Genomic DNA, 115,343 nt, shown 5'->3' with positions numbered 1-115,343 from the left:
CGTGACCCTGATCGCCGTGGAAGACGGCACCAAGCTGTCCGGCCTGCAGCGCGTGGTGGAAACGGATATCGACGAAGTCGAGCTGACGACGGAGGCGGGCCTGGAGGCCGCGGCCGCGCCGGCAGCGGCTGAACCAGCCGATCCCGTTGATCCTGTCGATCCGGCCCAGCCGGAGTAAGATGATTGGGGCTCTTTCGGGAGCCCCAATTGCTATGGGTGCGCCACTTGCGGCGCCAGCCTGCGTACCCCAGATTGTTCCCCGCTTTTGTAAAGTCCCGCATGCCATGAGAAAAATCGTCGCCACCTTCTTCGCCGCGTTTTCGCTGGCTTTCCTTGCGACCCTGCCGGCCCTGGCTCAGAGCACGCAAGCCACGCCCGCTCGCCAGGCCGCGCCCAGCCCCGCCATGAAAGTGGCCGTGCGGCGCATGCTCGACGCGATGCAGTTCCCGCAGCTGACGCGCAGCATCTTCGACCAGATGCTGCAATCGGTGCCCGCCATGATCCGCCAGTCGGCGCAGCAGCAAATCAACAGCAACCCGAACCTGGACGAGCAGCGCAAGGCGCGCGCGCTGGCCAGCGCCGAGGAGGAAATCCCCGTCGCCATCGCCACCCTGACGCAGGTGCTGGCCGACCCGACCCTGATCGATGAGCTGAGCGCCGAAATGGTGCCCTTGTACGCGCGCTTTTACACGGTGCCGGAAGTCGAGCAGCTGACGGCCTTCTACAAGACGCCGCTGGGACGCAAGATGCTGGCCACCATGCCGCAACTGTCGGCCGAATCGATGGCCATCAGCCAGCGCGTGCTGATTCCCCGCGTGAATGCCGTGCTCGAGCAAGTCATGCGGGCGGCCACGCAGCCGCCCCAATAATTTCATTTTACTAAGGACCGTATCGTGACCCATATCTACAATTTTTCAGCCGGCCCCGCCGTCCTGCCCAAGGAAGTGCTGGCGCAAGCGGCCGCGGAAATGCAGGACTGGCATGGCAGCGGCATGTCGGTGATGGAAATGAGCCACCGTGGTCCCGAATTCATCTCCATCTACCAGCAGGCAGTAGCCGATCTGCGCGAACTGCTGGCCGTGCCCGAGAACTACAAGATCCTGTTCCTGCAGGGCGGTGGCCTGGGCGAGAACGCCATCATCCCCATGAACCTGGTGGGCCTGGCCGCGCAGCAGCCGGCCACCGTCGACTTCGTGCACACGGGCTCGTGGTCAGGCAAGTCGATCCAGGAAGCGGCCAAGTACGCCAACGTCAACGTGGCCGCGTCGTCCAAGGCCACGCGTTTCACGGGCGTGCCGCCCGTCTCCGAGTGGCAGCTGACGCCAGACGCCGCCTACCTGCACATCTGCACCAATGAAACCATCGACGGCGTGGAGTTCCAGCAGGCGCCAGGCGTACCGGCAGGGACTACCATCGTGGCCGACATGTCCTCGCACATTTTGTCGCGCGTGATCGACGTGTCGCAATACGGCGTCATCTTCGGCGGCGCGCAAAAGAATATCGGCCCGGCCGGCCTGACCCTGGTCATCGTGCGCGAAGACTTGCTGGGCAAGGCGCTGTCGATCTGCCCGTCGGCCTTCGACTGGACCATCGTGGCCGAGCATGAGTCGATGTACAACACGCCACCCACCTACGGCATCTATATCGCCGGCCTGGTTTTCCAGTGGCTCAAACGCCAGGGTGGCGTGGCGGCCATGGAACAGCGTAATATTGACAAAGCGGCGCTGCTGTACGCGGCGCTCGATGCGGACGACTTCTACCAGAACCGGGTCGATCCCGCATACCGCTCGCGCATGACCATCCCGTTCTATCTGCGCGACGAAAGTCTGAACGACGCATTCCTGGCCGGCGCCAAGCAGCGCGGCCTGCTGCAACTGAAGGGCCACAAGTCCGTCGGCGGCATGCGTGCATCGATCTACAACGCGATGCCGATCGAGGGCGTGCAAGCCTTAGTGAATTATCTGAACGAGTTTGCCGGACGCTGAGTCGCCTAGACGACCGCGCCGGCCCGCCGCCGGCGCAGGCCGCGCGGCCATGATTGAAGTACAGCTGACGAAACAAACCACCATGACCGATAAATTGAAACCGCTGCGCGAACAGATCGATGCGATCGACGCGCAAATCCTCGAACTGCTGAACCGCCGCGCGCAAATCGCCCAGCAAGTGGGCCACGTGAAGGCCGAGACGCAGGCACCCGTGTTCCGCCCCGAGCGCGAGGCGCAAGTGCTGCGCGGCGTGGCCGAGCGCAATCCCGGCCCCATGGGCGACCGCGAAGTGCAGACCATCTTCCGCGAAATCATGTCATCCTGCCGCTCGCTGGAAAAGCGCGTCACCGTGGCCTACCTTGGCCCGGCCGGCACCTTCAGCGAGCAGGCCGTGTACCAGCAGTTCGGCAGCGCCGTCGAAGGCTTGCCGTGCGCGTCCATCGATGAAGTGTTCCGCTCCGCGGAGGCGGGGACGGCCGACTTCGGCGTGGTGCCGATCGAGAATTCCTCGGAAGGCGCCGTCAACCGCACCCTGGACATGATGCTGCAGACCAGCCTCATTATCAGCGGTGAAGTCGCCATTGCCGTGCACCACAGCCTGATGACGAAGAGCGGCAACATGGATGGCGTCACGGCCATCTGCGCCCATTCGCAGGCGCTGGCGCAGTGCCAGGTGTGGCTGAACCAGAATTACCCGCACATCGCGCGCCATGCCGTGGCCTCGAACGCGGAAGCGGCGCGCATGGCCGGCGAAGATGGTACTGTTGCAGCGATTGCCAGCGAACTGGCGGGCGCTCAGTACAAGCTGGGCGTGGTCAAGGGCCATATCCAGGACGACCCGCACAACCGCACGCGCTTCGCCGTCGTGGGCACCTTGCAGACGGCGCCGTCGGGCAAGGACCAGACCTCGCTGGTGCTGGCCGTGCCGAACAAGGCTGGCGCCGTGTACCAATTGCTCGCGCCCCTGGCGAAACACGGCGTGTCGATGACGCGCTTCGAGTCGCGCCCGGCGCGCATGGGCAGCTGGGAGTATTATTTCTATGTCGACGTGGAAGGCCATGTGCACGACGCTGCCGTCGCCCAGGCGCTGGCCGAGCTGCAGAGCAATGCGGCGTTTTTCAAGGTGCTGGGGTCGTATCCGGTCAGTCTGTAACCCGGTAAAGGCCTGGGTCGGACCCGCTGGGGGAATTCGTCTCAATGGGACGAATTCCGATCCCGAAGGGACCGACCCCAGTCATTGCTTTGGGGGTTCATCAATCATTCACCAACTTTTAAAGAACACCATGTCTAAAAATATCGGTCCAGAATATGTCCGCGCCATCGCCCCTTACCAGAGCGGCAAACCGATCGCCGAAGTCGCGCGCGAATTCGGCCTCGACGAGGCAGCCATCGTCAAGCTGGCGTCGAATGAAAACCCGTACGGCATGCCGGAATCGGCCAAGCAGGCGATGATCGCCGCCATCGATGACCTGGGCCGCTATCCGGACGCCAACGGCTTCGACTTGAAAGCCGTGCTGTCGAAGCGCTATGACGTGCCGGCCGACTGGATCACCCTGGGCAACGGCAGCAACGACATCCTGGAAATCGCCGCGCACGCGTTTGTCGAGCATGGCCAGTCCGTGGTGTACTCGCAGTACTCGTTTGCCGTGTACGCGCTGGCCACACAAGGCCTGGGCGCGCGCCACCTCGTCGTGCCGGCGCAAGCCTACGGCCATGACCTGGACGCGATGGCGGCGGCGATTGCCGACGACACGCGCTTGATCTTCATCGCCAACCCGAACAACCCGACCGGCACTTTCCTGACGGCCGCGCAGCTCGAAGCGTTCCTGCAAAAAGTGCCGCAGCACGTGGTGGTGGTGCTGGATGAAGCCTACAACGAATTCCTCTCGGCCGACGAGCAGTACGAATCGACGGCGTGGGTGCGCCAGTATCCGAACCTGGTGGTGTCGCGCACCCTGTCGAAGGCCTATGGCCTGGCCGGCCTGCGCATCGGCTTCGCCATCGCCCAGCCGGTGCTGACGGACCTGATGAACCGCATCCGCCAGCCGTTCAATGTCAACTCGCTGGCGCAGGCGGCCGCGATTGCCGCCCTGAACGACAAGGCCTTCCTCGAGCAGAGCGCGCGCAACAACGCGGCCGGCTACCAGCAGTTCATCGAGGCATTCACGCAACTGGGCCTGGAATTCGTGCCGTCGCACGGCAATTTCGTGCTGGTGAAAGTGGGCGACGATGACGAAGCGGGCGCGCGCGTGAACCTGGCGCTGCTCCAGCAGGGCGTGATCGTGCGCCCCGTGGGCAGCTACGGCTTGCCGCAATGGCTGCGCATTTCCATCGGCCTGCCGCAGGAAAACGCCATTTTCATCGCCGCGCTGACGAAAGCGCTGGCCTGACGATATGACGACGCCTGCACTGAAAAAAGTCGTCATCTTCGGCGTAGGCCTGATCGGCGGCTCGTTCGCGCGCGCCTTGAAGCACGCGGGCGCGGTCGCCACCGTGGTCGGCATGGGCCGCTCGCCGGCCTCGCTGGCGCGCGCGCTCGAACTGGGCATCATCGACGAAATCGGCGGCGACATGGCTGATGCCTTGCTTGGCGCCGACCTGGTGCTGGTCGCCGCGCCTGTGGCGCAGACGGGTGCCATTCTGGCATCCATCGCGCCGCATCTGCAACCTGCTACCATCGTCACCGACGCGGGCAGCACGAAAAGCGACGTGGTGGCGGCCGCGCGCGCGGCGCTCGGTGGAAAAGTCGGGCAATTCGTGCCCGGCCACCCGATCGCGGGACGCGAGACGAACGGGCCTGACGCGGCCATCATCGATCTGTATCAAGGCAAGAAAGTGGTGCTCACGCCGCTGGCGGAAAATGCCGCCGCTGACGTGGAACGGGTGGCGGCCGCGTGGCGCGCCTGCGGCGCCATCCTGCATACCTTGACGCCCGAAGAGCATGACAAGGTGTTTGCCGCCGTCAGCCATCTGCCGCATTTGCTGGCCTTTGCGCTGGTCGACGACATCGCCAACAAGCCGCACGCGGGCCTGCTGTTTCAATACGCGGCCAGCGGCTTTCGCGACTTTACGCGCATCGCCGGCTCATCGCCGGAAATGTGGCGCGACATCAGCCTGGCCAACCAGCCGGCGCTGCTGCACGAACTGGACGCCTACCTGGCGCAGTTGACGACCTTGCGCGCCCACCTGGCCGCGAACGACGGCGCCGCCATCGAAGGCGTGTATGCGAACGCCCAGCACGCGCGGCAACAATGGATCGAGGCGATTGAAACGGCGGAAATACCTGCCGCGCCCACACGATAAATACTCAAGGATTCCAGCATGACCCAGACCAAGCACTACCCTCACCATATCGATTTGCAGCCGGTGATGCATGCCGAAGGCACGGTGCGTTTACCCGGCTCGAAAAGCATTTCGAACCGCGTGCTGCTGCTCGCCGCGCTGGCCAGGGGCACAACGAAAATCGTCGACTTGCTCGCCTCCGACGACACCTTCGTCATGCTCACGGCGTTGACGTCGCTGGGCGTGAAATGGACGCAGGATGAATTGACGGGCGATCCGGCTACTGCTCACCAGGTGCATCACGTGGAAGGCTGCGGCGGCGTCTTCCCGCACCACGCGGCGGACCTGTTCATGGGCAACGCCGGCACGGCGATCCGCCCGCTGACGGCGGCGCTGGCCGTCATCGGCGGCGACTACACGCTGCACGGCGTGTCGCGCATGCACGAGCGCCCCATCGGCGACCTGGTCGACGCGCTGAACGCCGTCGGCACGCAGATCGAATACACGGGCGAGCAGGGCTTCCCGCCGCTGCGCATCCGCCGTGGCCACATTCACGCGCAGCGCATCGCCGTGCGTGGCAACGTGTCGAGCCAGTTTTTGACGGCCCTCTTGATGGTGGCGCCGCTGATGGCGCGCGACCATGCGGTGACCATCGATGTGACGGGCGAGTTGATTTCGAAGCCGTACATTGAAATTACCCTGAACCTGATGCGCCGCTTCGGCGTGACGGTCGAGCATGACGGCTGGCAGTCGTTCACCGTGCAGCCAGGCCAGCAGTATCAAAGCCCGGGCACGATCCACGTGGAAGGCGACGCTTCGTCGGCGTCGTATTTCCTGGCGGCCGGCGCCATCGGCGGCGGTCCCGTGCGCGTGGAAGGCGTGGGGCGCGACAGCATCCAGGGCGACGTGCGCTTCGTCGAAGCCTTGCAGCAGATGGGCGCGACCATCACCATGGGCGAGAACTGGATCGAGGCCCGCTCGAACGGCGTGCTGAAAGCCGTCGACATGGATTTCAACCATATTCCCGACGCGGCCATGACGATCGCCGTGGCCGCCCTGTACGCGGACGGCACTTCGACCTTGCGCAATATCGCCAGCTGGAGGGTGAAGGAAACGGACCGCCTGGCCGCCATGGCGACGGAATTGCGCAAGCTGGGCGCGGAAGTGGAAGAGGGCGCGGACTACCTGCGCGTGACGCCACCAGCCTCAATCGCCGCAGCGACCATCGACACGTATGACGACCACCGCATGGCCATGTGTTTCTCGCTCGCCTCGCTCGATGGCGCCGCGCGCCGCGGCAACGCCATGCGCATCAACGACCCGAAATGCGTAGCCAAGACCTTCCCCGAGTATTTCGCCGCGTTTGCGGGGATTGCCAAGGATACATTGATATAACCCAAAACAAGTGCCGGGGTCGGACCCTCAGGGTCCGACCCCAGTCTTCGTTTTGGGTCTCGTTTTTAAAGTGACAAAATAATGCTGACCTCCAACATCCCAGTCATCGCCATCGATGGCCCCACCGCTTCCGGCAAGGGTACGGTGGCGCACCGCGTGGCCGACAAGCTGGGTTTCCATTACCTGGACTCGGGCGCGCTGTACCGTCTGACGGCCTTGAGCGCGCTGCGCCGCGGTACCGACTTGCGCGACGAGCACGCGCTGGCCAAGCTGGCCGAGCACCTGCCCTGCCATTTCGCGGGCGGCGAGATCTTGCTGGCGCAGGAAAACGTTACCGAGCAGATCCGTGCAGAAGAAGTGGGCAATACGGCGTCGAAAATTGCTGTATTGCCAACGGTGCGCCATGCCCTGGTGGGCTTGCAGCTGGGTTTTCGCAAGACGCCGGGCCTGGTGGCCGACGGGCGCGACATGGGCACGGTGATCTTCCCGCATGCCCAATTGAAGGTGTTCCTCACGGCCAGCGTCGAGGCGCGCGCGCAGCGGCGCTACAAGCAATTGATAGACAAGGGTTTTTCTGCTAAGATGGAAGACCTTCTGATGGATTTGCAGGCGCGGGACGAACGTGATACTCACCGTGCGATTGCGCCGCTGGTCCCCGCGGAAGGGGCGCATGTCCTCGATACGTCGGAAATGACGGCAGATGTTGCCGTCGAAACCGTGTTGAAATGGTATGCAGCTGCAGCAAAATAGCGTGTTGTTGTGCTATGTGGTGCCCGTTGACGGCTCCTGGCCTGTCCGGGTGTGTCAAAAACCTAACCCAGTTTAAGTCGCGTCGTGCGATCTCTGCTGGATAACCTGTGTGAACCCTATGTCTACTGTTACAACTAACGAATCTACCGGTATGGAAAGTTTTGCTGCGCTCTTCGAGGAATCGTTGTCGCGTCAAGATATGCGCTCCGGCGAAGTTATTTCCGCTGAAGTCGTGCGCCTCGACCACAATTTCGTGATCGTGAACGCTGGCCTCAAATCCGAAGCATTCATCCCTGTCGAAGAATTCAAGAACGACCACGGCGAACTGGAAGTCAAAGTTGGTGACTTCGTTTCCGTGGCGATCGAATCGCTGGAAAATGGTTTCGGCGATACCATCCTGTCGCGCGATAAAGCCAAGCGTCTGGCTTCGTGGCTGGCTCTGGAAAAAGCGATGGAATCGGGCGAAATCGTCGTCGGTACCGTCAATGGTAAAGTCAAAGGCGGCCTGACCGTGTTGACCAACGGCATCCGCGCATTCCTGCCGGGCTCGCTGGTTGATACCCGTCCTGTCAAAGACACCACCCCATTCGAAGGCAAAACCCTCGAATTCAAAGTGATCAAGCTGGATCGCAAGCGTAACAACGTGGTTCTGTCCCGCCGCGCCGTCATCGAAGCTTCGATGGGCGAAGAGCGTCAGAAACTGATGGAAACGCTGAAAGAAGGCACGGTCGTGACCGGCGTCGTCAAAAATATCACCGACTACGGCGCGTTCGTGGATCTGGGCGGTATCGATGGCTTGCTGCACATCACCGACCTGGCATGGCGCCGTGTACGTCACCCGTCGGAAGTACTGACGGTTGGCCAGGAAATCACCGCCAAAGTCCTGAAATACGATCAAGAGAAAAACCGTGTTTCGCTGGGCGTGAAACAACTGGGCGACGATCCTTGGACCGGTCTGTCCCGTCGTTACCCACAAAGCACCCGTCTGTTCGGTAAAGTAACGAACCTGACCGACTACGGCGCGTTCGTTGAAGTGGAACAGGGTATCGAAGGTCTGGTACACGTTTCCGAAATGGACTGGACGAACAAAAACGTTGCTCCTAACAAAGTTGTCCAACTGGGCGACGAAGTAGAAGTGATGGTTCTGGAAATCGACGAAGAGCGTCGTCGTATCTCGCTGGGTATGAAACAGTGCAAAGCCAACCCTTGGGATGACTTTGGCGTTACCCACAAGAAGGGCGATAAAGTCCGCGGCGCGATCAAATCGATCACCGACTTCGGCGTGTTCATCGGCCTGGCCGGCAACATCGACGGTCTGGTGCACCTGTCCGACCTGTCCTGGACCGAAACCGGCGAAGAAGCCGTGCGTCGCTTCAAGAAAGGTGACGAACTGGAAGCCATCGTTCTGGCCATCGACGTTGAGCGCGAGCGCGTTTCCCTGGGCGTCAAGCAACTGGAAGGTGACCCATTCAACAACTTCGCAGCCATGAACGACAAAGGCTCGCTGGTAACCGGTACCGTTAAATCGGTTGAGCCTAAAGGCGCCGTGATCCAACTGTCCGAAGAAGTTGAAGGCTACCTGCGCGCTTCCGAAATCTCGCGCGACCGCGTTGAAGATGCTGGTACGCACCTGAAAGTCGGCGATACCGTCGAAGCCATGGTGTTGAACATCGACCGCAAAGCCCGTGGTATCCAACTGTCGATCAAAGCGAAAGACAACGTGGAAACCCAGGAAGCCATGCAGAAGATGGCAGCTACCGACAACAACGCAGCTTCGGGTACCACCAGCCTGGGCGCCTTGTTGAAAGCTAAGTTCGATAACAAGAACTAAGACTGCGGATACGGCAGATGACAAAGTCCGAGCTGATCAACCGCCTCGCTGAGCGTTATTCTCAGCTGGTGGCGAAAGATGCGGAGTATGCCGTCAAGACCATTCTCGATGCGATGACCAACGCCCTGGCGACCGGTCAGCGTATCGAGATCCGCGGTTTTGGCAGTTTTGCCCTGAACAGCAGGCCCCCGCGCATCGGCCGCAACCCGAAATCCGGCGACAAGGTGATGGTTCCTGAAAAACGGGTACCCCACTTCAAGCCGGGCAAACAGTTGCGCGAGCGGGTGGACGCGATGGTCGGGCAACCGATTATCGAGGATTAATCGTCTGCTGGAAGGCGACATAGAAAGCGGCGTCCTTGGATGCCGCTTTTTTTTGTTAATATGCTGTAGAGCACTGCTCAAACCTACTGCGCGGCGCGCTTTGCGGCCGGCGATGCTCACCGTACTAAAGTACGGTTGCGCTTCTCGGCCACAAATCACTGCCGCTCGCTACGGTTTGATCAGCACTCTACGTTTGTGCCATTTTCCCATTTGCCATGCCGCACTGGCATTTTTTTGTTCTTTCTGGACCTATCGATGAAAATCATCTCCACCATCGTTGGCTGTGTTCTTTTCGTCCTGTTCTTCAGTTTTGCGCTGAAGAATGCGCAGGTTGTCGACCTGCATGTTTTCCTCAATTATGAAATTCGCGGCCCCCTGGTCCTGATGCTGCTGGGCTTTTTTGTTGCCGGCGCCAGCCTGGGTGTCCTGGCCCTGACGCCGACCGTGTTCCGTCACCGCCGCGAAGCGAGCAAGCAAAAAACCACCATTGCCGCGCTGCAAACCGTTGGCGTGGCCAGCAATGTCCAGCCGCAACCGGACAGCGTGAGCGCGCAGTAAGCGGCGCCGTCGCTCCTATCTCTCTTACTCGAATAAAAACAATCGCATGGATTTTGAACTCTGGTGGCTCTTGGGTATCCCGGTGTTTTTCGCGCTGGGCTGGATTGCCGCGCGCGTCGACATTCATCAACTGGTGTCCGAATCGCGCAGCTTGCCGCGCAATTACTTCAAGGGCTTGAACTTCCTGCTCAATGAGCAGCATGACAAGGCCATCGATGCCTTCATCGAAGTCGTCAAGCTGGACCCGGAATCGGCCGATATGCACTTTGCGCTGGGCAACCTGTTCCGCCGCCGCGGCGAAACGGAGCGCGCCATCCGCGTGCACCAGAATTTGCTGGCGCGCCCGGACCTGCCGCTGGAACAGCAGGGCCATGCCGCCTACGAACTGGGCATGGATTACCTGAAGGCGGGCTTGCTGGACCGGGCCGAGGAAACCTTCAATAGCCTGATCGACACGCAATATGCGGCCCAGGCGCGCCGCGCGCTGCTGGAAATTTATCAGCGCGAAAAGGAATGGCCACGCGCCATCGAAGCGGCCGTGGGCTTGCAGGAATCGGGCGCCGGTGCGCGCCAGAAGGAAATCGCCCAGTTCTATTGCGAGCTGGCGCATGACGCGCTGGTGCACATGAAGCCGGACGAAGCCATGCCGCTGCTGGAAAAAGCCCTGCAGACGGACCGCAAGAGCGTGCGCGCCACCATCCTGACGGGCGACGTGCTGCTGGCGCGCGGCGACGTGGAAGGCGCGCTGACCACCTGGCGCCGCGTGGAGCAGCAAAGCGTGCCGCACGTGGCCCTGGTGGCGCAGCGCCTCATGGATGGCTACACCAAGGTGGGCCGCGCGCAGGAAGGCGTCAACCTGCTGCGCTCCTACCTGGAAGAGGCGTCGTCGATCGACTTGATCGAGGTCGTCTTCAAGGCCGTCATCGAACTCGACGGCGTGGAAGCGGCGAAGCAGCTGGTCAGCGCCGAGCTGCGCCGCACGCCGACCCTGCTGGGCCTGGATAAACTGCTGGAAGCGCGCATGATGGATGCGCCGGCCGCCATCTGGTCCGAGCTGTCGATGGTGAAAAACCTCGTGCACGGCTACACGCAGAAGCTGGCCCGCTACCAGTGCAGCCATTGCGGCTTCAAGGCACGCCAGTTCTACTGGCATTGCCCGGGCTGCAATCGCTGGGAAACTTATCCCCCGCGCCGCACCGAAGAACTCAACGTCATGAACTAACCCGACACGCCACCTTGCCTTAGTGCAACGTGGCGTGTACTTGTTTGCAGCATCTATCTTTACAAATACGGCACAACCATGAAAATCACCATTATCGGCACGGGCTATGTAGGTCTCGTGACGGGCGCCTGCCTGGCGGAGCTGGGCAACGACGTTTTTTGCCTCGACCTGGACGCACAGAAGGTCGCCTTGCTCAATAGCGGCGGCATCCCCATCCATGAACCGGGGCTGGAAGAAGTCGTGGCGCGCAACCGCGCCGCCGGCCGCATGACCTTTTCCACCGACGTCGAGGCAGCCGCCGCACACGGCGTGATCCAATTCATCGCCGTCGGCACGCCGCCCGATGAAGACGGCTCGGCCGACCTGCAATACGTGCTGGCAGCCGCGCGCGGCATCGGCAAGTACATGACGGACTTCAAGGTCATCGTCGACAAGTCGACCGTGCCCGTCGGCACGGCTGAAAAAGTGCGTGCCGCCATTCAGGGCGAACTGGACGCGCGCGGCGTGGCCGCCACGTTCTCGGTGGCGTCGAACCCGGAATTCCTCAAGGAAGGCGCGGCTGTCGAAGATTTCATGCGCCCGGACCGCATCGTCATCGGCGTCGATACCACGCCGGACGGCGAGCGCGCGCGCGAATTGCTGAAAATCCTGTATGCGCCGTTCAACCGCAACCACGAGCGCACCCACTGGATGGACGTGCGCTCGGCCGAATTCACGAAGTATGCGGCGAACGCCATGCTGGCCACGCGTATTTCCTTCATGAATGAACTGGCGAACCTGGCCGACAAGGTGGGCGTCGATATCGAGGCCGTGCGCCACGGCATCGGTTCCGACCCGCGCATCGGCCACAGTTTCCTGTACGCAGGCTGCGGCTATGGCGGTTCCTGCTTCCCGAAAGACGTGCAGGCGCTCGAGCGCACGGCGCGCGGCTACGGGCAGGAGTTGCTGATCCTGCGTGCCGTCGAAGCCGTTAATGACAGGCAGAAGATGGTGCTGGGCGGCAAAGTGGTCACTCGCTTCGGCGCAGACCTGACGGGCCGGCATTTCGCCGTGTGGGGACTGGCCTTCAAGCCGAACACGGACGACATGCGCGAAGCGTCGGCCCGCGTGCTGCTGGCGGACTTGCTGGCGCGGGGCGCCACGGTGGCCGTGTATGACCCCGTCGCCATGCCCGAGGCACGCCGCGTGCTGCAACTGGACTTGACGCCGGAGCAGTTGGCAAGGGTGCGCTTTGCCGACAGTCCGAAGGATGCGTTGCAGGACGCCGATGCGCTGGTCATCGTGACCGAGTGGAAAGCCTTCCGCAGTCCCGATTTCGAACAGGTCAAGGCGCGCCTGAAGCAGGCCGTGATCTTTGACGGACGCAACCTGTTCGAGCCGGCCGTCATGGCCGAGGCGGGCATTGAATACCACGGCATCGGCCGCTCGATCCTGACACGCGCATGAGCGCCCACGAGGTGGCCGCCTTGACGGCGCCGGCCGCGCTGGCCCAGGTGCGCATGCTGGTGGTGGGCGATGTGATGCTGGACCGTTACTGGTTCGGCGATGTCAGCCGTATTTCGCCGGAAGCACCGGTGCCCATCGTGCGTATCGAGAAGCGCGAAGAGCGCCTGGGCGGCGCGGCCAACGTGGCGCGCAACGCGGCCGCGCTGGGAGCGAAGACGGGCTTGCTGGGCGTGGTCGGCGATGACGAGGCCGGCAGCCAGGTCGAGCGTCTGCTCGAAGGGGACGGCATCCACAGCTATCTGCAGCGCGATGCGGCAATTTCCACCATCATCAAGCTGCGCGTGATCGGCCGCCAGCAGCAAATGCTGCGCATCGACTTCGAGGATGCACCCAGCGATACGGTGCTGCGCGACAAGCTCAAGCAATTCAATGCGCTCTTGCCGCATTACGACGTGGTGATTTTGTCGGACTACGCCAAGGGCAGCCTGGTGAACGTGGCCGAAATGATCAAGGCGGCGAGAACGGCCGGCAAGATCGTCATGGTCGACCCGAAAGGGGATGACTTCCGCCGCTATGCGGGAGCGTCAGTGCTCACTCCGAACAAGTCCGAGCTGCGCCGTGTGGTTGGCAACTGGAGCACGGAAGAGCAATTGACGGAACGCGCGCAGCAGATGCGTGCGCAGCTGGGCCTGGACGCCTTGCTGCTGACCCGTTCCGAAGAGGGCATGAGCCTGTACACGGCCGATGAGGTGCTGCACATGCCTACCGATGCGCGCGAAGTATTCGACGTCTCGGGCGCGGGCGACACGGTGATCGCCACCATGGCGGCCATGCTGGGCGCCGGCATGGGCCTGGGCGACGCCGTGCGTACGGCCAACCGGGCCGGCGGCATCGTCGTCGGCAAGCTGGGCACGGCTACCGTCACGCGCGAAGAGCTGTTCCCGCAGTAATATGCTGTCCTGCCTGCGCCGCATCGTTTGATCTGGCGCAGGTTTTCCCCTCCTTCCTCTGTCCCGTCTTGTCAACCGTATCACGTCACAGCCGTTAAAGCCGTTAAGGCGCTGCTCCTCCCTTGCGTTCGAGTCATCTTGAAACCACACCACGGAGAGATACCCATGTTCAAAAAAATACTGCTGGCCATCGTCACCCTGATCGCGACGATGGGTTTTGCCTTTGCCCAGGTTGATGTCAACAAGGCGGACCAGGCGGCACTCGACAGCGTCAAGGGCATCGGCCCCGTCACGTCGAAAGCCATTCTTGATGAACGCGCCAAGGGCGGCGCCTTCAAGGATTGGGCCGATTTCGAAAGCCGCGTAAAAGGCATTGGTCCGAAAAGTTCCGTGAAACTGTCCGAAGCGGGCTTGCAGGTGAATGGTCAGGCCAAGTCTGGCGCGCCAGCGGCCCCGGTGGCGAAAGCCGCCCCGGCAAAAAAGGAAGCTGCTGTGAAGCAAGTTGCAGCGAAAGAAGCCGCACCGAAGCCAGCTGCTGCGACCGACACCGCTGCGGCGCCAGCCAAGACAGCCGCTGAGACGAAAAAAGAAGCTGCTGCTGCCAAGAAAGAAGCGAAGGCTGCCGCTGCTGCCGCGAAGAAAGAAGCGAAGCTGGCTGCAGCCGAGGCGAAGAAGGCTGAAGCCGAGAAAAAGTAAGCGTGTTGCTGTAAAGCGTGTTGCGTGGTGGTGCCGCGCAGCACGAGAAGAAAACCCTGCGTGGTACCGGCCGCGCGGGGTTTTTTTTATGCGCCGGCCACGTTGCCCTGCCGATGCGCCTACAGCTGCGACTCGATCGGCAGCCAGCGCATCACGGAGACCAGCATGCGGCGCCAGAAGCCTGACTCCGGATCGTGCGTCCACACCTTGGCAGGCTGTTCGGTGGCGTCGGACCAGCGCAGGGCGCCGTTGTCGAGGAATAGACGGTAGCTGGTGTCGCCCGACGTCGAGTGCAGGAACAGCGCACGCATGTCGGCCCCCAGTGCGGCATCGTGGAACAGCACGCCCATTTCCGTGTTCAGCTGGGCCGAGCGGGGATCGAGGTTGAAGGAGCCGACGAAGCCCCGCTGGCCATCGACCACCACGGCCTTGGTATGCAGGCTGGCGCGGCTCGAACCCATCAGGCTGATGCGCTTGCGGTGCAGGGTCTTCAATTCATACAGGTCGACGCCACCGCCCAGCAGCACTTCGCGGTAGCGCGCATAACCCGCATGCACGAGGGCCACATCGGTAGCGGCCAGCGAGTTGGTCAGGACACTGACCTTGACGCCGGCGGCAACCTTGTCGGCCAGGCTCTGCGTCAGCGCCGCGCCGGGCACGAAGTAGGGCGAGGTCAGCAGCGCTTCTTCGCGCGCCTCGGTCAGCAGGGGCAGCAGGCTGTGCATGAGCCAGTGCTCGCTGCGCTGCAAACTGGCCACGGGCGCGGCCTTTTCCGGCGGATCCGACAGTACTTGTACCTGCGCGCTCCAGTGCAGGCGCAGCCGGCCATCAAGGTGGGCTTGCAGCTGGCCCGCATCGGTCAGCTGCCGCAGGTAGGGCGAGGCGCCCAGTTCACCCGTGAGCGCATCGAGGCGGGCGCGTACAGCCTGCAGTTCCGGCGCGCCCGCGTTCTTGCCAGCGTGCAGGGCGCCGATGGGGATGACGGCGCGGCTGTTCCAGAAGCGGTCGAAGATGTCGCTCGTCTGCTGTACGGCGGGGCCCACCAGCAGCAAGTCGGCATCCTGGAAATTGACTTGCTCGGCGGCATCAAAATATTCATCGCCGATATTGCGCCCGCCGACCAGGGCCACCCTGCCGTCGACGATCCAGGCCTTGTTGTGCATGCGGCGGTTCAGGCTGACGGCGCGCAAGGCCATTTCCACGGCACGCAACCAGATGCCGTCGCGGTTGCGGCCCGGATTGAAGATGCGTACGTCGATCAGCGGATGGCTGTCGAGCGCGAGGATGGCGGCGTCCTGGCCGCGCGCATTGATATCGTCAAGCAACACGCGCACGCGCACGCCGCGGTCGGCCGCGCGCAGCAGTTCACGTACCAGCAGGCGGCCCGTGACGTCGTTATGCCAGATGTAGTACTGCAGGTCGATGCTGCGGCCCGCTTCGCGCGCGCTCAGGGCGCGCAGGGCGAACGCTTCCAGGTTGTCGTCGATCAGGGCTGTGCCGCTCTGTTCCGCGCGTTGCGCCAGCTGCGGCGCCAGCACGCGGTCGAGCAGGGTAGCGTCGGCTGCCACGGGCAATGCCGTACCCGGTGCTCCCAGCGACCGTTCGGCGAAGCGCCCGTAGCTGTACAGCGCGGCGATACTGAGCCCGGAAAACAGGGTGGCCAGCAGCAGCAATTTGACGAGCATGCGGCGCACCGTCAGTGGACCGCGCGCAAGCTGCGGCGTGCGGGTGGGAGGGTGGTCTGGCGCATGCGGGTGTCTTTCGTGAGCGGGACGGGAAGTGGCCGATTGTAGCAGTTTCTATAATGCACGATTTTCATCCTGGAACATCCTTGCCTGCCGTCAAAAATGCGAGAATGGCCAGCTCAATCAATCATCGGGGATGCAGGCATGGTACGGATTTTGACGGCAATGACGGCAGCCATGCTGTCGGCTAGTGTGGCGGCGGCGCCGGGCGCCGAAGCGGCGCAGCAGCAGATACGGCAGGTGGTGGCCGACATCTCGCCGCAGCGTATCGAGGCGCACGTGCGCAAGCTGGTGGGCTTCCAGACGCGCCACACCATGTCCGATACCGTGTCCGACACGCGCGGCATCGGCGCGGCCAGGCGCTGGATCAAGGAGGAGCTGGAGCGCTGCGGCGCGCAGGCGGGCGCACGCCTGCAGGTGGCGTTCGACAGCCATGTGGCGCCCGTCTCGAAGCGCATCGCGCGGCCGACGGAAATCGTCAACGTGGTGGCGACCCTGCCGGGTAGCCAGCCGCAGTCGGCCGGGCGCATCTATGTCGTCAGCGGCCACTATGATTCGCGCGCCACGGACGTGATGGATGCGCAGGGCGACGCGCCCGGCGCCAACGACGACGCCTCGGGCACGGCGGCCGTGATCGAGATGGCGTGCGCGATGGCGCGCTACCAGTTCGACGCCACGCTTGTCTTCATGGCCGTGGCGGCCGAGGAACAGGGGCTATTGGGTTCCGGCCATTGGGCGCGGCAGGCGAAGTTGAACAAGCTCAACATCGCCGGCATGCTCAATAACGACATCATCGGCAGTTCGCGCGCCGACGATGGCACCATCGACGGTGGCCAGGTGCGCCTGTTTGCCGAGGGCATCCCCGCCGTGAAGGAAATGAGCGATGGCGTGCGCGCCCTGGTGGCGACGGGTGGCGAGAACGACTCGATTTCGCGTCAGCTCGCGCGCCATGTGAAGCAGGTGGGCGAGCGCTATGTGCCGGGCTTCAAGGTCAACGTCATCCAGCGCGCCGACCGCTACCTGCGCGGCGGCGACCACATGCCGTTTCTGGCGCAAGGGTATGCGGCGCTGCGTTTCACGGAGTCGCACGAGGATTTTGCCCACCAGCACCAGGATGTGCGCGTGGAAAACGGCGTGCAGTATGGCGACTTGCCGCAATTCGTCGACTATGACTACGTGGCGAAAGTGGCGCGCGTGAATGCGGCGGCGCTCGCTTCGCTGGCCCTGGCGCCGGCCGCGCCTGCCGGCGTGCAGGTGCGCACGGCCCAGCTGGAAAACGCCACTTCACTGGTATGGCAGCCGAACACGGAGCCGGACCTGGCCGGCTACCGCATCGTCTGGCGCGCCACGACGGCAGACCAGTGGCAGGGCGCGCAGGACGTGGGCAATGTCACCGAAGCCAAGGTCAAGCTGTCGAAAGACAACTATTTCTTTGGCGTCCAGGCCATCGATCGTGACGGAAATGTCAGCGTGGCAACATACCCCATGCCCTTGCGTTAAGCACTGTTGACGGGCAGGCGCGCCAGAAAACCGTGAATCTGCGACACGACCGCCGCGCCTTCGCCGACGGCGGCCGCCACGCGCTTGGTCGAGCCGGCGCGCACGTCGCCGATGGCGAAGACGCCCGGCACGCTCGTTTCCAGCGCGGCGCGCTCGGGCAGGTCCGCTCGATACTCGGTATGGCCGTGGCCATCGGCGCGGCATTCGGCGCGCGTGACGTCGAAGCCCGTGCGAATAAAACCCTGTTCGTCGACGGCCACGGCGCAGTCGTGCAGCCAGTCCGTGTTCGGATCTGCGCCCACAAAAAGAAACACGCGGCGCACGGCGCAGTCGCACTCTTCACCAGTCTGCTTGTTGCGCCAGCGGGCGCCCGTCAAGCCATCCTCGTCACCTTCGAGGGCGATGATTTCCGTGTGCGTGTGCAGGGTGATGTTGGGCGTAGCGGCGATGCGCTCGATCAAATAGCTCGACATGCTGGCCGCCAGCCCTTCGCCGCGGATCACCATGTGGACTTTGGCCGCGTGGCCGGAGAGAAACACGGCCGCCTGGCCGGCCGAGTTGCCGCCGCCGACCAAAATGATCTCTTCCTGCTTGCACAGCTTGGCTTCGATGGGCGAGGCCCAGTAATACACGCCCCGTCCTTCATATGTTTTCAGGTTCGCCAGCGAGGGGCGGCGGTAGCGCGCGCCGCACGATAGCACCACCGTGCGGGCGCGCACCTGGGTGCCGTCGCACAGGGTGACGCGCAGGGGCCAGCTGTCGCACAGCAAATTGGCGGCGCTGGCCGGGGTGGCGATCTCGACGCCGAACTTTTGCGCCTGCACATAGGCGCGTCCCGCCAGCGCGCGACCGGAAATGCCGGTGGGAAAGCCCAGATAGTTTTCGATGCGCGCGCTGGCGCCAGCCTGGCCGCCATAGGCGCGCTGTTCCAGCGCCAGCACGCTCAAGCCTTCGGATGCCGCATACACGGCCGTGGCCAGGCCGGCGGGGCCGGCGCCCACTACCAGCACGTCGAAGATCTTATCGCCGGACAAATCAGGCAACATGCCCAGGCAGCGCCCCAGTTCCGCATTGCCGGGATTTTTCATGACCTTGCCGTCGGGACAGACGACCAAGGGCCATTCCTGCGGCGTGGGCTGGTAGCGCTCGGCCAGCGCGGCGGCGGCCGCATCGCTGGCCGGGTCCAGCACCGTGTGCGGGTGCCCATTGCTCGATAGAAAACTTTGCAGGTGGAACAGATTGCCATTGCCGCGCGGCCCCACCAGCACGGGGCCGCCTGAATTGACTTCGATCAGGGCCACGCGGCGCAGGATCAGGGCGCGCACGATGCGCTCGCCCATTTCCGCTTCCGCCACGATCAGTGCGCGCAGCGATTCCGAGCTGATGACGAGTACTTCCACGTCGCCCACGGCATGGCCATTGACGAGGGCGGGGCGGCCCGACAGTTGCGCCACTTCGGCGATGAAGTGGCCGGGGCCGATTTCGCGCATCAGCGAGGTGCGGCCCAGTCCCTCATGGCGCGTGACGGCGACGTGGCCTGCCAGGATGACCAGCATGCCGAAGCTGCTGCTGCCCGCCTCGAACAGGGTGGCGCCATCCGCGTAGCGGCAGACCTTGCCATAGCGCTGCAAGCGGCGCAGTTCGGCCTCGCTGAAGACAGGGGAAATCTGGTGCATGCGGCCCTGGATGTCGAGGTTGCTGGCCTGGACGGGATCGTCCTGCGTGGTTTCGGGGATGAATTCGGGTGCGCTGCCGCTCATGACTGATCCATTGATTGAATAAGCAAATTACTAAAATAACTAACCGTCACGAGTCTAGCGCATGCGCGCGCGGCCCGCTGGCACACCGCGCACGGCCGCCCTGGCATGGTGCAAAGCCAGGGGCCATGCGGCCTGGCGCGTGGGCGGCCGCAGTAGGGGCAGCCTGGCGGGGCGGCGGTTTTTAGCCATACGCCGTCCAGCATCTCATATTAGAATGGGTCTTTGTTGAAATTACTCAAACAGACACGATGGCTTACAAGACACTTGAAGATACGATAGGCAATACTCCGCTGGTGCAACTGACGCGCTTGCCGGGCGCCGATGCGATTGCGCGCAACAACGTCATCCTCGGCAAGCTGGAAGGCAACAACCCGGCCGGCTCCGTGAAGGACCGCGCCGCCATGTCCATGCTCAAGCGCGCTGAAGAGCGCGGCGTCATCAAGCCGGGCGATACCCTGATCGAGGCCACCAGCGGCAATACGGGCATCGCGCTGGCCATGGCCGCCGCCTTGCGCGGCTACAAGATGCTGCTCTTGATGCCAGACAATCTCAGCGTGGAGCGCCGCCAGAGCATGGCCGCCTACGGCGCCGACATTCTGTTGACGCCGAAGACGGGCGGCATGGAATATGCGCGCGACCTGGCCGAGCAGATGCAGAAGGATGGCCGTGGCATCATCCTCGACCAGTTCGCCAACGAAGACAATTCGCGCGCCCACTACGAAAGCACGGGACCGGAAATCTGGCGCGATACCAATGGCCAGGTCACGCATTTCGTCAGCGCCATGGGCACGACGGGCACCATCATGGGCGTGTCGCGCTATTTGAAGGAACAGAATCCCGCCATCCAGATTATCGGCGCCCAGCCCGAGGATGGATCGCAGATTCCCGGCATTCGCAAGTGGCCGGAAGCGTACTTGCCGAAAATTTATGACAAGTCGCGCGTGGACCAGGTGGAATACGTGAGCCAGGGCGTGGCCGAGCGCATGGCGCGCAGCCTGGCGGCGGAAGAGGGCTTGTTCTGCGGCATCTCGGCAGCCGGCGCGTGCGAAATCGCGCTGCGCATCTCGCAAACGGTGGAAAACGCAACGATCGTGTTTGTCGTCTGCGACCGCGGCGACCGTTATCTCTCGACCGGCGTGTTTCCTGCTTGATAGTTTAATGTCGGCCAGAACGGCCTGAGAACTGCTGTAAATACCCCCTCCCCATGGCGGGGAGGGAAAACCTGCGAAACTGGCAGGATCAGCCTTGTGGCGTTTCGCCTTCTTTTGGCTTGAATTGCTTGTCGCTGATGCGGAATTTGTTACGACGGTCACCCATCAGGTAACGCAGGTCGCGGATGCTCAGGTCGCTCACTTCGTGCATGCGGATCAGCAGCGATGCGCCGACAGGCAGGCGGTGGTGACGGATTTTGCTGATGACCGGCGGCGCCACTTCCAGCGCGCGGGACAAGGCTGCGTCGTTTTTCAGGCGCAGGTTTTCGATCAGGGTATCGAGCAATCTGTTTGGGTTGTACTGGAGCAGATCGTCGGAGTCCGAATCGCTGTTCATATCAATGCCGACTTGGTTTGTCATGATGTTAATGTTCCTTCTGTAGTTGCACTGCAAAGTAAAAAACACTCGGAGCTCGCTCTTGCTGCGTTCATGTTCATTCTTTACTAAAAGGAACAAATTCACACACGGTACGATCCGGGATACAGTTTTTCATGATATATACACAATTGTACAGCAGGATTCCATTTCAGGCCGGAAAGCTCTGTAATCTTGCTTTGGATAAAATAGGTGTTGTCATGTTGCAACAGCTATTTATTCTTTATTATGCTCCATGATAGAACAAAAATTGTACTTTGACAAAAGTTAAGTATAGAACCATTTCTGTATTCCGTGCCGTACAAAGGCTGGCGAGCGAGGCTGGCACATGTTATCGGCCCCACCATAGACCTGTTTGCTGGTCGCTTCAACATCGCTTACGCTTTCTTACAAGTAATATTATAACTTTACACTGACTTTCGGTTAGCGTGCGCGCACTTGGCTGATGGCCTTGCCCAAGTCAATCACTGACATGGCATAAAAATAACTTCTGTTGTACTGAGTTATAGCAAAGAAGTTATTGGTTGCCAAGTGATACTCAGTTGCTTCTGAACCATTTTGCAGATCGATCAGGCCGTACAACATATTCTGGGGCGTGGCTGCGACCGTACTCACGCCGGCCTCCTGCAATTCCTCCAGCCTGTACTTGGCTTGCAAGCCCTGGCCGATGAACTTTTCCCAGGCGTGGCTGGACGAGACGGTGACTCGATACGTGCTGATGGCAGGGTCATCGCGCCGCCAGCCGTGTTCGACGAGGAAATGCGCGACGCTGCCGATGGCGTCGGCGGTGGAATTGCGCAAGTCGATGTGACTATCGCCATCGAAGTCCACCGCGTATTTCATGATGCTGCTGGGCATGAACTGGGGCAGGCCGATGGCGCCCGCATACGAGCCGAGCAGGGTCAAGGGATCGATGCCATCCTTGCGTGCGTACAGCAGCGCGTTCTCCAGTTCGCCCTTGAAAAATTCCATGCGCGCGGCGCGCGTTGGGCTTTCCGGATAGGAAAACGCCAGGGTCGTCAGCGCGTCGAGCACGCGGAAACGGCCCGTGTTGCGGCCGTACACGGTCTCCACGCCGATGATGCCGACGATGATTTCGGCCGGCACGCCATATTCGCGTTCGGCGCGCGCCAGCGCTTCCGCGTTCTCTTCCCAGAATTTCACGCCCGCATTGATACGCACCGGCTCGATGAAGCGGGCGCTGTACGCTTGCCAGTTCTTCGGCTTGCCCGGCGGCGCCGGTTTCATCAGCTGCACGGTCGACTCGACATAGCGCACCTTGCCGATCAGGGTATCGAGCTCGGCGCGGCCAAAGCCATGCTTGGCGGACATCTCATCGAGGAAGGCGCGTACTTCTTTCCAGTTGGCATAGTCAACAAACTCGCCTTCGAAGTCGAATTTCGCCGGTGCTTTTTTAGCCGTCGCCTTGGCGGGCGGCGCCTTGGCCGCGCGCACGGCACGGGCGCGGTCAGCGGCGGAAATGTTGCTGTTTTCGCCAGCGTGCGCGGTCGCCAGGCACAGGGGAAGGGAGAGGAGCAGGGACAGGGCGGAGGTTTTGATCGGTAACAAGGAGCGTCTCATCGGCATTGGGTTAACAGGTGGCGCAAGCTGCGCCGCGCGCGGGATTGTTCGTCTGGGTTGGCATTACCATACTTCATCGTGGCATAGATTGCCAGAAACTGTGCGATGGCGGCGTGCGCCTCGGGTGTGGCCTTGCCTGCTGCCAGGCGCGCAGCATAACCGTGCGGCCCTTCATGCGGCGCACGGCTGTAGCCGCGCTGCGCCTGCTGGCGGCAAAACTGCAGGTACAGGGCGTCGAGCGGATCGCCTTGCCGCGCCTGCCGCCACCAGACCAGTGCGCCGACTACGGCGGACAGCAGGGCCAGCACGGCGCAAGCGAGTGCCAGGGTCGTCGACGGCAGGTTTTTCAAGCGATCGAGCATGGCGCGCTGGCGTTGCGGCGTGGTGTCGAGTACCCAGCTGCTCCAGGCGTGCTCGGCCTGCTGCCATTGCTGGCGCCATGCGGCAAGTGCCCCTGTCGTGCCGCCATCGAGGCCGGCCAGGGCGCGCCAGGCCGTCAGCGGCGACGTGGCCGCTGGCAGGGCGGCATCGAGGTTGCGCTCCGTGCGCAAGGGCGCGACGGCGCTGGTGGGGTCGACGCGCACCCAGCCCCGGCCGGCCAGCCATACTTCGCTCCAGGCATGGGCGTCGGACTGGCGCACGCTCACACTGTTGTTGGTGCCGTTGCGCAAGCCGCCCTGATAACCCGTGACGACGCGCGCGGGAATGCCCATGGCGCGCATCAGCACGACAAAGCTGCCCGCGTAATGCTCGCAAAAGCCCGCTTGTGTTGTAAACAGGAAGTCGTCGACGCCATGCTTGCCCAGCAGCGGCGGCTCCAGGGTGTAGCGGAACGGCGCGCGGCGGAAGTGCTCCAGCACGGCGGCGATGGCGTCGGCGGGCGCCAGCGCGTGCGCGCCGCTGCCGCGCAGTGCGCGTGCCCAGGCCATGCTGCGCGGGTTGCTGTCAGCGGGCAAGGCCAGCCATGGCTGTTGTTGCGCGAGCGACAGGCCGGCCTGCAGCCGGTAACGGGGTTGGGAACTGACGCGGTAATGCACGGTCGAAGTAATGGGTTGTATGGTCAGCACTTCCAGCGCAGACGACACGACATATGGATTGCCAGGCAAGCGTTCGATGCTGCGCGGTAAGTCGAGCGCGAAGATGCGCCGCTGGCCGTTCGCTGGCAAGGTCACTTCGTAGTGGCTGGGCGGCCCTTCCAGCGCGATGTCGATGCGGCTGTCGCTGGCGGGCGTGCGCCGGCCAGCGCCCATGCGCGTCCAGGTGGCGCCATCGTAGTCACCCAGCACCACGCCGCGCCAGTACAGCTGGTCTTGCGGCGGGAGCGGCGTGGAAAAGCGGGCCGTAAAGACGGGTTCGTTTGACAGGGCCAGCGAGGCGATGGCGCCCGGCTGCATGCTGTCGGACAAGCCTGTGCGCGCCTGCGCGCCCTCGTGCAGCGCGCCCCACAGGGGACCGTCGGGGCGCGGCACGGCAAGAAACAGTACGGCCGCCAGGGGAATGGCCAGCGCCAGCATGCGTCCCAGCAAGCCCAGCCTTTGCGCCAGACGCGGCTGCAGCGTGCCGTACTGGGCCGAGAGCAGGGCGGCCAGCAGCACGAGGACGGTGGCCAGCATCCAGGCGGCGCCGAGGATGCCTTGCGCATGGAAAAAGTTGGCCAGCAGCAAAAAGAAACTGAGGAAGACGAGCACGAAGATGTCGCGCCGGCCATGCATTTCCAGCGACTTCAAGGCCAGCAGCAGGGCCAGCATGGCCACGCCTGGATCGCGTCCCAGCAGCGTGCCATAGCTGGCGTACACGCCGGCGATGCCCAGCAGGGCCAGCGGCGCCAGCACGGCGAGCGGCGGCTGGCGCCGGCCCCGCACGGTAATGACGGCGCGCCACAGCAGCGGCACGGCTGTCGCTACCGACAACCATGGGGGCAGATGCAGCGCGTGCGGCGCCAGCACCATGGCGGCGGCCAGCAACAGCAGCACCATGTCGGCCTTTTCGCGCGGCAAGCCGCTCAGCCAGGCTTTCATGGCATCGCCTGCGCTGGCGGAAAATCGTGCGGCGAACCATGCAGGGCCAGTGCGCGCAGGCAGGCGTCGCGCTGGCTGGCGCCCAGGGCCGGCGCCAGGGTCAGCGCACCCAGGCGCAAGCCATATGGCAAGCCCGTGCTTTCCGCCTGCAGCACCCAGGCGGCCAGGCGCGACAGGCGCGCTTCCGGCGCCAGCGCGTGCAGGTCCGCGTGGTCGAGCACAAGGTTGCCATGCGTGCCGTGCGCTGCGCCCTCTGGTGCGTCGGCGTCAGGCTGGAATTGCTTGCTGAATAAATGCTCGCCATCATGACGGGCGATCTGGCGCCAGGCCAGGCGCTGCAAGGGGTCGCCCGGCTGGTAGGCGCGCACGCCGGCCAGTTCCAGGGCGCCGCCGGGCAAGTCTGACCAGCCTGGCCAGCCTGGCGGCCGTGTCTGCTGTATTGGGCCGGCCGGCCAGGGCAGCGGCGGTGCATCTTGCTCGGGACGCGGATACACGAGCACGCGCGCCTCGGGCTGCCAATGGCACCAGGCAACAAACAGGCCCAGTGGAAAACTGCCGGACAGGCGCACGGCTGGCGCATTGAGCCAACCCCGTTGTCGGGCCGGCATGCCGATGCTGACGGCCGTTTCGCCGTGGGCGGCGATATCGGCCAGGCCGGGTGCCGCCGACGAACCGCTGACGGCCAGGCCGGGTGCCGCCGACGAACCGCTGACGGCCAGGCCGATCGCATGGCGCGGGCGGCTGCTGCGGTTGATCAGGCGCAAGGTGAAAAAGGCATGGCTGCCCGCGAAGACGGGCTTGCCCGGCGTGGCGGCCAGCGCCAGGCCCGCCAGGTTGCGGCTGCTAAACAGCATGTCGGCGATGGCGCAGGCGGCCGCGAAATACGTGAGTGCATAGCCCAGGCCCAGGCGGTAATTGACGGCGGCGATCCATAGCGCCAGCAGCAGCGCGGCAAACGCCAGGCCCGCACGCGAGGGGCGGACGTGCACGCGCTGCGCGCCCAGCCAGGGGCGTGCCGGCAGCCATGGAATAGTGCGCCAGCGCATGCCGATCAGACGGGGATGCTCAACAGCAGATGCTGCAGCAGCGCGCGGCTGTCCACGGACCCCTGCGCCGCATGCAGGCGGTGGGCGCAGACGGGCAGCAGCACGGCTTGCACATCGTCGGGCGTGACGTGGTCGCGTCCGGCCAGGGCGGCCCAGGCGCGCGCCGCCTGCAGCAGGGCCAGCGCGGCGCGCGGGCTGAGGCCGTCGGCAAACACGCCGGGCGCGCGGGTGGCATGCACGAGGGCCAGCACGTAGTCGACCACGGCGGGTGAGGCGTGGATGGCGCGCAAGCCCGCTTGCGCCTGCAGCAATTCTTCCGCGTTCATGACGGCCGGCAATGTTTGCAGCATGGCGCGGCGGTCGGCGCCCAGCAGCAGCGCCCGTTCGGCGGCCGCATCGGGGTAGCCGAGTGTGACGCACATGAGAAAACGGTCGAGCTGCGATTCGGGCAGGGGGAAAGTACCCAGCTGGTGCGCGCAGTTTTGCGTGGCGATGACGAAAAACGGCTGCGGCAGCGCGTGCGTGACGCCATCGAGCGTTACTTGCCGCTCTTCCATCGCTTCCAGCAAGCCCGATTGCGTCTTCGGCGTGGCGCGGTTGATCTCGTCGGCCAGCAGTACTTGCGTGAACAGGGGGCCGGGATGAAAGATGAAGCTGCCGCTGCCCCGGTCATACACGCTCATGCCGGCCACGTCGGCGGGCAGCAGGTCGCTGGTAAATTGCTGGCGCTTCCATTGCAGGCCCAGCGAGATGGCCAGCGCATGCGCCAGCGTGGTCTTGCCCACGCCGGGCACGTCTTCGATCAGCAGGTGGCCGCCCGCCAGCACGCAGGCGAGGGTCTGGCGGATCTGCAAGTGTTTGCCGACAAGAACTTCGCCGATTTGCTGCGCGGCCTGGTGTATTTTCGAAAACATGTTATTTCTATCACAGTACAACGGATTATTTAATTTACAATCGCTTTGGCCAGGTCAAACGGCGGCGCCCGCCAGCCGCGCGCTCGTGGTAGATTAGCGTGACAGCAAAGGCGGCAAGGGCGGCACAGACCAGCCAGTGATTTTATGCGAGAACGCGCCAGGCAGGCAGGAATGCTCTGCGGTGATTCCGGCGCGCGTTCCCGGTATGGATAGAGAGCAGAGACAGAGGTAACCAGTACAGCGCATGAGCACAGCCATTTATACCCATCCCGATTGCCAGCGCCATGAAATGGGCGACTGGCACCCTGAATCGCCGGCCCGCTTGCAGGCCATCAACGATCAATTGATCCTCGCGCACATCAGCGACCTGGTCGAGCACCGCGACGGCGTGCGTGCGCAATTGTCCGACATCGAGCGCAACCATAGCGCCACGGCCATCGGCCTGGTGCGCGACAATGTGCCGTCCGAGGGCGACTACTATCCGCTCGACGGCGACACCTTGCTCAACGCGCACAGCTACGAGGCCGCCCTGGCGGCGGCAGGCTCGGCCGTGACTGCCACGGACGCCGTTATCGATGGCGAGATCAGCAACGCCTTTTGCGCGATCCGACCACCTGGCCACCATGCGCGGCCCAGCGAGCCCATGGGTTTCTGCCTGTTCAACAATGTCGCCATCGCCGCCAAGCATGCGCTCGATGTGCGCGGCCTCGACAGAGTCGCCATCGTCGACTTTGACGTTCATCATGGCAATGGCACGGCCGAATCCGTGGCCAGCGATCCACGCATCCTGATGGTAAGTTTTTTCCAGCACCCGTTTTATCCGTACAGCGATGTCGAGTCCTATACGGATACGCGCGTCAACGTGCCCGTGCCGGCCCGCTCGAAGGGCGATGCCGTGCGCCAACTGGTGCTCGACCACTGGCTGCCGGCGCTGCACCGGCAGCAGCCGCAGATGATTTTCATTTCCGCCGGTTTCGATGCCCACCGCGAAGACGATGTGGGCGGCATGGGCCTGGTGGAGGCCGACTACACGTGGCTGACGCAGCAAATGATGGCCGTGGCCAATCAGTATGGCAAGGGCCGCATCGTCAGCTGCCTCGAAGGGGGCTACAACCTGTCGTCGCTGGGCCGCAGCGTGGCGGCGCACGTGAAGGCGCTGGCGGAGCTGTAACGGTGCAGCGAACTACAGCAAGCTGGGACGGCTGCTGGAATTCGTGTGGCGGTGGGTCTGGTAGTCGAGCGCGTCGCCGGCCATGAAGCGGCGCCACGCTTGCGTGTAGACGAGCGATGATTTCTCCGCGTCGAAGCTGTCGAGCTGGAGCATGTCGCGGTGGTGCTTGATTTCATTGACCAATTGGTCATACAGCATTTGCAAGCCATAGCTGTCGGCGCTCTGGCGTTTCAGGCGCTCTTCCAGCTGCGCCACTTGCCCCTGTAATTGCCGGCATTCCTTCTTCCAGTCATTGCGCGGCACGCGCTTGGGCGCCTTGCCAGTGTCTTCCATCATCATATCGAACTATTCCCATTGCATATCTCCCTGGCGGGAGCCAGCCTGGAAATAATTGCTTTTCATTTAAGAGGCGATATTAGAGCATACTTTTTTATTGCTTGCAGTAAATATAAAAAACCTTGTGGAAATATTTGATCCGGCTTCGCGGGCGCATATCACTGGCGCTGTACTGCCTTCAAGGGCGCAGCGGGGGCGGCTACGGCCATGTTGACGTCGTCGGCGTAAGTGATGGTCAGCAGGGTATTGTCGTCCCAGCTCTGGTCATGCAGCGGCGGCACGTAGCGCTGGCGGTCGTCCGTGACGCGGATGTCCAGCGTGCGCTCGCCCGAGCGCGCCTGCACGGCGGCGAGGCTGCGCGGCACGGGATACAGCACGTGGATCAGCGACGAGTGGCACGGTCCGCCCGCCAGGCGGAACAGGTTGCGCCGCACAAACGGCAGCTGGTCCTGTTCGACGGCCCAGCGGATTTCGCATTCCAGGCGCAAGTCGCCCAGGCGGCGCACGTTCGCGGGCAGTCCCGGCGTATGGATGTCGGCGCGCCAGCGCAGGGTGTCGCGCTTCTTGTTGCTGACCAGGTCGGCATTCGCATCGTAGGCCGTCTTGTCGCGCGTCAAGGTGAAGCCGCCATCGGCCGCCAGGGGCACGGGGATCGACAGGTTGTCGGCCGACAGGTGCAAGGTCACGCCATCGAGCCTGGCCTGGGGCGTGGCGGGAACCAGCATGAAGCGCAGCGGCGCGCCAGGTGCCAGGCGCTGGTGGTCGGCATACGCGTCGAGTCCCTTGAGCATGGTGCGGTAGGGGCGCAAGTCAGGATCGCGCGTGCCTTGCACGTCGACAACCTGCTGCATTTCCTGGCTGGCCGTGTCGCCAGACGCCGCCGTTTGTTCCTGAGCCAGGGCGGGCAGCAGGCAGGCGCATAGGGGGGCGAGGAGGAAAAAACGGGGAAGATGCATGGAATGCGTATCAGGTTAAGCGTGCAATGGGGAGGCCGGTCAGGCTGGACGGACTGCGGATCTTATCATTCAAGTAACTGCCAAATTATCACCAATTGTCTCGTTCGCGTCGCACGGCTGGCGCTGGCGGCGGAAAATGGGACGTCGTGGCGGCAACCACGTAAAATAGCGGATTGACTGAACGAACTGAAGGCAAGAGCATGGCGATACAATGGTACCCAGGACACATGAACGCGGCCCGCAAAAAAGCGGCCGAGACCATGGAAAACACCGACCTGGTGATTGAAGTGGTGGACGCGCGCCTGCCGGCAGCCAGTTGCAATCCCATGGTGGACGAGTTGCGCCTGTTCCGCCAGCGCCCTTGCCTGAAGATCCTCAACAAGACCGACCTGGCCGATCCTGCCGCCACGGCCGCCTGGGTCGCTTATTTCAATGCCCAGGAAGGCGTGACCGCGTATGCGATGACGACCAAGAAGCCGGGCGACGTGGCGCGCATCCCTGACCTGGCCAAGTCCCTGGCGCCGCACCGCGGCGTGCCGACGAAACCGCTGCGCATCATGATCATGGGCATCCCCAACGTGGGCAAGTCGACCCTGATGAACGCGCTGCTGAAAAAGCGCGTGGCGAAGGTGGGCGACGAGCCGGCCGTGACCAAAATGCAGCAGAAATTGTATCTGGATAAGAACACCATCCTGGTCGATACGCCCGGCATGCTGTGGCCGAAGATCGCCATCCCCAGCGACGGCCTGATGCTGGCGGCCAGCCACGCCATCGGCTCGAACGCGCTGATCGAAGAAGAAGTGGCCGTGTTCCTGGCCGAGGAATTGCTCAAGCGCTATCCGGACTTGCTGGTGGCCCGCTACGGCACCAAGATCGGTGAAGTCGACGCCATCGGCGTGGTCGAAGGCATTGCCGCCAAGCGCGGTTTCCGCATCAAGGGCGGCGACTACGATTTCGAGAAAGCCTCGCACACCTTGCTGCTCGACTACCGCAGCGGCATCCTGGGTCGTATCTCGCTGGAAACGCCGGATACGCGCGCGGCCCTGCTGGCCCAGCACGCGGCGGAGATGGCGGAAAAAGCGGCGAAAGCGGCAGAGATTGCGGCCGAAAAGGCCAGGAATTCTGCGCGCGGCAAGCGCGGCACGTAAGTAAAAAAAGCCGCTAGTTAGCGGCTTTTTTTAGACCCAATAGCGACGACTGGGGTCGGACCCTAAGGGTCCGACCCCGGCATTTCCGCGTTCGGGTTTCATTGGGCTGCGTTCCCAAACCTGAAACTGGTCACTGCCAGCGCGCCAAAAAAATCCTCCTCGTGGTACACGACGTGCGCCGCTTCCTGCTCTGCCGCACCGAGCGCCACCATCAACGGCAGCAGATGGTCTTCCTGTGGATGGGCCTGGCGCGCACCGGGCGCCTGGTCCCAGGCCAGCAATTGCGCCAGCCTTTGTTCTGGCGGCAAGGCCATGGCCTGGCGCAGCCAGGCGTCGAACTGCTGCGAGGCGACGGCGCCCGCCTGGCCGAACTGGCGCAGGTTGTGATAGGACAGGCCGCTGCCGACGATCAGCACGCCTTGCCGGCGCAAGCTTGCCAGCGCGCGACCCACCTCCACGTGCGTCAGCGGGTCATAGCCGTGTTTCAGCGACAGCTGCACCAGCGGCACGTCCGCCTGCGGGTAGATGGGGAACAGGGCGCTGAAGGTGCCGTGGTCGAAGCCCCGCTCGTGGTCCAGGCGCGCCGGGTGGCCGGCCGCGTCCAGCAACTGTTTTACCTGCGCCGCCAGTGCCGGCGCGCCGGGCGCCGGGTACTGGATCTGGTACGTATGCGGCGGAAAGCCCGAATAATCGTAGATCATGCCCGGCTTGGGGCTGGCCGAGACGAGAAACTGCGGCCCTTCCCAGTGCGCCGTGACCACCAGCACGGCCTTGGGACGCGTGCCGAGCTGGCGCGGGATATCCTGCAACGACGCTTCCAGCACGTCGTAGCGGTCGCCGAACTGGTCTTTCATGAATGGCCACGGGCCGCCGCCGTGCGACAGGAAATAAGTAGGGAAGGTGTGCTCTTGCATGGCGGCTCCGGAGTGGAATGACTGATGCTACCGATGATAGTCATGTGCGGTCAGTTGATCAAGATCGCAATTATTGATATATCATTTCCATTTTGTTGATGATGGGATGGTCATGGATACCTTGCGCAGCATGCGCGTGTTTCGCGCCGTGGTGGAGCTGGATAGTTTCGTGCGCGCCAGCGAGCGCCTGGATCTGTCGCCGGCCATGGTCAGCAAGCACGTGATGCACCTGGAACGCCACCTGGGCGCGCGCCTGCTGAACCGCAGCAGCCGCCACCTGAGCCTGACGGAAATCGGCAAGGTGTACTTCGAACAGTGCCGCGACATGCTCGATAATCTCGATGAAGTGGAAGCGACCGTGGGCCGCACGACGGTGGTGCCACGCGGCATGTTGCGCCTGAGCGCGCCCGTCTGGTTCGCCAACGCCATCTTTACGCGCACCCTGGTGGCTTACCGCGAGCGCTTTCCGGAAGTGACGTTCGACATCGACTTGAGCGGTCGCGTGGTCAACCTGGTGGAAGAGGGATTCGACCTGGCCCTGCGCGTCAGCCAGGCGCCATCGCCGAGCCTGATCGCGCGGCCCATCGGCAGCATCGCCTTTCACCTGGTGGCCGCGCCCGCCTACCTGGCGCGCGCGGGCCACCCTGTGGCGCCGCAGGATCTGACGCAGCACGCCATGATCAGCTATTCGCTGTTATCAAATGGCAATGAATTGATGTTTGATGGCCCGCAGGGGCACGAGACGGTGAAGTTTACGCCTGTGCTGCAATGCAATAACGAAAGCCTGCTGCATGCGGCCGCACTCGACGGCATGGGCATCGCCTTGCTGCCATCGTGGCAAACGGATGCGGACCTGGCGGCGGGGCGGCTGGTGCGTCTCTTCGACGATTTCAACCTGGCGGGTGGCAAGGTGTACGCCGTCTACACGAGCCGCCGCTACCTGTCCTCAAAAGTGCGCACCTTCATCGACTTCCTGGCCGATGAAGGGCGCCTGGGCAGCTGACGGCCCCAGCGGCGCACGCCGTGCGTATAATGATTCGCTTTTGCCATCCTCCCGTTACACTACCGTGCGTGCCCCGGTAGCGCACCCAGCTTACCGCCATGATGCCTGCCCTTCCCGCCCTGACCATCGCCACGCGTACCTTGCTGCTGTGCGCCCTGGCCATGCCGGCGTGCGCGCAAGAGCTTGAATCGCCGGCCGCGCCGCCATCCGTGCAGCAGGACGGCGGCGCAGCCGGTGTCACGCATGGCGACGTGTCCACCGAACTGGCGCAGGGCGGCCAGCACAGCGTGCGCGGCGCCCTGTCGCGCGACCAGGGGGGCATGATGCTCGATGTGGCCATCGACGGGCTGCGCAATGGTAATTACCGCGATGGCAGCGTGTTTCACCAGCGCGGCTTCAACGGTGGCGCGGAATGGAAGCTGCGCCAGGGCCGTTTCGGCTTCAGCGCCGACCAGCTGAACCAGGAGACCCGCTATCGCGCGCCCGAGGCGCCGTTCCTGGCCTTGCTGGCGGCCCGCCCGGAAGACTTGTACCGCTATGAAGTGCGGCGCGCCAGCGCCTTCGTGCAGCGCTACGTGGGCAATGTCGAACTGGGCGTGGAGCTGTCGCAGCGGGAAAAGCGCGCCACGGCCCAGTATGCGGGCGAGGACGGCAGCAGCGAATCGAGGTACAGCAGCCGCCGCCGGCAACTGGCGCCCCGCGTGCGCCATTACGGCAAGGTGGGCGGCGTGGGCACGGATACGGAAGTGGGCCTGGACCTGATGCAGTGGGAGCGGCGTTCGGGCCGTGATGGCGATGCACGGCGCCGGCAGTATTCGCGCGCGCTGCTGCTGCGCGAAGAGCTGGCGTTCGGCGGTGCATATGTGCCGCGTCTGCTGCTGGGCTTGCGGCATGAACAGTTCCAGCTCGATCCGGCCGACATGCCCGCCGGCGGCAGCGACTGGGAAAACCAGAACGCCTGGGACGTGCAGGGCAGCCTGCAGCTGCGCCCGCAACTGAGCGTGTACGCCAAGGCCGCGCGCAGCTACCGCATCGATGACGATGGCTATACCCGCGCCGGCTACCGCCCTCTGGCGGGACAGCTGCGGCGCGAAACGGAAGTGGGTGCTACCTTCGGCGACGCGGCGCGCAGCGCTTCCGTGCGCGTGTTCAGCGAGCGCCTGAGCAACCAGATCGTCTTCGACCCGAGCCTGGGCCAGCTGGGCTTTGCGGGCAACCTCGACCCCTCGCGCCGCGCTGGTATCGCCATCGAGGCGGGCATGGCGCTGGCGCGCGACTGGCGCCTCGACGCTCAGGTACGGCAAGTGCATGCGCGCTATGACGATTACACCTACGACGGCCCGGATATCGCCCTCGTGCCCAAGACCCTGGCCAGCCTGCGCCTGTACTGGACGGGGCAGGCCGGCGCCAGTGCCGACGTGGGCGTGCAATGGCTGCGTGCCCTGCGCTATGGCCCCGATTTCGACAACAGCTGCCTGGCGCAAGTGCCCGCATTCGCCACCGTGGACGGGCGCTATGTGCGCAAGCTGGGTGCCTGGGAGCTGGAACTGGCCGGCAGCAACCTGGCCAACCGCCGCCATTACGGCGATGCGCCCGGTTGCCATTCCAGCATTTACCTCAACGATGCGCGCCAGCTGCGCGTGTCGGCGCGCTACCATTTCTGAGACAGAGGCGCAGCGGGGCTTAAATGCGGCTTAAGCGGGCGCAGAGCGGGGCGATAAATACGGCTTTTTTCCGCCCGGGCTTCATAGTCCAGCGCAAAAAGTGGTAATCTCGCCCCGTTCACGACTACTTTATGATGAAGGATTATTATGCGTTTTCTGCGTTTCTTGCGCCCCCTGCTTGCCGCCGTCACCCTGGTGGCGGCCACCGGCGGCGCCATGGCGGCCGATACCGGCTTTACCACGCTCCCTACGCCAGTGCGCACGGACACGGGCAAGAAGGTGGAAGTGGTGGAGTACTTCATGTATTCCTGCCCGCACTGCTACGTGCTCGATCCGCTGATGCATGACTGGGTCAAGAAACAGGGCGACAAGATCGCCTTCCGCCGCATCCACCTGGCCGCCACCGGCCCGAAAGACCCGCAGGCGCACGCGTATGCCACCCTGGAAGCGATGGGCCAGCTGGACCAGTTCCACGACAAGATCTTCCGCGCCATCCACGTCGAGCGCAACCGCCTGAACCGCGATGACGCCATCCTCGACCTGCTGGTCAAGAACGGCATCGACAAGGCGAAATACCTGGATATGTTCAATTCGTTCGGTGTGCAGACCAAGCTGAAACGCAACGAGCAGCTGATCGCCGCCAGCAAGATCGAAAGCGCGCCGACCATCGTCATCGATGGCCGCTTCGTCACGTCGCCGGCGCAATTGTCGCGTCCAGGCCAGTCCGAGCGCCAGACGCAGGATGCAACCCTGCGCGTGATGGATGAACTGGTGGCGCGCACCCTGAAAGAGCGCGCTCCCGCGCCAGCGAAGAAGTAAGCGGAGAGCGCCATGAAACAGCTGCCCTGGACCTTGTGCGTACTGGCCCTCGCCCTCGTGGCGTGGCTGGCGCTTGCCGTCGTCAACGTGGAAAACCAGCGTAATGCGCTGGTGACCAAGGCATGCGTGGACCCCGCGTTCAAGAACGAGGTCGACGCAAAATGCCTGGCGTCCGTGCAGTCGCGCGAACACTGGTGGCAGCATCTCACTTACGCCATGACGCATTTCCGGTCATAGAACACCGGATAAAATCTACTGCGCGTCGCGCTTTGCGGCCGGCGATGCTCACCGTACTAGAGTACGGTTGCGCTTCTCGGCCACAAATCACTGCCGCTCGCTACGATTTTCTCCGGTGTTGTGACGATGAGGGATGGATAGGAAAACTGCCCGCTTTGTGCGGGCTTTTTTACGTCTGCTGGTTGCGGGTATCATGAAGCCACAACCATTCCGGAGGAACGATGAAGGAAGTGATCCTGATTACCGGCAGCAGTCGCGGCATCGGCGCGGCGACTGCGCTGCTGGCGGCGCGCCAGGGCTATGCCGTGTGCATCAACTATGTGCGCGACGCGCAGGCGGCCGAAGACCTGTGCGCGCGCATCGTCGCTGGCGGCGGCGAAGCGATCGCCGTGCGGGCTGACGTGGGCGAAGCAGCGGACGTGGAACGGCTGTTCGACGAAGTCGATGCGCGCCTGGGGACCTTGACGGCGCTGGTCAACAATGTGGGCGTGCTGGAGCAGAAATGCCGGCTGGCCGACATTTCCGTGCAGCGCCTGGAACGCGTGCTGCGCACCAACGTGATCAGTTATTTCCTGTGCTGCCAGCAGGCCGTGCGGCGCATGTCGACGGCCAATGGCGGGCAGGGCGGGCGCATCGTGAATGTCTCGTCGGTAGCCGCGCGCATTGGCTCCCCGGGCGAATACATCGATTACGCGGCCTCGAAAGGCGCCGTCGATACCTTGACCCTCGGGCTGGCGAAGGAAGTGGCGGCCGAAGGCATCCGCGTCAACGGCGTGCGGCCCGGCATCATCTATACGGACATCCACGCGTCTGGCGGCGAGCCGGGGCGGGTGGCGCGCCTGGCGTCCGGCGTGCCGATGCAGCGCGGTGGCGAGCCGGAAGAAATCGCCGATGCCATCCTGTACCTGCTGGGGCCAGGAGCGAGCTATGTGACGGGCAGCATTCTCGACGTGGCGGGCGGACGCTGATTTTCAAATTTGGTGAGCGATTGCTTCAATTGACAGGCTAATTATCAAATAGGGTGATTAAATCCAGAATGGCGGGGTGCCAACTGCACACCGATCAACCAACCTGGATTTATCATGCCGACCCTTGCTCCCGCCATCCTGGCCCTGTCGCTGCTGGCCGCCGCGCCAGCCCATGCCGCCGCCAACCTGCCCACGCCGGCCCACCTTGCCGGTGCCGCCGTCACCGACACGGTGGCGCTGGCGGCGCGCCGCTATGCCGCGTTCTGGCAGAGCGGCGATCCGGCCCTGGCGCGCCTGGCGCTGGCCGACGATTTTATTGACCGCACCCTGCCCGCCGGCCGTCCGCAGGGATTGGCCGGTCCGCTGCAGGCGTCGCAAGTGTTTCACGCGGCCGTGCCGGACTTGCAGGTGGCCATCGAGGAGATGCTGGTGGCAGGAAGCCGGGTGACCCTGCGCCTGCATTTCACGGGCCGCTTCACGGGCGTCTTCCCTACGCCGCAGGGCGAGCTGCGCGGCCAGGGACAAGCCATCGACTTTTACGCGTTTGATCTGTACCAGGTCGACGCGCAGGGGCGCATCAGCGACAACTGGCACCTGGAAGACAACCTGACCCTCTTGCGCCAGCTGGGCGTGCTGCCGCAGTAAGGGCGGCCGTCAGGCTTGCAGCGCGGCGAATTGCCGCAGCAGGAAGTCGGCCAGCAGGGCGACGCGCGGTGGCTGGAAGCGGCTGCGCCGATACAGCAGGTGCAAGGGGACGCTGTCGGCAAAATATTCGTCGAGCACCGTCTGCAAGCGCCCTGCGCGCAGGTCGTCGCCGATGTCGAGCAGGGATTTGTAGGCATAGCCATGGCCGGCCACGGCCCAGCGGCGCAGGATTTCCCCGTCGTTGCTGTGCCAGGCCCCTTGCAGGCGCAGGCTGTGGCGCTTGCCGTTTTCGCGGTAGCGCCATTCCTGCGGCGCGCCGTCGCCCGCCGTCAGCACCAGCGTCGGCAGCGACGCCAGGTCGCGCGGCGTGGCCGGCAAGCCCACCCTGGCGGCCAGCGCGGGAGATACGCACACGACGCGCCGGCCAGGGTGCAGCAGGCGCGCCACCATGTCGCTGTCTGGCAGTTCGCCGTAGCGGATGGCCAGGTCGACGTCGTCCTGCACCAGATTGGCCGTGGCGTCCGTCAGGGTCAGCGCATGGCGCAGCTGCGGGTGCAGCGCGGCAAAGCGGTCGAGCATGGGCAGCAGCAGCTGGCGGCCGATGTTGGACGGCGCCGAGATGCGCACCTGGCCGCGCACGCCGCCGCCCGCATGCAAGCCGTCTTCCGCCTGCGCCAGCAAGTCCAGCGCCTGTTCGCTGTACTGGCGGTAGTGCAAACCCTCTTGCGTCAAGCGCAACTGGCGCGTGGTGCGTTCGAACAGCGTGGCGCCCAGCGCCGTTTCCAGGCGCGCGATGGCGGCGCTGGCGGCGGCCGGCGACAGGCCGTGCTTGCGGCCGGCCGCGGAAAAGCTGCCCAGCGCCGCAGCGTCGAGGAACAGGGCGATTTCCGCCAGGCGCCCGGCGCCGCCGCCGCGACTCATGCGGGGTGTGCCGCAGCAGGCTTGGGCGCGGGTGCCGAGTGGGGTGTGATCACCACGGTGCAGGTGGTGCCGGCCACCAGGACCTGGTTCCTGTCTTGCTCGTCGATGTGGATGCGCACGGGCACGCGCTGCGCCAGGCGCACCCAGTTGAAGGTGGGATTGACGTCGGCCAGCAATTCACGGCCCGTGGCGGCGTCGCGGTCGGTGATGCCGCGCGCGATGCTCTCGATGTGGCCATGCAGGGTGCCGCCGCTCATCAGATTCATTTCCGCCTTGTCGTCCTGCGCCAGCATGCCCAGCTTGGTCTCTTCGAAGTAGCCGACGACGTAGTACGAGGCGCTGTCGATGACGGCCAGCTTGGGGGCGCCGACGGCGGCGAAATCGCCCTTGTGCACGTTCAGGTTCGTCACGTAGCCGCTGACGGGCGCACGCACGGTGGTGCGTTCCAGGTTCAACTGGGCCAGCGCGCGCGCGGCCACGGCGGCCTGCACTTGCGACGAGGCCGAGCTGGCGGCAAAGGCGGCGCTTTCGCGGCTTTCCGTCGAGATGATGCTGGCGTCGAGACTGGCGCGGCGCTGCGCTTCCTTGCCGCGGCGGCCCATTTCCGTTTTTTGCGTGGCCAGCACGGCGTCGGCCTGCGCCAGCGCGCTGGCATAGCGTTCCTTGTCGACGACGAACAGCACGTCGCCTTTTTGCACCACCTGGTTGTCGCGCACCAGCACGTCCGTGACGGTGCCGGCCACGTCGGCGCTGATGTTGACGATATCGGCCTTGATGCGGCCGTCGCGCGTCCACGGCGACTCCATGTAGCGGTCCCAGACGGTCTTGCCTATCCACAGGGCTGCGGCCAGTAGCAGCAAGGTGATGGCATAGCGGGTCAGTTTGTTTACCATGTCGGCAGCTTTTCCTTGATTGAGTTGAACATTCTTTTTATTCGAAGGTTATTTGTACAGCGATAAAGCCAGTGCGCCGAAGATGGCGATGAAGATGCACAGCCGCGCCAGCGACGGATGCCACACCATGCGGTACACACCCAGCCAGCCCAGCACGCGGTCGAGCAGGGTTTGCAGGCCGATGCTGAGGATGAACAGGGGCAGCAGGGTAGGAATCAGGATTCCGAACAGGGCGAATTCACGTGGCATGGTGGTCTCCGGCGCCAGGCGCCATATGGTCGAGTAATGAGGTGTAGATCGAATGCAGGTCGACCAGTGCGGTCTGCAGGCGCACGTCCCGTTCCGGCAGCGTGTCGCGGGCGGCTTGGGCGGAGCGCACCACGGCGCCCGCCTGCAGGGTGGCGGCCAGCGCCCCCTGCAGTTGCGCGTCGCCGCGCGTGCGCAGCCAGGCGGCGATGCTGTCCACGCAGCGCTGCAGGGCGTCACGCGCAGGGCTGGGCTGGGCGCTGGCGATCAGTTCGCGCAGTTCGATCACCGAGTGGCCGATTTCCAGCAGGGTCAAGGCCTGGCGCACGACGGCGCGCGTGGCCACGCCCGGCGCCGGTCCTGCCGCCGCATTGAGCTGGCTGAGGAGGTCGCGCACGCGGTTGTCGAATCGGTGCTTGACTCTTCGCGCGGGCGCCGTGCACGCATGCAGCGCTTCGCGCCACAGGGCGCGGCCGATGTGGTCCTTGTGGCCCATCGTGTGCTCGGGCAGCAGCACGGCAAACACGAGGGCGGCCAGCATCAGGCCGATGATCAGCGCCATGCCCGTGTTCAGGAACGCCGCGCCATCGACGCGCATGACGTTCAGCGGCGCCATCTGCGTGATGAAGGTCGACACGCCCAGGCCCACGCCCAGCTTGGCGGGATTGGTCATCAGGTACAGGCCGACGGCGAGGAAGGGGGTGAAACTGAGTACCAGCATGGGGAAGCCGTCGCCGTGCAGCAGCACGAAGTACACGCAGACGAGCGATAGCGGCATGGCGATCAGAAAGCCTGTCAGCACTTGCCGGATCATCATGATGGGGCGCGGCGAGGACGAGGCCAGCGCGCAGAACACGGCCGCCATCAGCATCGCCGTGCTGGCGTAGGGCCAGGCGAGGAAATAGGCGCCCAGCGCCAGCAGGGCCAGGCTGATGGCCGCGCGCGCGCCGCTGGCGATGACCAGCGCGGGCGGCGTCTTCGGCGCATACGCCTGCGGCGTGCTGACATCGAGCGGCGTGTCATGGACGAGGCTGAAATACACTTCGTGAAAGCGGCTCATGTCGCGCGCGAAGCGTTCCAGCAACTCGCACACGGTGTCGAAGTCGATGCGCTGCGCATGCGCGACTGGAGCCGCTTCCATATCTGTGCGCGCCTGCGTCAGCGCCGTTTGCAGATGCCGCTGCATGGTATCGAGCGAGTCTTGCGAAGGCGTCGCTTGCAGCGCCTCGGCGACGATGGCGTACAGGGGCGCGCACGCCTGCATGACCTGGGTTTCGCCATCGCGCTGCAGGCGGTCGAACAGGCGGTGAAAGGTATAGAAGGTGGTCAGCGCCGTCATGAAGGTGGCGTTGAAGGCGTGCAGCTTGCGGTTTTGCGCACGCACGTGACCCACTTTGCTGGTCACTTCGAACAGCGCGGCCGAGCGGCCCAGTTCCAGCGCCGCCACGTCGGCGGCAAACTGCAAATGCGTCAATTCCACCTGCGCCGGCGTGAGCTTTTGCTGCAGCACGTCCTGGCAAAAGGTGAGGAACTTGCCATAGCGCGCCTGCACCGTGCGCATCACCTGGGTGCCCTGGTGACGCGGCAGCAGCACGCTGGAGACGACGGCCGAGCAGATGATGCCCAGGCCGACTTCGGCCACGCGCGTGACGGCCAGCGAGAACACCTGCATCGGTTGCTCGATGGCGGGCAACACGATCATGCAGGCCGTGTAGCCGGCCAGCACGTACACATACGACTGGGCATTGCGGTGCAGGGCCGATCCGCTCGTGCACAGGCCCACCCACAGGGCCAGGCCGGCGAACAGCAGTACGGGCTGCTGCGGGAACAGGCCGATCAGGGTCAGCGCGGCCAGGCAGCCCAGCAGGGTGCCGCACAGGCGGTAAAAGCTTTTTTCCAGCACCATGCCGCTGCTGGGCAGGGCCAGGATGATGGTGGTGGTCATCGCCGTGCTGGGCGAATCGAGTCCCAGGCGGTAGGCCAGCCACAGCGCGCAGAACGCGGCGATCAGGGTTTTGCCGACGTAGATCCAGCGTTCGCCTTCCGTCGTGCGCCAGTCCTGCAGCGCCAGCGCCAGCCAGTGGGCCGCCCGGCTCAGGGGGCCATATGTAGGTGTTGTGGCTGGCGTCATCGATAGGCTATCAGTTCTGGTTGTTGAGATTATTCAGGTTGCGCAGCTGGCGCATGTACAGCTTGTCGAGCACTTGCAGCTCTTCTTCCGTAAAACCCTCGTACAGGGCCGAGGTTTCCTGGTACACGTCGGGCAGCGCCGTTTCGATCAGCGCGCGGCCCTTGTCGGTCAGCGAAATCATCACCGAGCGGCGGTCGCCGGGACGCGTGCCGCGGTGGATCAGGCCGCGCGTTTCGAGGTCGTTGCACACGCGCGTCAGGTTGGCCGGCTTTTCATGGCACGCCATGCCCAGGGTGCAGGCGTTCGAGGTTTCGTCATCCGTGCCGTACAGCACGGCGAGCACCATGTAGCTGGCATCGACCAGGTCGTGCTTTTTCAGCGCGGCATTGGTCAAGTCCTTCATGCCTTTTTGAATGTGGTACGTCATGCGCAACAGGCGCATCAGTTCCATGGGGAAGCCTGGCATGCGCGTGCGGATGTTTTGCAGCCGCTTGGAGGTGGCGTCAAAAGCGGTCATGTCATATTCCTTCATGTGTGAATAAAGTTCCGATTGTATCTTGTTGAGCTAGTGCAATACCAGGATTGCAAGCTTAGATCCCGCCTCCCAGTGCATTCATCAAGGAAACGTACAGATCCAGTTCGCGCGCTCCATTTTGCGCCTGCTGCTGTTCTTCCGCCAGCAGCGCCACCTGCGTGTTGAGCATGGCGATGGCGTCGCTCATGCCCGCCTTGTAGGCCTTTTCCGCCAGGTCGCGCGCGCGCTGTGCCGTGGCCAGCGCCTGCACGGTCAGCTGGTGCTGCTTTGCCAGCGACTGGGCACGGGTGACGGCGTTGGCCACGTCCGACATGGCGTTGATGACGGTGGCGTTGTACTGTTCCACGGCGCCGTCGTACACGGCCGTCTGGCTGCCCAGCTGGGCGCGCAGGCGGGCGCCCGCAAAGATGGGCAGGCTCAGCGCGGGCGAGATGCCGCGGATGTCCGAGTTGGCGTCCAGAAAGTGACTGAAACCGAAGGCCTGGAAGCCGGCAAAGGCCACCAGGTTGACGTTCGGGTAGAACTCGGCTTTGGCAGCGTCGATGCGCTGCGCCGCAGCTTCGACTCTCCAGCGCTGGGCGGCGATGTCGGGGCGGCGGCCGATCAGGTCGGCCGGCAGGGCGGAGGGAATGGCCAGCGGCTGGTCCAGGCGCAGCACGGGGCGCGTGAGCGCCGCGCCGGCGGCCGGACCCTTGCCCGCCAGGGCCGCCAGCTGGTTGCGCAGCAGGGCCAGCGATTCGGCCGACTGTTCCAGCTGACGGCGTCCCGCCGGCAGGGTGGTTTCGATCTGCGCCACGTCAATATCGGTGCCGATGCCGGCCGCCTTGCGCTGGCGCGTGATGTCGAGGATGCGCGCGCGCTGCGCCAGGCTGCGTTCGATCACGTCCTGCAGCTGGAATTCATACGATAGCTGGATGTAGGTGCGCACCAGCGCCGTTTCCAGGGCCAGGCGGGCCATCTGCGATTCGGCCGACGCCAGTTGCACGTCGCCCAGGGCGGCGGACAGGGCGGCGCGGTTGCGGCCCCACAGGTCCAGGTCGTACGACGCCGTGACGGTGGCCTGGTTGCGCCAGGCGTAATTGCCGGCCAGCGGCGCCGGCGTGCTGCCATGCTGCGAATACAGTTCGCGGTTGATGGAGACATTCGCATCGGCCTGCGGGCGGGTCTTGTCTTCCGCCGCACCGGCCAGCGCTTCGGCCTGGCGCACGCGCGCCTGGGCGCCGCGCAGGGTGGGGCTGTCGGCCAGCGCCTGGTCCATCAAACGGTTCAATTGGGGGTCGTGCAAGTCTTGCCACCATTGCGCGCGCGGCCATTGGATGGCGGCGCTGGCGGCGGCATCCATGGCCTGGCTCGCTTGCAGCTTGTTGGCGTCGAGCATGGCCGATTGCGGCGCGATATGGCCCATGTCGGCGCAAGCGCTCAAGGCAAGGGTCAGGCTGGCGGCAAGCAAACGGCGGTGCAGAGACATGCAGGGACTCCGGGAGAGATAGTGTTGGGGGTGCTGCTGGGTATCACAGCTCGCCGCGGGAGCTTCGGGAGTGGCCCGAGTGCTGCGCCGCAACTGAGGTGTATTACTGTGACTGAAACCGGCTGACTGGTTTCTTATTTTACGACGTGCCTGGTCGTTTGCGCGACATCAAAGTCCGCTTCCGTTTGCGGAATCAGGCCAGCCTTGCGGGCGGCGTAGAACTCGGCCATGACTTGTTCGCGTGTCACCTGGCTGGCGGCGGTGGCCGGCATTTTCGGGTAGTCGACTTCGCTGGTGGCGATTTCGCCGGCGTTGCGGGCACGGACGTATTCGGCCGTGACCTGCTCGCGCGTGAGTTGCTGGCTGGTGGCAGGCGCGGCGCTTTGGGCAAAAGCCGAGGTGGCGGTAGTGATGGCAAACAATGCTGCGATGAGTGATTTGGCTTGCATGATAAGACTCCAAAATGTGCATGATGGCTGGGTGGATGGGCCGGCTCGCCACGTACCGGTCGGTTCGGTGGCAAGGCGCTGGTGGGCGCCGTGCCGCCGATGAAGCAATTTCTGGATGAGAAGATGCTTACTTGAATTAACTATAGCAATGAATAGTACATTTGTGAAGTAATTTCTGAAAATATTTGTGCGATGCCGCATTTTCCCTGTGGCAAATGCCGTGCAGGCGTGCGCCGCTGGCCAGGGCAGGGGAGTAAGCTGGTTTTTTATGCAAGGGAGTCAGCCAGGATGGCCGCGACATCGACATCGATCATGTGACGCGCCTGGCGCCCGTACCGCCGGCAGAGGAGGGCGAGGGGGAATTGCTGCGACGAATTACTGTCCCTCCTGCGCCATCAGCGTAAAATGCAGGCAAGGCGGCGTGCGTGCCGCCATGGCCAGCCGGCCGGCACAGGATAGGATGTCAGAGGATGCAAACGCAGATGTCGGAAGAGAAAGAAAAAGACGTGATGTCGATGTACCGCGAGACGCGGCCGCGCGAGTTTTTTGGCGAAAAAAGTAACACCAATCACCTGGCCTGGAGTGTGCTGGTGATGTTGCTGGCGCTGGCGTTCTGGCTCGTCGTGGCCCTGGCGGCGGCGGAAAACCAGCGCTATGCGCTGGCTACGAAGGCGTGTCAGGATCGCGTGTTTCCTGCGGAAATCGACACGTCTTGCCTGAAGCAGGTCAAGTCGCGCGATCATTGGTGGCAGCATGTGGGCCATGCGCTGGTGCGCATGGGCGATTGAGTCGGGCGCAAGCTGGCTGAACGACTTGGCTGAACCTGGCGGCGGCGAAGGCCGCCGCGGTGATGGGGAGAGAGTGCGGGAGGCATCATGCCACGCGATCACTCGCGCGAGCAGCCGCAATGGCTGCTCGCGCGCCACAGTGCCTTGACGGCGCGCCAGTTGCTGCGCGCCTATGGCTTGCTATGCCTGTTTTCCCTGACGATTGCCGCCGCCTTTGCGCTGCGCGGCATCTGGACCATTCCCGTCTTTTCGTTCGCCGAACTGGGCCTCGTGGCCATCGCCCTGCTGCATTACCTGCGCCATGCGCGCGACTATGAGCACATCGCCCTGCGCGACGGCGAGCTGATCATCGAACAGGTCAGCGCCGGCCACTGCCGGCGCCACCACTTTTCGCCGTGGCGCACGCGCATCGATGTGCCGCAATGGCCGCGCCAGTTGATACATATCAACGATACCGGTGCTGGTGGGGCGCAGGTGGACGTGGGCGTGTACGCCACGCCCGAACGGCGCCGGCAGGTGGCGCAGGAACTGCTGGCCCTGCTGCCACCGCCAATGTCGTCGCCAGCGCCACCGTAATCGCCTTACACGGCCCGCGACGGGCCTTCCCACAGATTGATATGGCCTTCGCGCGCCTGTACGTCGATGGCGGCCAGCTCGTCGGCCGTGAACGACAATTGCTGCAGCGCGGCCACGTTTTCGCGGATTTGCGCGCTGCTGCTCGCGCCGATCAGGGTCGACGTGACGCGGGGATCGCGCAGCACCCAGGCCAGCGCCATCTGCGCCAGCGTCTGGCCCCGCTGCGCGGCGATCTGGTTCAGCGCGCGCACGCGGGCCAGGTTTTCCGCGCTCAGGTGCTGTTGTGTCAGCGAACCGCCGCCAGGGCGGTTGACGCGCGCATTCTGCGGCACGCCGTCCAGGTATTTGTCGCTGAGCAGCCCCTGCGCCAGCGCCGTGAACGTGATGCAGCCCATGCCTTGCTCTTGCAGGGTGTCGAGCAAGCCGTCTTCCTCGATCCAGCGGTTGAGCATGTTGTAGGCCGGCTGGTGGATCAAACACGGCACTTTCCACTCTTTCAGCAGGGCGGCCGCCTCGGCCGTTTTTTGCGGCGAATACGACGACAGGCCCACGTACAGCGCCTTGCCCTGCTGCACGGCGGTGGCCAGCGCGCCCATGGTTTCTTCCAGCGGCGTGTCGGCATCGTAGCGGTGCGAGTAAAAGATGTCGACATAGTCGAGGCCCAGGCGCTGCAAGCTCTGGTCCAGGCTGGCCAGCACGTATTTGCGCGAACCGCCGCCCTGGCCGTACGGACCGGGCCACATGTCCCAGCCCGCCTTGGTGGAAATGATCAGTTCATCGCGGTACGGTAAAAAATCGTCGCGCAGCAGCTTGCCGAAATTGCTTTCCGCGCTGCCATACGGCGGGCCGTAGTTATTTGCCAGGTCGAAGTGCGTGATGCCCAGGTCAAACGCCGTGCGCAGCATGTCGCGCTGCGAAGCCAGATGGTTGCTGTCGCCAAAGTTGTGCCACAGTCCCAGCGACAGCAACGGCAGTTTCAACCCGCTGCGCCCGCAGGTACGGTATGGCATGCTGTCGTAGCGGTTCTCGGCGGCGTGGTAGGTCATGGCATCTCCTTGTCAATGAATCGCCTATTTTGGCGCAAAATCAAGGTGTCCGTGCATGCGCCTTGCGCGCGACGGGACGCGCTTTACAATAGGCGTTGAGGAATCTCGCAAGGAGCGGTCATGGAAATCGAATTGAAATTGTCGCTGGCACCGGAAGACGCGCCCCGCCTGCGCGCACACCCGTTGCTGGCGCAGTCCGCGCCAGGGCCACTGGTGCTGCAGATGCACGATATCTATGTCGATACGCCCGATTTGCAGCTGTGCCGCCATCAGGCGGGCTTGCGCGTGCGCCAGGTGGACGGGCGCTGGGTGCAAACCCTGAAGGCGGGCGGCACGGTCAGCGGCGGCTTGCACAGCCGCCACGAATGGGAGGGCGAGGTGCCCGGGCCGCAACCGGACCTCGCCGCGCTCGACTCTGCCATCGGCCGCAAGCAGCCCATCCGCACGCTGCTGCGTCAGGATGCCATCCGCGACGCCTTGCGGCCCGTGTTTACCACGCGCATCGAGCGCACCGTCTGGCAGCTGCGTACGCCGCAGGGCGACGAGATCGAATGCGTGCTGGACCAGGGTGTCATTGAAAGCGGTGTGGACGGTGCCGATGGTGCCAATGGTGTCGATGGTGAGGGATACAGCGTGGCCGTCAGCGAGATCGAGCTGGAGTTGAAGCAAGGGCAGGCCGCCAGCCTGTTCGACGTGGCGCTGGCGCTGCTGCAAGAGGTGCCGCTGCAGCTGGGCCACATGAGCAAGGCTGAACGCGGTTACCGCCTGGTCGCGCAGCAACCCTTGCGCGCCGTCAAGGCCCAGCCACTGGCGCTGGACGGGGCGATGTCGGTGGAGCAAGCGTTCCTGGCCATCGCCGGCAATTGCCTGGAGCAGGTCAGCGGCAACCAGGATGGCGTGGCGGCGGGCGCGGATGTGGAGAGCGTGCACCAGATGCGCGTGGGCTTGCGGCGCCTGCGCTCGGCGCTGGGCATGTTCAAGTCCCTGCTGGTGCTGCCGGACGCCTTGAAGAGCGAACTCGACTGGCTGGGCGGCGCGCTGGGCGAGGCACGCGACTGGGATGTGTTGGCTGGCAATACCCTGGCGCAACTCGATGGCGAGGCGCAAGCGGATGCGGCAGCGCTGGCGCAGGCAGCGCACGCGCAGGCGCGGCTCAAGCATGTAGAGGCCGCCCAGGCCGTCACCTCGGCGCGCTGCACGGCTTGCATGCTGGGCTTGCAGCGCTGGCTGCAGGCGCGCGCCTGGCGCGACAGCTGTTCCGCGCGCCAGGTGCGGCGGCTGGACGCGCACGTTTCCCCGTTTGCCCATGCTACCGTGCGCAAGGACCAGCGCCGCCTGATGAAGCGCGGCAAGCGCCTGCTGCATGCTTCGCCGCAGCAGCGCCACCAGGTGCGCATCGCGGCCAAGAAGACGCGTTACGCGACGGAATTTTTTGCCTCGCTGTTTGCCACGCGCACCGTGCAACCGTATGTGGGGCGCTTGTCGGCCCTGCAGGATGAATTGGGCTGGCTCAACGATGTGCAGGTGGCCGACCGGCTGCTGCTGCAATTGCCGGATGTCCAGGCCGACCAGGCTGACCAGTTCGCCCAGGATGGGCTGCGGCTGCACGCGGCCTTCATCCGCGGCTATCTGGCGGCGCGCGCGCAGGCGCAGGGCAAGGATGGGCGCATGCACAAGGCCTGGCGGCGCTTCAAGGCGGCCCGTTTGCCGGCTTGAGCGCAACACGGAAGAACTCGGAGCCGTCAGGACGGGCGCCTGCCGCCCGCTCGCGTTTGCGCCAGCGCAGCTTCAGCTCACAGTTTGCTGTTCTGGCAGCCGGCACTGACGCATTCGCGCACGCGGTCTTGCAGGAATTGCGCGCGTTCGATGGTGGTCTGGGTGGCGCAATCGAGGTTGACATAGAAGTCCGATGCTTCGCGTTTGGAACAGCTCTTGTTGCGGTTGCTGATCCACGCCAACTGGCCCGATTTCAGCTTTTGCTTGCCGCTGGCATCGAGCTGGGAGCTCAGCTTCTTGTAGTTGGCGTTGAGTTCCTTGTCCGCTTCCTGGTACACCTTGTTCAGGCAATACAGGCCGTCGAAGTCGTTGCGCGGCGTGTCGCAGGCCGAGTTGGCGAAGGCGGAACCGGAGGCAAGGACGAGCAGGGCAAGCATGAATTTTTTCATTGTTTTCTTTCATCAAGGGATGGCGGCGAGGCTTGCCGGCGAGCACGGGCGTGCGCTTGCGCATCTTACAATATTCCGCATGCTGATCTTGTTCGTTTGACCAGTGTGTGCCGCCTGCATGTACTTTCTGCGTGGACATAAAAAAGCCCGCGCTCGCAAGCGCAGGCTTCTTTCCAGTACACGTCACTGCGGCGCAGGCCGCGGACACGTCCGGTTTACGTTGTCAGGAACCGCTTACGCGAAGTTCTTGGCAACGAATTCCCAGTTGACCAGGCCCCAGAACGTTTCCACGTACTTGGCGCGCAGGTTGCGGTAGTCGATGTAGTAGGCGTGTTCCCAGACGTCGCAGGTCAGCAGTGGCTTGTCGCCGGTGGTCAGCGGGCAGCCGGCGTTCGAGGTGTTGACGATGTCGACGGAACCGTCGGCTTTTTGCACCAGCCAGGTCCAGCCTGAACCGAAGTTGCCCACGCACGACTTGGTGAATTCTTCCTTGAACTTGTCGAACGACGACCATTTGGCGTTGATCGCGTCAGCCACGGCACCGGTAGGAGCGCCACCGCCGGCCGGCTTCATGCCGTTCCAGTAGAAGGTGTGGTTCCATACTTGCGCCGCATTGTTGAAGATGCCGCCCGACGATTTCTTGATGATCTCTTCCAGCGACAGATTCTCGAACTCGGTACCCTTGATCAGGTTGTTCAAGTTGGTGACATACGCCTGGTGATGCTTGGCATAGTGGTATTCCAGGGTTTCTTTCGAAATATGCGGCGCCAGAGCGTCCATTTCATACGGCAGTGGTGGCAGAGTATGTTCCATGTGATGTCCCTTTATGGTGAGTGTTCGGAGTCTTCCGGCCCAGGCCGGAGGGTTGAGCCTGCGTGCTTGAACCAAGCATTCTTGCTGAACGAGCCACTATTGTAAAGCGGATGCGCCATTGCTGCAGATTCCCACACGCGTCGTGGATGCCGTTGGCGTAGTGATTCTCGTTCAGCTTGAACCGGGCGCCGTGCGCCCGTCCGCCAGCCCTAGCGGATGCGGCGCGTGGTTTCCCTGACGATCAGTTCCAGCGGCGGAATGGCCGCCTGCACGGCTTCGCCATTGATCAGTCCCAGCAGCGCTTCGGTGGCGATGCGGCCGATGTCGTACAGCGGCTGGTGGATGGTCGTCAGCGGCGGCGTCGTGTAGGACGAGCCAGGCAAGTCATCGAAACCGACGAGCGAGATGTCGTCGGGCACGCGGATGCCCTTGCGGTACAGGCACAGGCGTACGCCGTAGGCGGACAGGTCGTTGGCGGCGAAGACGGCGCTGAATTGCTGCTGCGTATCAAACAAGTGGTTCATGGCCAGCATCCCGCTTGCTTCGTGGAAATCGCCTTCCACCATCAGCTTCGGATCGATGGCGATGTCCGCTTCGCGCAGCGCGCGCTGGTAGCCCGTCAGCCGTTCGGCCGCATCCGTGTTGTTGGCGGGGCCGGAGACAAACGCGATGCGGCGGTGGCCCAATTCCACCAGGTGGCGCACGGCCAGGTAGGCGCCGTATTCGTTGTCGAGCTTGAAGCCGATGGCGCTTTTCGTCGCCAGCAGGCGGCCCGTCGAGACGATGGGCCGCTGCTGCGAGAAATCGAGCACGCTCTGGTCTGAGATGCGCCCGGACAGCAGGATGATGCCGTCGACCTTCCGCGCCAGCAACAGGCGGATGCGGTCGGCCTCTTCCTGCGCATTCCAGTGTCCGCTGACGATCACGGACGCGTAGCCCGTGTCTTTCAAGCCGTCGTCCACGCCGCGCAGGCTTTCGTCGAAGAAAGGGCTGGAAATATCCTGCACCACGATGCCGATGGTCATCGAGCGTCCCTTTTTCAAGCCCTGCGCCATCTGGTTCGGCGCAAATTTCATATGCGCAATCGCCGCCAGCACGGCGTCGCGCTTGTCGTCGGACACTCTGGCCGTGCCATTCAGGATGCGCGAGACGGTGCTGGGCGACACGCCGGCCTGGCGGGCCACGTCGAGCAGGGTGGAGGGGGGAGCAGCGTGGGCGCTATCGTTCAAGGTGATTCCTGGGTATCAAGATGGCTGGTTGTCAGTGCTCTGAAAACCTTTTCAGTGAAAGATTACCATAAATGGTCAAAGGGCCGTGGGTCGGCGCTTGAAAACGTTTTCACAAAAAACAACGGCAGCTCACATGACGAATTTTTGCGCTTTTTCATAGGAGAACACGCGCCACGGCATGCAGCTTGCCACGCTGCCCTCAATAAAAATGACAACTTTTTCGGTTGACTTGATTTTCTTTGCGGTGTTAAATGGACGCATGTTGTGAAAACGTTTTCAAGATAGAAGACGCTCAATAAACGGAGATGAAATAATGAAGTCAAGCATTCTTGGCGCCGCCCCTCTGGCCGCGCTGACCCTGGCCTTTGGTGTGGCCGCCGCGCCCGCAGCCGTCCCGCCGGCCGCCGTCCTGCCGGCGCTGGCACCGGCGACCATCACTGTCGCCTCGTTCCCCGACCTGGACCGCGCCGTCAAGACGGCCTTGCCCCTGTGGGAAAAGCTGTACCCGCAAGTGAAGGTCAAGCTGGTCAGCCTGCAGATCGACGACCACCACAACTCGATGACGACGGCGCTGGCGGCCGGCGCGCGCCTGCCCGACGTGATGGCCATCGACTTCCGCTATGTCGGCAGCTTCGCCGAATCGAAGGGCATGGAAGATTTGCTGCAGCCACCGTACGGGGCAGGGCAGTACCGTGCCCAGTTCGTGCCGTTCACCTTCGTGCAGGCGACCAGTTCGCGCGGCACCCTGGGCGCCATGCCGGCCGACCTGGGGCCGGGCACCCTGTTTTATCGCAAGGACTTGATGGACAAGGCGGGCATCAAGGAAAGCGATTTGACGGCCTCGTGGGAGTCGTATATCGCCGCCGGCAAGAAGCTCAAGGCCGCCACGGGCACCTATCTGCTGGCCGGCGCCAGCGACCTGGCCGACATTTATATACGCGCCAATCTGAAAGATGGCGAAGGCATTTACTTCGGCGACAAGGGCCAGGTGCTGGTCGACTCGCCCCGTTTCGTGAAAGCCTTCGAACTGGCCAAGGCGGCGCGCGTGGCGGGCATCGACGCGCGCACCGTGGCCTGGACGGGCGAGTGGGCCGAAGGCTTCAAACGCGACAAGGTGGCCAGCCAGATGATGGGATCGTGGCTCAGCGGCCACCTGGCCAAGTGGCTGGCGCCGGCTTCCGCCGGCCAGTGGCGAGCGGCGACCCTGCCGGCCGGCGCGCTGGCGTCGTATGGCGGCTCCTTTTACGGCATCCCGAAAAAAGCGGCGAATAAAACCCAGGCCTGGGAATTCATCAAGTTCATGACCGTGAACAAGGATATCCAGCTGCACTCCCTGAAAGAGATCGGCGCCTTCCCGGCCCTCAAGGCGGCGTATGCGGACCCGATGATGGACGAGCCGCAAGCGTATTTCGGCGGCCAGAAGACGCGCCTGCTGGCGCGCGACACGGCGGCGAAGATTCCCGTCATCCGCGTTGACAAGTTCGACGCCGTGGCGCGCGACATCGTCAACATGGAACTGGAAAGCGTGCTGGCGCAAAACAAGGACATCAAGACGGCGCTGGCCGACGCCAAGGCCCTGATCACCCACCGCGCGCGGCGCTAGGAGCAGCATGACTACCTCCATGCCTTGTACCGAGGGCGCGCCCGCTGCTGCTGCGGCGCGGCCCGCCAGAAAGCGCTTCAACATGAAGCAGTGGGCGCCGTATATTTTCATCAGCCCCTTCTTCATTTTGTTCGCCGTCTTCAGCCTGTTCCCGCTGCTGTTTTCCATCTATCTGTCGTTCAACCAGTGGGAAGCGGCCAGCGGCGTGGAAGCCATGCAGTGGGTGGGCCTGGATAACTACAAATATGCACTGAGCGATCCGTGGTTCTTGCGCTCGCTGGGCAATACCATCTGGCTGGCGCTGGCCTCGGGCGTGCCGCAACACCTGGTGGCCATTCCGCTGGCGGCCTTCATCCACAACAGCTTCAAGCGCTCGCGCAACCTGGTGATCGGCATTTACTTTTTACCGTTCATCACGTCCAGCGTGGCCATCGCCATGGTCTTCAACACCCTGTTCTCGCGCGACTATGGGCAGATCAATGTGCTGCTCCAATGGTGCGCCAGCCTGCCGCTGGTGGGCGGCCTGTTTCCGGCGGAATCGATCGACTGGCTGGGCAGCTCGCTGTTCATCAAGCCGGCCGTCGCCTTCGTGATTTTCTGGCGCTACCTGGGCTGGAACCTGGTGCTGTATTTGTCCGCGCTGCAGGTCATTCCCAAGGATCTGTACGAGGCGGCCACCATCGACGGCGCCTCGACACGCCAGCAATTCTGGTACATCACCCTGCCGCAGCTGCGCCCCATGATCTACCTGGCCGTCACGCTCACCATCATGGGCAATCTGCAGCTGTTCGAGGAGCCGTTCGTGCTGGTGGCCGAATCGAGCGGCGTGAGCCAGTCGGTGATGACGACGGCCATCTTCGTCTACAAGACGGCGTTTTCCTCGGGCGACTTCGGCACGGCGTCGGCCATTTCCTGGCTGCTGTTCCTCATCATCGCCAGCACCACCTGGGTGAATAACCGCATCTTCAGCCGCAACGAGCGCAGGGAGGCCAAATGAAAACCACCCGCTGGACGGCCTACGCCATGGTGGCCATTGGCGCCCTGATCATGGTCGCGCCGTTCTACTTCATGTTCGTCTTCGCCACGCACACGAGCGCCGAGATCTACAGCCTGCCGCCGCCGCGCTGGTTCGGCACGGCCCTGCTGAATAACATCGAGCTGCTGCAGGAACGCCTGCCGTTCTGGCGCAATATCGGCATCAGCCTGTACGTGGCCCTGATGACCACGGCGCTGACCTTGTTCTTTTGCTCGCTGGGCGGCTATGCGTTCGCCATGTACGAGTTCCGCTTCAAGCGGCCCCTGTTCACCCTGGTGATGGCGTCGATGATCATCCCGTCGTTCATGAACATGATTCCCACCTTCATGCTGATGGATTTCCTCGGCTGGCTGGACCAGCCGCGCGCCCTGTACGTGCCGGGCGCTGCCGGCGCGCTGGGTATTTTCCTCATGCGCCAGTACATCGGCACGGCGATCCCCAAGGACTTGATCGAGGCGGCGCGCATCGATGGCTGCGGCGAATTCGTCATCTACTGGCGCGTCGTGCTGCCGCTGATCGGCCCCGCCATGGGCACCCTGGGCCTGATCACCTTCATCAACTCGTGGAACAATTTTATTACGCCGCTGGTCGTCATGCGCTCGGTCGAGAACTACACGATCCCGCTGGCCCTGCGCAGCATGCAGGCACCGAACAACACGGAGTGGGGCGCGCTGATGACGGGTGCCGCCATCGCCGTGCTGCCGCTGCTGCTGATGTTTTTTGTCGCCTCGAAGCGTTTAATTGAAGGCCTGACCCAGGGCGCCGTCAAAGGCTGATCCACACATTTATCTCAACCCCTCACACTGACATGACCACCATGCATAACGACGACATCGACACCAACTTCCCCGCCACCTTCACCTGGGGCGTGGCCACCAGCGCCTACCAGATCGAGGGCGCCGCCGCCATCGACGGCCGCGGCCCGTCCATCTGGGATACCTTCAGCCATGCCGACGGCAAGATCATCGACGGCAGCAATGGCGACGTGGCCTGCGACCACTATCACCGCTACGCGGAGGACGTGGAGCTGATCGCCAGCCTGGGCGTGAACGCCTACCGTTTTTCCATGTCCTGGTCGCGGGTGCAGCCGACGGGTTCCTGCGCCTGGAACGAGGCCGGCTTCGACTTTTATGCGCGCCTGCTCGACGCCCTGGCCGCCAAGGGCCTCGATGCCCATTTAACTCTGTACCACTGGGACTTGCCGCAAGCCTTGCAGGACGAGGGCGGCTGGCTCAATCGCGCCACCTGCTATCACTTCGCCGCCTACGCGGCCGAGGTGGCGCGCCGCTTCGGGCACCAGGTCGCCAGCATCGCCACGCACAATGAACCGTGGTGCACGGCCGTGCTGGGCCACGGCACGGGCCAGTTCGCGCCCGGCATGGCCGATCCGGCCGCCGCCGTGCAAGTGTCGCACCACTTGCTGCTGTCGCACGGCCTGGCCATGCAGGCGATGCGCGCCGCGAATGTACCGGCAAAACTGGGCATCGTGCTCAATCAGTGGACGGCCACGCCGGCCACCGACAGCGCGCAGGACCGCGAGCTGGCCGAACTCGAATATGCGCGCTCGGTGCAGTGGTATATGGACGCCATCTTCAAGGGCCGCTACCCGGCGCTGGCCCTGAAACACGCCGACGCTTCTGCTTTGTCCATCTTTGAAAACGATTTCACAGATATCAAACAGCCCATCGATTTCCTCGGCGTGAACTACTACACGCGCGCTTTCATGAGCGCAGAGACGCCGCCGCGCAAGCCCGAATGCAAGCTCGGTGTCAACGACATGGGCTGGGAGACCTATCCGCAGGGCTTGACGGAGCTGCTGGTGGGCCTGCACCGCGAATACCGCCTGCCGCCCGTCTACATCACGGAAAACGGCATGGCCGTGGCCGACAAGCCCGTCGACGGCAAGATCCACGACGCGCCGCGCATCGAATACGTGCAGCTGCACCTGGACGCCTTGCGCGCCGTGATCGCGCAGGGCATCGACGTGCGCGGCTATTTCTACTGGAGCCTGATGGACAACTTCGAGTGGAACTCGGGCTACGCCAAGCGCTTCGGCATGCTGTACGTCGATTACGCCACGCAGCAGCGCAGCTTCAAGGACAGCGCCCTGTGGTACCGCGATTTTATTATCGCCCAGCGTGCGTCCCATGCCGTTGCCCTGGCCGGGGAGCACTGACATGGCCGCCATTTCCCTGCGCGGCATCCGCAAGACCTACGGCGACGGTCCGGAAATCGTCAAGGGCCTGGACCTCGATATCCATGACGGCGAATTCATGGTCTTCGTCGGGCCGTCCGGCTGCGGCAAGTCGACCCTGCTGCGCATGATCGCGGGACTGGAAGACATCAGCGCGGGCCAGCTGCGCATCGGCGACTTGCTGGCCAACGACGTGGCGCCGGCCGAGCGGGGCATCGCCATGGTCTTCCAGAGCTACGCCCTGTATCCGCACATGACGGCGCGCGAGAACATGGGTTTTGCCCTCAAATTGGCGGGCAAACCGGAGGCAGAAGTGCGCGCGGCCGTCGGCAAGGTGGCCGAGATTTTGCAGATCACGCACCTGCTCGACCGCAAACCCAAGGCTTTGTCAGGCGGCGAGCGCCAGCGCGTGGCGATCGGCCGCTCCATCGTGCGCCAGCCCAAGGTGTTTTTGTTTGACGAGCCGCTGTCCAACCTCGACGCCTCGCTGCGCGTGCAGACGCGCATCGAGCTGGCCAAGCTGCACCAGGAACTGGGCACCACCATGATCTATGTGACGCACGACCAGGTCGAAGCCATGACCCTCGGTGACCGGGTCGCCGTTTTCCACGGCGGCCACCTGGAGCAGGTGGGCGCGCCTTTGGACCTGTACCGCCATCCGGCCAGCCAGTTCGTGGCCGGCTTCATCGGCGCCTTGCGCATGAACTTTTTGCCGTGCGCCGCCGTCCCGGCACTGGCCAGCCAGCTCGGTGGCGAGGCGGGCATGCTGGTCGGCATACGCCCCGAGCACCTGCGCCTGGTGCCGCGCAATGAGGGCTACGGCGCCACGGTCACGCTGATCGAGCAGCTGGGCGACGCGCAGATCATCCACGCGACGCTTGACGGCCGCATCGACGGCGGCCCGCACGCGGTGGCCATCAAGCTGCATGGCGAGGCGCGCCACGCGCTGGCGCAGGGCAGCGCCATCGGCTTCGCGCCGGAAGAGGGCCATGCCTTTTTATTCGACACGGCCGGGCGCGCCGTGGCCACCCATTGACCCCGCACGGAGGCGACATGACTTCAGATTGACACCCAAAAAATGTGCAGCAATAGCCAAAGAGCTATGTGATCATCATTCAACCAGCGGTACAGGAGACAACAACAATGCAACAGCTCAAACGCAATACCATCGCCCTCAGCCTGGCGCATGCGACCTTCGCCCAGTTCATCTTGCTGGGCAGCGGCGCCGCCATGGCCCAGGAAGCGGTCAGCACCACGGCAGCCACCGACGCGGCAAAACCGGCAGCCGAACAGATGGACCGCATCGTCGTCACGGCCACGCGCCGCAATACCTTCGTGCAGGAGACGCCGCTGGCCGTCACCGCCTTCAACCAGGACACCCTGCAAAACAATCAAGTGAAAGATCTGGCATCGCTGGCGACCATGGTGCCGAGCCTCGTCGTCGAGCAGCATGGCGATTCGGGCGGCGTGCACGTCTACATGCGCGGCGTCGGTTCGGCCAACCACACGGAGCTGGGCGACCCGGCCGTCGCCTTCTATGTCGACGGCGTGTATTCGCCGCGTCCCCAGGGTGCCACGGCGCTGATGTACGACTTGAGTCACGTCGAGGTGGCACGGGGTCCGCAAGGCACCCTGAATGGCCGCAATTCGACGGCGGGCGCTGTCAACCTCGTGTCGGCCGCGCCCAGCACGGCCAAGTTCATGGGCTCGGCCGGCATCACGGTGGGCGACTACCGCCATTTGCAGACGCAGGGCATGCTCAATATCCCGTTTTCCGACGACGTGGCGCTGCGCATCGCCGCCATCAAGGATAGCCATGACGGCACGGTGGATTTCCGTCGCGGCTCGAACGTCATGCCGGGCACGGCCAAGTATGGCGCCGGCGACCAGATGGGCGTGCGCGCCTCGCTGTTGTGGAAGTTCACGCCGCAGTTGCGCGGCACCTTCATCGCCGACTACTTCCTCGACCAGGGTTCCGGCAACGTCTACCTGGCGGCCGAACCGAAGCCGGGCGAGAAGCTGCGCTCGGCCCTGATCGATACGCCGGGCACGCTGGACCAGTCGATTTTGACCTACAAGGGCAAGCTCAATTACAAGCCGACGGAGGCGCTGGACTTCACGTACCTGGGCAGCTGGAGCCGCTACAAGCGCCAGAACAGCAACGACTCGGATGCGGGCCTGTTCCCCGGCTTCAAATCGGAAAACCGCACCGACTGGGCGCAGTTCGACAGCTATTCGCACGAGCTGCAGGCGCGCTCGGACGACGATGCGCCGTTCCAGTGGGTGGCCGGCCTGTTCCTCTTCAATGAAAAGAACAAGGTGCGCTTCGATATCGACCGCAGCCAGATTTCGCAGGCGGCCGTGCAGCAGGATATCGCCAACGGCGCCGTGATTTTCGTGCAGCCCACCGTGGGCCAGTATGCCTCGGCCATGTCCTTCATCCAGGGCGACCGCCAGCTCAAATCCAAGGCTGTATTCGGCCAGGTCAGCCAGCAGGTGACGGACCAGATCAAGCTGACGGCCGGTGCGCGCTACACGAAAGACCATAAGTTCGACATCGGCGGCAAGAACTGGGCTTGCCCGAACTGGCCCGCGAATACGCCGCTGGGCACCACGGTGCTCACTGCCGACCAGCTGCGCCAGCTGGTCACGCCCGGCACGGGCCTGGCCAACACGCACAATATCGGACCGGGCGGCGCCATCACGGCCGCCGCCTGCGGCAATACGCCGGGCGACAATACGGCCGACCTGAAATACGGCCAGGCCACCTGGCTGGGCCGCATCGAGTACAAGCTGCGCCCCGACATTTTGCTGTTCGGTTCCGTGACGACGGGCTTCCATTCGCCGGCCATCGGCGACGGCGGCGCCACCACCAAGCCGGAAAAGCTGACCAGTTATGAAATCGGCTTCAAGTCGGACTTGCTGAACCGCGAACTGACCCTGAACCTCGATGCCTTCCTGATGAAGTACAAGGACAAGCTGGAATCGCAGGTGGTCAACAGCGTGCTGGCCAACTTCAATGCGGCCGGCGCCACCGTCAAGGGGCTGGAAGCGGAGTGGGTGTGGCGGCCAACGAAGGTCGACCGCCTGACGGGCAACGCTACCTGGCTGAAAGCTGTGTATGACGATTTTCTCTCGTGCGACGTCGACGCGGCGCGCGCGAATGGCCAGTCTTGCGGCTCAACGGCGCCACTGGTGAACGTGGGCGGCAGCACCATGAAGCATGCGCCGAAGTTTTCCACGACCGTCCAGTACGAGCATGATTTCGCCGTCGCCGGCGGCCAGCTCACGCCGCGCGCCTCGGTGCACTACGAAACCATGTCGTATGTGGGAGCGGGGGCCTTCAACGGCGACGTGCCGGGCCATGCGGGTGTCAAGCGCCAGGAAGCCTACACGACGCTGGACCTGAGCCTGCGCTTCCAGCCGGCGAACAAGGCTTACACGGTGGAAGCGTTCGTGCAGAACGCCACGGACAAGGCGGTCAAGCTGGACGTCAATGAAATCTGCACGGACGTGGGCATGCCATGCCAGCCCACGCAGCAGATCTACGGCGCCTTCTACAACGCGCCGCGCACGTTTGGCGCGCGCGTGTCGATGAAGTTCTGATGTTGTTAACCCCAACGGCAAAAGAGCTGGGGTCGGACCCTGAGGGTCTGACCCCGGGGTTTGCTTCTGGGGTTACATAAACGGTATGTGGCAGCTCTCAGTAGCATGTTTTTGCCGGGTGACGACACCCGGCCTTTTTTATTCCAAAGTGGCTTGCACGCTGGCGATGCCGATCTGCGCGCTGCCTTCGGCCAGGCGCACATTGACGTTCTGGCGCGCCTGCAGCTGTGCCGGCGAGCGCACGATGGCGCCTTTTTCGTCGCGCAAAATCGCGTAGCCGCGTTCCAGGGTGCGCTGCGGGTTGAGCAGTTCCAGCTGCGCGGCCAGGCCGTCGAGGCGGTGGCGCCGCTGCGTCACCAGCTGCGCCATGGCCGCGCCGCCGCGCCGCTGCATGTCCACCAGGCGGGCGCGCGGCGCCGTGACGTCGGGCCGCAAGGCGGCCCAGCGCGAACGCAGGCGTTCCAGTGCGTACTGTGACTGGTTCACGGGCGCGCGCGCCGCATGCGTCATGGCCGTTGACAGCGCCAGCAACTGCAAACGCTGCTGCTGCAACTGCGCCTTCGGGTTGAGCAGGCGGCGGCTGTGGCGGTCCAGCGTTTGCGCCGCATCGTCGAGGCGGCGGCGCATGGCGCGGCGCAGGTCGGTCGCGTCGGCGCGCAGGGAAACCATCCAGTCGGCGCGCGGCGTGGCCGCCAGTTCCGCCGCCGCCGTCGGAGTGGCCGCGCGCAGGTCGGCCGCGAAGTCGGCGATGGTGAAATCGGTCTCGTGGCCCACGCCGCTGATCACGGGCATGGAACAGTCGGCGATCGCATGGGCCACAGCTTCATCGTTGAACGACCATAAATCCTCGATGCTGCCGCCGCCACGGCACACCAGCAGCACGTCGCACTCGGCCCTTGTGGATGCCGTGCGGATGGCGTGCGCGATTTTTTCCGGCGCCTGCTGGCCCTGCACGGGTGTCGGGTACAGAATGATGCCCACATGCGGCGCGCGTCGCTTGAGCGCGATCAAGACGTCGCGCAGGGCGGCCGCCTGCGGGCTGGTGACGATGCCGATGCTGCGCGCGAACATGGGAATGGCGCGCTTGCGTTCCTGGTCGAACAGACCCTGCGCGGCCAGTTTTTCTTTCAGGCGCTGGAACGCTTCGTACAGGGCGCCCACGCCGGCGCGGCGGATGGCTTCCACGTTGATCTGGTAATCGCCGCGTGCGCCGTACAGGGTGACGAGGGCGCGCACTTCCACCTTGTCGCCTTCGCGTGGCGTGAAGCCGGCAAACTGGGCGCGGCCACGGAACATCACGGCGCGCACCTGGGCGCCGTCATCCTTGAGGGTGAAGTACCAGTGGCCAGAGGCGGCGCGCGTGAAGTTGGAAATCTCGCCGGCGATCCAGGTCAGGGGAAACGAGCGTTCCAGCAGGCGTGCGACGGCCTGGTTCAGGGCGCTGACGGTCAGCACGGGCGGGGCGGCAAAGCCGCTGTCAGTCGGGGAGTCGTTCATCATCAGGCAAGGGGAAAGAAGCAAGCTGTCCACATATTATCGGCGAGGTCATGCTTATGTCATATATCGCGCAAAACAACAAGTTCTATTTCTAAGTATTTGATTTCATGCAGAATTCCCGTATGCCTGATTTGCGTGCACAGGGAAAAAAACCTTTAATATCAAGTACATCAGTGCAGCCCCTGCCACTTACGCACAAAGTTATCCACAGAAAGTGTGCGGAACTTTTTGCCTTGGATAATTGTTGCCGGACAGGCCCCTTTCGGTAAAAGAAAATGCCCTGCCACATTTTTACGCACGGAAATAAAGTACATAGGAATCAAGTGCTTAGTATGCCATGCATGGCCTTGCGCACAATCTTATCCACAAAAAATGTGCAGAACTCGGCGCCGGCGCGTGAATGATCCACTGAAACGGCCATGGCATGGCTTGCCTGAATTTTGCGCAGCATAAAAATAACCATATAAATCAAGGGTGTAGCATCCAGGTGTACGCCTTGCTCACAATCTTATCCACAGAATGTGTGCAAAACTGCATAAACCGTTTCGTGGTTTGTCCGGGTTTTCCACTGCATGCACAGGTAGCATCGCTGCCTTATTTTTAAGCATTGAAAAAAACTCCTTTTAAATCAAGGGTCTTGCAGGGAGTCAATCGGCTTGCTCACAATCTTATCCACACTTTATGTGTGGAACTGCATTTTCGGTGGAAAAGTATTGTTTGACGATGGTTTTTGGCATGAAAACCTCCGTTTTTCACGCCCTGCTATTTTTTTATGCAGGGAAATAAAAACGATATAAATCAAGGTACTTGGCATCTATTCTTGCGCTTGCGCACAATCTTGTCCACAGATTGTGTGCAGAACTTTGACGTTTGAAATGCCGCGTGTTTCGCTCTGCCTGCCACTTTTTTACGCATTGACTTAATATCCTTTAAAATCAATGACTTAATTTAATTCCTTGGCTTTGCGCACAATCTTGTCCACAGTAAATGTGCAGAACTCTATAACTATTAATTTGTTGACATTGACTACTGTCGATAAGCTGCTATGCCTGTATTTTGCGCAGAACGATATTTTCCATGTGAATCAAGCACTTGCATGCTGGACTTCATGCTTGCTCACAATCTTATCCACACAAAGTGTGCAGAACTGTGCGCTGGCCGCGCCCGCTCGCCGCGCGGTGTGGACAAGTACGCATGCGGGCGCCACTTGCCGCCGGCGCGGCAACGCGCTACATTGCGCCATTCCTGCGCGGACGTACAATCGGTCTTCGGCGCTCGGTACAATACAAGCTGTTCGGGCGGTTCACCGCCTTCCCTTTACCAGGAGTTTCTTTTGCTCGCTATATTTCAAGCCGCTGGCTGGCCCATCTGGCTGTTGTTGATCGCTTCCATCGTCGCCTTGGCCCTGATCATCGAGCGCCTGCTGTATTTGCGACGCGCCAAGATCCTGCCCCGCAAGCTGTTCGATGAAGTGGTGCAGGTGTATCGCAGCGGCAAGATCACGCCGGACACGGTAGCCAAGCTGGAAGACAATTCGCCGCTGGGTGTGGTGCTGGCCGCCGCCCTGCGCAATGTGGACGCGCCGCGCGAGGTGATGAAGGAATCGATCGAAGAGGCGGGCAGTGGCGTGGCCCACACGCTGGAACGTTTCCTGACGACCCTGGGCACCATCGCCACCCTGGCGCCGCTGATGGGCCTGTTTGGCACGGTGATCGGCATGATCGAGATTTTTGCCTCGCCCGGCGCCACCGCGTCGAACTCGGCGCTGTCGCACGGTATTTCCGTCGCCCTGTACAACACCGCGTTTGGCCTGGCCATCGCCATGCCGGCTCTGATCTTCTACCGCCACTTCCGCGCCCTCGTCGACAGCTTCGTCATTGACATGGAGCAGCAAGCGGTCAAGTTCGTCGACATCGTCCACAGTGGCCGCCAATGAACTTCCGCAAAGGCAAGGGGCGGGAAGACCCCGAAATCAACCTGATCCCGTTCATCGATGTGCTGCTGGTGATCCTGATCTTCCTGATGGTCAGCACCACCTACAGCAAATTTACGGAGCTGCAGATCACCTTGCCGACGGCCGACGCCGAGCAAGCCAAGGACAAGCCGCAGCAGATCGACGTCACCATCGATGCCAAGGGTAATTACACGGTGAACCGCGAACCCGTCTCGTTCCGCGACGTGGCCGGCCTGGCCGATGCCCTGCAAAACGCGGCCAAGGCGGCCAACGGCGGCAAGTCGCCCGCGCAGACGCCCGTGGTGGTGGTCAACGCCGACCAGTTCGCCATGCACCAGATGGTCGTCCACGTGATGGAAGCGGCGCGCCTGGCCGGCTATGAAAAGCTGACGTTTGCGGCGCAGGCCGGTGGCAAGTAAGGCAAACCTCCAACCCCAACCGAAGTGCCGGGGTCGGACCCTCAGGGTCCGACCCCAGGTGTTGATTTTGGGTTCCAATTTTAGTTGACACCCATGCCCACATCCTCCCCCGCCAAGCTTGAAACCACATTGACCCGCGCCTGGCTGACGCGCGGCCCGCTGGCGTGCGCGCTGTGGCCAGTTTCCCTGCTGTTCGGCGCCTTGAGTGCCGTGCGGCGTGGCCTGTACCGCGCCGGCCTGTTGACATCGACGCGCCTGCCCGTGCCCGTCGTCGTCGTCGGTAATATTTTTATCGGCGGCACGGGCAAGACGCCGTTGACGATCTGGCTGGTGCAAGCCTTGCGCGATGCGGGCATGCGCCCGGGCGTCATTTCGCGCGGCCATGGCAGCGCCGACAGGCTGCCGCGCGCAGTGACAGCAGCTTCCACGCCGCAGCAGGTGGGCGACGAGCCGCTGCTGATCTTCCAGCGCGGCGGCTGCCCCGTGATGGTGGGGCGCGACCGCGCGCTAGCGGGCAGGGCGTTGCTGGCGGCGCATCCGGACGTCGACGTGCTGGTGACGGACGACGGCTTGCAGCATTACGCCTTGCAGCGCGACGTGGAAATCGTGCTGTTCGACGGTCGCGGCGCCGGTAATGGCTGGCTGCTGCCAGCCGGTCCCTTGCGCGAATCGCCGCGCCGCCGGCGCGATGTGACGGTGATCAATGCGCCGGAGCTGGCACCGGATCTCGTTGCCCGTGTCGCGCCACAGGGCACTCTGGTGGTGCAGATGCTGCTGGCCGGTGGCGTGGCCGAACGCATGGCGAACCGCGGCGAAAGCCTGCCGCTTGAAACCCTGGCGGCCAGCGGCCAGCGCATCGTGGCGGCGGCCGGCATTGGCAATCCGCAGCGCTTCTTTGCCATGCTGCGCGGCGCCGGACTGGATTTTACGGAACTGCCTTTGCCCGACCACCATGACTTCCTCGACCAGCCATTTGCGGCACTCGACACGGATCTGATCTTGATCACCGAGAAGGATGCAGTAAAATGTGCGCAAATTGAATATCTCAAAGATGACCCGAGACTGTGGGTCGTCCCCGTCAGTGCGCGCATCGATAGCGCGCTGGCCCAACAAATTGTGGAGAAATGTCGTGGACGCTCGACTGCTTGATATCCTGGTCTGCCCTGTTTGCAAGGGTCCGCTTGAACACGATAAAAAGGCGCAGGAACTGATTTGCCGCGCCGACCGCCTGGCCTATCCTATCCGTGATGGCATCCCCATCATGTGGGCGGACGAAGCGCGTACCCTGCAAGACGCAGTGGAATAACGATGGCGTTCATCGTCATCATCCCGGCCCGTCTGGCCTCGACGCGCCTGCCGGGCAAGCCGCTGGCCGACCTGGGCGGCAAGCCCATGGTGGTGCGCGTGGCCGAGCAGGCAGCCCTGTCTGGCGCCGCGCGCGTCATCGTCGCCACCGACCATGAATCCATTCGCGCCGCCTGCGCCGCGCATGGCGTGGAAGTGTGCATGACGCGCAGCGATCATCCGTCGGGCACGGACCGCATCGCCGAAGTGGCGCGCACGCTCGCTTTGCCGCCGGACGCCGTCGTCGTCAACCTGCAGGGCGACGAACCGCTGATCGATCCGGGCCTGCTGGCCGCCTGCGCGGCGCAGATCAGCAGTACCGTGCCCATGGCCACGTGTGCCCATCCGCTGCACGATGTGCTTGAGGCCTTCAATCCGAACGTCGTCAAGGTGGTGCTGGACAAGAACGGCCGCGCCTTGTATTTCTCGCGCGCGACGATTCCGTGGCACCGCGACGGCTTCGCGCAGTCGAAAGACAGCCTGCCGGCCGGCTATGTGCCGCTGCGCCATATCGGCCTGTATGCCTACAGCAATGCGTTTTTGCAGGAATACCCGCAATTGTCTGTTTCGCCGCTGGAAGCCATCGAGGCGCTGGAGCAGTTGCGCGTGCTGTGGCACGGTGTTGCCATCGCCGTGCATGTCACGGACTCGGCCCCGGCCGCCGGCGTCGACACGCCGGAAGATCTTGCCAGGGTGCAAGCCCACTACGGCGCCCTGTAGGCGCTACCCGCAAAACGGCAGGCGTGCAAATGTAATTTGTGCGCCTGCAGTAAAAACCACATTTTGAAACGTCCGTCTCGCTAATTGCTGGCTTTGATCAATCAGGGCATAGCAATTCGATAGCAAACTGGCGCTCCGGGGATTTTTTGTGGTAAGTTTCGTAGGGAAAGATAGCCATAGCAACATCATCTAAAAAAAATAATCACACATACCACCATCCAAAATCTGTTTTTTAGGAACTTTCAATGCGTCTGATACTTTTAGGAGCACCCGGTGCCGGCAAGGGCACCCAAGCTAACTTCATCAAAGAAAAATACAACATTCCACAAATCTCCACGGGCGACATGCTGCGCGCGGCGATCAAGGAAGGCACGGAACTGGGCCTGGCAGCGAAAAAAGTCATGGATGCGGGCGGCCTCGTGTCGGATGACATCATGATCGGCCTGGTCAAGAACCGCCTGCAGGAAGCCGATTGCGCCAATGGCTACCTGTTTGACGGCTTCCCGCGCACCATCGCGCAAGCGGACGCCATGAAAGATGCCGGCATCAATGTCGACTACGTGCTGGAAATCGACGTGCCTGACGCGTCGATCATCGAGCGCATGGACGGCCGCCGCAGCCACCCCGGTTCGGGCCGTGTCTACCACGTCAAGTTCAACCCGCCGAAGGTCGACGGCGTCGATGACATCACGGGCGAACCGCTGATCCAGCGCGACGACGACAAGGCGGAAACGGTCAAGAAGCGCCTGGACGTCTACCACAACCAGACCAAGGTCCTGCTCGGCTACTACAACGACTGGGCCAAGTCCGGCCTGCCGGGCGCGCCGAAATACCGCCGCATCGCCGGCGTCGGTCCGGTCGAGCAAATCCGCGACAGCGCCTTTGCCGCCCTGGCGGAATAAGCAGTTTTTCAAAAGCGGACCTGAGTGTCCGCTTTTTTTCTGCCCGCTTTTCAGGCAGACTGCCAGCATGGCTGGATGCATAACGTTTTCGTGGTTCAGGTTTTTTGCAGGTCGTGTTTTCCTGGCTGCGCGTGCCTACCCGGTGCGGTCTGCAGCTGTTGGCAATGACGTCGGATAAAAACAGAAGGGGACGATATGGCAGCCAGTTTGTGGTTTGCGGTAGCCTGCGGCGTGGTCGCAGTCATTTACGGTTTGGTGTCGCGTAGCTGGATTCTGCGCCAGGATCCCGGCAACGCGCGCATGCAGGAAATCGCGCTGGCCATCCAGCAGGGCGCGGCCGCCTACCTGGCGCGCCAGTACCGCACCATCGCGTTTGTCGGCGTGGTGCTGCTGATCGCCATCTATGCGCTGCTTGGCCTGCACACGGCGCTGGGCTTTTTGATCGGCGCCGTGCTGTCGGGCGCCTGCGGCTTCATCGGCATGAATGTCTCGGTGCGGGCGAATGTGCGCACGGCGCAGGCGGCCACGCTGGGCATCAACCAGGCCCTGAACGTGGCCTTCAAGGGCGGCGCGATCACCGGCATGCTGGTGGTCGGCCTGGGCCTCTTGGGCGTGACCCTGTTCTACTGGCTGCTGGTGACGACGGGCGCGCCCGGCCTGACCCAGCATGACCTGATCAAGCCGCTGATCGGCCTGGCGTTTGGCGCCTCGCTCATTTCCATCTTCGCGCGGCTCGGCGGCGGCATCTTCACCAAGGGCGCCGACGTGGGCGCGGACCTGGTGGGCAAGGTGGAGGCGGGCATCCCCGAGGATGATCCGCGCAATCCGGCCGTCATCGCCGACAACGTGGGCGACAACGTGGGCGACTGCGCCGGCATGGCGGCCGACCTGTTCGAAACCTATGTCGTGACCCTGATCGCCACCATGCTGCTGGGCGCACTGCTGATGGCAGAGGCCAGCAGCACGGCCATCATCTATCCGCTGCTGCTGGGCGCCGTTTCCATCCTCGGCTCCATCGTCGGCTGCTCGATGGTGAAGACCAAGCCGGGCGCGAAGATCATGTCGGCTCTGTACACGGGACTGTGGTGGGCCGCCGGCCTCTCCCTGGTCGGCTTTGCCGTGGTGACGTGGCTGCTGTGGCCCGACGACGCCATGCGCTACAAGATGCTGGGCGCCACCGTCGTCGGTATCGTGCTCACGGGCCTGATGGTGTACATCACCGAGTACTACACGGGCACGGATTTCAAGCCCGTGCGCCACATCGCCGAAGCGTCGACGACGGGCCACGGCACGAATATCATCGCCGGCCTGGGCGTGTCGATGAAGTCCACGGCGTATCCGGTGCTGGCCGTCTGCGTCGCCATCCTCGTCTCGTATCAATTGGCCGGTCTGTACGGCATTGCGATCGCCGCCACGGCCATGCTGTCGATGGCGGGCATCATCGTCGCGCTCGACGCGTATGGCCCCATCACGGATAACGCGGGCGGCATCGCGGAAATGTCGGGCTTGCCCGACTCCGTGCGCGCCATCACCGATCCGCTCGACGCCGTGGGCAACACCACCAAGGCCGTCACCAAGGGCTACGCCATCGGTTCGGCCGGACTGGCCGCGCTGGTGCTGTTTGCCGACTACACGCATGCGCTTGAATCGGTGGGCCATCACATTACGTTCGACCTGTCGAACCCCATGGTCATCGTCGGCCTCTTCATCGGCGGCCTGATACCGTATCTGTTCGGCGCCATGGCGATGGAAGCCGTGGGCCGCGCGGCCGGTGCCGTGGTGGTGGAAGTGCGCCGGCAGTTCCGCGACATCAAGGGCATCATGGAAGGCACGGCGCGGCCCGAATACGACAAGGCCGTCGACATGCTGACGGCGTCGGCCATCCGTGAAATGATCGTGCCCTCGCTGCTGCCGGTGGTAGTGCCCATCGTCGTCGGCATGCTGCTGGGGCCAGCGGCGCTGGGCGGCCTGTTGATGGGGACCATCGTCACGGGCCTGTTCGTGGCCATTTCCATGACCACGGGCGGCGGCGCCTGGGACAACGCCAAGAAATACATCGAGGATGGCCACTTCGGCGGCAAGGGGTCGGACGCGCACAAGGCGGCCGTCACGGGCGACACGGTGGGTGACCCGTACAAGGATACGGCCGGTCCGGCAGTGAACCCCTTGATCAAGATCATCAATATCGTGGCCCTGCTGCTGGTGCCGCTGCTGCCGGCCACGGGCTGGCTGGCCGTCAAGGCGCCGGCGCCCATCCACGCGCCCGTGCCGCCCATCCTGGCGCCGGCCACACCCGTGCAAAGCTTGCCCGCGCAATAAGAAGGCGCGTTTCCTGCAGCCCCGTGGCCAGCGCCGCGGGGCTGTTTGCGTTTTGTGCCTGAGAAACTTTCCTGCCGTCCATATCTTCAGCGTATCAAAGGTGAGCAATTGTTACGGCGCCTTTGCTTGTGCCCGCCCTCTGCCAATAATGGGGTGAGCTTTACACAGTCTGGCATGGATGGCAGGAGGATGTCATGGACAGCAATAACACAGGCCGCTGGGCGTCGCTGGCGCTGGCAGCGGTGATGGGACTGGCGGTGGCGGGCGGCGCCTGGGCCGCGCCCGGGGGGCATTCCGGACACGGCGGCCATGGCGGTTTCCACGGCGGCCACGGCCACTTCCACGGCCGTTCGCACGTGGGCGTCTGGGTGGGCTCGCCCTGGTGGTACGGCTATGGGCCGGGCTGGTATGGCGACCCGTGGTATGGCTATCCTTATCCATATGGCCGCACGCTGGTCGTGCAGCCGCCGCCCGTCTACATCGAGCAGGGCGGCGAGCCGACCGCGCAACTGTGGTACTACTGCGCGCGGCCGCAGGGCTATTACCCCTACGTGAAAAATTGCAGTACGGCATGGCGTGCCGTGTTGCCGACCAGCGTGCGCTGACGGGGAGATGAGCATGAACACGAGAGCGTTGATGGGGCGTGCCGGCTTGCTGGCGCCCCTCTTGCTGACCGCTTGCACGGTGCTGCCGGAAGGGCCGTCGGCCATGGTCTTGCCGGGCACGGGCAAGAGTCTTGAACAGTTCCGCGGCGATGACGGCAGTTGCCGTGGCTATGCGCAGGCGCAGCTGGCGGGCACGGGCGCGGCCGACAGTTCATCGTATGGCATGCAGCGCCGCTACGATAATGCCTATCAGCAATGCATGTATGCGAGTGGCCACAAGGTGCCCGTGGCCGGACAGATGCTGAGCGGCGTCCCGGCGAATGCCGCCACGCCGCCACCTGATACGCCGCCGCCCCGCTATTAGACCTTAAAAACGCGAGGTCAGGCCGACGAACATGCGCCGTCCCGGCACGTAGTAGGAGACCAGGCCATCGTTGGCCGGTCCCTTCTTGAACAGATTTTCCACGCCGCCGCGCACGGTCCAGTTTGGCGTGATCTTGTAAGACACGATGGCATCGACGATGGTGTAGGCCTTGTTGGGCTTGCGGCGCGTCGAGGAGCGCGCTTCGGCGTCCAGTTCCTTGCCCGTGTACTGGGCCGACACTTCGCCAAACAACTGATCGTTCACTTGCCAGCCCAGCGCCGAATACAGCGACACTTTCGGTGTCGACAGCAGGTTGACGCCTGTCGTCAGGTTTTTTGCTTCCGCCATATAGGTCAGGTTGTTACGCCAGTTCAGGTTCTTCGTCAGCGGAATGGTCAACGTACCTTCCAGCCCGCTGGTGCGCGCCTTCTGGATGTTGGTCATCTTGGTCCACCATTCTCCCTGGAAGAAACCCAGCGGCGTGTAGTCGATCTTGTTCTTGAAATCCGTGTGGAAATACGTCAAGCCTGCATCCCAGCCGTTGTGTTCATACGCCACGCCGAATTCGGCCGCCGTGCTCGTTTCCGGCTTCAAGTCCGCATTGCCGGCCATGTAGCAACCGCCCGTGATGTAGCCCATCGGGCGCAAGCCGTTGCAGCCGTTGCCGCCCGACTGGGTGGCGGCGCCTGGCGAATTTTCCTTCAGGCTTGGGGCGCGGAAGCCTTGCGACACGCCGCCCTTGATGGTCCAGGCAGGTAGTGGGTGGTACACCAGGTACAGGCGCGGGCTGTAGTGGTTGCCGAACTTGCTGTGGTGATCCAGGCGCAGGCCGGCCGTGGCCGTCAAGTTTTCGCGCAGGAATAGTTGATCTTCCGCGAACAGGGCCGAGGTGGTGCCGGACAAGGTCGCGCCGCTCACGGGATTGCCCAGGTAATCGGTGGGCACGGTGCCGATGGTGTCCGTATTCGTCAATTCCTGGTGTTTCCATTGGCCGCCCATCACCAGCAATTGCTCGATGCCCCAGCCCAGGCGTTTTTCCAGGGTCGCGTCCAGGGTGCTGTCCTTGGACTTGGCCACCGTGCCGATGAACTGGTTGTCATAATCGTTGTGGTACAGGTTGACCTTGGCCTTGCCGAAGTCATAGCGGCCTTCATAGCCGAGGCTGGCGCTCTTGCGTATCAGCTTGCTGGCGCCCCAGGCTCCGAACAGTGGCCTGCCATTGGCGTCGACGGTGGGCGAATCGCTCGCTTCCTGGCGGCCATAGCTGGCGTCCAGCGACAGGCTGTGCTTGTTATTCAGTGCCCAATTCAGCTGGCCTGTGACCGTCTGGTTGCGCTCGCCGCCGATGCCGCCCGCCTTGCCGCTGCTGCGCTCATCGGGATTTTGCTTCGATTGCGCTACGCCGATGCGCATGCCCACTGACTCCGACAGGGGGCCAGCCAGGTTCACGCCCAGCTGGTGCGCCGTGCCGCGGCCGCTGTCCTGCGGCTGCGTGTAGTTGGCCGTGGCCGACCCGTTCCACTTGCCCGGCACCTTGCGCGTGATGATGTTGATCACGCCGCCCATGGCGTCCGAGCCGTACAGCGAGGACATGGGGCCGCGCACCACTTCGATGCGCTCGATCATCTCGGGCGAGATCCAGTTCAAGTCCTGGCGCCCCAGGTCGGGACGGTAAGCCGTGTCGGCCGAGCTGCCCATGCGCTTGCCATCGACCAGGATCAAGGTGTATTTATCGGGCAAGCCGCGCAGCTTGATCTTCGATTCCTCGCCCGTGGGGCTGGTGCCACCCGTCACGCCGGGGATGCGGCGCAGCAGGGTGTTGAGGTCATACACGGGCTGGCGCTCGATTTCCTCGCGCGTGATGACGCTGATACTGGCCGGCGCATCCTTGATGTCGATGGCCGTGCCCGATGCGGTAACGACTACCGTGTTCATGGTGGGATCGGCGGCCACATTGCCTTCGGCCCAGGCGCTGCTGACGGCCAGCGACAGCAGGCAGGGCAGGAGCAGGGCGGCACGGGCGGGAGCGGCGACGGGGGCTACGATGGCGGGACTACGCTTGGTCATGGTGGACTTTCCGGATGTTGTTATTTCCTGGCTGCCTTCCGGGTGGCTCGGGTATAAATGAATGAAAAGAGAATAAACTGCGCTCGAATTCCGCTAATGAGAATAAGAATCGTTCTTATTGTAATGCCATACTGGCAAGAAGGAAAGTGCTGAAAGGAAATAAAACACCGTTGCAAGGTGCGCATCGGTGGTGTGCGGCACGTGCAAACGTGAGAGTGTTACCCTGGCTGGCATCTGGCGCGGCGTATGCCAATAATGAAAGTAGTGTGATCGGTGTTTGGGGAGGCAGCATGAAGACGATGATCAAAATGATGTCGGCGCTGGCCTGCGGCATGTGGCTGCTGGCTGGCGGCCATGCCTGGGCGCAGGAGCCGGCGGCGCCGGCCGAGTCCTTGCCTGAGTCCTTGCCCGTGTGCCAGCTCGACCCGCGCGACAGCGGCAAGCTGGCCGTGGAACCGTGCCGCCCGGCGCCGCCCGTGCAGCCGCGCCGTTCCGTGGGGCAGGTAATCGGCCGCATGCCCGTGCAGCGCACGGCGCCACCCGTCGTGCCCATGGCACCCCTGCCGCCCAGCCCGAGCGTGCCCATGCCGCGCGCGCCGCAGCCCATCGGTGCCTGCGACACGGGCGGTTGCCGCGATGCGGCCGGCGCGCGCTACAACGGCGCGGGCAATGCCACGCTCGATGCCAACGGGCGCATCTGCCACCGCAACGGCGCTTTCATGCAGTGTTTTTAGCCTTGCCACTGGTTGCCGTTGCAAGTTTTCGCTGAACGCGCGTAAAAGTGGCTACAATTGTCGCCGACATTACGTTTACGTAAACGTAATGATGGCATCATGCACCATGCAACCATCGGGCGCCGGGAACACGGCCCTCATCACTCAGGAGATTTCATGCAGATTCAGGACAATGTATTCATCATCACGGGCGGCGCATCGGGTTTGGGCGCCGCCACGGCGCGCATGCTGACGGCCGCTGGCGGCAAGGTCGTGCTGGCCGATGTGCAGACGGAGGCGGGCCAGGCGCTGGCCGCTGAACTGAACGGCGTGTTCGTGCAGTGCGATGTCACGTCGGAAGAAGACGGCATGGCCGTGGTGGCAGCGGCAGGTAAGCTGGGTACCTTGCGCGGCCTGGTCAACTGCGCCGGCGTGGCGCCGGCCGTGAAGACCGTGGGCAAGGATGGCCCGCATCCGCTGGCCCTGTTCCAGAAAGTCGTCAACATCAACCTGGTGGGCACCTTCAATATGTGCCGCCTGGCGGCCGATGCCATGGCGAAACAGGATGCGACCGCTGAAGGCGAGCGCGGCATCATCATCAACACGGCGTCCGTGGCGGCCTACGATGGCCAGATCGGCCAGGCCGCGTATGCATCGTCGAAGGCGGCCGTGGTGGGCCTGACCCTGCCGATGGCGCGCGACCTGTCGCGCAACGGCATCCGCGTGATGACGGTGGCACCCGGCATTTTCGAGACGCCGATGCTGCTGGGCATGCCGGCCGAAGTGCAGGACGCGCTGGGCAAGATGGTGCCGTTTCCATCGCGCCTGGGCAAGCCCGGCGAGTATGCGCAACTGGTGAAAGCCATCGTGGAAAACGTCATGCTCAATGGCGAAACAATTAGATTGGATGGCGCGATCCGCATGCAGCCCAAATAAGCCCGGCGTGATTTGATGTAGGATACCCCCGTATGGGGCGTACAGCCTTGCTCGGCTGTGCGCCCTTTTTTTATCGGAGAATCCATGATCACATTGAAGCCGCTGGCGCTGAGCCTGACCTTGCTGGGAGCCTTGGCTGCCCATCCTTCCTTTGCCGAAGTGCCGCAAAAGGCGCCGGAAATCGCCACCGCGTATGCGGAAAAAAGTGGTTGGGCAGCGCAGAAATTCATGGTCGCCGCCGCCAATCCGCTGGCCGCCGATGCCGGCTACCAGATGCTGAAAAAAGGCGGCAGCGCCATCGACGCGGCCATCGCCACGCAGCTGGTGCTGACCCTGGTCGAACCGCAATCGTCGGGCATCGGCGGCGGCGCCTTCCTGCTGTACTCGACCGACAAGGGCGTACAAGCGTTCGACGGGCGCGAAACGGCGCCCGCCGCCGCCGACGAACACCTGTTCCAGAATGCCGACGGCAGCCCCGTCTCGCGCGCCACGGGCGTGGTGGGCGGGCGTTCCGTGGGCGCGCCGGGCGTGCTGCGCATGCTGGAACTGGCGCACAAGGAGCACGGCAAGCTGTCGTGGGCGACCCTGTTCGCCCCCGCCATCAAACTGGCGCACGGCGGCTTTCCCGTCAGCCAGCGCCTCAACGGCCTGCTGAACTGGGACCAGGCCCTGAAGCGCGACCCCGTCGCCGCCGCGTATTTCTATGACAGCGAGGGCAAGGCCTGGCCCGTCGGCCATGTGCTGAAGAACCCGGAATTGGCGCGCACCCTGCGCGAGATCTCACGTGGCGGCGCCGACGCCTTTTACCAGGGCCGCATCGCGCGCGACATCGCTGCCAAAGTGGCGTCGCACCCGACCAATCCGGGCAAGCTGACGGCGGCAGACATCGCCGGCTACCGCGCCAAGGTGCGTGAACCCGTGTGCAGCGACTACAAGGCCTGGACCGTGTGCGGCATGCCACCGCCATCGTCGGGTGGCATCGCCATTGCGCAGATGCTGGGCATGCTGGAAGTGAAGGACATTCGCCCGTATGCGCCCGTCGACGGCGTGCTCGATGTGCAGGCGATCCATTTGTTTTCGGAAGCGGGGCGCCTGGCTTACGCGGACCGCAACCGCTACGTGGCCGATACGGACTTCGTGCCGCTGCCGGGCAACGGTATCGCCTCGATGCTGGATAAAACCTACCTGGCGCAGCGCGCCTCGCTGATCGGCGACAAATCCATGGTGAAAGCCTTGCCCGGCACGCCGCCCGGCATGCAGGTGGCGTGGGGCATGGATAACGCCTTGCAGCGCCCATCGACGTCGCACCTGGTGGCGGTGGACGCCTTCGGCGGCGGCCTGTCGATGACCACCAGCGTGGAAGACGCGTTCGGCTCGCGCCAGATGGTCGACGGATTCTTGCTGAATAACCAGCTGACGGATTTCTCGTTCGATTCGCGCGATGCGGATGGCCCCATCGCCAACAGAGTCGAAGCGGGCAAGCGTCCGCGCAGCGCCATGTCGCCCACGCTGGTGTTTGAAAAGGGCACGCACAAGCTGGTGCTGGCGACGGGTTCCCCGGGGGGCTCGTCCATCATCAATTATGTCGCCAAGGTGCTGGTCGGCACCATGGACTGGGGCCTGAACGTGCAGCAGGCCATCAACCTGCCGAACTTCGGCAGCCGCAACGGCCCGACGGAGCTGGAAAAGGGCCGCGCGCCGGCCGCCCAGGTCGAGGCGCTGCAAGCGCTGGGCCACGAGGTGCGCGTCATCGAACAGAATTCCGGCCTGCAGGGCATCATGCGCCTGAATGCGCACGGCAAGGATTTCTGGTTTGGCGGCGCCGACCCACGCCGTGAAGGCATGGTCAAAGGAGATTGAAACTTTTCCACAAAGTATCAAGACCCTGCTAATCTGCCGGCATGGGAATGCAAAATAAAACAGGCTTGATACTCACGGGAGGGGGCGCCCGTGCCGCCTACCAGGTGGGCGTGCTGCAGGCAATTTCGGCGATATTGTGGGAAGCGGGCTGGGCGCCGGCGCGCAACCCGTTCGACATCATTTGCGGCACCTCGGCCGGCGCGATCAACGCCACGGCGCTGGCCTGCCGGGCCGACAACTTCGGCGAGGGTGTGCAAAAGCTGCTCGACGTGTGGCAGCATATCCAGGTCGAGCAAGTCTACCGCGCCGATTCGCTGGGCGTGATCCGTTCGGGCGCGCGCTGGCTGTCGCTGCTGTCGTTCGGCTGGCTGCTGCGCCAGTGGCATGCCTCGCCGCCCAATTCCCTGCTCGACAATACTCCGCTGGTCAGCCTGCTGCACCGCATGCTCGACCTGCCGCGTCTGGACGCGGCGCTGGCCGATGGGCTGCTGCATGCGCTGGCCGTGACGGCGTCGTCGTATTCGGGCAGCCGCCACATGACGTTTTACCAGACGGGGGCCGAGATCGCGCCGTGGGTGCGCACGCAGCGGCTGGCCTTGCAAGACCAGATCGGCGTGGAACACTTGCTCGCCTCGGCCGCCATCCCTTTTATTTTTCCCGCCGTGCCCCTGTACGTGGGCGGCCAGCGTGAATACTGCGGCGATGGGTCCATGCGCCAGCTGGCACCGATCTCGCCGGCCATCCACCTGGGGGCGAACAAGGTGCTGGTGGTGGGCGCGGGACGCATGACGGAACCGGCGCCCGCCGCTGCCGAAGCGGCGCGCTACCCCAGTCTGGCGCAGATCGCCGGGCACGCGCTGTCGTCGATCTTTCTCGATGGCCTGGCCGTCGACATCGAACGCCTGAACCGCATCAACCTGACCCTGTCGATGCTGCCGCCCGAGTTGCTGGGCAAGACGGCCTTGCGGCCGGTGGAATTGCTGGTCATCGCGCCGTCCGAGCGGCTCGACGCCATCGCCAGCCGGCATATCGGCAGTTTGCCGCGTCCCATCCGCACCATGTTGTCGGGCATCGGTGCGGCCGAAGCGCGCGGCGCGGCGCTGGCATCGTATTTATTGTTCGAATCGACGTATACTAACGAGCTGATCCGTCTTGGACAGCGCGATACGCAGGCCCGCAAGGACGATGTACTGGCGTTTTTTGGTTCTTGAGACGGCCCTTGGAGCGGCGTGCGGGTTTTTCGCGTTTTTTTTGACAGGACGATTGTGCTGGTATTTCGACGTGTTTGCGAAGTGGTATTGCTGTTGTCTTTGCTGCTGCCGGGCGGCCCGGCCTCGGCGGCGCCTGCGCCCACCCTGCGTTTCGATCAGCTCAGCGTCGACCAGGGCCTGGCGCAGGAATCGGTGCTGGCCATCGCCCAGGACCGGCAGGGCTATATGTGGTTCGGCAGCCAGTCTGGTCTGAGCCGCTACGACGGCTATCGCATGGTCGTCTACAAGAATATCGAGGGCGACAAGACCAGCCTGGCCGACAACTGGGTGGGCGAACTGCATGTCGATAGCCAGGGCCAGCTGTGGGTGGGCACCGACAATGGCCTGGACCGCTTCGACCCCGCCAGCCAGACCTTCACGCATTACGTCCCGGCCGAAAAGAGCAAGCGCGGCAACGGCAACCGTCACATCCACGCCATCCTCGACGATGGCGCGCGCGGTTTCTGGATCGCGACCTCGGACGGCTTGCAGCATTTCGACCCCGCCACGGGCGCTTTCCGCACCTGGCACCATGAAGAAGGCAACCCGCACAGCCTGGGCGACAATGAAATCAAGGCGCTGGTGCTGGACGCGCAACGGCGCCTGTGGATAGGCACCGTCACGGGCCTGGACATGCTGGCGCCGGGCAGCGACCGCTTCGAGCATTTCGCCGTCGACACGGAGCCCGGCTCAAAATATAACGTGATCCAGTCGCTGCTGGTGGACCGCCAGCAGAATCTGTGGATCGGCACCATGGCCGGCGCCGAGCGCTGGCGCCTGGGCGGCGCCGGCCAGGCACCGCAGTCGCGCCTGCGCCTGAATGAAAAACAGGGCTTTTCCGCCATTCGCGTCGCCAGCCTGTACCAGGATATCGACGCCACCGTCTGGCTGGGCAGCAATGCCGATGGCCTGTTCCGCTGGCTGCCCGAGAGCGATACCTTCCTGCAGTACCGGCACCAGACGGGCGACAAATTCAGCGTCGCCGACAACCAGCTGTCGTCGCTGTACCGCGACCGCGCGGGCACCTTCTGGGTCGGCTCCTGGTACAACGGCGTGAGCCGGGTCGACCTGGGCAGCGGCGGCTTTTCGCGCATGGCGCGTGCGCCCGGCGATGTGGGCGCGCTGGCGGACAAGAAAGTGCGCGCCGTGGCCGACGCTGGCAATGGCAAGCTGTGGCTGGCCACCAAGGGCGGCTTGAAACTGTACGACACGCGCGACGGCAGCTCGCGCCTGTTCGACCTGCGCAGCTCGCCCGGTATGTCGCGCGACGAGCAGGTCACCACCCTGTACAAGGCGCCGGACGGCGTGCTGTGGGTGGGCGGCTCGACGGGCTTGCACCGCTTCGATCCGGCACTCGGGCGTTTTTTTACCATGCGCTTTGCCGCTGGCGATCCGAACAGCGACACCATCCGCAATATCGTGAGCGACCGCAGCGGCATGCTGTGGGTCTCGACGCGGGGCGGCGTGCACCGTTTCGACCCCGCCAGCCGGGCCTTTACTACCTACCGCCACGATCCGGCCAACCCGAACAGCCTGTCCGACAACATGGTGCGGCCCGTGCTGGAAGACGGCAAGGGGCGGCTGTGGATAGGTTCTTTCCACGGTTTGGATTTGCTGGACCGCGCCAGCGGCCACTTCCGGCATTTCCGCCACGATCCGCAAAACCCGCATAGCCTCAGCCACGACGAAGTGCATTTTCTGCACGAGGACAAGCGCGGCGTGCTGTGGGTGGGCACGGCCAATGGCTTGAACCGCATGGATGTCGACGCCAAGGGCGAGATCCGCTTCCGGCGCTTCCTGCGCAAGGATGGCATGGCCGACGATGCCGTCGCCAGTATCCTGGGCGACGATAACGAGCAACTGTGGCTGAGCACGAATAGCGGCATCACGCGGCTCGACATGCGTAGCGGCCTGTTCCGCAACTACGACAGCGCCGATGGCACGGTGGAAGGCTCGTACTTCGATGGCGCGGCCCTGCGCGCGGCCGATGGGACCATGTATTTCGGCGGTTTTAACGGCATGACGGCGTTCGTGCCGCAGGATATCCACGACAACCGCGTGCCACCGCTGGTGGCCATCACGGAACTGCAGATCTTCAACAAGCCGGTGGCCATCGGCCGCGGCGAATTCGCGCACGTGCTCAGGACGGCCATCGACCATACGCGCCAGCTGGTGCTGACCAGCCGCGAAAGCGTCTTTTCGCTGGAGTTCGCGGCCCTGCATTTCGCCGCGCCCCAGCGCAATATGTTCGCCTACCGGTTAGAAGGCTTCGACCAGGACTGGGTCATGACGGATGCGGGGCGGCGCTTTGCCACCTATACCAACCTCGATGCGGGCAATTATGTGTTTCGCGTCAAGGCGGCCAACAAGGACGGCGTGTGGAACGAGAGCGGCGCCACGCTGGCCATCACGATCCTGCCGCCGTTCTGGAAAACCTGGTGGTTTCGCACCCTGATGACGGCGCTGCTGCTGGGCGCCGTGTATGGCGCTTACCGGCAGCGCGTGCGCGCGCTGCGGCGCCAGCAGAACGAGCTGGAAAAACTGGTCGGCGAACGCACGGCCGAGTTGCAGAGCAAGGAAGTCGAAGTGCTGGCCCAGTCGGAAAAGCTGGCGCAAGTCAACAGCAGCCTGACGAAAAACGAGGAAAGCCTGCGCCTGGCCAAGCGCAAGGCCGAGGATGCGACGCGCCAGAAGTCGGAATTTTTGGCCAACATGAGCCACGAGATGCGCACGCCGCTGGCCGGCGTGATCGGCATGCTGGGCTTTGCCCTGCGCGACGAGCAGCTGCACGATGCCACGCGCGAGCAGATATTGCGCGGCCAGGCCAATGCCCAGTCGCTGCTGGTGATCATCAATGACTTGCTCGATTTTTCCAAGATCGAGGCGGGCAAGCTGAGTATCGAAAATATCGACTTCGCGCTCGGTGCGGCCATCGAGGCGGTCGTCAGCCTGTTCGAGGAGCAGGCGGCCGCGCGCAGCATCGGTTTTGCCATCGATTTTGCGCCCGACCTGCCGCCCTTCGTGGTGGGCGACCCGACCCGTTTGCGCCAGGTGCTGGTCAATCTGGTCGGCAATGCCTTCAAGTTCACCCAGCGTGGCGGCGTCAGCGTCTGCGTCGAGCGGGCCGGCGTGGCCAGCGGCAGCGGCGGACGCCGTGTCAACCTGATCCGCTTTACGGTCAGCGACAGCGGCATCGGCATCGATGCGGACGCGATGGCGCGCCTGTTCCAGAAGTTCGAGCAGGCCGACGCCAGCACCACGCGGCGCTACGGCGGCACGGGGCTGGGCCTGGCGATCTGCCGCCAGCTGGTCGAACTGATGCAGGGCGAGATCGAGGTGGCCAGCACGCCGGGGCAGGGCAGCACCTTTGCCTTCACCTTGCCGCTGGCCGATGGCGTGGCGCCGCCGCTGGTGCCGCAGGTGGCGCTGGCGCCGCACAGCCACCAGTTGCGCGTGCTGTGCGCGGAAGACTTCCCCACCAACCAGATCATCATCCGCGTCATGCTCGAAGAACTGGGGCACAGGGTCGATGTGGTCGCCAACGGCGCGCTGGCGGTGGCGGCGTGCGTGCATACGCGCTATGACCTGATCCTGATGGACGGGCGCATGCCGGAGATGGACGGCGCCACGGCCACGCGTTTGATCCGCGTGGGCGGCTGGCCGGACCAGCCCGTGCGCGACCAGGAATTGATGATCGTGGCCCTGACGGCGAATGCCAGCGATGAAGACCGCAGCCGTTATCTTGGCGTTGGCATGGATGATTTCCTCAGCAAACCCGTCGACGAGGCGGCGCTGCATGCCTTGCTGGCGCGCGCCATCGAGCGCCAACTGCAGCGCGGTTTCATGTTGCCGCGCATGCCGTCGAACGTGCCGCGCGCCGCCCCGCGGGGGCAGGCCGAACTCGATGCCCTGTTCGGTATCGCGCCGGCTGCCCCCGTCGCGGCACCCTCCCAGTCCATCCGCAGCGGTGAACTGCAACGGCGCATCCGCGTCGCCTTCGTCGCCGACCTGGAGGGGCGCCTGCGCGAACTCGACGCTGCCCTGGCGGCGCAGGACAGGGACAGTGCCGGGCGTCTGCTGCACGGCTTGAAGGGCAGCGCCGCCTATCTCGACGAAACGCAGCTGCACATGCTGTGCACGGAAATGGAAGAGGCGGCGGACGGCGGGCGCTGGACCCAGGTGGCCCTGCATTTGCCGCAATTGCGCGCACTGTTGGCGCAAATAGCCGTTTCGGGCAAGGAAATGTAAAATAGGCAATGCCGGCCTTCGAGCGTGCGGCGAAACTGGGTAGAATACGGCCAGGCCCCTGACGCCGCCGGCAATGGAGAAAGCAATGAAAGTACTGGTGGTTGACGATGATGTCGTGTCGCGCATGGTATTGATGCATCTGATCGACAGCTGCGGCGTCCACGATATCGTGGAAGCCGAAGATGGCGCGGCGGCGTGGGAGCAGCTCGAAGGGGGCTTGCGGCCGTCGCTGTGCTTTTGCGATTTGCGCATGCCGCGTCTGTCCGGCATGGAGCTGCTGCAGAAAATCCGCTCCGACAGCACGCTCGACGCCATGCCGCTGGTGCTGGTATCGTCGGCGAATGATCAGGATACGGTGCGTGACGCCGTGCAGGCCGGTGCCGCGGGCTACATCGTCAAACCGTTCCAGCCGGAGCAGGTGCGCCAGCATATCGATGCCTGCTTCGACGTCTCCGCATTGCCGGCCGAGGCGCCGCGCGACACCTTGCAGCGCCTCGGTATCGACAGCGAACGCCTGCTGGCCTATCTGACGGGTTTCCAGGGGCAGGTCGGCGCCGCCAGCGAACAGGTCGACGCCTTGCTGGCGCGTGGCGAACCGGCCCAGGCGCGCCAGCAGCTGGAACGGTTGCACCTCGGTTGCCGCACCCTGGGTTTGCATGGCGCGGAGGCTGGCATGAGCGCACTACTGCAGTCGGCGGTGCTCGATGGCGGCCAGATACAGGCGGCCTTGGCCGCGTTGGCGCGCAGCGTGGCGCAGCAGGTGCGTTTGCTGCGCCAGCAGGACAGGATCGACTGAAACACCATAACAAAACCTACTGCGCGTCGCGATTTGCGGCCTCCGATGCTCACTGCCTCGGCGGCCCCGTGCTAAAGCACAGCTCCGCTTCTCAGCCACAACTCATCCCGCTCGCTACGGTTTTGTTAGGTGTATTGAATTTGCTGTTTTCTGCTTGCCGGGAAAATACTTTAGGTTTAAAGTATCTGCTTCCGGGCCATGTGCACGCGCCCGCTACCAGCCAGGATGAGCATGAGCAGCGACCCTTCGCCCAGCACCGCATCTCCCCAGGACGACTTTGCGCACGCCCACTTGCCGCCGCGCGCCCTCTGGCCGCAGCTGTGCCTGGACTTGCCCGAGCTGCAGTATCCGCCCCGTCTCAATTGCGTCGCCGTGCTGCTCGATGCGGCAGTCGCCAGCGGTGGCGGCGGGCGCACCGCCATCCTTGCCGACGGCCAGCGCTGGACTTACGCGCAGCTGGCGCGGCAGGTCGACCGCATCGCTCACGTTCTGCGCGCCGACCTGGGCCTGATTCCCGGCAACCGCGTGCTGCTGCGCGGCGCGAATACGCCGATGATGGCCGCCTGCCTGCTGGCCGTGCTGAAGGCCGGCTGCATCGCCGTGCCGACCATGCCGCTGCTGCGTGCGCGTGAACTGGCCACGATTATCATCAAGGCGGAAGTGAACGCCGTGCTGTGCGCGCAGGGCTTGCGCGGGGAACTCGATGCCGTGCCCGGCTTGCCGCCGATGTTGTGCTTTGGCGCCGACGACGCGGAACTGGAACAGCGCATGGCAGTTCACGCCACCCCGCCCATCCCTTTTCCTGCGCACGACACGGCAGCCGACGATGTCTGCCTGATCAGCTTTACCTCGGGCACGACGGGCGTGCCCAAGGGCACCATGCACATGCAGCGCGACCTGCTGGCCATCTGCGACTGTTTCCCCCGCTCCATGCTGCAGGTGCGCGCCGACGATATCTTCATCGGCACGCCGCCGCTGGCCTTCACTTTCGGCCTGGGCGGCCTGCTGCTGTTCCCCCTGCGCTTTGGCGCTTGCGCCGTGCTGCTGGAAAAACTCACGCCCGAGGGGCTGCTGCGCGCCATCGGCGCCTATCACGCCACCATCTGCTTCACGGCGCCCACCTTTTACCGCCAGATGGCGCCGCTGGTTGTACAGCACGACGTGCGCAGCCTGCGCCTGTCCGTGTCGGCCGGCGAGGCGCTGCCGCTGGCCACGCGCGACGCCTGGCAGGCGGCGACGGGCCTGGCCATGACGGACGGCATCGGCGCCACCGAGATGCTGCACATCTTCATTTCCGCCACGGGCGAGGGCATCCGCCGCGGCGCCATCGGCAAGGCCATCCCCGGCTACCAGGCATGCATCGTCGACGACGCGGGCTTAGCGCAGCCGCCCGGCGTGACGGGCCGCCTGGCCGTGAAAGGCCCCACCGGTTGCCGCTACCTGTCCGACCCGCGCCAGCGCGAGTATGTGCAGAACGGCTGGAACCTGACGGGCGACACCTTCGAGATGGATGCCGACGGCTATTTCTATTACCGCTCGCGCAGCGACGACATGATCGTCTCGGCCGGCTACAACATCGCCGGCCCGGAAGTGGAAGAGGCGCTGCTGCGCCATCCGGCCGTGGCCGAATGCGGCGTGGTCGGACGCGCCGATGCCGAGCGTGGCCAGATCGTCGAGGCGCACATCGTGCTGAAGGACGGTTTCCAGCCCAGCGACCTGCTGGCGGCCGAATTGCAGGACTTCGTGCGCCAGCAGATCGCTCCGTATAAATACCCGCGCGCCATCCGCTTCCTGCCTTCCCTGCCGCGCACGGAAACGGGCAAGTTGCAGCGCTTCAAACTTCGCACGGACACCCCATGAACATCGTCTGCATCGGCGGCGGCCCCGCCGGCCTGTATTTCAGCCTGCTCATGAAAAAGCAGAACCCGGAGCACCGCATCACCGTCATCGAGCGTAACCGCCCGTACGACACGTTTGGCTGGGGCGTGGTGTTTTCCGACCAGACCCTGGGCAACCTGGCCAACGCGGACGAGCCGACCGCGCGCGCCATCCTGCAGGCATTCAACCACTGGGACGATATCGAGATCCATTTCAAGGGCGAGACCGTGCGCTCTGGCGGCCATGGCTTTTGCGGCATCGGCCGCAAGCGCTTGCTCAATATCCTGCAGGCGCGCTGCGAGGAACTTGGCGTGCAACTGGTGTTCGAGACGGAAGTGCAGGACGACCAGGCCATCGCGCGCCAGTACGGCGCCGACCTGGTGATCGCCAGCGACGGCTTGAACAGCCGCATTCGCACGCGCTATGCGGCCAGCTACCAGCCCGAGATCGATCAGCGCCATTGCCGCTTCGTCTGGCTGGGCACGCGCAAGAAATTCGAGGCCTTCACGTTTGCCTTCCGCCAGACGCCACACGGCTGGTTCCAGGCGCATATCTATCAATATGACGGCGAGACGTCGACCTTCATCGTCGAAACGCCCGAACACGTGTGGCGCGCGACGGGGCTCGATAGCATGAGCCAGGAAGAGGGCATCGCCTTTTGCGAAGCGCTGTTCGCCCAGGAACTCGACGGCCACGGTTTGCTGAGCAATTCGCCGCACTTGCGCGGTTCGGCGCAGTGGATCACCTTCCCGCGCATCGTCTGCCGGCAATGGGTGCACCACCATGACGGCGTGCCCGTCGTGCTGATGGGCGACGCTGCCCACACGGCGCATTATTCCATTGGCTCCGGCACCAAGCTGGCGCTGGAAGACGCCATCGAGCTGGCGCGCTGCTTCGGCCAGCATGCCGACGCCGCTGCTGGTACGGATGCCGCGCTGGCCGCCTACCAGCAGCTGCGCGCCATCGAGGTGCTGAAAATCCAGAGCGCGGCGCGCAATTCCATGGAGTGGTTTGAAAACGTCGAGCGCTACAGCGCCATGGAAGCGCCGCAGTTCGCCTATTCCATGCTCACGCGCAGTCAGCGCATTTCGCACGAAAACCTGCGCCTGCGCGATCCTGCGTACGTGGCCGATTACGAACGCTGGCTGGCGCGGCGCGCGGGCGAACAGGCCGGCGTGGAAATGCGGGACGAGGCTTTGCCGCCCATGCTGACGCCCTTCCGCTTGCGCGGCGTGCTGCTGAAAAACCGCATCGCCGTCTCGCCGATGGCGCAGTACAGCGCCGTCGATGGCGTGGCGGGTGACTACCACCTGATGCACCTGGGCGCGCGCGCCATGGGCGGCGCGGGACTCGTGTTTGCCGAGATGACGTGCGTGTCGGCCGATGCGCGCATCACGCCCGCCTGCCCCGGCATGTACAGCGAAGCGCATACGCAGGCGTGGCGGCGCATCGTCAATTTCGTGCATGCGAACAGCGATGCGAAGATCGCCCTGCAACTGGGCCACGCGGGGGCGAAAGGCTCGACGCGGCCCATGTGGGATGGCATCGATCTGCCCTTGAAGGAAGATAACTGGCCGCTGCTGGCGGCCTCGGAACAGCAATACCTGGCCGGCGTGTCGCAGGTGGCGCGCGCGGCCACGGAAAGCGACCTGGCGCGCATCGAGCAGGACTTCGTGCGCGCCACCCTGGCGGCCGCCGTCGCCGGTTTCGACTGGCTGGAACTGCATTGCGCGCACGGCTATCTGCTGTCGAGTTTTATCTCGCCGCTGACCAACCGCCGCACGGACGAGCATGGCGGCAGCCTGGAAAACCGCTGCCGTTATCCGCTGCGCGTGTTTCGCGCCATGCGCGCGGCCTGGCCGCAAGATAAACCGATGAGCGTGCGCATCTCGGCCCACGACTGGGTCGAAGGCGGCATCACCCCCGACGACGCCGTCGTCATCGCGCGTTTGTTCAAGCAGGCGGGCGCCGACCTGATCGACTGTTCCTCGGGCCAGGTCAGCAAGCTCGAACAACCCGTGTACGGACGCATGTTCCAGGCGCCGTTCGCCGACCGCGTGCGCAACGAGGCGGGCATCGCCAGCATGGCCGTCGGCTCGATCTTCGAGGCCGACCACGCCAACAGCATCATCGCCGCCGGGCGCGCCGACCTGTGCGCCGTGGGCCGGCCGCACCTGGCCAACCCGGCCTGGACCCTGACGGAAATGGCGCGCATCGGCTACAGCGGCGCCGGTGCAGGCGCAACCTGGCCGAAACAGTACCGTCCTGGCCAGCAGCAGCTGGAACGCAATCTGCAGCGCGAGCGCCAGCTGGCCGCCGCCAACACGGGCCTCACCCCGCAACAGGTGGCCGCGCGGCTGCTGGAAGGATGACATGAGCAAGCAAGCATTGATGGACACGCTGTCAGAAAAACACGCGCTGGTGACGGGTGCCGGCAGCGGCATCGGCCTGGCCTGCGCGGGCGCCTTGCTTGACGCGGGCGCCAGGGTCACGCTGGCCGGGCGCGACGGCGCGCGGCTGGCGCGTGCGCGCATGCAGCTGGAAGAGGCGGGCCACGCGGGCAGGGTGGCCATCTGCGTGCTCGACGTGAGCGTGGAAGCGTCCGTGCAGGCGGGCTTCGCGCAGGCGGGGGCGCATTTCGGCCGCATCGATATATTGATCAATAACGCGGGCCAGGCGCACGCGGCGCCATTCGGCAAGACGGATGCCGCCATCTGGCAGCAGATGCTGGCCGTGAACCTGACGGGCGTGTTCCACTGCTGCCAGGCGGCCATGCCGGCCATGCTGGAAGCGGGCTGGGGACGCATCGTCAACGTGGCGTCGACGGCGGGCTTGAAAGGCTACCGCTATGTCAGCGCCTATGTCGCCGCCAAGCATGGCGTGATCGGCCTGACGCGCGCGCTGGCGCTGGAAGTGGCGCCGCGCGGCGTCACCGTCAACGCCGTCTGCCCCGGTTACACGGAAACGGAGATGGTGGTGCAGGCCGTGCAGAATATCGTGCGCAAGACGGGGCGCGGCGAAGACGCGGCGCGCGCGGAACTGGCGGCTGGCAATCCGCAGCAGCGGCTGGTGCAGCCGCACGAAGTGGCCGATGCGGTGGCCTGGCTCTGCCTGCCCGCGTCGTCCGCCATGAATGGACAATCGATCGCCGTCGCCGGCGGCGAAGTCATGTAACTGAATGAAGACCATGGATAAAGAAACCGATAACGTGCAGGACGAACCCGTGCTGGACCTGGCGAGCCGGCTGACGCAGGACCACCACCAGTCGCTCAAGCTGTGGCTGCGCATGCTCTCGTGCACGGTGAAAATCGAAAACGAGGTGCGCACGCGCTTGCGCGCCAGCTTCGGCATTACCTTGCCCCGCTTCGATCTGATGGCGCAGCTCGAACGCTTTCCCGAGGGCCTGCGCATGGGTGAACTGTCCAAGCGCATGATGGTCACGGGCGGCAATATCACGGGCATCACCGACCAGCTGGAGCAGGAAAAGCTGGTGCTGCGCGTGGTCGACCCGAAGGACCGCCGCTCGTACAGCGTCAAGCTGACGCCAGCCGGCCGGCGCGCCTTCGACGAGATGGCGCGCGTGCATGAAGGCTGGATCGCCGAGCTGCTGCAGGGCGTGACGCCGGACGACAAAACCCGCTTGATCGACCTGCTATCGCAGATGAAGCAGCAGCTCAATGACATTTCCATAAAGGACTGACCATGCGCCACTTACCCGGCCAGCCGCAAGACCTGCCAGGCAACCGCGCCAGCCTGGGCCATTACGCCGCGCGGCATTTTCTGTTTTCCGTCGACGCAGGCGTCGCCACCTTGACCTTGCACCGGCCCGAGCGCAAGAATCCGCTCACCTTCGATTCGTATGCGGAATTGCGCGAGCTGTTCCGCGCGCTGGCACATGCGGACGACGTCAAGGCCGTGGTGATTACGGGCAGCGGCGATAATTTCTGTTCGGGCGGCGACGTGCACGACATCATCGGCCCGCTGACGCAGCTCGACATGCCCGGCCTGCTGGCGTTTACCCGCATGACGGGCGACGTGGTGAAAGCCATGCGCGCCTGCCCGCAGCCCATCATCGCCGCCATCGACGGCATTTGCGCGGGCGCCGGCGCCATGCTGGCGCTGGCCTCCGATATCCGCATCGGCACGGCGCGCAGCAAGACGGCCTTCCTGTTTACCCGCGTGGGCCTGGCCGGCTGCGACATGGGCGCCTGCGCCTTGCTGCCGCGCGTGATCGGCCAAGGCCGCGCCGCCGAACTGCTGTACACGGGCCGCTCCCTGGCCGGCGCCGAGGCCGAGCGCTGGGGCTGGCTCAACCGCCTGGTCGAGCCGGAAGAACTGGCCGAGGCGGCGCGGCTGTTCGCCGCCGGCCTGGCCAGCGGTCCCACCTTCGCGCACGGCATGACGAAAAAAATGCTGCAGCAGGAGTGGAACATGGGCGTCGACGAAGCCATCGAGGCGGAAGCCCAGGCGCAAGCCATTTGCATGGCCACCAACGATTTCCACAGGGCCTATCACGCCTTCGTGGCGAAGGAAAAACCCCAGTTCGAGGGCGATTGACATGAGCAGTACACGCGATACCACTTATCTGGATTGGCCATTTTTCGAAGCGCGCCATGCCGCGCTTGAGTCTGAGCTCGATGCCTGGGCGACTCTGCACCTGGACGACGCCCATGGCGCCGACGTCGATGCGGCCTGTCGCGCGCTGGTGGCGCAATTAGGGCAGGGCGGCTGGCTCGCGCATGCTACCGGCATCGACGGCAAGATCGATACGCGCGCCATTTGCCTGATGCGCGAAACCCTCGCGCGCCATAACGGCCTGGCCGATTTCGCCTTTGCCATGCAGGGACTCGGTTCCGGCGCCATCGGCCTGTTCGGCAGCCTGGAGAACAAGGCGCGCTATCTGCCGGACGTGGCCAGCGGCAAGCGCATCGCCGCCTTTGCCCTCTCCGAGCCGCAGGCCGGCTCCGACGTGGCGGCCATGGCGTGCGCGGCGCGGCGCGACGGCGACGAGTATGTGCTCGACGGCGAAAAGACGTGGATCTCGAACGGCGGCATCGCCGACTTTTACGTGGTGTTCGCCCGCACGGGCGAAGCGCCCGGTGCGCGCGGCATCAGCGCCTTCATCGTCGATGCCGACAATCCCGGGCTGGAAATCGCCGAGCGCATCGCCGTGATCGCGCCGCATCCGCTGGCACGCCTGCGCTTTGCCAATTGCCGCGTGCCCGTGTCGCAGCGCCTGGGCGAGGCGGGGCAGGGCTTCAAGGTGGCGATGGCGACACTGGACGTGTTCCGCACGTCGGTGGCCGCCGCCGCGCTGGGTTTTGCGCGGCGCGCCTTCGATGAAGCGCTGCGCCACGCGACCAAGCGCCAGATGTTCGGCCAGACTCTGGCGGATTTTCAATTGACGCAGGCGAAATTGGCACAGATGGCCACCGGCATCGACGCGGCCGCGCTGCTCACCTACCGCGCCGCCTGGCAGCGCGACCAGGGCCGCAAGGTGACGAAGGAGGCGGCGATGGCCAAGCTGACGGCCACGGAAACGGCGCAGCAGGTGATCGACGCGGCCGTGCAACTGTTCGGCGGCATGGGCGTGGTCAGCGGGCATCCGGTCGAGCGCCTGTACCGCGAAATTCGCGCCTTGCGCATCTACGAGGGGGCCAGCGAGGTACAGCAATTGATCATCGCGCGCGAATTGCTGCGCGAGGCGGCGGTGGACGCATGAACGGCATGAACCGCATGAATAACGAGGGAAGCAATATGCAAGTTTTACAACCACCGGGATGGGCCAGGCCGCGCGGCTATGTGAACGGCGTGGTCGCCAGCGGGCGCACGGTGTATGTCAGCGGCATGATAGGCTGGGATGCGCAGGGGCAGTTTCACACGGACGATTTCGCGGCGCAGGTGCGCCAGGCGCTGCAGAATATCGTCGCCGTGCTGGCCGAGGCGGGCGCCTTGCCCGAGCACATCGTGCGCATGAACTGGTATGTGCTCGACAAGAAGGAGTACGTGGCGGCGTATCCGCAAATCGGCGTGGCCTACCGTGAGCTGATCGGCAAGCATTTTCCTGCGATGACGGCGGTGCAGGTGGCCGGCCTGATCGAGGATCGCGCCAGAGTGGAGATCGAGGTGACGGCGGTGCTGCCCGACTAAGAGCCCGTGCTGAAATACTGCACATCAGCATTGTTTCCGACAGGCTGGAGCGCCATCTGCCATGCTCGCGCCTGGCAAGCTGTCAATGGCGCGCGCCAGCCTGTATAATGCCGCTGCGCGTGTCGCCATCGTACAATGGATAGTACAAGGTCCTCCTAAGACTTAAATGCAGGTTCGATTCCTGCTGGCGACACCAGATTTCCACGCAGCGCGCGTCGGCAGCCTGACTTCATGCGGGCAACAATTACAGGTCGATAGCGATTGAAGTCCGAGATATCGGTACAATGCGTGCTTCATTCATCTAATCGGCAGCTGTTTTGCGCACCACGCGGTGTGCAGGAAACGGCGCCCGAGCACTCTTACTCATTATGGCTGTCATTTCTCTTTCATCGGCGCAACTTGCGTTCGGTCACGTCGCGCTGCTCGATCACGCGGAATTTTCACTGGAAAACTCGGAACGGGTGGGCTTGATCGGCCGCAACGGCACCGGTAAATCCTCGCTGTTGAAGGTCATCTCGGGCAAGTTCAAGCTCGATGACGGCTTGCTGGTCATGCAGCAAGGCATCAAGATCGCATATGTGGAGCAAGAACCGCAATTCGACCCGGACATGTCGGTGTTCGACGCCGTCGCCTCCGGCATGGGCGAATCGCAAGCCTGGCTGAAGGAATACGACGAGTTGACGGGCCAGTTTGGCCAGGGCAATGACGACGAATTGATGGAACGCATGCACGACATCCAGGTCAAGCTCGATGCGGCCGATGCGTGGAGCTTGCCGAACAAGGTGGAAACCGTGCTCGACCGTCTGAACCTGACGGGCGACATGCTGATGAAAACCCTGTCCGGCGGGATGCAAAAGCGCGTCGCACTGGCGCGCGCGCTGGTCTCCGCGCCTGACGTGCTGCTGCTCGATGAGCCGACCAACCATCTGGATTTCAGCTCCATCCTGTGGCTGGAAGGCCTGTTGCGCGATTTCAAGGGCAGCGTGCTGTTCATTACCCATGATCGCTCCTTCCTCGACAACGTTGCCACGCGCATCATCGAACTGGACCGCGGCCGCTTGCTGTCGTACCCGGGCAACTTCACGGCGTACCAAGTACGCAAGGCCGAGCAGCTGGAAATCGAAGACGTGGAAAACGCCAAGTTCGACAAGTTCCTGGCGCAGGAAGAAGTGTGGATACGCAAGGGCGTCAAGGCGCGCCGCGTGCGCGACGAAGGCCGCGTGCGCCGCCTGGAAGCGCTGCGCCTGACGCGCAATGCGCGCCGCGACCAGCAGGGACAAGTCAAGCTGGACGTGTCGGCCGGCGAACGCTCGGGCAAGATCGTGGCGGACCTGGAAAACGTCTCGAAGATCTATGGCGACAAGGTCATCGTCAAGGATTTCAGCGCCACCATCTTGCGCGGTGATAAGGTCGGCCTGATCGGCGCCAACGGCGCCGGCAAGACCACCTTGCTGAAGATGATCCTGGGCCAGGAAGAGTCCGACACGGGCACCATCCGCCTGGGTACCAAGCTGCAAGTGGCGTATTTCGACCAGATGCGTACGCAGCTGAACGAAGAAGCGAACCTGATGGAAACCATCGCGCCGGGCAGCGACTGGGTAGAGATCAATGGCCAGCGCCGCCACGTGATGACGTATCTGAACGACTTCCTGTTTGCGCCGGAACGCGCGCGTTCGCCCGTCAAGTCGCTGTCCGGTGGCGAGCGCAACCGTTTGCTGCTGGCGCGCCTGTTCGCCAAGCCGGCCAACGTACTGGTGCTCGATGAGCCGACCAATGACTTGGATATCGATACCCTGGAATTGCTGGAAGAGTTGCTGGAAGAATACACCGGCACCGTCTTCCTCGTCAGCCATGACCGTACCTTCCTCGACAACGTCGTCACCCAGGTGATCGTCGCCGAAGGCGAGGGCAAGTGGCGCGAATTCGTCGGCGGCTACACGGACTGGGAGCGCGTGCGCACCTTGCCGATCGCCACGGCGCCAGCCAGCAAGCCGGCCGTGAAGGTCGAGGCTGCCGCACCGGCGGCCAAGCAGAAAAAGCTCAGCTACAAGGAGCAGCGCGAACTCGACGAACTGCCTAACATCATGGCAGCGCTGGAAGACGAGCAAGCCGTGCTGGCAGGGCAATTGTCGCATCCCGATTTCTACAAGAAAACGCCGGCCGAAGGCAAACGCCTCAATGCGCGCGTGGCGGAAATCGAGAAAGAGTTGCTGGCAGCGCTGGAAAAGTGGGAAGCGATCGAAGCGCGCGCCAAAGGCTGAGTTGCCTGTCGTTGATTGCCGCCTGCGGCAATTAATATCAAAATTGATACTGTAGTGATAAACTCTGGCTGAAGCGGGTGTTGTCGCCCGACGCGTGTAGCGTGTCGGGCGGCAACATACTCTCCGTTACAGACCCCGGAGCGGCATTGCGTCTTGTTGATGCATCAAAGACAATATTGCTGATACTATTCCCCGTGTTGTTACTGTAGCGGCGCCAGCCGCAAGCAATCTTCATTTGCCAGCCATCACCAGACCGGAAACGGGGGAGCGCCTTCATGTTTGACCGACTCGCGCTGCCACGCGTGCTGCCTTTTTTTACTTATCTATTTTTTATTCTTATTGCTGATGTGTTAATATGGGCGGGCTATGCTCAGGGGCAACTACGCTATTTGTATGTGGTAAAAATTGGCGTCGTTCTTGCTCTGCTATGGTTATATCGCCGGCACTATACGGAGCTGGCCTGGCCCGGTCCGGCGCTCATGGGATGGCGTGCCATTGTCTGGGCCGTGCTGGCGGGCATCGTGGTGCTGGTGCTGTGGCTCAACCTGGGCGCGTCCTGGATGATCATCGGCGAGTCGGCCGGTTTCGACCCACGCTCCGGGAATGGCTACGACTGGCCGCTGCTGGTGGCGCGCATCGCCGGTGCCGCGTTGGTGGTGCCCGTGATGGAAGAGTTGTTCTGGCGCTCCTTTCTATTGCGTTGGTTACAATCGCCGAATTTTCTGGCCGTTGAACCGTCACTGCTGAGATTTCGCTATATTGTGATTACGGCGATACTATTTGGCTTTGAGCATAATTTGTGGTTTGCGGGCATTCTTGCCGGCTTGGCATATGGGTGGCTCTACGTGCGTTTTCGCACCCTGTGGTCGGCCATCATCGCGCACGGCGTGACGAATGGCTTGCTGGGTGTCTGGGTACTCATGACTGGGCAATGGGCTTATTGGTAATCGCGTCATCGGCGCCATTAATTAATGCAGTTAATGCAGTAATCACAAAGATGAAAAAAATGTTGAGCTTGACTGAAAAAAAGTGCGCTGCCTGTGATGCAGCGCGAGCTGTTTTCCGCACGCCGCGCCTGGGTGCGCTGTCGCTGCTGATCGGCGCCGCCTTCAGCACGGCCGTCCATGCCGAAATCAGCGACACCATCCATCCGTTCATCCAGACGTCGATTGCCTATGACGACAACTTGCTGCGCCTGAGCGAGTTTCCGGGGCAAACGCCGGATCTGAGCGATACCAGCCGGACCGTGCAGGGCGGCTTCCTGTTCGAACGTCCCGTCGGCCGGCAGTTGTTCACGGGCTACGCCAAGCTGAGTCGCGTGACCTTCAACCGCTTCACGGAACTCGATCACAACGGCAAGGACGCGCTGGTCGATTGGGCTTGGCAGTTGGGCAACCACGTACAGGGTCATCTGGGTACCAGCTACCTTGAAACGCTGACGCCATTTGCCGATACCAATTCCAAGGAGCGCAATTTGCGCACGCAGCGCCGCCATTATGCGGATGTGACCTGGCTGTTCCATCCCAGCTGGCAGGTGCGCGCAGGTGTTTCGCGCTTCGATGCGGACTATGAATTGCTCGCGCAAAAGATCAACAACCGCTCGGAAGATGCGACCGAACTCGGTCTCGACTATCTCGCCGCCAGCGGCAGCAAGGTGGGCGTGCAGCTGCGCCGCCTGAAGTCGGACTATCAATTCAAGGGTGGCGCAGGGTTGGGTTTTCCCGATAACGATTACACGCAGGATGAAATCAAGGCCAATGTGCTGTGGCTCGTCAGCGGACCGACCAAGCTGTCATTCCTCGGCGGCTGGGTGCGGCGTACGCATCCGCTGTCGGGTTCGGGCAGCAGCAGCGGCGCCAACGGCCGCCTGATTGCCGATTGGGTGGCGACGGGAAAATTGCGTTTCAATGCGGCACTGTGGCGCGAATTCCAGGTGGTCGAAGGCGGCATCGTCGGTAGCAGCCTGAACAAGGGCGCCAGCGTGGCGGCCTTCTGGAGCGCTACGGCCAAGGTGGGTATCAATGCCCAGCTGCAGCACGAGAAGCGTGATTTCAGCACCATCAATGGCTTCACGGCCTTGAATGGCCTGTCCGATGCGAGCACCAGCAGTTCGCTGGGCCTGACTTACACACCACTGCGCAACATCACGCTGGAAGCGGATGCATTTCGCAGCAGGCGCAGCGGCAATCCTATCGTGGGCAGCAATAGCTACCGATCCAAAGGGGTTTCGTTCTCCGCCAATGTTCAATTCTGAAAAGTAAAATGACGATTAACGATATACCCCTGATTTCCTTTTTTCAGCGTGTGCTCGACCCCCTGGTCATCATGTTCACGCTGTATGGATGCTCGATCGTACTCGGTTCTTCCTTCGACGGTTATGCCTTGGTATTGATGATACTGGCGTTTTTCATTTCATCGTCCATCTATCAGCAGATCGACCCGTATCGCGCCTGGCGTGCCGGGCGCATGTGGGCCTATGCGCGTGACGTGATCGTCGGCTGGGCCGTCACGGCGCTGATCCTGGTCATGCTCGGCGTGGTCAGCGGCCTGGCGCAGCACTATCATGTCAAGGTCGTGTATGCCTGGTTTGTCATCACACCGTTGCTGCTGATTTTCCTGCAACTGGCGGTGCGCCGCGCGCATTCCATCCAGGGCAATGGCGACGAAGTGCGCTCTGTCGCCATCATCGGCGCGAACAATGTCAGCGTGCGCTTTGCCGACGCCATCAGCAAGCACCCGAACCTGTTCATGCAGGTGGAAGGCTACTTTGACGACCGGGAAGAGGAGCGCTGGCCAGAGGGCATGTATCACCCGATGCTGGGCCGAATGGATGAGATTGCCGCTTACGTCCGCAGCAAGCAGACCAAGATGATTTTCATCAGCCAGCCTATCTCGGCGCAGCCGCGTATCCGCAAGTTGCTCGATGAATTGCAGGATACCACCACCTCGGTGTATTTCCTGCCGGATATTTATGTATTTGACCTGATGCAGGCGCGTTTTGACAATGTGTGCGGCATGCCCGTCATCGCCATCTGCGAATCGCCATTTACAGGCTGGAACAGCACGATCAAGCGCATGAGCGACCTGGTGCTCGCCTGCCTGATTCAGTTGTGCCTGCTGCCACTGATGCTGATGATTGCCATCGCCGTGAAGGTGACCTCGCCCGGTCCCGTCATTTTCAAGCAGCGTCGCTACGGCCTGTATGGCGAAGAAATTATCGTCTATAAATTCCGTTCGATGACGGTGTCGGAAGATGGTGCCAAGGTGGTGCAGGCCACCAAGGATGACCAGCGCCTGACGCGCATCGGCGCTTTCCTGCGCCGCAGTTCGCTCGATGAGTTGCCGCAGTTTATCAATGTGTTGCAAGGGCGCATGAGTATTGTTGGCCCGCGACCGCACGCAGTTGCGCACAATGAACAGTATCGCAAGTTGATCAAAGGCTATATGTTGCGCCACAAGGCCAAGCCGGGCATTACCGGCTGGGCGCAGGTCAATGGCTTGCGGGGCGAGACGGAAACCCTCGACAAGATGGAAGCGCGCGTGCATTTCGACCTGGACTATCTGCGTAACTGGTCGCTGTGGCTGGACCTGTGGATCGTGGTGCGCACGGTGCAAGTGGTGCTGAAACGGGAAAATGCCCATTGATGGTGCGACAGACTATCAAGAAGATTGCCGCACAGCCAAGCATTGTGGCGTGGCGACAACTCCCAAGTTGCCTGGCGTCTGGCTTTTATGTTGACCAAAGAAAATTAGTTGCATGATTTGTGATTTCTATAATTCTATTGCATAATTTGTACCTGTTGCATGCTAAAGTGATTGCAGGACCTGTAAGATAACGTGCTGAAACAATATAGTGTATGCATCGTTTTGACCCGCCTGCCCGAAAAGCGTGGCAGCGTTTGAAACATGTTGAACCCTCTGAGATGGCGAGTCCGATGAAAATGAAACGAATTGATGTACAACAACGCATCCTGACCGCTGGCGTTATCCTGTTGACAGTGGCCGGCCTGGCCGCCTGTGGTGGCGATAAACAGAAGAAGGTGGGCCAGGCGCTCGCCAGCGTGAATGGCGAAGAAATCACGGCGCTGCAGCTGAACGAGGAATTACAGCGCGCCGGCGTGCCGGCGGCGCAGCAGGAAGCGGCCAGCAAACAATTGCTCGAAGCGCTGATCGACCGCCAAGTGGTCGAGAATGTTGCGTTGAAAGAAAAGATCGACCGCGATCCGAAGGTCATGCAAGCCATCGAGCGGGCCAAGGCGCTGATCATCAGCCAGGCCTACATGCAAAAGAAATTGAGCGGCATGGCGCCTCCGAGCAAGGCCGAAGTGGAAGATTACTTCAACAAGCACCCTGAATTGTTCAGCAATCGCAAGCAGTTCGACATGCGCCAGTTGCTGATCGCCAGCAAAGATATGAACGATGCGCTCAAGCAAGTGATCGACAAGAGCAAGTCGCTCGATGAGGTGGCTGCCTGGATGGAGAGCAACAAGATCGGTTTTGCGCGTGGCCAGGTGTCGCGCACGACGACGGATCTGGCGCCGGAACTGGTTACCAAGTTGCAAGCCATGCCGAAAGGCCAGCTGTTCATCATCAATGAAGGTGAACGCGCGATGCTGATGACGATCGTCGACATCAAGGATGTGCCGGTCAAGCTGGCCGCCGCCGCGCCGCAGATCGAGCAGTACCTGGTCAATACCAGGACCAAGGATGCCGCCAAGCAAGAAATGGAGCGCCTGCGCGCAGCGGCCAAGATCGAGTATCTGAACCAGCCTGCTGCTGCAACTGCGGCATCGGGTGCGGCTTCTGCAGCCTCGGCAAGCGCCAGCGCTGCGGCTACCGCACGGGGCGTTGCTGGCCTGAAATAAGCATGCCTGGCACCCTTGATATTTTGCTTAACTAACCGTAGTGACCGACGAGATCGAGCTGATGATGAAACGACTGATACTTTTGATAATGACTTCACTGCTGGCCTTCACGCTGGGCAGTGCCAATGCCGGGGAAGTCGTGCTCGGCGCGGGCGACGTGCTGAAGATTTCCGTCTACGGCAACCCGGATCTGGGCGTGGAAACGCGCGTCAGCGAAGCGGGCGACATCACGTTCCCCTTGATCGGCCAGATCAACGTCATGAAAATGCCCGTCGCCGAGGCGGAAAAGAAAATTGCCAACAAGCTCGAAACGGGCGGCTTTGTGAAAAAGCCGCAAGTCAATATCATCGTTACCTTGTTGCAAAGTCAGCAAGTGTCGGTGCTGGGCCAGGTGAACCGACCGGGCCGTTATCCGGTCGATGGCCGCCGCAGCCTGCTTGACTTGCTGGCGCTGGCCGGTGGCATCGGTCCCGAGGGCGGCGATACGGTCAGCCTGATCCGCAAACGCGATGGCAAGACCACTACCGATGTCGTCGATGTCGTGGAAATGGTGCGCACTTCCGACCTGAACCGCGATTTTGATCTGGCCGCCAACGATGTTGTATTTGTAGAACGCGCTCCACGCATCTATATTTATGGTGAAGTGCAACGTCCAGGCCCCATGCGCCTGGAGCGCTCGATGACGGTGCTGCAGGCGCTGTCGGCCGGTGGTGGCCTGACCCAGCGCGGCACCGAGCGCAACATCCGCATCAAGCGCCGGGGGGCGGACGGCAAGTTGCAGATCATCGATGCCAAGCACGATGACCTGCTGCTCAGCGACGACGTGGTGTATGTGAAGGAAAGCTGGTTTTAAGAGCCTATTCCAGCAGTGAGCGTCTTCTGCTGGGATAGGTTCCAAGTGATGGTGGCAGGTTTGCTGCCTATTTTGTACCAATTGTTTTGCGATGATATGAGACGGTTTCTATGAATTTCTCCCAGTTTTTACTGATATTGCGCGCTCGCCAGCGCGTCATCTGGATCACCCTGGTGATCGTGGTGGCGACAACGCTGGCGATCAGCCTGCTCCTGCCCAAGACGTACAAGGGCACGGCATCCGTGTTGCTCAACTACAAGGGCGTCGATACCGTCACGGGCCTGGCAATGCCGGGTCAACTGATGGCCGGCTACATGGCGACGCAAATCGATATCATCAGCAGCAAGAACGTTGCCCTGCATGTCGTCGATTCTCTGAAGCTGGCGCAAAATCCTGCCGTCATCGCCCAGTTCAACGCTGCCACGGGCGGCGAGGGCGCGGTGCGTGACTGGCTGGCCGATCTGTTGCTGAAAAAACTCGAGGTCGTACCTTCGCGTGAAAGTAGCGTTGTGGAAATCAGTTTCAGCGGTTCGGACCCGAATTTCGTGGCCGCCATCGCGAATGCCTTTGCGGAAGAGTACCAGCGCGTCAGCATTCAGTTGAAAGTCGAGCCTTTGAAAAAAGCCTCGGCCTATTTCAATGACCAGACGCGCCAGATGCGCGATGTGCTGGAAGCAACGCAAAGCCGTTTGTCCAAGTACCAGCAGGAAAATGGCATCGTCAGCCTGGATAACCGCGTCGACGTGGAATCGAACCGCCTGAACGATTTGTCGCAGCAACTGGTGATGGCGCAGTCGCAGTCGATGGAAGCGACCTCGCGCCAGCGCATGGCGCAAGGCGCATCGTCGCTCGAATCGCCTGATGTGGCGCAAAATCCGATGATCCAGAATTTGAAGATTGCCCTCGGCACGGCCGAATCGAAGTTTGCCGAGATTTCACAGCGCCTGTCGCAGAACCACCCGCAATACATCAGCGCCAAGGCGGAACTCGATAAATTGCGCAGCGACCTGGCAGCGGCTATCCAGGTCACTGCAGGCAGCGTGAGCAACAATGCGCAGATTTTGCAGCAGCGCGAAGGTGCCATCCGTGGCGCCCTTGCGGCGCAAAAAACGAAGGTGCTGGAACTGAACCGCACGCGCGATGAAATGGGCGTGTTGATGAAGGATGTCGAAAGCGCCCAGCGCGCCTACGACGCCACGTCGCAGCGTTTTTCGCAGACCAGCATCGAAGGCCAGGCCGAACAGTCCGATATCTCTATCCTCAATCCTGCCGTGCCGCCGGTTGTGCCGGCGGGGCCGAAAGTCATCCTCAACACCGTGCTTGCCTTCTTCTTTGGCGGCTTGCTGGGCCTGGGCTTGAGTATTCTGCTGGAAATGCTGGACCGCCGCGTGCGCTCCGAACGCGATCTGTTCGATGCGCTGCAAATTCCGGTGCTGGGCGTGATCGCCTGGCAAGCGCCGAAGCGCCGCCGCTTCAAGTCCCTGAAGTCGGTGTTGTCTAGCCGCTTGCGTTTGAATTAATTCGATAGGAAACACAATGAATCATCCTGCACTGGCTGGTCATGTACCAGCACCTGGCACCCACACTGCGCACGTTGGCGATTCCAGCATGGGCGCCTTGCTGCTGGAGTCGGGCAAGATCACGCCGGAAAATGCCGAACGCGTGCTGCGCATGCAGAAGGAACTGGGCATCCGTTTTGGTGAAGCGGCGCAGCGCCTGGGCCTGATCACCGAAGCCGATATCGAGCAGGTACTCGCGCGCCAGTTCAATTATCCCTACCTGCCGCGCGGCACCGGCAATTTTTCGGACAAGCTGATTGCCGCGTACGAGCCATTTGGCCAGCAAGTCGAAACCTTGCGCGCCATCCGCAGCCAGCTGATGCTGCGCTGGTTCGCGCGCGGCCACAAGGCGCTGGTGGTGGTGAGTATCAATGCGGACGATGGCGCCGCCATCTTTGCCGCCAACCTGGCCGTGGTCTTTTCCCAGCTCGGCGAGCAAACCTTGCTGGTCGATGCGAACTTGCGCGCGCCGCAACAGCAGGAATTCTTCGGCCTGAAAGGGCGCCAGGGCCTGTCGGACCTGCTGGCTGGCCGCGGCGACCTGGACGCGATCGCCAAGATCGATTCGTTTGTTGCCCTGTCGGTCATGAGCGCGGGCACCTTGCCGCCGAATCCGCAGGAATTGCTTAGCCGCACTTCATTTGCCACACTCAACGAGCAAGTCGCCTCGCGCTATGACGTGGTGCTGTACGACGTCGCGCCATTCTCCAGCGGCTCGGACGCGCTGGCCGTTGCCGCGCGCGCGGGCGGCGCCTTGCTGGTGGCGCGCAAGAATGCCACTGGACTGGCCGATCTGGCAACCTTCGCCGAACAGCTGGAGCGTAACGGTGTTGAAATTGTCGGTACCGTCATGCAAGAGTTTTAACCCCGCATTATCGCTGCCCCTGTGCATATCGTGCCTAAGCAGGCATGATATGCATGCTTCCTCTCCCCGAATTTGCTCGGCCGCCATGTGCGGCCATTTTCATGATGTGAACAAGCGGCACACGCATTCTTTTCGTGATGAAATAGAGCGGCTTGGCCTGGTGTCGTATCAATTACCGCTTATGATTAAACTATTGCTGCTTGAACGGGCCGTCGCTCGGCAAGTATGGCCGCTTGCGATCGGATAGGGGGAATGCTCGCCGGTGGCAACACGATGCACGTATTGACTAGGCGAGGCCATGCTCAACATCAAGCCAGGCCTGGTTTCTATTGCGCCAGCAAGGATGGGAAATGTATAGTGGCAAACGATGTATTTCCACAATAGAGGGATGGCAACATGAAATTTCTGTTCGAAACAGTCCGACAATTGAGCAGCGATCACAGGGGGCCAGATGCCGGCAGCGCCATGACGGGTGCAGGACGTTTGCGTCGGGGCGCGCTGGGCGTGTTGCTGGCCGCGGCGATGGCCGTTGCCGTGCCTGCCGGCGCCACTTGCCTGGACAAGGCGCCCTTGCGCGGCGTCAATCTGGCCGGGGCAGAATTCAATGGTGCCAAGATTCCCGGTACCGTATTCAAGGATTTCATGTATCCGAGCGCGAGCGATATCAGCTACTTTGCCAATCTGGGCGCGAACATGCTGCGCCTGCCGTTCCGCTGGGAACGCTTGCAGCCTGTCGCGGGCGGTCCGCTCGACCCGACACAGCTCAGGTTTATTGCCAAGGTGGTGGAGACGGCAAAATCGCGCGGCATGTGCGTGTTGCTCGATGCGCATAACTATGGTGCCTACAACAATATTCCATTGGGCAGCCCTGGCGCCACGACCGAGGACTTCGCCGATTTCTGGGTACGCATGAGTGCAGCTTTCCCTGATGTTGATACGGTCGCGCTTGGACTCATGAACGAGCCGGTGCTGACGAGCCTGAGGCAATGGGGCGAAACGTCCAAGGCCACGCTGGCAAAATTGCGTGAAAATGACGCGAAACACCTGGTCGTCATTGCTGGCGGTACCTATAGTGGCGCGCATGACTGGGCCACGCCGCGCGACGGCGTGTCCAACGCCACGACTTTTGCTAGCGTGAAAGACCCGCTGGCGCGCACCTTGATCGAGGTGCACCAGTATGTCGACTCGAATTACTCGGGAACCAAGGCCGATTGCATCTCACCGGCCAAGCTGACTGATATCCTCGAAAAGGTCAGGGTCTGGGCCGTGGCCAACAAGCAAAGTGTGTTCATGGGCGAATTTGGCGTTGCCGACACGCCAGAGTGTCGGCCCACCTTGCAGGCGGCGCTGACGTCGATGCGTAATGCTCCATGGGCCGGTTGGACGTACTGGTCAGCGGGCGCGTGGTGGGGCAAGAATTATATCTTCAGTGTGCAGCCGGTCGTGGGCGTGACGCGCAATTCCCTGACCCTGCTGCAGGCCGAGTGGCAAAAATAGACCGTGGCGTAGCGTGCCACGTCGCTTGTTGCGCACGCATGGTTGCGCCAGTTGGAGCGGTCATGCGCCCCGTTTTATCGCGGAGCTTGCCGCTGAAGTACGCGTGTTACCGTTCGTGTAAGTCCGTTTCCGTCGTGGCAGCTGCGGCAGGTTAAAGTTGACCAAGAGAATCATTTTTCCGTATGGCAAGTGATTGATTGCACAGGGATTTGTCTCTTTTGCCAATATTTTCGCGTGGACGAAAAAATAGCCTGCCCAAATGCGGTATTTCAGCTTGACCAGCGTCGCGGCTCCGTTATAATCTTAATGTTTTGTTAAAATAGTTTCTTATCCTTTAAAGGTTTCTGGGGGAGCTATCTTGCAAATACGATAGGCCGAGGTTTAACCGATGCCAACGATGCGGTGCTGTACCATTCGGTAAGGCAGGCGCTTTTGATACGACAGTCATTCATGGGGTAGTAATGCAAACCTCTTCCTTAAGCTCGCGCGGCGCCGTGATACCGTGGTGGAAGGCCGCCATTCCCGAATGGGGACCGGTCGTGGTCGGTTTGCTGGCCCTGTACGTCCCGTCCTTTTATGACTTGATCACTGGCTTGTGGATGAGCGAGGAGCAGGCGCATGGCCCGATCATCCTCGTGCTGTCGACCTGGCTGCTGTACCGCAAGTGGCCGGAAATGATGGCAAGAACCGAAGGCCAGCCTTCGTCCAAGGCAGGCTGGGTCGTCGCCGTGGTGGGCCTGGTCATGTATGTGCTGGGCCGCTCGCAACAGTTTTCCATCTTTGAAATCGGCTCCTACATCGTCCTGCTGGCTGCGGTGCTGCTGATCAAGCGCGGTACCCTGGCCTTGCGCATCATGTGGTTTCCCCTGTTCTTCATGCTGTTCATGATTCCCTTGCCTGGCATCCTGGTGGCGATGTTGACGATGCCGATGAAGACGGCTGTGTCGTATGTCACTGAACATGTGCTGTTTTTCCTTGGTTATCCGATCGCCCGCAGCGGCGTGATTTTGCAGATGGGCCAATATCAGTTGATGGTAGCAGATGCCTGCGCCGGTTTGCACACGCTGTTTACGCTTGAAGCCCTGGGTTTGTTCTACCTCAATCTGGTGCGCCATACGTCTGCCCTGCGCAACGGCGTGCTGGCCGTACTGATCGTGCCGATTTCCTTTACGGCCAATGTGATCCGCGTGATGACCTTGACCCTGATTACGTATTATTTCGGCGACGCGGCAGGGCAGGGCTTCCTGCATGGTTTTGCCGGCATGGTGCTGTTCATATCCGCCCTGTTGCTGATCCTGGGCGTTGATTGGCTGTTGCAGTCGTATGTGCAGCGACGGGAGAAAAAACATGCTTGATACACTGCAAGGTATGCAGCGCAAGACGCTGTTCGCGGGCCTGCTGCTGGGCGTGCTGATGGTATCGACCTCGGTGCTGACGAAGATAGTGACGCCCACGGTCAAGATGTCCGAAGGCAAGCCCACGCTGGACCTGACGGCGCTGGTGCCGGCCGAGTTTGGCGAGTGGCATGAAGAGCGCGATGCGGCAGCCGCCGTGGTCAACCCGGAAGCCGAGGCTGCGCTGGCGAAGATTTACACGCAAACGCTGGCGCGCACCTATGTGAACGCCGCTGGCGAACGCATCTTGCTGTCGGTCGCCTATGGCGATGACCAGCGCGGCGAAGCGACGCAGGCACACCGCCCCGAAATTTGCTATACGGCGCAAGGCTTTGCCATCACCAGCAATGACGTGGGCACGCTGAAGGTGGCCGAGCGCAACATTCCCGTGCGCCGCCTGGTGGCAGTCAGTGGCAGCCGCAATGAGCCGATTACCTACTGGGTTACCGTTGGCGACCGCGCCACCTTGCCTGGCGTGGGGCGCAAGCTGCTCCAGCTGTTCTATGGCCTGGGCGGCAAGGTGCCCGATGGCTTGCTATTCCGCGTCTCGAGCATCCAGGCCGACAAGACGGCGGCATATGCGTTGCAGGATCAGTTCGTCAATGCCCTGTTTGCCCATATCGGCAAGACGCCGACGGAAAAACTGGCCGGCAAGTTCGATGACTAGCAATACCACGGCGTGCAGCCTGACCAATCTGTCTTATTAACCGATGATGAAACAAGCATGACTCTCTACGCCCGCACCCCCCACGCCAGCCAGCCCGACGCTGGCGAGGAGAGCAACAAGCGCCATTTGTTGCTGGCCATCCTGATCGCCGCCACGGTTTACCAGGCGGTGCTGTGCTTTGTGCACACGCATTTCTTCAAGGCATCGACGGCGCTGGTGGCGTTTTCCGAGCTGTGCATCTACGTCACTTGTGCCGTGCTGCTGTTGCGCCGCATCGAACTGTCTTTCGTGGCCATCCTGACCCTGATCGCCTCGTATTTGCTGCTGCTGGCCTTGCTGCGCAGTTCGCTCGATCCCAAGGGTTTCCGCGACATTATCATCCTGGTGCTCTTCTATTTTCTTGGGCGCAATTTCGGTGACGAGAAATTCGCCGACCGGCTATTGAAAATCATTATCTATATCGTGCTGGCGGTGGGTTTCTTCGAGTTGCTGCTGGTCGATGTGTATTCCAAGCTGTTCAATGTGTATTCGTATTACCTGGCGCAAGGCAATATCTCGACCAGTACCAACTGGGCTGAAGGCAGTACCCTGGCACTGAACGGCATCCGCCCGGCAGGCATCGGCCGCACCATCCTGCCTTTCCTGTTGGGCAGCCATCGCGTCTCGTCCGTATTTCTCGAACCTGTCTCGCTCGGCAACTTTGCCGTAATCGTGGCCGCATGGGGCTTGTCCAAGGGCCGCGAGCAATGGCGTTCGATGGCCTTTTTCCTCGGCGCCGCCGCCATCATGATCACCCTGGCCGATTCGCGCTATGGCCTGGTGACTGTGGGCTTGATGGTGCTGATGCGCCTGCTCTTCTCGGGACGCGGCAATCGCCTGGTGATGATCCTGCCTTTCGTGTGCGGCGTCATCCTGATCCTGTTCGGCCTGTACTACGATGGGCGCTACAGTGACAACATTCCTGGTCGCTTGTATTCGAGCGGCATTACCATGGTGCGTTTCGGCACGGCGGAAATTTTCGGACTGGCCGGCTACAACATCAACTTCGGCGATATGGGCTATTCCATCATCCTGACGCGCTTTGGCCTGTTTGGCTGCGTGGTGCTGTGGATCGGCCTGTGGATGATCAAGATGCGCGACGAACACGGCGAGCGCTTCCGTACCTACATCGTTATCTATATGTCGCTGATCCTGTGCATCAGCGGTACCTCCCTGTTCGCGCTGAAGTCGGCCGGCGTCCTCTGGTTCTTGCTCGGTTGTTGCGCCGTGCGCGACAAGAAATGGCTGGCCTCTCCGTTGCGCTCCGGCCAATTTGTTGCCGGGAAAGCCCATTATGCCGATTAAAGTTGCACATGTTGTTCGCCAGTACTATCCATCGATCGGTGGCATGGAAGATGTCGTACAAAATATTGCCCATTACCAAGCCCGTTGCCACGGCCACATTCCCACCATCATCACGCTGAACCGCGTATTCGTGAACCCGGCCGACATCCTGCCGGCAGAAGAGGTGGTCAATGGCGTGCGCGTGATCCGCATTCCCTACTCGGGCTCCACGCGCTATCCGTTCTCGCCCAGCGTGGTGCGACTGCTGGGCGATTATGACGTGGTGCACGTGCATGGCGTCGATTTTGCCTATGATTACCTGGCCGCGACCAAGTGGCTGCACCGACGTCCGCTGGTTGCCTCCACCCATGGCGGCTTCTTCCATACCAGCTTTGCCTCGCGCCTGAAGACGATCTTCTTCCATACCGTCACGCGCGCCACCTCGCACGCCTATGCGCGCGTGGTCGGCACCAGCGACAACGATGGCAATCTGTTCGGCAAGATCATCAAGGCGCCGCGCCTGACGGTGATTGAAAACGGCGTCAATGTGGAGAAGTACCACGCGAAGGGTTCCGCGACGAAGTTGCCGTGCATCATGTATTTTGGGCGCTGGTCGTCGAACAAGGGTTTGAAGGAAACGCTGGACCTGTTTGCCGGACTGGCCGCGCGCCATCCTGAATGGCGCCTGGTGATTGCCGGGCGCGAGTATGACCTCAGCCGCGCCGACCTGGAAGCGCTGGCGCGCGAGAAGGGGATTGCCGAACGCGTCAGCATCGTCGCCAATCCCAGCGATGCGCAACTGGCCGAGCTGATGTCGCAGTCGAGCTACTATATTTGCCTGTCGCGTCATGAAGGCTTTGGCATTGCCGCCATCGAAGCGATGAGTGCGGGCTTGACGCCCGTGCTCAGCGATATTCCACCATTTCGCAAGCTGCTGGAAAAGGCGCAGCTCGGTATCTTGCACACTGGCGACGTGGCGCAGACGGTGGCGGCAATTGCCGCCGCGCATGCGCAAGACCAGGATGCGTACGCGGCGCGGCGCATGCAATTGCAGCATTTTTCCGAGCAGTACAGCTGGAATCATATCGGCGGGCGCTACGTGGCCATCTATGAAGAACTGCTGCGCAAGCGAAAATAAGCTGGCGTCAAAGATTTTTCCTTACCGGTACTGTAGTGTAAACGGTAATTGTTTCAAGCTGCATGTCGTAATGTGCGGACAATAAAGATTAATTTAATTATAATAGTGCTGCGCGGCGGTGTATTGACGCATCGATCGCAGGGGCAGCCGAGACGGCTATGTTTTTCCTTCATAACCGGTGAGCTATCTCAGTGAACAAGAAAATCGATTCAATCTCCGGCCTGGCCGGTTTTGCCGCCCTGATGGTGATTTATGCCCACATGGGGAGCGAAGGATTTTTGCGCCTGTCGCACCATTTCAATAACCTGGGCGTGATGACTTTTTTCTCGCTCAGCGGCTTTCTCTTGTCTTACCTGTATCTCGACAAGAAATTCTGTGCCGAGGACGTTACCGCCTACAGCCTGGCGCGCTTTACGCGCATCGCGCCCGCCTACCTGTTTACGATCCTCGCGTCCTTCGTCATCTTCACGTTCTTCGACCCGCAGTTCGAGTATCAGATCGGCGCGCACAATTTGCTGCGTCATCTGTTGTTCATTGGTAACGAGTCTGTCTTCTGGACGATAGGCCCGCAAGTGCAGTTCTACGTCCTGTTCCTGCTGCTGTGGAGCGCGACGGCCCACTATGTGTCGAGCAAGAATGCCATGCCACTGATCTTTATCGTCTTCGCCTGCGTGCTGCTGATCTTGCTGCGCCGCAGCCTGCCGGGCACGTTTGTGGGCGCCAATCTGCACTACTTTGCCTTTGGCGTGCTGGCCGGCGTGGTGCGCCGGAAGATGCACATTGAATTTCACCAGCCGCAGTTGATCAATATCATCCATGTGAGCTTGTTGCTGCTTTTCCTGGGCGTCGAATGCGGCATCATCCAGCTCAGCGAGCGCATGACCCATGACAACCTCAGTACGCTGGCGATGGCGGTGCTGGTGGCCTTCTTTATTTTCGCCTTTTCCTTTGACTCCCTCAGCGCGCGCCTGCTGTTCGGCAATCCCTTGCTGCGGCTGATGGGCAGCCTGAGTTTTTCACTGTACCTGCTGCACATGCCAGTGCTGTACTGGGTCAAGAAACTGTATCCGGACGAGATTGCCCATCCCGTCGTCGTCGCGCTGACTTTCGGGCTGATCATTGCGCTGGCGACCCTGTACTTCTATACAGTGGAACGCTATTGCGCACTGGCCGTGAAAAACCTCGGCAAGAAGTACGCCGGACGGATCGAGGGCATGTTCACGCGCCTGGGCGTCAAGAACAGGGCGACCGTGGGCTGACGCCATGTCCATTTTTTTCTCTCTTTTTACTGATCGAGCGCCGACTTGAAAATTTTGCTTGTGTGTGCCGCCTTTCCTCCCCGCGGCAAAGGGGGCGGGCCGGAAGGCTCGTTCATGATCGCCAGCGGCTTGCTGGCCCAGGGACACGAGGTGCGCGTCGTCACTGTCGGCGACGCCGCCGGCGTGGAACAGTACAAGGGCGTGGAAGTGCATATCATGCGCTCGCCGAATGTGTACTGGGACTACTTTTTTACCAAACGCCCGGCAGCCTTGAAGATGTTGTGGCATGTGCTGGAAAATTTCAATCCGCGCGCCTACTGGCGCTTGCGCCCGCACGTCAAGGCTTTCCGGCCCGACGTCGTCATGACGGTCAGCATTGAAAACATCAATGTGGCAACCTGGTTGCTGGCGCGCATGCACAAGGTGCCCGTGGTACACGTCATTCAGAGTTACTTTCTGGCTTGCTGGCGTGGCGGCCTGTTCAAGAACGGCGCCAATTGCACGGGCCAGTGCGGCAGTTGCAAGGTGTTGTCAGTGGGAAAGAAACCGATGTCGCACCTGGTGGACGGGGTCTTTGGCGAAACGCGTTTTGTTGTCGATCAACATCTGGAACTGGGCTACTTCAAGCACGCCACTTCGGCCGTCATTCCCGGTCCCGTGTTCCCCATCGCGGGGCGGGTGCCGAAGGCGCGCGACGGCAAGCTGGTTGTTGGCTACATGGGCGTGCTGGCGCCGCACAAGGGTGTCGACGTGCTGGCCGATGCGGCGCGCCTGATGGGGCCGAACAGCAATGTGCGCTTCCTGATCGGCGGCACGGGCGAGGACGAAGCGTATGTGGCCAGCCTGCGTGAAAAATTCGGCGATGCCGACGTCGAGTTCATGGGCTGGGTCAAGCCCGATGACGTCTATCCGCTGTTCGACGTGCTGGTGGTGCCGTCGAAGTGGAAGGAGCCGTTTGGCCGCATCGTCGTCGAAGCGCTGGCTTACGGCGTGCCCGTCATTTGCGCGCGTTCCGGCGGCATCGCCGAGAGCATCCGTGAAAACGAGAATGGCTACACCTTTGCCTCGGGCCAGCACGACGAACTGATCACCTTGTTACGCGACGTGCTGGAACCGGACGAGCCTGCGCGCATGCGCCTGGCGCAAAATGCGCTGCAGCATTCGCACCGCTTCGATATCGGCACGATAGCCGCGCGCATCAGCGATTTCGTCAGCGCGACCGTGGCCAGCTACAAGGCACGTCCGTGAGCGGGGCAGCAGCATGAGCGAGAGCAAAGCCGAAGGCAACGTCAAGGCGCCTGGCATGGCGTCCGGCTCCTTCTGGGCCGTGCTCGACAATCTGGCCCAGCAGGGCTTGTCCTTCATCATCTTCGCCATCCTGGCACGGCTGCTCAACCCTGCCGAATTCGGCTTGTTGACGATTGCCCATTTGTTCATCCTGTTCTCGCGCCTGGTCGTGCTCGACGCACTGGCCATGCCCGTGATACGCGCGAAAGAACCCGATGACGGCGCCTATTCGGCTCTGTTCTGGCGCTGCACGGCAGCCGGCCTGTTGCTGTGCGCCTGCATGTTCCTGAGCGCCGGCCCCGTCTCGGCGCTGTTCAGCGCACCATCGCTGGCGCCCGTGCTGCAAGGCATGAGCCTCTCCATCCTGTTCTTCGGCATGGTGCGTTCATATGAAGCGCGGCTGGTGCGGCAGATGAAATTCAAGCAGCTGGCCATCCGCTCCACCGTGTCCGTCATGCTGGGTGGCGTGCTCGGCATTGCACTGGCCTTCCGTGGCTGGGGCGCCATGTCGCTGGTGGTGCAGCAAGTGATGGCGGCCGGGCTGGCGCTGCTGCTGGTGGTGCTGCAAAGCGGCTGGCTGCCCAGCCTGGCGTGGCGCGCGCGGCCCAGCCGCTACTGGCATGATGTGCGCCAGGTCAGCGTCTCCGGCATCTTGTCCTTTGCCAACAGCAATGGCGATTCCTTGCTGGTGAGTATCTTTTTGGGGCCGTATGCGACCGGACTGTACAACCTGGCCAAGCGCCTGACGTCGGCCGTGTACCTGGTCATCACGGCGTCGCTGCTGCGCGTGTCGCTGCCCGTGTTCGCCGCCGCCAGCGGCAAGCCCGAGCAGCTGCGCCAGGCTTATCTGCAATTGCTGGCGATGATGCTGTTCCTGATGCTGCCCATGCTGCTGTTCCAGGCCGCCCTGGCCGAGCCGCTGGTGGCAACGGTATTTGGCCAGAAATGGTTGCCTGCCAGTAGCACCATCGCCGCGCTGGCACTGCTGTATTGCCTCTCTTCGGTCGCGGAACTGAACAACTATGTGCTGTTTGCCCTGGGACACAGCCGCTGGCCGCCGCTGCTCGGTATCTTGCAGCTGAGCCTAGCCGTGATCTTGGCCGCCTGCTTCAGCCAGTATGGCTTGCTGGCGATGAGCTTGTCGTTTGCCGCCGCCTACCTGCTGATGTTGCCGTGGTCGCAGCACCTGGCATGCAAGGCCATGGATTTGCCCTGGACGTCCTTCCTGGTGGCGCTGCAGCCTGTCCTGGCGGGCGCTGCGGCACTGTTGCTGACCTTGTACGCGATGGCGCGCTGGTGGCAGGGCAGCGCCATCGTGCTGCTGGTGCTGGCCCTGTTTGCCGGCGCCATCGCCTACCTGCTGCCGATGCTGCTGCTGGGACGCGCGCTGCGCGGCACGGCAGGGGGCTTTGATCCATTCTCACTGCTCAGGCAATTACGTAATTTGAAGCACCGCGGCGCGGCCGCGGATTGAAGGAGGCGCACAAGCACCATGGAAGCACCAGAAACCATCAACATCAGCCGTTTTCCCGTGCTGAGCACGACGCGCGAGTGGCTGGCGCAGCACTTGCTGGGCATCATCGCGCGCGGGGAAAAGACGGCGCTGTTTTTTGCCAATACCAACTTTATCGTGAAGAACCGCTTCGTACTGGAAGCTGACTCCTCGCGCCGCTACCTCATCGTCAACGATGGTGTCGGCATGGATATCGCCGCCAGGCTGATGCAGGGGCGCCGTTTCGCCGCGAATCTGAATGGCACCGATTTCACGCCGTATTTGTTCGAGCAAAGCGCGCAGCCGCTGCGCGTGTTCATGCTGGGCGCGCAACCCGACATCCTGGCCAAGGCGGTGACGCATGTGCGCACCGTGCTGGGGCAGGACGTCGTCGGCAGTTGCGATGGCCATGCCGGCATCGGCAGTGCGCCCGATCTGGTGCGGCAAATCAATGCGACGCGCGCCCAGGTCGTGCTCGTGGCGATGGGCAACCCTATCCAGGAGCGCTGGATACTCGCACATCAGGATGCCCTGGACGCCAACGTACTGGTGGGTGTGGGCGCGCTGTTCGACTTCTGGTCCGGCGGCAAGCGGCGCGCGCCCGCTTTTGTGCAGCGCATCCACATGGAATGGTTTTACCGTCTGCTGCAAGAGCCGCGCCGGCTGCTGCGCCGCTATACCTGGGACATCCTGGTATTCCTGCGCGAATGCGCCAGGTACCGCTGACGCGGTCGCCACAAAAGATGGCAGTCTGGCATGTTGCAATGCGCAAAAAATAATATGAAAAAGGTAATAGTGTTGCCAAATTGGTGATATTCTATCGCTTCGGGTAGGCGCACGCAGAGTTCGGCGTCCCCATAGACATTGGAGCGTGAAATGAAAGCAATGATTTTGGCCGCAGGAAAGGGGACGCGCGTGCGCCCGCTGACCTATGACTTACCCAAGCCCATGATCCCCATCCTGGGCAAGCCCGTGATGGCCTATCTGATCGAGCACCTGGCCAAGTATGGCGTGCGCGACATCATGGTCAATGTCAGTTACCTGCATGAAAAGATCGAAGAGTATTTCGGCGACGGCCACCAGTATGGCGTGCAGATCGGCTACTCGTTCGAAGGCTATATGACCGATGCCGGCGTGGTGGTGCCGCAGCCGATAGGCTCGGCCGGGGGCATGAAGAAGATCCAGGAATTCGGTGGCTTTTTTGACGATACCACCATCGTCCTGTGCGGTGATGCGGTGATCAACCTCGACATCCAGTCGGCCCTGTTCGAGCATCGCCGCAAGGGGGCGCTGGCCAGCGTGATCACGCGCGAAGTGCCGTGGGACAAGGTGTCGAGCTATGGCGTGGTGGTCAGCGACAAGGATGGCCGCATCAAGGCGTTCCAGGAAAAGCCCAGCCAGGAAACGGCCCTGTCGAACCATGTCAGCACCGGCATCTATATTTTCGAGCCTGCCGTGCTGGACTTGATACCCAAGGACACGGTCTTCGACATCGGCTCGGACTTGTTTCCCTTGCTGGCAGAAAAAGGCTTGCCTTTCTACGCCCAGTCGCGCACGTTCAGCTGGATCGATATCGGTAACATCAAGGATTACTGGGAAGTATCGCAAAGCGTCATGATGGGGGAAGTGGCCCACATGGACGTGCCCGGTGTACAGTTGGAAGAGGGCATCTGGGTGGGCTTGAATACGAGCATAGAGTGGGAAGGCACGCACATCGAAGGGCCCGTGTATATCGGCTCGGGCTGCAAGATCGAGGCGGGCGCCACCATCATCGGCCCCACCTGGATCGGCCATGGCAGCCATATCTGTTCCGGTGCGCGCGTGGTGCGCAGCGTGCTTTTTGAATATACGCGCGTGCTGCAGAACATTGCTCTGGAAGAAGTTATCGTCTTCAAGGAATACAGTGTCGACCGCAACGGAGACATGAAACACGTGTCCGAATGCCTGACCGATCAATGGTCGAACGCGCGCGACCGGCGCAGCAAGCGCCGCAACCCCGTTGAACTTGCATTATTGAAATAAATAGAGGACGTCCACCATGAAGATTTATCCCGTCATCCTGTCCGGCGGCGCCGGCAGCCGCCTCTGGCCCCTGTCGCGCGCAGCGCTGCCCAAGCAGCTGTTGCCGCTGGTATCAGATAAAACCATGCTGCAGGAAACGGCGCTGCGCCTGGCTGGCTGGCCGGAGATGATGGCACCGTTGCTGATCTGTGGCGACGAGCACCGTTTCCTTGTGGCCGAGCAGATGCGCGATATCGCCATCGAACCGTTGGCCATCATGCTCGAATCGGTGGGCCGCAACACGGCGCCGGCCGTCGCCGCCGCCGCCTGGTATTTGCAAGCGCTCGACCCGCAAGCCATCCTGCTGGTGTTGCCTGCCGATCACGTCATTGAAGACCGGGCGGCCTTTCATGCGGCCATCGAAAATGCGCTCCAGGCCGCCTCGCAAGGCGCGCTGGCCACCTTCGGCATCGTGCCGACGGCGCCGGAAACGGGGTATGGCTACATCCGTCGCGGCGCAGCCATCGCAGGCAGCGAAGCGTGCTACCAGATTGACCGTTTTGTGGAAAAACCCGATGCACAGACGGCGGCCGGTTTTGTTGCCAGCGGCGACTACTTCTGGAACAGCGGCATGTTTCTCTTCAGCGCCGCCAGCTATTTGCAGGAATTGACGCAATTCCAGCCCGCCATGGCCGGCGCCACCGAAGCGGCAGTGCGCCTGGCTTACCGCGACCTCGATTTCTGCCGCCTGAGCGAGAAGGAGTTCGCCGCCTGTCCGGCCGACTCCATCGATTATGCCGTGATGGAACACACGAGCCGTGCCGTGGTCGTGCCGGCCGATATCGGCTGGAGCGACGTGGGCTCCTGGTCCGCGCTGCGCGAGGTCTTGCCGCGCGATGCAGCCGGCAATGCCGTGCGCGGCGATGTGTACCTGGATGACGTGAGCAATTCGCTGGTGCGCGCCGAAAGCCGCATCGTGGCGCTGATCGGCGTGCAGGACGTGGTCGTGGTGGAAACGGCGGACGCCGTGCTGGTGGTGCACAAGGACCAGGTGCAGCGCGTCAAGCAAGTGGTTTCCCACTTGCAAAGCACGGGCCGTACCGAGCATTTGCAGCACACCAAAGTGTATCGCCCATGGGGGTGCTACGAAGGCATCGACCTGGGCGACCGTTTCCAGGTCAAGCGCATTACGGTCAATCCTGGCGGCAAGCTGTCCCTGCAGATGCATCATCACCGCGCCGAACACTGGATCGTCGTCAGCGGCACGGCGCAGGTGACGTGCGGCGATGAAGTCAAGTTGCTGAGTGAAAACCAGTCGACCTACATTCCTATCGGCATGACGCATCGCCTGGAAAATCCCGGCCGCCTGCCGCTGCACCTGATCGAAGTGCAGTCCGGCAGCTACCTCGGCGAAGACGATATCGTGCGCTACGAAGATGTCTACAAACGCGTCTAGTACTTAGGCACGCATGGAGCGCCAGGGCGACGGTTCTGGCGTTCCGACGTTTTCATTGAGCAGCATTTGCCGGCAATATTGCTTGGTAAAGCCAAGTCTTTCAAGGTAGATTAGCAGCATGCCGCAAGCGTCTCTTGCCCCTTCGACCAGTACAGGCCAGTCTCTCCGCTTTGAAATACCTGCTCTTACCCTTGCTCGCCAGCGTCCTGGCGCAGACCGACGCCCGCGCCCAGTTTGTCGCCCCCGCCATGTCGCCGGCGCTATCGGCCGGGCAGCTGGCGCTGGTGGTCAACGACGATGAACCCAATAGCGTGGCCATCGCCGACTATTATCGGCAGGCGCGCAATATACCGGCAGCCAATATCGTTCACGTGCGCATCGCCAACCGTCCGCATAAGCTCAGCGCCGTCGAGTTCGCCACTCTGAAAAAGCAGATCGACAGCCAGCTCAGCCCTGAAATCCAGGCCGTGCTGATGGTCTGGACGGCGCCGTACGCCGTCGAATGCAATTCCATCACTTCCGCCTACACCTTGGGCGTCGATGCGGGACTGTGTGCACGCAGCTGCGGTGCGGGCCAGCCCAGCCCCTATTTCAATGCCGCGCACGGCCTGCCGTATGCGCAATACAAGATGCGCCTGAGCATGCTGTTGCCCACCGAATCGGTGGCGCAGGCGCGCCAGTTGATCGAGCGTGGCGTCAGCGCCGGTTTTCGCCTGCAGGAAGCGAATGCGTATTATTTGACGACCGGTGAAACGGCGCGCAACAGCCGTGCGCCGTTTTTCCCGCCGGCAGGACGTTTGCCGACAAAAAAATTGAACATCAAGCGCCTGCGCGCCGACGAGCTCGACGGCGCAACGGACATCATGGTCTACCAGACGGGCATGGCGCGCGTGGCCAAGCTCGACACGCTCAAGTTTGCACCGGGCGCGCTGGCCGATCATTTGACGTCGTATGGCGGCGACTTGTTGGGAACGGGGCAGATGAGCAGCTTGCGCTGGCTCGAGGCGGGCGCCACGGCCAGTTATGGTAGCGTTAGCGAACCGTGTAATTACTGGCAGAAGTTTCCGCAACCGACGGTGCTGCTGCAGCGCTATCTGTCCGGCGATACGGCGATCGAGGCGTACTGGAAGAGCGTGGCCTGGCCGGCGCAGGGCATCTTCATCGGCGAACCGTTGAGTACGCCATACCGACGCTGACAGGTATTACTTAGCTGCTGCGGCGGCGCAGCGCCAGGCTGACAAGGGCCAGTCCGGCCAGCAGCATGGCCCAAGTGGACGCTTCCGGGATGGCCGGGATATTCGGATCGACCGGCGTCACCACTGGTGGCGTGACGATGGGCGGCGTCACGACGGGCGGCGTCACGCCCGCGACGGTCGGATTGGTGCCAAACACGCCAGGGTCGCCGGAAGCGCCGCCAGTGGCGTCGGGGCTGACGAAGCTGGCAGCTGCCAGGCGTTCGGTGCCGCCAGCATTCGCCGCAGGCCAACCGACCCAGCCGGCCGGCGCGAATGGCTGCAACGTTGATGCCGCATTGAAACTGTCCTTGCCCGTGCTGGTCAAGGCGCCAGGTATGGAAGCGAGCGGACGGCTGCTCACGGTGCTGAACTCCAGTGCATCCGATGGCAAGCGTTTCACGCCGGTCTTGGCATCGTCGCTGGGCAGGCTGCGGTGGTAGGCGGCATCGTCACCGACGCTGCTGACCGGGCCGGGACCGACGCCATCATTCTTGAATTCATCGTAATTGATATCGCCATTGGACAGGCTGCATGGGCTGCTCACGCCTTCCATGCTGACGCCGGATGCGCCCTGGCCCTGCGCTTTCGTGTTTCCATCTTGCATGGACTGCGAGCAATTCGGTTTTTTGCCAGGCGGCACGGCTTGCGGATTGACATAGTAACCAGTGTAGGTATCCGCCTGGGCCGGCAGCAGGGGCAGCAGCAGAGATCCTGCAAGCAACAGTGTTGAGTATGAAGGGTAACTATTTTTTCTCATGATCAATCTTTCCTATCTCTGCTGTTTGCCCATTGCCGCGGCTGCTGTTTGCCGCCAGATGTTTATCTAGCGCAAACAGATGGTAGCATACTTGCACTCTACGCAATTTCCCATAGTTTATTTTTATTATCAATTCATACAGTTATGCATACTTTTATGCAACAAAATATTGTGTGATAGTCCAGCTTGGCATTCCTGTACGTGCAAAGTGCATGCATTCCCGTCAACTTTTGTCATCAAGCCGTCACGCTTGAATATTACTATGAATTAATAGTAAAAAGACTATTCAATTGACCAATGTTATTGCCTGAAATTCAGCGCCGCCTGCTTGTATTGGCAGACCGGAACTTTAAATTTCCACCAGGAATTTTTATGAAAAATAGTTACACTCCGGCGTGCCCTGCATTGCCCGGACTGTCCCTGCGCGCCGCGCCGTGGCGCCTGACCCTCATGGCCGGCTTGCTGTCGTCGCTGGGCATGCCGGCACTGGCCGCTTCCGATATTGTCATCAGCCAAGTGTATGGTGGTGGCGGCAATACGGGTGCGTTGTACCGCAACGATTTCATTGAATTGTTCAACCGTGGCGCCAGTCCCGTGAACCTGAGCAACTGGAGCGTGCAATACGGCGCCGCCGCCAGTACGAGCTGGTCCGTGACGGCCTTGCCGGCTATCGATTTGCAACCTGGCCAGTATTTGCTCGTGCAGCAAGCCAAGGGCGCGGGCGGCACGCAGGACTTGCCCACGCCCGATGCCGCGGGCAGCCAGGCCATGTCGGGCACGACGGGCAAGGTGCTGTTAAGTAATAGCAAGACGGCCCAAGTGGGCGCCAGCCCCACGGGCGCAGCCGTCATCGACCTGGTCGGCTTCGGCACGGCCAATGGTTTCGAGGGCAATGTGGCACCCGCGCCATCGAACACCCTGTCGATTGCGCGCGCGAACGGCGGCTGCAGCGATACGGACGACAATGGCTTGGACTTCGCCAGCGGCAGCGTGACGCCGCGCAACACGGCCTCGCCGCGCAATGTCTGCGGCGGCCCCGTGGTGCACCAGATCATCACCAGTTGCCCCGCCAGCCTGGCCTTGGCCGTGGGCAATGGCGGCAACGCCGTGCTGCGCGCTTCCGACGTCGATGGCGTCGTCAATGCCGCCATCTTGGGTTCGCCCGCCGTGGCCGGCATCAGCCTGGCCAGTTTTAGCCCTGCCGGCATGGCTGGCGAAAGCGCCAGCGTGAGCCTGCTGGTGGCCGCTGGCGTGCCGGTGGGC

Annotated in this window: 101 protein-coding genes and 1 tRNA gene (2 of these 102 only partly in view); 78 read left to right on the top strand and 24 right to left on the bottom strand. The window is 62.8% G+C overall.

Translation table 11 applies throughout. From position 1 onward, the window contains the following. From gyrA to O0882_RS17740, 15 genes are all read left to right on the top strand, one after another. On the top strand, nt 1-178 hold the 3' end of the coding sequence (gene gyrA, locus O0882_RS17810; protein ID WP_289950116.1) for a DNA gyrase subunit A. The gene continues 2,516 nt to the left of window position 1, outside the view; the window shows 178 of its 2,694 coding nt (coding positions 2,517-2,694); the start codon falls outside the window, past its left edge; it ends in the stop codon at nt 176-178. A 106-nt stretch (nt 179-284) separates the two neighbouring features. Continuing rightward, nucleotides 285-869: a DUF2059 domain-containing protein gene (locus O0882_RS17805; RefSeq protein ID WP_289950113.1), complete on the top strand. Its 585-nt coding sequence runs from the start codon at nt 285-287 to the stop codon at nt 867-869. Nucleotides 870-893: 24 nt separating this feature from the next. Then, on the top strand, nt 894-1,985 hold the full coding sequence (gene serC / locus O0882_RS17800; RefSeq protein WP_289950112.1) for a 3-phosphoserine/phosphohydroxythreonine transaminase: 1,092 nt from the start codon (nt 894-896) through the stop codon (nt 1,983-1,985). 82 nt (nt 1,986-2,067) lie between these two features. After that, nucleotides 2,068-3,138 (top strand): prephenate dehydratase, encoded by a 1,071-nt coding sequence (pheA, locus tag O0882_RS17795; RefSeq protein ID WP_077400751.1) that lies wholly within the window; start codon nt 2,068-2,070, stop codon nt 3,136-3,138. Between the two features lie 130 nt (nt 3,139-3,268). Then, nucleotides 3,269-4,375, top strand: a complete 1,107-nt coding sequence (gene hisC, locus O0882_RS17790; protein WP_289950110.1) for a histidinol-phosphate transaminase — start codon at nt 3,269-3,271, stop codon at nt 4,373-4,375. Between the two features lie 4 nt (nt 4,376-4,379). Further along, a complete protein-coding gene (locus O0882_RS17785) occupies nt 4,380-5,288 on the top strand; it encodes a prephenate dehydrogenase/arogenate dehydrogenase family protein (protein ID WP_289950108.1) in 909 nt (302 codons plus the stop codon). A gap of 18 nt (nt 5,289-5,306) precedes the next feature. Continuing rightward, nucleotides 5,307-6,662 carry a 3-phosphoshikimate 1-carboxyvinyltransferase gene (gene aroA, locus O0882_RS17780; RefSeq protein WP_289950106.1) on the top strand — a complete coding sequence of 452 codons (1,356 nt, stop codon included), beginning with the start codon at nt 5,307-5,309 and terminating at the stop codon, nt 6,660-6,662. An 81-nt stretch (nt 6,663-6,743) separates the two neighbouring features. Beyond that, nucleotides 6,744-7,412, top strand: a complete 669-nt coding sequence (gene cmk, locus O0882_RS17775; RefSeq protein WP_099760287.1) for a (d)CMP kinase — start codon at nt 6,744-6,746, stop codon at nt 7,410-7,412. Nucleotides 7,413-7,530: 118 nt separating this feature from the next. Continuing rightward, a complete protein-coding gene (rpsA, locus tag O0882_RS17770; RefSeq protein WP_071650172.1) occupies nt 7,531-9,243 on the top strand; it encodes a 30S ribosomal protein S1 in 1,713 nt (570 codons plus the stop codon). Nucleotides 9,244-9,260: 17 nt separating this feature from the next. Further along, nucleotides 9,261-9,566: an integration host factor subunit beta gene (locus O0882_RS17765; protein WP_008446215.1), complete on the top strand. Its 306-nt coding sequence runs from the start codon at nt 9,261-9,263 to the stop codon at nt 9,564-9,566. A gap of 255 nt (nt 9,567-9,821) precedes the next feature. Beyond that, a complete protein-coding gene (locus O0882_RS17760; protein ID WP_077400759.1) occupies nt 9,822-10,124 on the top strand; it encodes a LapA family protein in 303 nt (100 codons plus the stop codon). Nucleotides 10,125-10,170: 46 nt separating this feature from the next. After that, on the top strand, nt 10,171-11,346 hold the full coding sequence (gene lapB / locus O0882_RS17755) for a lipopolysaccharide assembly protein LapB (protein ID WP_289950100.1): 1,176 nt from the start codon (nt 10,171-10,173) through the stop codon (nt 11,344-11,346). 78 nt (nt 11,347-11,424) lie between these two features. Next, complete coding sequence (locus O0882_RS17750) at nt 11,425-12,792, top strand: UDP-glucose/GDP-mannose dehydrogenase family protein (RefSeq protein WP_289950098.1); 1,368 nt, start codon at nt 11,425-11,427, stop codon at nt 12,790-12,792. Further along, nucleotides 12,789-13,742, top strand: coding sequence for a D-glycero-beta-D-manno-heptose-7-phosphate kinase (gene rfaE1 / locus O0882_RS17745; RefSeq protein ID WP_289950096.1), 954 nt, complete (start codon nt 12,789-12,791; stop codon nt 13,740-13,742). Before O0882_RS17750 ends, rfaE1 begins: the two co-directional genes overlap by 4 nt. A gap of 165 nt (nt 13,743-13,907) precedes the next feature. After that, the gene (locus tag O0882_RS17740) at nt 13,908-14,438 is read left to right on the top strand and encodes a helix-hairpin-helix domain-containing protein (protein ID WP_289950094.1); all 531 of its coding nucleotides are present in this window, start codon (nt 13,908-13,910) and stop codon (nt 14,436-14,438) included. A 119-nt stretch (nt 14,439-14,557) separates the two neighbouring features. Here O0882_RS17740 and O0882_RS17735 read toward each other — a convergent pair whose 3' ends face one another. Further along, the gene (locus O0882_RS17735; RefSeq protein ID WP_289950091.1) at nt 14,558-16,123 is read right to left on the bottom strand and encodes a phospholipase D family protein; all 1,566 of its coding nucleotides are present in this window, start codon (nt 16,121-16,123) and stop codon (nt 14,558-14,560) included. Nucleotides 16,124-16,327: 204 nt separating this feature from the next. Here O0882_RS17735 and O0882_RS17730 point away from each other — a divergent pair, with 204 nt between their 5' ends. Then, nucleotides 16,328-17,683 (top strand): M28 family metallopeptidase, encoded by a 1,356-nt coding sequence (locus O0882_RS17730; protein ID WP_289950090.1) that lies wholly within the window; start codon nt 16,328-16,330, stop codon nt 17,681-17,683. On the opposite strand, the gene O0882_RS17725 is transcribed toward O0882_RS17730, so the two are convergent. Next, the gene (locus tag O0882_RS17725) at nt 17,680-19,443 is read right to left on the bottom strand and encodes a cyclic nucleotide-binding domain-containing thioredoxin-disulfide reductase (protein WP_289950088.1); all 1,764 of its coding nucleotides are present in this window, start codon (nt 19,441-19,443) and stop codon (nt 17,680-17,682) included. The two genes, O0882_RS17730 and O0882_RS17725, sit on opposite strands and share 4 nt — an antisense overlap. Nucleotides 19,444-19,691: 248 nt before the next feature. Here O0882_RS17725 and cysM point away from each other — a divergent pair, with 248 nt between their 5' ends. After that, nucleotides 19,692-20,594, top strand: coding sequence for a cysteine synthase CysM (gene cysM / locus O0882_RS17720; RefSeq protein WP_071078957.1), 903 nt, complete (start codon nt 19,692-19,694; stop codon nt 20,592-20,594). An 88-nt stretch (nt 20,595-20,682) separates the two neighbouring features. On the opposite strand, the gene O0882_RS17715 is transcribed toward cysM, so the two are convergent. The 5 genes from O0882_RS17715 to O0882_RS17695 form a co-directional block, all read right to left on the bottom strand. Next, a complete protein-coding gene (locus tag O0882_RS17715; RefSeq protein WP_034751784.1) occupies nt 20,683-21,015 on the bottom strand; it encodes a hypothetical protein in 333 nt (110 codons plus the stop codon). Between the two features lie 438 nt (nt 21,016-21,453). Further along, nucleotides 21,454-22,599, bottom strand: coding sequence for a lytic murein transglycosylase B (mltB, locus tag O0882_RS17710; protein ID WP_289950087.1), 1,146 nt, complete (start codon nt 22,597-22,599; stop codon nt 21,454-21,456). Nucleotides 22,600-22,607: 8 nt separating this feature from the next. Continuing rightward, nucleotides 22,608-24,629, bottom strand: a complete 2,022-nt coding sequence (locus O0882_RS17705) for a DUF3488 and transglutaminase-like domain-containing protein (protein WP_289950086.1) — start codon at nt 24,627-24,629, stop codon at nt 22,608-22,610. Further along, nucleotides 24,626-25,675 (bottom strand): DUF58 domain-containing protein, encoded by a 1,050-nt coding sequence (locus O0882_RS17700; protein ID WP_289950085.1) that lies wholly within the window; start codon nt 25,673-25,675, stop codon nt 24,626-24,628. Before O0882_RS17700 ends, O0882_RS17705 begins: the two co-directional genes overlap by 4 nt. A gap of 5 nt (nt 25,676-25,680) precedes the next feature. After that, nucleotides 25,681-26,589 carry an AAA family ATPase gene (locus O0882_RS17695; protein WP_289950084.1) on the bottom strand — a complete coding sequence of 303 codons (909 nt, stop codon included), beginning with the start codon at nt 26,587-26,589 and terminating at the stop codon, nt 25,681-25,683. A gap of 244 nt (nt 26,590-26,833) precedes the next feature. Between O0882_RS17695 and O0882_RS17690 the strand changes: the two genes are divergently transcribed. Next, on the top strand, nt 26,834-27,760 hold the full coding sequence (locus tag O0882_RS17690; protein ID WP_289950083.1) for a histone deacetylase family protein: 927 nt from the start codon (nt 26,834-26,836) through the stop codon (nt 27,758-27,760). Between the two features lie 12 nt (nt 27,761-27,772). On the opposite strand, the gene O0882_RS17685 is transcribed toward O0882_RS17690, so the two are convergent. Continuing rightward, on the bottom strand, nt 27,773-28,099 hold the full coding sequence (locus tag O0882_RS17685) for a hypothetical protein (RefSeq protein WP_289950082.1): 327 nt from the start codon (nt 28,097-28,099) through the stop codon (nt 27,773-27,775). Between the two features lie 155 nt (nt 28,100-28,254). Then, on the bottom strand, nt 28,255-29,052 hold the full coding sequence (locus O0882_RS17680) for a hypothetical protein (RefSeq protein ID WP_289950081.1): 798 nt from the start codon (nt 29,050-29,052) through the stop codon (nt 28,255-28,257). Between the two features lie 200 nt (nt 29,053-29,252). On the opposite strand from O0882_RS17680, the gene ylqF reads away from it, so the two are divergent. Then, complete coding sequence (gene ylqF, locus O0882_RS17675; protein ID WP_289950080.1) at nt 29,253-30,200, top strand: ribosome biogenesis GTPase YlqF; 948 nt, start codon at nt 29,253-29,255, stop codon at nt 30,198-30,200. 98 nt (nt 30,201-30,298) lie between these two features. Here ylqF and O0882_RS17670 read toward each other — a convergent pair whose 3' ends face one another. Beyond that, complete coding sequence (locus O0882_RS17670) at nt 30,299-31,114, bottom strand: class III extradiol ring-cleavage dioxygenase (RefSeq protein ID WP_289950078.1); 816 nt, start codon at nt 31,112-31,114, stop codon at nt 30,299-30,301. A 112-nt stretch (nt 31,115-31,226) separates the two neighbouring features. On the opposite strand from O0882_RS17670, the gene O0882_RS17665 reads away from it, so the two are divergent. From O0882_RS17665 to O0882_RS17640, 6 genes are all read left to right on the top strand, one after another. After that, nucleotides 31,227-32,117, top strand: coding sequence for a LysR family transcriptional regulator (locus O0882_RS17665; protein WP_289950076.1), 891 nt, complete (start codon nt 31,227-31,229; stop codon nt 32,115-32,117). 98 nt (nt 32,118-32,215) lie between these two features. Further along, a complete protein-coding gene (locus tag O0882_RS17660; RefSeq protein WP_289950074.1) occupies nt 32,216-33,781 on the top strand; it encodes a TonB-dependent receptor in 1,566 nt (521 codons plus the stop codon). Between the two features lie 147 nt (nt 33,782-33,928). Next, entirely contained in the window at nt 33,929-34,600 is a 672-nt protein-coding gene (locus O0882_RS17655) for a thiol:disulfide interchange protein DsbA/DsbL (RefSeq protein ID WP_289950072.1), read from the top strand. 12 nt (nt 34,601-34,612) lie between these two features. Beyond that, complete coding sequence (locus O0882_RS17650) at nt 34,613-34,837, top strand: hypothetical protein (RefSeq protein ID WP_289950071.1); 225 nt, start codon at nt 34,613-34,615, stop codon at nt 34,835-34,837. 221 nt (nt 34,838-35,058) lie between these two features. Then, complete coding sequence (locus tag O0882_RS17645) at nt 35,059-35,805, top strand: SDR family oxidoreductase (RefSeq protein ID WP_289950069.1); 747 nt, start codon at nt 35,059-35,061, stop codon at nt 35,803-35,805. Between the two features lie 114 nt (nt 35,806-35,919). After that, nucleotides 35,920-36,450 (top strand): ester cyclase, encoded by a 531-nt coding sequence (locus O0882_RS17640; RefSeq protein WP_289950068.1) that lies wholly within the window; start codon nt 35,920-35,922, stop codon nt 36,448-36,450. Nucleotides 36,451-36,459: 9 nt separating this feature from the next. Here the strand turns inward: O0882_RS17640 and O0882_RS17635 are convergent, their stop codons facing one another. From O0882_RS17635 to O0882_RS17605, 7 genes are all read right to left on the bottom strand, one after another. After that, a complete protein-coding gene (locus O0882_RS17635; RefSeq protein ID WP_289950066.1) occupies nt 36,460-37,371 on the bottom strand; it encodes a LysR family transcriptional regulator in 912 nt (303 codons plus the stop codon). Further along, the gene (locus tag O0882_RS17630) at nt 37,368-38,264 is read right to left on the bottom strand and encodes an efflux RND transporter periplasmic adaptor subunit (protein WP_289950065.1); all 897 of its coding nucleotides are present in this window, start codon (nt 38,262-38,264) and stop codon (nt 37,368-37,370) included. The genes O0882_RS17635 and O0882_RS17630 overlap by 4 nt, the downstream gene beginning before the upstream one ends. Before the next feature lie 48 nt (nt 38,265-38,312). Next, nucleotides 38,313-38,513, bottom strand: coding sequence for a DUF1656 domain-containing protein (locus tag O0882_RS17625; RefSeq protein ID WP_070224633.1), 201 nt, complete (start codon nt 38,511-38,513; stop codon nt 38,313-38,315). Beyond that, nucleotides 38,503-40,641, bottom strand: coding sequence for an FUSC family protein (locus tag O0882_RS17620; RefSeq protein WP_289950064.1), 2,139 nt, complete (start codon nt 40,639-40,641; stop codon nt 38,503-38,505). The genes O0882_RS17625 and O0882_RS17620 overlap by 11 nt, the downstream gene beginning before the upstream one ends. Before the next feature lie 10 nt (nt 40,642-40,651). After that, nucleotides 40,652-41,158: a MarR family transcriptional regulator gene (locus O0882_RS17615; protein WP_046682655.1), complete on the bottom strand. Its 507-nt coding sequence runs from the start codon at nt 41,156-41,158 to the stop codon at nt 40,652-40,654. 73 nt (nt 41,159-41,231) lie between these two features. Next, a complete protein-coding gene (locus O0882_RS17610) occupies nt 41,232-42,644 on the bottom strand; it encodes an efflux transporter outer membrane subunit (protein WP_289950062.1) in 1,413 nt (470 codons plus the stop codon). Between the two features lie 134 nt (nt 42,645-42,778). Further along, nucleotides 42,779-43,093, bottom strand: a complete 315-nt coding sequence (locus O0882_RS17605) for a DUF4148 domain-containing protein (RefSeq protein WP_289950060.1) — start codon at nt 43,091-43,093, stop codon at nt 42,779-42,781. Nucleotides 43,094-43,563: 470 nt separating this feature from the next. Between O0882_RS17605 and O0882_RS17600 the strand changes: the two genes are divergently transcribed. Both O0882_RS17600 and O0882_RS17595 read left to right on the top strand, forming a co-directional pair. Further along, the gene (locus O0882_RS17600; protein WP_289950056.1) at nt 43,564-43,881 is read left to right on the top strand and encodes a hypothetical protein; all 318 of its coding nucleotides are present in this window, start codon (nt 43,564-43,566) and stop codon (nt 43,879-43,881) included. 87 nt (nt 43,882-43,968) lie between these two features. Further along, complete coding sequence (locus O0882_RS17595) at nt 43,969-44,457, top strand: DUF2244 domain-containing protein (RefSeq protein WP_289950052.1); 489 nt, start codon at nt 43,969-43,971, stop codon at nt 44,455-44,457. A 5-nt stretch (nt 44,458-44,462) separates the two neighbouring features. On the opposite strand, the gene mgrA is transcribed toward O0882_RS17595, so the two are convergent. Further along, the gene (gene mgrA / locus O0882_RS17590; RefSeq protein WP_289950050.1) at nt 44,463-45,503 is read right to left on the bottom strand and encodes an L-glyceraldehyde 3-phosphate reductase; all 1,041 of its coding nucleotides are present in this window, start codon (nt 45,501-45,503) and stop codon (nt 44,463-44,465) included. A 120-nt stretch (nt 45,504-45,623) separates the two neighbouring features. Between mgrA and O0882_RS17585 the strand changes: the two genes are divergently transcribed. Beyond that, nucleotides 45,624-47,219 carry a CYTH and CHAD domain-containing protein gene (locus O0882_RS17585; RefSeq protein WP_289950048.1) on the top strand — a complete coding sequence of 532 codons (1,596 nt, stop codon included), beginning with the start codon at nt 45,624-45,626 and terminating at the stop codon, nt 47,217-47,219. Nucleotides 47,220-47,296: 77 nt separating this feature from the next. On the opposite strand, the gene O0882_RS17580 is transcribed toward O0882_RS17585, so the two are convergent. From O0882_RS17580 to O0882_RS17570, 3 genes are all read right to left on the bottom strand, one after another. Next, nucleotides 47,297-47,668 carry a lysozyme inhibitor LprI family protein gene (locus O0882_RS17580; protein WP_289950047.1) on the bottom strand — a complete coding sequence of 124 codons (372 nt, stop codon included), beginning with the start codon at nt 47,666-47,668 and terminating at the stop codon, nt 47,297-47,299. Nucleotides 47,669-47,902: 234 nt separating this feature from the next. Further along, nucleotides 47,903-48,481, bottom strand: a complete 579-nt coding sequence (gene sodB, locus O0882_RS17575) for a superoxide dismutase [Fe] (protein WP_071078930.1) — start codon at nt 48,479-48,481, stop codon at nt 47,903-47,905. A gap of 209 nt (nt 48,482-48,690) precedes the next feature. Then, a complete protein-coding gene (locus O0882_RS17570; protein WP_071078929.1) occupies nt 48,691-49,710 on the bottom strand; it encodes a substrate-binding domain-containing protein in 1,020 nt (339 codons plus the stop codon). Nucleotides 49,711-50,023: 313 nt separating this feature from the next. Between O0882_RS17570 and O0882_RS17565 the strand changes: the two genes are divergently transcribed. From O0882_RS17565 to O0882_RS17540, 6 genes are all read left to right on the top strand, one after another. Next, nucleotides 50,024-51,313 (top strand): extracellular solute-binding protein, encoded by a 1,290-nt coding sequence (locus O0882_RS17565; RefSeq protein WP_289950044.1) that lies wholly within the window; start codon nt 50,024-50,026, stop codon nt 51,311-51,313. A gap of 7 nt (nt 51,314-51,320) precedes the next feature. Continuing rightward, nucleotides 51,321-52,310, top strand: coding sequence for a sugar ABC transporter permease (locus tag O0882_RS17560; protein WP_289950043.1), 990 nt, complete (start codon nt 51,321-51,323; stop codon nt 52,308-52,310). Beyond that, on the top strand, nt 52,307-53,125 hold the full coding sequence (locus O0882_RS17555; protein WP_289950041.1) for a carbohydrate ABC transporter permease: 819 nt from the start codon (nt 52,307-52,309) through the stop codon (nt 53,123-53,125). The genes O0882_RS17560 and O0882_RS17555 overlap by 4 nt, the downstream gene beginning before the upstream one ends. Nucleotides 53,126-53,157: 32 nt before the next feature. Continuing rightward, complete coding sequence (locus O0882_RS17550) at nt 53,158-54,525, top strand: GH1 family beta-glucosidase (RefSeq protein WP_289950039.1); 1,368 nt, start codon at nt 53,158-53,160, stop codon at nt 54,523-54,525. A 1-nt stretch (nt 54,526) separates the two neighbouring features. Beyond that, on the top strand, nt 54,527-55,579 hold the full coding sequence (locus O0882_RS17545; protein WP_289950037.1) for an ATP-binding cassette domain-containing protein: 1,053 nt from the start codon (nt 54,527-54,529) through the stop codon (nt 55,577-55,579). A gap of 107 nt (nt 55,580-55,686) precedes the next feature. Then, the gene (locus O0882_RS17540) at nt 55,687-58,149 is read left to right on the top strand and encodes a TonB-dependent receptor (RefSeq protein ID WP_289950035.1); all 2,463 of its coding nucleotides are present in this window, start codon (nt 55,687-55,689) and stop codon (nt 58,147-58,149) included. 138 nt (nt 58,150-58,287) lie between these two features. Here the strand turns inward: O0882_RS17540 and xseA are convergent, their stop codons facing one another. Continuing rightward, entirely contained in the window at nt 58,288-59,649 is a 1,362-nt protein-coding gene (xseA, locus tag O0882_RS17535; protein ID WP_289950033.1) for an exodeoxyribonuclease VII large subunit, read from the bottom strand. A 1,330-nt stretch (nt 59,650-60,979) separates the two neighbouring features. Here xseA and O0882_RS17530 point away from each other — a divergent pair. From O0882_RS17530 to O0882_RS17490, 9 genes are all read left to right on the top strand, one after another. Continuing rightward, nucleotides 60,980-61,582 (top strand): MotA/TolQ/ExbB proton channel family protein, encoded by a 603-nt coding sequence (locus tag O0882_RS17530; protein ID WP_116743522.1) that lies wholly within the window; start codon nt 60,980-60,982, stop codon nt 61,580-61,582. Beyond that, nucleotides 61,579-62,019: a biopolymer transporter ExbD gene (locus O0882_RS17525; protein WP_289950031.1), complete on the top strand. Its 441-nt coding sequence runs from the start codon at nt 61,579-61,581 to the stop codon at nt 62,017-62,019. Before O0882_RS17530 ends, O0882_RS17525 begins: the two co-directional genes overlap by 4 nt. A gap of 93 nt (nt 62,020-62,112) precedes the next feature. Further along, nucleotides 62,113-63,168 (top strand): tetraacyldisaccharide 4'-kinase, encoded by a 1,056-nt coding sequence (gene lpxK, locus O0882_RS17520; RefSeq protein ID WP_289950027.1) that lies wholly within the window; start codon nt 62,113-62,115, stop codon nt 63,166-63,168. After that, the gene (locus O0882_RS17515; RefSeq protein WP_010395789.1) at nt 63,149-63,325 is read left to right on the top strand and encodes a Trm112 family protein; all 177 of its coding nucleotides are present in this window, start codon (nt 63,149-63,151) and stop codon (nt 63,323-63,325) included. The genes lpxK and O0882_RS17515 overlap by 20 nt, the downstream gene beginning before the upstream one ends. Before the next feature lie 2 nt (nt 63,326-63,327). Continuing rightward, nucleotides 63,328-64,083, top strand: coding sequence for a 3-deoxy-manno-octulosonate cytidylyltransferase (kdsB, locus tag O0882_RS17510; RefSeq protein WP_289950026.1), 756 nt, complete (start codon nt 63,328-63,330; stop codon nt 64,081-64,083). Between the two features lie 245 nt (nt 64,084-64,328). Further along, nucleotides 64,329-64,985, top strand: a complete 657-nt coding sequence (adk, locus tag O0882_RS17505) for an adenylate kinase (RefSeq protein WP_071078917.1) — start codon at nt 64,329-64,331, stop codon at nt 64,983-64,985. A gap of 195 nt (nt 64,986-65,180) precedes the next feature. Beyond that, entirely contained in the window at nt 65,181-67,304 is a 2,124-nt protein-coding gene (locus tag O0882_RS17500; protein WP_289950024.1) for a sodium-translocating pyrophosphatase, read from the top strand. A gap of 194 nt (nt 67,305-67,498) precedes the next feature. Continuing rightward, nucleotides 67,499-67,909, top strand: coding sequence for a hypothetical protein (locus tag O0882_RS17495; protein WP_289950023.1), 411 nt, complete (start codon nt 67,499-67,501; stop codon nt 67,907-67,909). 13 nt (nt 67,910-67,922) lie between these two features. Then, a complete protein-coding gene (locus O0882_RS17490; RefSeq protein WP_289950021.1) occupies nt 67,923-68,273 on the top strand; it encodes a glycine zipper family protein in 351 nt (116 codons plus the stop codon). 3 nt (nt 68,274-68,276) lie between these two features. Here O0882_RS17490 and O0882_RS17485 read toward each other — a convergent pair whose 3' ends face one another. Beyond that, on the bottom strand, nt 68,277-70,340 hold the full coding sequence (locus O0882_RS17485; RefSeq protein WP_289950019.1) for a TonB-dependent receptor: 2,064 nt from the start codon (nt 70,338-70,340) through the stop codon (nt 68,277-68,279). A gap of 290 nt (nt 70,341-70,630) precedes the next feature. On the opposite strand from O0882_RS17485, the gene O0882_RS17480 reads away from it, so the two are divergent. The 34 genes from O0882_RS17480 to O0882_RS17315 all read left to right on the top strand — a co-directional run bounded on the left by O0882_RS17480 (nt 70,631) and on the right by O0882_RS17315 (nt 113,284). Beyond that, nucleotides 70,631-71,074 (top strand): hypothetical protein, encoded by a 444-nt coding sequence (locus tag O0882_RS17480; RefSeq protein WP_289950018.1) that lies wholly within the window; start codon nt 70,631-70,633, stop codon nt 71,072-71,074. 156 nt (nt 71,075-71,230) lie between these two features. Further along, complete coding sequence (locus tag O0882_RS17475) at nt 71,231-71,989, top strand: 3-hydroxyacyl-CoA dehydrogenase (RefSeq protein WP_071078915.1); 759 nt, start codon at nt 71,231-71,233, stop codon at nt 71,987-71,989. Nucleotides 71,990-72,073: 84 nt separating this feature from the next. Beyond that, a complete protein-coding gene (gene ggt, locus O0882_RS17470) occupies nt 72,074-73,849 on the top strand; it encodes a gamma-glutamyltransferase (protein WP_289950015.1) in 1,776 nt (591 codons plus the stop codon). Nucleotides 73,850-73,890: 41 nt separating this feature from the next. Beyond that, nucleotides 73,891-75,060 (top strand): patatin-like phospholipase family protein, encoded by a 1,170-nt coding sequence (locus O0882_RS17465; RefSeq protein WP_289950013.1) that lies wholly within the window; start codon nt 73,891-73,893, stop codon nt 75,058-75,060. 87 nt (nt 75,061-75,147) lie between these two features. Next, a complete protein-coding gene (locus O0882_RS17460) occupies nt 75,148-79,347 on the top strand; it encodes a two-component regulator propeller domain-containing protein (protein WP_289950009.1) in 4,200 nt (1,399 codons plus the stop codon). 85 nt (nt 79,348-79,432) lie between these two features. Continuing rightward, nucleotides 79,433-80,143 carry a response regulator gene (locus O0882_RS17455; RefSeq protein WP_289950008.1) on the top strand — a complete coding sequence of 237 codons (711 nt, stop codon included), beginning with the start codon at nt 79,433-79,435 and terminating at the stop codon, nt 80,141-80,143. 231 nt (nt 80,144-80,374) lie between these two features. After that, on the top strand, nt 80,375-82,003 hold the full coding sequence (locus O0882_RS17450) for an AMP-binding protein (RefSeq protein ID WP_289950006.1): 1,629 nt from the start codon (nt 80,375-80,377) through the stop codon (nt 82,001-82,003). Then, the gene (locus O0882_RS17445; protein ID WP_289950004.1) at nt 82,000-84,393 is read left to right on the top strand and encodes a bifunctional salicylyl-CoA 5-hydroxylase/oxidoreductase; all 2,394 of its coding nucleotides are present in this window, start codon (nt 82,000-82,002) and stop codon (nt 84,391-84,393) included. The genes O0882_RS17450 and O0882_RS17445 overlap by 4 nt, the downstream gene beginning before the upstream one ends. Before the next feature lies 1 nt (nt 84,394). Continuing rightward, the gene (locus O0882_RS17440) at nt 84,395-85,195 is read left to right on the top strand and encodes an SDR family NAD(P)-dependent oxidoreductase (RefSeq protein WP_289950002.1); all 801 of its coding nucleotides are present in this window, start codon (nt 84,395-84,397) and stop codon (nt 85,193-85,195) included. A gap of 13 nt (nt 85,196-85,208) precedes the next feature. Continuing rightward, nucleotides 85,209-85,721, top strand: a complete 513-nt coding sequence (locus O0882_RS17435; RefSeq protein ID WP_289949999.1) for a MarR family transcriptional regulator — start codon at nt 85,209-85,211, stop codon at nt 85,719-85,721. A gap of 2 nt (nt 85,722-85,723) precedes the next feature. Continuing rightward, a complete protein-coding gene (locus tag O0882_RS17430; protein ID WP_289949998.1) occupies nt 85,724-86,578 on the top strand; it encodes an enoyl-CoA hydratase family protein in 855 nt (284 codons plus the stop codon). Nucleotide 86,579: 1 nt separating this feature from the next. Further along, complete coding sequence (locus tag O0882_RS17425; protein WP_289949996.1) at nt 86,580-87,743, top strand: acyl-CoA dehydrogenase family protein; 1,164 nt, start codon at nt 86,580-86,582, stop codon at nt 87,741-87,743. A 35-nt stretch (nt 87,744-87,778) separates the two neighbouring features. Further along, complete coding sequence (locus O0882_RS17420; RefSeq protein ID WP_289949994.1) at nt 87,779-88,171, top strand: RidA family protein; 393 nt, start codon at nt 87,779-87,781, stop codon at nt 88,169-88,171. A 121-nt stretch (nt 88,172-88,292) separates the two neighbouring features. After that, nucleotides 88,293-88,367 (top strand) — tRNA-Arg (locus tag O0882_RS17415). 172 nt (nt 88,368-88,539) lie between these two features. Further along, nucleotides 88,540-90,432, top strand: a complete 1,893-nt coding sequence (locus O0882_RS17410; RefSeq protein ID WP_071078904.1) for an ATP-binding cassette domain-containing protein — start codon at nt 88,540-88,542, stop codon at nt 90,430-90,432. A gap of 275 nt (nt 90,433-90,707) precedes the next feature. Next, on the top strand, nt 90,708-91,379 hold the full coding sequence (locus tag O0882_RS17405) for a CAAX prenyl protease-related protein (RefSeq protein ID WP_289949991.1): 672 nt from the start codon (nt 90,708-90,710) through the stop codon (nt 91,377-91,379). A gap of 59 nt (nt 91,380-91,438) precedes the next feature. Further along, a complete protein-coding gene (epsL, locus tag O0882_RS17400) occupies nt 91,439-92,686 on the top strand; it encodes an XrtB/PEP-CTERM-associated polysaccharide biosynthesis outer membrane protein EpsL (RefSeq protein ID WP_289949988.1) in 1,248 nt (415 codons plus the stop codon). 8 nt (nt 92,687-92,694) lie between these two features. Beyond that, nucleotides 92,695-94,077, top strand: a complete 1,383-nt coding sequence (locus tag O0882_RS17395) for an undecaprenyl-phosphate glucose phosphotransferase (protein WP_289949986.1) — start codon at nt 92,695-92,697, stop codon at nt 94,075-94,077. 290 nt (nt 94,078-94,367) lie between these two features. Beyond that, complete coding sequence (locus O0882_RS17390; RefSeq protein ID WP_289949985.1) at nt 94,368-95,297, top strand: EpsD family peptidyl-prolyl cis-trans isomerase; 930 nt, start codon at nt 94,368-94,370, stop codon at nt 95,295-95,297. An 88-nt stretch (nt 95,298-95,385) separates the two neighbouring features. Further along, nucleotides 95,386-96,150 carry a polysaccharide export protein EpsE gene (gene epsE, locus O0882_RS17385; RefSeq protein WP_289949984.1) on the top strand — a complete coding sequence of 255 codons (765 nt, stop codon included), beginning with the start codon at nt 95,386-95,388 and terminating at the stop codon, nt 96,148-96,150. 110 nt (nt 96,151-96,260) lie between these two features. Then, nucleotides 96,261-97,670, top strand: coding sequence for a chain length determinant protein EpsF (gene epsF / locus O0882_RS17380; RefSeq protein ID WP_289949983.1), 1,410 nt, complete (start codon nt 96,261-96,263; stop codon nt 97,668-97,670). A gap of 16 nt (nt 97,671-97,686) precedes the next feature. Then, nucleotides 97,687-98,574 carry a chain length determinant protein tyrosine kinase EpsG gene (gene epsG / locus O0882_RS17375; protein ID WP_289949981.1) on the top strand — a complete coding sequence of 296 codons (888 nt, stop codon included), beginning with the start codon at nt 97,687-97,689 and terminating at the stop codon, nt 98,572-98,574. 396 nt (nt 98,575-98,970) lie between these two features. Further along, the gene (locus O0882_RS17370) at nt 98,971-100,071 is read left to right on the top strand and encodes a glycoside hydrolase family 5 protein (protein ID WP_289949979.1); all 1,101 of its coding nucleotides are present in this window, start codon (nt 98,971-98,973) and stop codon (nt 100,069-100,071) included. 461 nt (nt 100,072-100,532) lie between these two features. After that, nucleotides 100,533-101,426, top strand: a complete 894-nt coding sequence (gene xrtB, locus O0882_RS17365; protein ID WP_071078897.1) for an exosortase B — start codon at nt 100,533-100,535, stop codon at nt 101,424-101,426. Then, complete coding sequence (gene epsI, locus O0882_RS17360) at nt 101,419-102,132, top strand: exosortase-associated protein EpsI, B-type (RefSeq protein WP_289949974.1); 714 nt, start codon at nt 101,419-101,421, stop codon at nt 102,130-102,132. The genes xrtB and epsI overlap by 8 nt, the downstream gene beginning before the upstream one ends. A gap of 57 nt (nt 102,133-102,189) precedes the next feature. Beyond that, nucleotides 102,190-103,476 carry a polysaccharide polymerase gene (locus O0882_RS17355; protein ID WP_289949972.1) on the top strand — a complete coding sequence of 429 codons (1,287 nt, stop codon included), beginning with the start codon at nt 102,190-102,192 and terminating at the stop codon, nt 103,474-103,476. Beyond that, complete coding sequence (locus O0882_RS17350) at nt 103,466-104,593, top strand: glycosyltransferase family 4 protein (RefSeq protein ID WP_289949969.1); 1,128 nt, start codon at nt 103,466-103,468, stop codon at nt 104,591-104,593. The genes O0882_RS17355 and O0882_RS17350 overlap by 11 nt, the downstream gene beginning before the upstream one ends. Nucleotides 104,594-104,784: 191 nt before the next feature. Continuing rightward, nucleotides 104,785-105,852, top strand: coding sequence for an acyltransferase (locus O0882_RS17345; protein ID WP_289949967.1), 1,068 nt, complete (start codon nt 104,785-104,787; stop codon nt 105,850-105,852). Between the two features lie 45 nt (nt 105,853-105,897). Further along, a complete protein-coding gene (locus tag O0882_RS17340; protein ID WP_071078893.1) occupies nt 105,898-107,100 on the top strand; it encodes a glycosyltransferase in 1,203 nt (400 codons plus the stop codon). Nucleotides 107,101-107,113: 13 nt separating this feature from the next. Then, nucleotides 107,114-108,613 (top strand): lipopolysaccharide biosynthesis protein, encoded by a 1,500-nt coding sequence (locus O0882_RS17335; protein WP_289949965.1) that lies wholly within the window; start codon nt 107,114-107,116, stop codon nt 108,611-108,613. A gap of 18 nt (nt 108,614-108,631) precedes the next feature. Next, nucleotides 108,632-109,357 (top strand): WecB/TagA/CpsF family glycosyltransferase, encoded by a 726-nt coding sequence (locus O0882_RS17330; RefSeq protein ID WP_289949963.1) that lies wholly within the window; start codon nt 108,632-108,634, stop codon nt 109,355-109,357. Nucleotides 109,358-109,507: 150 nt separating this feature from the next. Beyond that, nucleotides 109,508-110,653, top strand: a complete 1,146-nt coding sequence (locus tag O0882_RS17325; protein ID WP_289949961.1) for an NDP-sugar synthase — start codon at nt 109,508-109,510, stop codon at nt 110,651-110,653. Nucleotides 110,654-110,669: 16 nt separating this feature from the next. Further along, on the top strand, nt 110,670-112,088 hold the full coding sequence (locus O0882_RS17320; RefSeq protein WP_289949959.1) for a mannose-1-phosphate guanylyltransferase/mannose-6-phosphate isomerase: 1,419 nt from the start codon (nt 110,670-110,672) through the stop codon (nt 112,086-112,088). Nucleotides 112,089-112,258: 170 nt separating this feature from the next. Continuing rightward, nucleotides 112,259-113,284: a TIGR03790 family protein gene (locus tag O0882_RS17315; RefSeq protein WP_354670276.1), complete on the top strand. Its 1,026-nt coding sequence runs from the start codon at nt 112,259-112,261 to the stop codon at nt 113,282-113,284. Nucleotides 113,285-113,294: 10 nt separating this feature from the next. Here the strand turns inward: O0882_RS17315 and O0882_RS17310 are convergent, their stop codons facing one another. Next, a complete protein-coding gene (locus O0882_RS17310; protein WP_289949957.1) occupies nt 113,295-114,044 on the bottom strand; it encodes a PEP-CTERM sorting domain-containing protein in 750 nt (249 codons plus the stop codon). Between the two features lie 408 nt (nt 114,045-114,452). Here O0882_RS17310 and O0882_RS17305 point away from each other — a divergent pair, with 408 nt between their 5' ends. After that, on the top strand, nt 114,453-115,343 hold the start of the coding sequence (locus O0882_RS17305) for an ExeM/NucH family extracellular endonuclease (protein WP_289949954.1). 2,133 nt of this gene lie beyond the right edge of the window; 891 of the gene's 3,024 nt are visible here — the first part of the coding sequence; the start codon lies at nt 114,453-114,455; its stop codon lies beyond the right edge, outside the window.

The sequence above is a fragment of the Janthinobacterium sp. SUN073 genome, assembly GCF_030397665.1.
GTDB lineage: Bacteria > Pseudomonadota > Gammaproteobacteria > Burkholderiales > Burkholderiaceae_D > Janthinobacterium.
The sequence above is the reverse complement of the archived record's forward strand: the minus strand, read 5'-3'. Positions and strand labels throughout refer to the sequence as shown.

What these genes read in the sequence shown, in the direction of transcription:
- O0882_RS17805 (WP_289950113.1), top strand. Translation starts at nt 285, where the DNA reads ATGAGAAAAATCGTCGCCACCTTCTTCGCCGCGTTTTCGCTGGCTTTC.
- pheA (WP_077400751.1), top strand. Translation starts at nt 2,068, where the DNA reads ATGACCGATAAATTGAAACCGCTGCGCGAACAGATCGATGCGATCGAC.
- hisC (WP_289950110.1), top strand. Translation starts at nt 3,269, where the DNA reads ATGTCTAAAAATATCGGTCCAGAATATGTCCGCGCCATCGCCCCTTAC.
- O0882_RS17785 (WP_289950108.1), top strand. Translation starts at nt 4,380, where the DNA reads ATGACGACGCCTGCACTGAAAAAAGTCGTCATCTTCGGCGTAGGCCTG.
- aroA (WP_289950106.1), top strand. Translation starts at nt 5,307, where the DNA reads ATGACCCAGACCAAGCACTACCCTCACCATATCGATTTGCAGCCGGTG.
- cmk (WP_099760287.1), top strand. Translation starts at nt 6,744, where the DNA reads ATGCTGACCTCCAACATCCCAGTCATCGCCATCGATGGCCCCACCGCT.
- rpsA (WP_071650172.1), top strand. Translation starts at nt 7,531, where the DNA reads ATGTCTACTGTTACAACTAACGAATCTACCGGTATGGAAAGTTTTGCT.
- O0882_RS17765 (WP_008446215.1), top strand. Translation starts at nt 9,261, where the DNA reads ATGACAAAGTCCGAGCTGATCAACCGCCTCGCTGAGCGTTATTCTCAG.
- O0882_RS17760 (WP_077400759.1), top strand. Translation starts at nt 9,822, where the DNA reads ATGAAAATCATCTCCACCATCGTTGGCTGTGTTCTTTTCGTCCTGTTC.
- lapB (WP_289950100.1), top strand. Translation starts at nt 10,171, where the DNA reads ATGGATTTTGAACTCTGGTGGCTCTTGGGTATCCCGGTGTTTTTCGCG.
- O0882_RS17750 (WP_289950098.1), top strand. Translation starts at nt 11,425, where the DNA reads ATGAAAATCACCATTATCGGCACGGGCTATGTAGGTCTCGTGACGGGC.
- rfaE1 (WP_289950096.1), top strand. Translation starts at nt 12,789, where the DNA reads ATGAGCGCCCACGAGGTGGCCGCCTTGACGGCGCCGGCCGCGCTGGCC.
- O0882_RS17740 (WP_289950094.1), top strand. Translation starts at nt 13,908, where the DNA reads ATGTTCAAAAAAATACTGCTGGCCATCGTCACCCTGATCGCGACGATG.
- O0882_RS17735 (WP_289950091.1), bottom strand. Translation starts at nt 16,123, where the DNA reads ATGCTCGTCAAATTGCTGCTGCTGGCCACCCTGTTTTCCGGGCTCAGT.
- O0882_RS17730 (WP_289950090.1), top strand. Translation starts at nt 16,328, where the DNA reads ATGGTACGGATTTTGACGGCAATGACGGCAGCCATGCTGTCGGCTAGT.
- O0882_RS17725 (WP_289950088.1), bottom strand. Translation starts at nt 19,443, where the DNA reads ATGAGCGGCAGCGCACCCGAATTCATCCCCGAAACCACGCAGGACGAT.
- cysM (WP_071078957.1), top strand. Translation starts at nt 19,692, where the DNA reads ATGGCTTACAAGACACTTGAAGATACGATAGGCAATACTCCGCTGGTG.
- O0882_RS17715 (WP_034751784.1), bottom strand. Translation starts at nt 21,015, where the DNA reads ATGACAAACCAAGTCGGCATTGATATGAACAGCGATTCGGACTCCGAC.
- O0882_RS17705 (WP_289950086.1), bottom strand. Translation starts at nt 24,629, where the DNA reads ATGAAAGCCTGGCTGAGCGGCTTGCCGCGCGAAAAGGCCGACATGGTG.
- O0882_RS17700 (WP_289950085.1), bottom strand. Translation starts at nt 25,675, where the DNA reads ATGCGCTGGCGCACTATTCCATGGCTGCCGGCACGCCCCTGGCTGGGC.
- O0882_RS17695 (WP_289950084.1), bottom strand. Translation starts at nt 26,589, where the DNA reads ATGTTTTCGAAAATACACCAGGCCGCGCAGCAAATCGGCGAAGTTCTT.
- O0882_RS17690 (WP_289950083.1), top strand. Translation starts at nt 26,834, where the DNA reads ATGAGCACAGCCATTTATACCCATCCCGATTGCCAGCGCCATGAAATG.
- O0882_RS17685 (WP_289950082.1), bottom strand. Translation starts at nt 28,099, where the DNA reads ATGATGATGGAAGACACTGGCAAGGCGCCCAAGCGCGTGCCGCGCAAT.
- O0882_RS17680 (WP_289950081.1), bottom strand. Translation starts at nt 29,052, where the DNA reads ATGCATCTTCCCCGTTTTTTCCTCCTCGCCCCCCTATGCGCCTGCCTG.
- ylqF (WP_289950080.1), top strand. Translation starts at nt 29,253, where the DNA reads ATGGCGATACAATGGTACCCAGGACACATGAACGCGGCCCGCAAAAAA.
- O0882_RS17670 (WP_289950078.1), bottom strand. Translation starts at nt 31,114, where the DNA reads ATGCAAGAGCACACCTTCCCTACTTATTTCCTGTCGCACGGCGGCGGC.
- O0882_RS17665 (WP_289950076.1), top strand. Translation starts at nt 31,227, where the DNA reads ATGGATACCTTGCGCAGCATGCGCGTGTTTCGCGCCGTGGTGGAGCTG.
- O0882_RS17660 (WP_289950074.1), top strand. Translation starts at nt 32,216, where the DNA reads ATGATGCCTGCCCTTCCCGCCCTGACCATCGCCACGCGTACCTTGCTG.
- O0882_RS17655 (WP_289950072.1), top strand. Translation starts at nt 33,929, where the DNA reads ATGCGTTTTCTGCGTTTCTTGCGCCCCCTGCTTGCCGCCGTCACCCTG.
- O0882_RS17650 (WP_289950071.1), top strand. Translation starts at nt 34,613, where the DNA reads ATGAAACAGCTGCCCTGGACCTTGTGCGTACTGGCCCTCGCCCTCGTG.
- O0882_RS17645 (WP_289950069.1), top strand. Translation starts at nt 35,059, where the DNA reads ATGAAGGAAGTGATCCTGATTACCGGCAGCAGTCGCGGCATCGGCGCG.
- O0882_RS17640 (WP_289950068.1), top strand. Translation starts at nt 35,920, where the DNA reads ATGCCGACCCTTGCTCCCGCCATCCTGGCCCTGTCGCTGCTGGCCGCC.
- O0882_RS17635 (WP_289950066.1), bottom strand. Translation starts at nt 37,371, where the DNA reads ATGAGTCGCGGCGGCGGCGCCGGGCGCCTGGCGGAAATCGCCCTGTTC.
- O0882_RS17630 (WP_289950065.1), bottom strand. Translation starts at nt 38,264, where the DNA reads ATGGTAAACAAACTGACCCGCTATGCCATCACCTTGCTGCTACTGGCC.
- O0882_RS17625 (WP_070224633.1), bottom strand. Translation starts at nt 38,513, where the DNA reads ATGCCACGTGAATTCGCCCTGTTCGGAATCCTGATTCCTACCCTGCTG.
- O0882_RS17620 (WP_289950064.1), bottom strand. Translation starts at nt 40,641, where the DNA reads ATGACGCCAGCCACAACACCTACATATGGCCCCCTGAGCCGGGCGGCC.
- O0882_RS17615 (WP_046682655.1), bottom strand. Translation starts at nt 41,158, where the DNA reads ATGACCGCTTTTGACGCCACCTCCAAGCGGCTGCAAAACATCCGCACG.
- O0882_RS17610 (WP_289950062.1), bottom strand. Translation starts at nt 42,644, where the DNA reads ATGTCTCTGCACCGCCGTTTGCTTGCCGCCAGCCTGACCCTTGCCTTG.
- O0882_RS17605 (WP_289950060.1), bottom strand. Translation starts at nt 43,093, where the DNA reads ATGCAAGCCAAATCACTCATCGCAGCATTGTTTGCCATCACTACCGCC.
- O0882_RS17600 (WP_289950056.1), top strand. Translation starts at nt 43,564, where the DNA reads ATGCAAACGCAGATGTCGGAAGAGAAAGAAAAAGACGTGATGTCGATG.
- O0882_RS17595 (WP_289950052.1), top strand. Translation starts at nt 43,969, where the DNA reads ATGCCACGCGATCACTCGCGCGAGCAGCCGCAATGGCTGCTCGCGCGC.
- mgrA (WP_289950050.1), bottom strand. Translation starts at nt 45,503, where the DNA reads ATGACCTACCACGCCGCCGAGAACCGCTACGACAGCATGCCATACCGT.
- O0882_RS17585 (WP_289950048.1), top strand. Translation starts at nt 45,624, where the DNA reads ATGGAAATCGAATTGAAATTGTCGCTGGCACCGGAAGACGCGCCCCGC.
- O0882_RS17580 (WP_289950047.1), bottom strand. Translation starts at nt 47,668, where the DNA reads ATGAAAAAATTCATGCTTGCCCTGCTCGTCCTTGCCTCCGGTTCCGCC.
- sodB (WP_071078930.1), bottom strand. Translation starts at nt 48,481, where the DNA reads ATGGAACATACTCTGCCACCACTGCCGTATGAAATGGACGCTCTGGCG.
- O0882_RS17565 (WP_289950044.1), top strand. Translation starts at nt 50,024, where the DNA reads ATGAAGTCAAGCATTCTTGGCGCCGCCCCTCTGGCCGCGCTGACCCTG.
- O0882_RS17560 (WP_289950043.1), top strand. Translation starts at nt 51,321, where the DNA reads ATGACTACCTCCATGCCTTGTACCGAGGGCGCGCCCGCTGCTGCTGCG.
- O0882_RS17555 (WP_289950041.1), top strand. Translation starts at nt 52,307, where the DNA reads ATGAAAACCACCCGCTGGACGGCCTACGCCATGGTGGCCATTGGCGCC.
- O0882_RS17550 (WP_289950039.1), top strand. Translation starts at nt 53,158, where the DNA reads ATGACCACCATGCATAACGACGACATCGACACCAACTTCCCCGCCACC.
- O0882_RS17545 (WP_289950037.1), top strand. Translation starts at nt 54,527, where the DNA reads ATGGCCGCCATTTCCCTGCGCGGCATCCGCAAGACCTACGGCGACGGT.
- O0882_RS17540 (WP_289950035.1), top strand. Translation starts at nt 55,687, where the DNA reads ATGCAACAGCTCAAACGCAATACCATCGCCCTCAGCCTGGCGCATGCG.
- xseA (WP_289950033.1), bottom strand. Translation starts at nt 59,649, where the DNA reads ATGATGAACGACTCCCCGACTGACAGCGGCTTTGCCGCCCCGCCCGTG.
- O0882_RS17525 (WP_289950031.1), top strand. Translation starts at nt 61,579, where the DNA reads ATGAACTTCCGCAAAGGCAAGGGGCGGGAAGACCCCGAAATCAACCTG.
- lpxK (WP_289950027.1), top strand. Translation starts at nt 62,113, where the DNA reads ATGCCCACATCCTCCCCCGCCAAGCTTGAAACCACATTGACCCGCGCC.
- kdsB (WP_289950026.1), top strand. Translation starts at nt 63,328, where the DNA reads ATGGCGTTCATCGTCATCATCCCGGCCCGTCTGGCCTCGACGCGCCTG.
- adk (WP_071078917.1), top strand. Translation starts at nt 64,329, where the DNA reads ATGCGTCTGATACTTTTAGGAGCACCCGGTGCCGGCAAGGGCACCCAA.
- O0882_RS17500 (WP_289950024.1), top strand. Translation starts at nt 65,181, where the DNA reads ATGGCAGCCAGTTTGTGGTTTGCGGTAGCCTGCGGCGTGGTCGCAGTC.
- O0882_RS17495 (WP_289950023.1), top strand. Translation starts at nt 67,499, where the DNA reads ATGGACAGCAATAACACAGGCCGCTGGGCGTCGCTGGCGCTGGCAGCG.
- O0882_RS17490 (WP_289950021.1), top strand. Translation starts at nt 67,923, where the DNA reads ATGAACACGAGAGCGTTGATGGGGCGTGCCGGCTTGCTGGCGCCCCTC.
- O0882_RS17485 (WP_289950019.1), bottom strand. Translation starts at nt 70,340, where the DNA reads ATGACCAAGCGTAGTCCCGCCATCGTAGCCCCCGTCGCCGCTCCCGCC.
- O0882_RS17480 (WP_289950018.1), top strand. Translation starts at nt 70,631, where the DNA reads ATGAAGACGATGATCAAAATGATGTCGGCGCTGGCCTGCGGCATGTGG.
- O0882_RS17475 (WP_071078915.1), top strand. Translation starts at nt 71,231, where the DNA reads ATGCAGATTCAGGACAATGTATTCATCATCACGGGCGGCGCATCGGGT.
- ggt (WP_289950015.1), top strand. Translation starts at nt 72,074, where the DNA reads ATGATCACATTGAAGCCGCTGGCGCTGAGCCTGACCTTGCTGGGAGCC.
- O0882_RS17465 (WP_289950013.1), top strand. Translation starts at nt 73,891, where the DNA reads ATGGGAATGCAAAATAAAACAGGCTTGATACTCACGGGAGGGGGCGCC.
- O0882_RS17455 (WP_289950008.1), top strand. Translation starts at nt 79,433, where the DNA reads ATGAAAGTACTGGTGGTTGACGATGATGTCGTGTCGCGCATGGTATTG.
- O0882_RS17450 (WP_289950006.1), top strand. Translation starts at nt 80,375, where the DNA reads ATGAGCAGCGACCCTTCGCCCAGCACCGCATCTCCCCAGGACGACTTT.
- O0882_RS17445 (WP_289950004.1), top strand. Translation starts at nt 82,000, where the DNA reads ATGAACATCGTCTGCATCGGCGGCGGCCCCGCCGGCCTGTATTTCAGC.
- O0882_RS17440 (WP_289950002.1), top strand. Translation starts at nt 84,395, where the DNA reads ATGAGCAAGCAAGCATTGATGGACACGCTGTCAGAAAAACACGCGCTG.
- O0882_RS17435 (WP_289949999.1), top strand. Translation starts at nt 85,209, where the DNA reads ATGGATAAAGAAACCGATAACGTGCAGGACGAACCCGTGCTGGACCTG.
- O0882_RS17430 (WP_289949998.1), top strand. Translation starts at nt 85,724, where the DNA reads ATGCGCCACTTACCCGGCCAGCCGCAAGACCTGCCAGGCAACCGCGCC.
- O0882_RS17425 (WP_289949996.1), top strand. Translation starts at nt 86,580, where the DNA reads ATGAGCAGTACACGCGATACCACTTATCTGGATTGGCCATTTTTCGAA.
- O0882_RS17420 (WP_289949994.1), top strand. Translation starts at nt 87,779, where the DNA reads ATGCAAGTTTTACAACCACCGGGATGGGCCAGGCCGCGCGGCTATGTG.
- O0882_RS17410 (WP_071078904.1), top strand. Translation starts at nt 88,540, where the DNA reads ATGGCTGTCATTTCTCTTTCATCGGCGCAACTTGCGTTCGGTCACGTC.
- O0882_RS17405 (WP_289949991.1), top strand. Translation starts at nt 90,708, where the DNA reads ATGTTTGACCGACTCGCGCTGCCACGCGTGCTGCCTTTTTTTACTTAT.
- epsL (WP_289949988.1), top strand. Translation starts at nt 91,439, where the DNA reads ATGTTGAGCTTGACTGAAAAAAAGTGCGCTGCCTGTGATGCAGCGCGA.
- O0882_RS17395 (WP_289949986.1), top strand. Translation starts at nt 92,695, where the DNA reads ATGACGATTAACGATATACCCCTGATTTCCTTTTTTCAGCGTGTGCTC.
- O0882_RS17390 (WP_289949985.1), top strand. Translation starts at nt 94,368, where the DNA reads ATGAAAATGAAACGAATTGATGTACAACAACGCATCCTGACCGCTGGC.
- epsE (WP_289949984.1), top strand. Translation starts at nt 95,386, where the DNA reads ATGACTTCACTGCTGGCCTTCACGCTGGGCAGTGCCAATGCCGGGGAA.
- epsF (WP_289949983.1), top strand. Translation starts at nt 96,261, where the DNA reads ATGAATTTCTCCCAGTTTTTACTGATATTGCGCGCTCGCCAGCGCGTC.
- epsG (WP_289949981.1), top strand. Translation starts at nt 97,687, where the DNA reads ATGAATCATCCTGCACTGGCTGGTCATGTACCAGCACCTGGCACCCAC.
- O0882_RS17370 (WP_289949979.1), top strand. Translation starts at nt 98,971, where the DNA reads ATGAAATTTCTGTTCGAAACAGTCCGACAATTGAGCAGCGATCACAGG.
- xrtB (WP_071078897.1), top strand. Translation starts at nt 100,533, where the DNA reads ATGCAAACCTCTTCCTTAAGCTCGCGCGGCGCCGTGATACCGTGGTGG.
- epsI (WP_289949974.1), top strand. Translation starts at nt 101,419, where the DNA reads ATGCTTGATACACTGCAAGGTATGCAGCGCAAGACGCTGTTCGCGGGC.
- O0882_RS17355 (WP_289949972.1), top strand. Translation starts at nt 102,190, where the DNA reads ATGACTCTCTACGCCCGCACCCCCCACGCCAGCCAGCCCGACGCTGGC.
- O0882_RS17350 (WP_289949969.1), top strand. Translation starts at nt 103,466, where the DNA reads ATGCCGATTAAAGTTGCACATGTTGTTCGCCAGTACTATCCATCGATC.
- O0882_RS17335 (WP_289949965.1), top strand. Translation starts at nt 107,114, where the DNA reads ATGAGCGAGAGCAAAGCCGAAGGCAACGTCAAGGCGCCTGGCATGGCG.
- O0882_RS17330 (WP_289949963.1), top strand. Translation starts at nt 108,632, where the DNA reads ATGGAAGCACCAGAAACCATCAACATCAGCCGTTTTCCCGTGCTGAGC.
- O0882_RS17325 (WP_289949961.1), top strand. Translation starts at nt 109,508, where the DNA reads ATGAAAGCAATGATTTTGGCCGCAGGAAAGGGGACGCGCGTGCGCCCG.
- O0882_RS17320 (WP_289949959.1), top strand. Translation starts at nt 110,670, where the DNA reads ATGAAGATTTATCCCGTCATCCTGTCCGGCGGCGCCGGCAGCCGCCTC.